This window comes from Youngiibacter multivorans (assembly GCF_017873395.1).
GTDB lineage: Bacteria > Bacillota > Clostridia > Clostridiales > Clostridiaceae > Youngiibacter > Youngiibacter multivorans.
On sequence record NZ_JAGGKC010000017.1, the window covers coordinates 1 to 87,508 of the forward strand.

Annotated in this window: 76 protein-coding genes, 5 tRNA genes, 1 rRNA gene, 1 pseudogene, 1 riboswitch and 1 other annotated feature; of the genes and pseudogenes, 58 read left to right on the forward strand and 25 right to left on the reverse strand. The window is 43.3% G+C overall.

Annotated elements, in window-relative coordinates:
* The first annotated feature begins 138 nt into the window (after positions 1-138).
* Positions 139-1,011: a polysaccharide deacetylase family protein gene (locus J2Z34_RS10305; RefSeq protein ID WP_209459788.1), complete on the forward strand. Its 873-nt coding sequence runs from the start codon at positions 139-141 to the stop codon at positions 1,009-1,011.
* A gap of 50 nt (positions 1,012-1,061) precedes the next feature.
* On the opposite strand, the gene J2Z34_RS10310 is transcribed toward J2Z34_RS10305, so the two are convergent.
* From J2Z34_RS10310 to J2Z34_RS10320, 3 genes are all read right to left on the reverse strand, one after another.
* Positions 1,062-2,336, reverse strand: coding sequence for a dicarboxylate/amino acid:cation symporter (locus J2Z34_RS10310; protein ID WP_209459789.1), 1,275 nt, complete (start codon positions 2,334-2,336; stop codon positions 1,062-1,064).
* 1 nt (position 2,337) lies between these two features.
* A complete protein-coding gene (locus tag J2Z34_RS10315; protein ID WP_209459790.1) occupies positions 2,338-3,537 on the reverse strand; it encodes a MalY/PatB family protein in 1,200 nt (399 codons plus the stop codon).
* A 186-nt stretch (positions 3,538-3,723) separates the two neighbouring features.
* The gene (locus J2Z34_RS10320; protein ID WP_342453152.1) at positions 3,724-5,811 is read right to left on the reverse strand and encodes a sigma-54 interaction domain-containing protein; all 2,088 of its coding nucleotides are present in this window, start codon (positions 5,809-5,811) and stop codon (positions 3,724-3,726) included.
* A 136-nt stretch (positions 5,812-5,947) separates the two neighbouring features.
* Here J2Z34_RS10320 and J2Z34_RS10325 point away from each other — a divergent pair, with 136 nt between their 5' ends.
* From J2Z34_RS10325 to queF, 11 genes are all read left to right on the forward strand, one after another.
* On the forward strand, positions 5,948-7,231 hold the full coding sequence (locus J2Z34_RS10325; protein WP_209459791.1) for an L-cysteine desulfidase family protein: 1,284 nt from the start codon (positions 5,948-5,950) through the stop codon (positions 7,229-7,231).
* 351 nt (positions 7,232-7,582) lie between these two features.
* A 5S ribosomal RNA gene (gene rrf / locus J2Z34_RS10330) occupies positions 7,583-7,700 on the forward strand.
* Positions 7,701-7,703: 3 nt separating this feature from the next.
* Positions 7,704-7,780 (forward strand) — tRNA-Ile (locus tag J2Z34_RS10335).
* Between the two features lies 1 nt (position 7,781).
* Positions 7,782-7,857, forward strand: a tRNA-Ala gene (locus J2Z34_RS10340).
* Between the two features lie 127 nt (positions 7,858-7,984).
* A riboswitch (FMN riboswitch) is annotated at positions 7,985-8,099 on the forward strand.
* 132 nt (positions 8,100-8,231) lie between these two features.
* Entirely contained in the window at positions 8,232-9,344 is a 1,113-nt protein-coding gene (ribD, locus tag J2Z34_RS10345; RefSeq protein ID WP_209459792.1) for a bifunctional diaminohydroxyphosphoribosylaminopyrimidine deaminase/5-amino-6-(5-phosphoribosylamino)uracil reductase RibD, read from the forward strand.
* Entirely contained in the window at positions 9,325-9,969 is a 645-nt protein-coding gene (locus J2Z34_RS10350; protein WP_209459860.1) for a riboflavin synthase, read from the forward strand. Before ribD ends, J2Z34_RS10350 begins: the two co-directional genes overlap by 20 nt.
* Before the next feature lie 11 nt (positions 9,970-9,980).
* Complete coding sequence (locus J2Z34_RS10355; RefSeq protein ID WP_209459793.1) at positions 9,981-11,183, forward strand: bifunctional 3,4-dihydroxy-2-butanone-4-phosphate synthase/GTP cyclohydrolase II; 1,203 nt, start codon at positions 9,981-9,983, stop codon at positions 11,181-11,183.
* A gap of 2 nt (positions 11,184-11,185) precedes the next feature.
* Positions 11,186-11,653: a 6,7-dimethyl-8-ribityllumazine synthase gene (ribH, locus tag J2Z34_RS10360; protein WP_209459794.1), complete on the forward strand. Its 468-nt coding sequence runs from the start codon at positions 11,186-11,188 to the stop codon at positions 11,651-11,653.
* The gene (locus J2Z34_RS10365) at positions 11,646-12,314 is read left to right on the forward strand and encodes an HAD family hydrolase (protein ID WP_209459795.1); all 669 of its coding nucleotides are present in this window, start codon (positions 11,646-11,648) and stop codon (positions 12,312-12,314) included. Before ribH ends, J2Z34_RS10365 begins: the two co-directional genes overlap by 8 nt.
* A 198-nt stretch (positions 12,315-12,512) precedes the next feature.
* Entirely contained in the window at positions 12,513-13,007 is a 495-nt protein-coding gene (locus tag J2Z34_RS10370) for a QueT transporter family protein (protein ID WP_245250617.1), read from the forward strand.
* A 1-nt stretch (position 13,008) separates the two neighbouring features.
* On the forward strand, positions 13,009-13,491 hold the full coding sequence (queF, locus tag J2Z34_RS10375; RefSeq protein ID WP_209459796.1) for a preQ(1) synthase: 483 nt from the start codon (positions 13,009-13,011) through the stop codon (positions 13,489-13,491).
* Positions 13,492-13,526: 35 nt separating this feature from the next.
* Here queF and J2Z34_RS10380 read toward each other — a convergent pair whose 3' ends face one another.
* Positions 13,527-13,934, reverse strand: a complete 408-nt coding sequence (locus tag J2Z34_RS10380) for a secondary thiamine-phosphate synthase enzyme YjbQ (RefSeq protein WP_209459797.1) — start codon at positions 13,932-13,934, stop codon at positions 13,527-13,529.
* 224 nt (positions 13,935-14,158) lie between these two features.
* On the opposite strand from J2Z34_RS10380, the gene J2Z34_RS10385 reads away from it, so the two are divergent.
* The 11 genes from J2Z34_RS10385 (at position 14,159) to J2Z34_RS10435 (ending at position 24,612) form a co-directional block, all read left to right on the forward strand.
* A complete protein-coding gene (locus J2Z34_RS10385; protein WP_209459798.1) occupies positions 14,159-14,683 on the forward strand; it encodes an HDIG domain-containing metalloprotein in 525 nt (174 codons plus the stop codon).
* 43 nt (positions 14,684-14,726) lie between these two features.
* On the forward strand, positions 14,727-17,435 hold the full coding sequence (locus tag J2Z34_RS10390) for a UPF0182 family membrane protein (protein ID WP_209459799.1): 2,709 nt from the start codon (positions 14,727-14,729) through the stop codon (positions 17,433-17,435).
* 11 nt (positions 17,436-17,446) lie between these two features.
* A complete protein-coding gene (locus J2Z34_RS10395; protein ID WP_209459800.1) occupies positions 17,447-18,832 on the forward strand; it encodes an FAD-dependent oxidoreductase in 1,386 nt (461 codons plus the stop codon).
* A 4-nt stretch (positions 18,833-18,836) separates the two neighbouring features.
* Positions 18,837-19,100 (forward strand): DUF1667 domain-containing protein, encoded by a 264-nt coding sequence (locus J2Z34_RS10400; RefSeq protein WP_209459801.1) that lies wholly within the window; start codon positions 18,837-18,839, stop codon positions 19,098-19,100.
* Positions 19,101-19,109: 9 nt separating this feature from the next.
* Positions 19,110-19,306 (forward strand) — a binding site (T-box leader).
* 79 nt (positions 19,307-19,385) lie between these two features.
* Positions 19,386-20,666, forward strand: coding sequence for a serine--tRNA ligase (gene serS / locus J2Z34_RS10405; RefSeq protein WP_209459802.1), 1,281 nt, complete (start codon positions 19,386-19,388; stop codon positions 20,664-20,666).
* A 109-nt stretch (positions 20,667-20,775) separates the two neighbouring features.
* The gene (gene thiS, locus J2Z34_RS10410; protein WP_209459803.1) at positions 20,776-21,006 is read left to right on the forward strand and encodes a sulfur carrier protein ThiS; all 231 of its coding nucleotides are present in this window, start codon (positions 20,776-20,778) and stop codon (positions 21,004-21,006) included.
* 25 nt (positions 21,007-21,031) lie between these two features.
* The gene (locus J2Z34_RS10415) at positions 21,032-22,759 is read left to right on the forward strand and encodes an aldehyde ferredoxin oxidoreductase N-terminal domain-containing protein (protein ID WP_209459804.1); all 1,728 of its coding nucleotides are present in this window, start codon (positions 21,032-21,034) and stop codon (positions 22,757-22,759) included.
* Positions 22,760-22,793: 34 nt separating this feature from the next.
* Complete coding sequence (locus J2Z34_RS10420; RefSeq protein ID WP_209459862.1) at positions 22,794-23,069, forward strand: hypothetical protein; 276 nt, start codon at positions 22,794-22,796, stop codon at positions 23,067-23,069.
* Positions 23,070-23,226: 157 nt separating this feature from the next.
* A tRNA-Ser gene (locus J2Z34_RS10425) sits at positions 23,227-23,317 on the forward strand.
* A 166-nt stretch (positions 23,318-23,483) separates the two neighbouring features.
* Positions 23,484-24,125, forward strand: coding sequence for a YczE/YyaS/YitT family protein (locus J2Z34_RS10430; protein WP_209459805.1), 642 nt, complete (start codon positions 23,484-23,486; stop codon positions 24,123-24,125).
* 37 nt (positions 24,126-24,162) lie between these two features.
* Positions 24,163-24,612, forward strand: a complete 450-nt coding sequence (locus tag J2Z34_RS10435; RefSeq protein ID WP_209459806.1) for a GNAT family N-acetyltransferase — start codon at positions 24,163-24,165, stop codon at positions 24,610-24,612.
* 47 nt (positions 24,613-24,659) lie between these two features.
* On the opposite strand, the gene J2Z34_RS10440 is transcribed toward J2Z34_RS10435, so the two are convergent.
* Positions 24,660-26,051 carry a uracil-xanthine permease family protein gene (locus tag J2Z34_RS10440; RefSeq protein ID WP_209459807.1) on the reverse strand — a complete coding sequence of 464 codons (1,392 nt, stop codon included), beginning with the start codon at positions 26,049-26,051 and terminating at the stop codon, positions 24,660-24,662.
* Between the two features lie 287 nt (positions 26,052-26,338).
* Here J2Z34_RS10440 and J2Z34_RS10445 point away from each other — a divergent pair, with 287 nt between their 5' ends.
* Together J2Z34_RS10445 and J2Z34_RS10450 are read left to right on the forward strand one after the other, a co-directional pair.
* Positions 26,339-26,869: a GNAT family N-acetyltransferase gene (locus J2Z34_RS10445; RefSeq protein ID WP_209459808.1), complete on the forward strand. Its 531-nt coding sequence runs from the start codon at positions 26,339-26,341 to the stop codon at positions 26,867-26,869.
* 197 nt (positions 26,870-27,066) lie between these two features.
* Positions 27,067-27,525 carry a hypothetical protein gene (locus J2Z34_RS10450; RefSeq protein ID WP_209459809.1) on the forward strand — a complete coding sequence of 153 codons (459 nt, stop codon included), beginning with the start codon at positions 27,067-27,069 and terminating at the stop codon, positions 27,523-27,525.
* Between the two features lie 43 nt (positions 27,526-27,568).
* Here the strand turns inward: J2Z34_RS10450 and ade are convergent, their stop codons facing one another.
* The 3 genes from ade to J2Z34_RS10465 form a co-directional block, all read right to left on the reverse strand.
* Positions 27,569-29,302, reverse strand: coding sequence for an adenine deaminase (gene ade, locus J2Z34_RS10455; protein WP_209459810.1), 1,734 nt, complete (start codon positions 29,300-29,302; stop codon positions 27,569-27,571).
* 161 nt (positions 29,303-29,463) lie between these two features.
* Positions 29,464-31,446 (reverse strand): alpha/beta hydrolase family protein, encoded by a 1,983-nt coding sequence (locus J2Z34_RS10460; RefSeq protein ID WP_209459811.1) that lies wholly within the window; start codon positions 31,444-31,446, stop codon positions 29,464-29,466.
* A 125-nt stretch (positions 31,447-31,571) separates the two neighbouring features.
* Positions 31,572-32,180 carry a superoxide dismutase gene (locus tag J2Z34_RS10465; protein ID WP_209459812.1) on the reverse strand — a complete coding sequence of 203 codons (609 nt, stop codon included), beginning with the start codon at positions 32,178-32,180 and terminating at the stop codon, positions 31,572-31,574.
* Between the two features lie 254 nt (positions 32,181-32,434).
* Between J2Z34_RS10465 and proB the strand changes: the two genes are divergently transcribed.
* From proB to J2Z34_RS10480, 3 genes are all read left to right on the forward strand, one after another.
* Positions 32,435-33,244 (forward strand): glutamate 5-kinase, encoded by an 810-nt coding sequence (gene proB, locus J2Z34_RS10470; protein ID WP_209459813.1) that lies wholly within the window; start codon positions 32,435-32,437, stop codon positions 33,242-33,244.
* Positions 33,237-34,478: a glutamate-5-semialdehyde dehydrogenase gene (locus J2Z34_RS10475; protein ID WP_209459814.1), complete on the forward strand. Its 1,242-nt coding sequence runs from the start codon at positions 33,237-33,239 to the stop codon at positions 34,476-34,478. Before proB ends, J2Z34_RS10475 begins: the two co-directional genes overlap by 8 nt.
* Before the next feature lie 439 nt (positions 34,479-34,917).
* Positions 34,918-35,008: transfer RNA gene (locus J2Z34_RS10480), tRNA-Ser, on the forward strand.
* 765 nt (positions 35,009-35,773) lie between these two features.
* Here J2Z34_RS10480 and J2Z34_RS10485 read toward each other — a convergent pair.
* Positions 35,774-36,715, reverse strand: coding sequence for a LysR family transcriptional regulator (locus J2Z34_RS10485; RefSeq protein WP_209459815.1), 942 nt, complete (start codon positions 36,713-36,715; stop codon positions 35,774-35,776).
* A gap of 204 nt (positions 36,716-36,919) precedes the next feature.
* On the opposite strand from J2Z34_RS10485, the gene J2Z34_RS10490 reads away from it, so the two are divergent.
* From J2Z34_RS10490 to J2Z34_RS10540, 11 genes are all read left to right on the forward strand, one after another.
* Positions 36,920-38,656 carry a CE1 family esterase gene (locus J2Z34_RS10490; RefSeq protein WP_209459816.1) on the forward strand — a complete coding sequence of 579 codons (1,737 nt, stop codon included), beginning with the start codon at positions 36,920-36,922 and terminating at the stop codon, positions 38,654-38,656.
* A 55-nt stretch (positions 38,657-38,711) separates the two neighbouring features.
* Complete coding sequence (locus J2Z34_RS10495; protein ID WP_209459817.1) at positions 38,712-39,008, forward strand: UxaA family hydrolase; 297 nt, start codon at positions 38,712-38,714, stop codon at positions 39,006-39,008.
* 14 nt (positions 39,009-39,022) lie between these two features.
* Positions 39,023-40,189: a UxaA family hydrolase gene (locus J2Z34_RS10500; protein WP_209459818.1), complete on the forward strand. Its 1,167-nt coding sequence runs from the start codon at positions 39,023-39,025 to the stop codon at positions 40,187-40,189.
* A gap of 504 nt (positions 40,190-40,693) precedes the next feature.
* Entirely contained in the window at positions 40,694-41,971 is a 1,278-nt protein-coding gene (locus tag J2Z34_RS10505) for an SLC13 family permease (protein WP_209459819.1), read from the forward strand.
* A 283-nt stretch (positions 41,972-42,254) separates the two neighbouring features.
* Positions 42,255-42,680, forward strand: coding sequence for a DUF3237 family protein (locus tag J2Z34_RS10510; RefSeq protein ID WP_209459820.1), 426 nt, complete (start codon positions 42,255-42,257; stop codon positions 42,678-42,680).
* A gap of 288 nt (positions 42,681-42,968) precedes the next feature.
* On the forward strand, positions 42,969-43,985 hold the full coding sequence (locus J2Z34_RS10515; protein WP_342453154.1) for an NAD-dependent epimerase/dehydratase family protein: 1,017 nt from the start codon (positions 42,969-42,971) through the stop codon (positions 43,983-43,985).
* Positions 43,986-44,056: 71 nt separating this feature from the next.
* On the forward strand, positions 44,057-45,331 hold the full coding sequence (locus J2Z34_RS10520; RefSeq protein ID WP_209459822.1) for an ArsB/NhaD family transporter: 1,275 nt from the start codon (positions 44,057-44,059) through the stop codon (positions 45,329-45,331).
* A gap of 49 nt (positions 45,332-45,380) precedes the next feature.
* A complete protein-coding gene (locus J2Z34_RS10525; protein ID WP_209459823.1) occupies positions 45,381-46,214 on the forward strand; it encodes a MerR family transcriptional regulator in 834 nt (277 codons plus the stop codon).
* A 243-nt stretch (positions 46,215-46,457) separates the two neighbouring features.
* Positions 46,458-46,688, forward strand: coding sequence for a MoaD/ThiS family protein (locus tag J2Z34_RS10530; protein WP_209459824.1), 231 nt, complete (start codon positions 46,458-46,460; stop codon positions 46,686-46,688).
* 28 nt (positions 46,689-46,716) lie between these two features.
* Positions 46,717-47,130 (forward strand): 4Fe-4S dicluster domain-containing protein, encoded by a 414-nt coding sequence (locus J2Z34_RS10535; RefSeq protein WP_209459825.1) that lies wholly within the window; start codon positions 46,717-46,719, stop codon positions 47,128-47,130.
* Between the two features lie 10 nt (positions 47,131-47,140).
* Positions 47,141-49,000: an aldehyde ferredoxin oxidoreductase family protein gene (locus tag J2Z34_RS10540; RefSeq protein WP_209459826.1), complete on the forward strand. Its 1,860-nt coding sequence runs from the start codon at positions 47,141-47,143 to the stop codon at positions 48,998-49,000.
* A gap of 93 nt (positions 49,001-49,093) precedes the next feature.
* On the opposite strand, the gene J2Z34_RS10545 is transcribed toward J2Z34_RS10540, so the two are convergent.
* From J2Z34_RS10545 to J2Z34_RS10560, 4 genes are all read right to left on the reverse strand, one after another.
* Entirely contained in the window at positions 49,094-49,882 is a 789-nt protein-coding gene (locus J2Z34_RS10545) for an MBL fold metallo-hydrolase (RefSeq protein ID WP_209459827.1), read from the reverse strand.
* Positions 49,879-50,241 carry a hypothetical protein gene (locus J2Z34_RS10550; RefSeq protein ID WP_209459828.1) on the reverse strand — a complete coding sequence of 121 codons (363 nt, stop codon included), beginning with the start codon at positions 50,239-50,241 and terminating at the stop codon, positions 49,879-49,881. The genes J2Z34_RS10545 and J2Z34_RS10550 overlap by 4 nt, the downstream gene beginning before the upstream one ends.
* Before the next feature lie 110 nt (positions 50,242-50,351).
* Entirely contained in the window at positions 50,352-51,971 is a 1,620-nt protein-coding gene (locus J2Z34_RS10555) for an ABC1 kinase family protein (protein ID WP_209459829.1), read from the reverse strand.
* A 21-nt stretch (positions 51,972-51,992) separates the two neighbouring features.
* Positions 51,993-52,265 (reverse strand): hypothetical protein, encoded by a 273-nt coding sequence (locus tag J2Z34_RS10560; RefSeq protein WP_209459830.1) that lies wholly within the window; start codon positions 52,263-52,265, stop codon positions 51,993-51,995.
* A 211-nt stretch (positions 52,266-52,476) separates the two neighbouring features.
* On the opposite strand from J2Z34_RS10560, the gene J2Z34_RS10565 reads away from it, so the two are divergent.
* Positions 52,477-52,875 carry an FMN-binding protein gene (locus J2Z34_RS10565; RefSeq protein WP_209459831.1) on the forward strand — a complete coding sequence of 133 codons (399 nt, stop codon included), beginning with the start codon at positions 52,477-52,479 and terminating at the stop codon, positions 52,873-52,875.
* 61 nt (positions 52,876-52,936) lie between these two features.
* Here J2Z34_RS10565 and J2Z34_RS10570 read toward each other — a convergent pair whose 3' ends face one another.
* On the reverse strand, positions 52,937-53,425 hold the full coding sequence (locus tag J2Z34_RS10570; RefSeq protein ID WP_209459832.1) for a ferritin: 489 nt from the start codon (positions 53,423-53,425) through the stop codon (positions 52,937-52,939).
* A 225-nt stretch (positions 53,426-53,650) separates the two neighbouring features.
* On the opposite strand from J2Z34_RS10570, the gene addB reads away from it, so the two are divergent.
* From addB to J2Z34_RS10585, 3 genes are all read left to right on the forward strand, one after another.
* On the forward strand, positions 53,651-57,085 hold the full coding sequence (addB, locus tag J2Z34_RS10575) for a helicase-exonuclease AddAB subunit AddB (RefSeq protein WP_209459833.1): 3,435 nt from the start codon (positions 53,651-53,653) through the stop codon (positions 57,083-57,085).
* A gap of 2 nt (positions 57,086-57,087) precedes the next feature.
* Positions 57,088-60,741: a helicase-exonuclease AddAB subunit AddA gene (addA, locus tag J2Z34_RS10580; RefSeq protein WP_209459834.1), complete on the forward strand. Its 3,654-nt coding sequence runs from the start codon at positions 57,088-57,090 to the stop codon at positions 60,739-60,741.
* 75 nt (positions 60,742-60,816) lie between these two features.
* A complete protein-coding gene (locus J2Z34_RS10585; protein ID WP_209459835.1) occupies positions 60,817-60,972 on the forward strand; it encodes a DNA-binding protein in 156 nt (51 codons plus the stop codon).
* A 544-nt stretch (positions 60,973-61,516) separates the two neighbouring features.
* Here the strand turns inward: J2Z34_RS10585 and J2Z34_RS10590 are convergent.
* Positions 61,517-62,449 (reverse strand): AEC family transporter, encoded by a 933-nt coding sequence (locus J2Z34_RS10590; protein ID WP_209459836.1) that lies wholly within the window; start codon positions 62,447-62,449, stop codon positions 61,517-61,519.
* Entirely contained in the window at positions 62,430-63,782 is a 1,353-nt protein-coding gene (locus tag J2Z34_RS10595) for a CCA tRNA nucleotidyltransferase (RefSeq protein WP_209459837.1), read from the reverse strand. The genes J2Z34_RS10590 and J2Z34_RS10595 overlap by 20 nt, the downstream gene beginning before the upstream one ends.
* Before the next feature lie 115 nt (positions 63,783-63,897).
* Here J2Z34_RS10595 and J2Z34_RS10600 point away from each other — a divergent pair, with 115 nt between their 5' ends.
* On the forward strand, positions 63,898-64,875 hold the full coding sequence (locus J2Z34_RS10600; RefSeq protein ID WP_209459838.1) for a 3'-5' exoribonuclease YhaM family protein: 978 nt from the start codon (positions 63,898-63,900) through the stop codon (positions 64,873-64,875).
* A 9-nt stretch (positions 64,876-64,884) separates the two neighbouring features.
* Positions 64,885-66,111, forward strand: coding sequence for a peptidase T (gene pepT, locus J2Z34_RS10605; protein WP_209459839.1), 1,227 nt, complete (start codon positions 64,885-64,887; stop codon positions 66,109-66,111).
* Between the two features lie 62 nt (positions 66,112-66,173).
* Here pepT and J2Z34_RS10610 read toward each other — a convergent pair whose 3' ends face one another.
* Positions 66,174-67,058 carry a DegV family protein gene (locus J2Z34_RS10610; RefSeq protein ID WP_209459840.1) on the reverse strand — a complete coding sequence of 295 codons (885 nt, stop codon included), beginning with the start codon at positions 67,056-67,058 and terminating at the stop codon, positions 66,174-66,176.
* A gap of 429 nt (positions 67,059-67,487) precedes the next feature.
* Between J2Z34_RS10610 and tnpA the strand changes: the two are divergent.
* Together tnpA and tnpB are read left to right on the forward strand one after the other, a co-directional pair.
* Positions 67,488-67,706 (forward strand): annotated as a pseudogene (tnpA, locus tag J2Z34_RS17955) (IS200/IS605 family transposase); the annotation flags it as partial.
* Positions 67,651-68,892, forward strand: a complete 1,242-nt coding sequence (tnpB, locus tag J2Z34_RS10620; RefSeq protein ID WP_342453156.1) for an IS200/IS605 family element RNA-guided endonuclease TnpB — start codon at positions 67,651-67,653, stop codon at positions 68,890-68,892. The pseudogene tnpA and the gene tnpB, both read left to right, overlap by 56 nt.
* A gap of 167 nt (positions 68,893-69,059) precedes the next feature.
* Here the strand turns inward: tnpB and J2Z34_RS10625 are convergent, their stop codons facing one another.
* Positions 69,060-69,608: a biotin transporter BioY gene (locus J2Z34_RS10625; protein ID WP_209459841.1), complete on the reverse strand. Its 549-nt coding sequence runs from the start codon at positions 69,606-69,608 to the stop codon at positions 69,060-69,062.
* A gap of 220 nt (positions 69,609-69,828) precedes the next feature.
* Between J2Z34_RS10625 and J2Z34_RS10630 the strand changes: the two genes are divergently transcribed.
* The 4 genes from J2Z34_RS10630 to J2Z34_RS10645 all read left to right on the forward strand — a co-directional run bounded on the left by J2Z34_RS10630 (position 69,829) and on the right by J2Z34_RS10645 (position 75,289).
* The gene (locus tag J2Z34_RS10630) at positions 69,829-70,038 is read left to right on the forward strand and encodes a hypothetical protein (protein WP_209459842.1); all 210 of its coding nucleotides are present in this window, start codon (positions 69,829-69,831) and stop codon (positions 70,036-70,038) included.
* Entirely contained in the window at positions 70,039-70,374 is a 336-nt protein-coding gene (locus tag J2Z34_RS10635) for a GNAT family N-acetyltransferase (protein ID WP_209459843.1), read from the forward strand.
* A gap of 30 nt (positions 70,375-70,404) precedes the next feature.
* On the forward strand, positions 70,405-70,902 hold the full coding sequence (locus J2Z34_RS10640; RefSeq protein ID WP_209459844.1) for a hypothetical protein: 498 nt from the start codon (positions 70,405-70,407) through the stop codon (positions 70,900-70,902).
* Positions 70,903-71,476: 574 nt separating this feature from the next.
* On the forward strand, positions 71,477-75,289 hold the full coding sequence (locus J2Z34_RS10645) for a SpaA isopeptide-forming pilin-related protein (protein WP_209459845.1): 3,813 nt from the start codon (positions 71,477-71,479) through the stop codon (positions 75,287-75,289).
* 152 nt (positions 75,290-75,441) lie between these two features.
* On the opposite strand, the gene J2Z34_RS10650 is transcribed toward J2Z34_RS10645, so the two are convergent.
* Together J2Z34_RS10650 and J2Z34_RS10655 are read right to left on the reverse strand one after the other, a co-directional pair.
* Positions 75,442-75,516, reverse strand: a tRNA-Arg gene (locus J2Z34_RS10650).
* 115 nt (positions 75,517-75,631) lie between these two features.
* The gene (locus J2Z34_RS10655; protein WP_209459846.1) at positions 75,632-76,762 is read right to left on the reverse strand and encodes a patatin-like phospholipase family protein; all 1,131 of its coding nucleotides are present in this window, start codon (positions 76,760-76,762) and stop codon (positions 75,632-75,634) included.
* 125 nt (positions 76,763-76,887) lie between these two features.
* Between J2Z34_RS10655 and J2Z34_RS10660 the strand changes: the two genes are divergently transcribed.
* Entirely contained in the window at positions 76,888-77,346 is a 459-nt protein-coding gene (locus J2Z34_RS10660) for a hypothetical protein (protein ID WP_209459847.1), read from the forward strand.
* Positions 77,346-78,266, forward strand: coding sequence for an alpha/beta fold hydrolase (locus tag J2Z34_RS10665; protein ID WP_209459848.1), 921 nt, complete (start codon positions 77,346-77,348; stop codon positions 78,264-78,266). The genes J2Z34_RS10660 and J2Z34_RS10665 overlap by 1 nt, the downstream gene beginning before the upstream one ends.
* A gap of 24 nt (positions 78,267-78,290) precedes the next feature.
* Here the strand turns inward: J2Z34_RS10665 and J2Z34_RS10670 are convergent, their stop codons facing one another.
* From J2Z34_RS10670 to J2Z34_RS10680, 3 genes are read right to left on the reverse strand one after another with little or no spacing between them, the layout of a single operon-like run.
* Positions 78,291-79,187, reverse strand: coding sequence for a phosphatidylserine decarboxylase (locus tag J2Z34_RS10670; protein WP_209459849.1), 897 nt, complete (start codon positions 79,185-79,187; stop codon positions 78,291-78,293).
* Positions 79,184-79,645: a nucleoside deaminase gene (locus J2Z34_RS10675; protein ID WP_209459850.1), complete on the reverse strand. Its 462-nt coding sequence runs from the start codon at positions 79,643-79,645 to the stop codon at positions 79,184-79,186. Before J2Z34_RS10675 ends, J2Z34_RS10670 begins: the two co-directional genes overlap by 4 nt.
* A gap of 33 nt (positions 79,646-79,678) precedes the next feature.
* A complete protein-coding gene (locus tag J2Z34_RS10680; protein WP_209459851.1) occupies positions 79,679-80,926 on the reverse strand; it encodes a hemolysin family protein in 1,248 nt (415 codons plus the stop codon).
* Between the two features lie 203 nt (positions 80,927-81,129).
* On the opposite strand from J2Z34_RS10680, the gene J2Z34_RS10685 reads away from it, so the two are divergent.
* The 4 genes from J2Z34_RS10685 (at position 81,130) to J2Z34_RS10700 (ending at position 83,416) form a co-directional block, all read left to right on the forward strand.
* Positions 81,130-81,687 carry an HD domain-containing protein gene (locus tag J2Z34_RS10685; RefSeq protein WP_209459852.1) on the forward strand — a complete coding sequence of 186 codons (558 nt, stop codon included), beginning with the start codon at positions 81,130-81,132 and terminating at the stop codon, positions 81,685-81,687.
* A complete protein-coding gene (locus tag J2Z34_RS10690; RefSeq protein WP_209459853.1) occupies positions 81,684-82,208 on the forward strand; it encodes a guanylate kinase in 525 nt (174 codons plus the stop codon). Before J2Z34_RS10685 ends, J2Z34_RS10690 begins: the two co-directional genes overlap by 4 nt.
* 131 nt (positions 82,209-82,339) lie before the next feature.
* Positions 82,340-82,561 (forward strand): hypothetical protein, encoded by a 222-nt coding sequence (locus tag J2Z34_RS10695; protein ID WP_209459854.1) that lies wholly within the window; start codon positions 82,340-82,342, stop codon positions 82,559-82,561.
* 120 nt (positions 82,562-82,681) lie between these two features.
* Positions 82,682-83,416 carry an NlpC/P60 family protein gene (locus J2Z34_RS10700; RefSeq protein WP_209459855.1) on the forward strand — a complete coding sequence of 245 codons (735 nt, stop codon included), beginning with the start codon at positions 82,682-82,684 and terminating at the stop codon, positions 83,414-83,416.
* A 157-nt stretch (positions 83,417-83,573) separates the two neighbouring features.
* On the opposite strand, the gene J2Z34_RS10705 is transcribed toward J2Z34_RS10700, so the two are convergent.
* Together J2Z34_RS10705 and J2Z34_RS10710 are read right to left on the reverse strand one after the other, a co-directional pair.
* Entirely contained in the window at positions 83,574-84,563 is a 990-nt protein-coding gene (locus J2Z34_RS10705; RefSeq protein ID WP_209459856.1) for a Gfo/Idh/MocA family protein, read from the reverse strand.
* A 77-nt stretch (positions 84,564-84,640) separates the two neighbouring features.
* Complete coding sequence (locus tag J2Z34_RS10710) at positions 84,641-85,084, reverse strand: YaiI/YqxD family protein (protein ID WP_209459857.1); 444 nt, start codon at positions 85,082-85,084, stop codon at positions 84,641-84,643.
* Positions 85,085-85,973: 889 nt separating this feature from the next.
* Here J2Z34_RS10710 and J2Z34_RS10715 point away from each other — a divergent pair.
* On the forward strand, positions 85,974-87,508 hold a 1,535-nt coding region (locus J2Z34_RS10715), incomplete at its 3' end, for a Cna B-type domain-containing protein (protein ID WP_209459858.1).

Genomic DNA, 87,508 nt, shown 5'->3' on the forward strand with positions numbered 1-87,508 from the left:
ATACTGCAGGGGAAGCTCTGTGGGAAAGTAGGTCGTCGCCAGGTCATCTAAATCCCCCGGATCTTTTGGTCCGGGGGATTTGCTTTGCTTTGAAAAATAAAATACAATCAAGTCATATGATTCAAGGGGGCAGTCGTGATGGGAGAAAGAGCAAATGCAAAAATGGTATTGGTTCTGACAATCACAGCTGTTCTTTTCGCATGCTCATCAAACAATGAAACTACGACAGAAACCTATAAGCCTTTGGAGACACTGCCAACAATTGTTGCCACTGAACCTATAAAACCAACAGAAGCGGAATCTGTTAAGTTAGTGGACAGGATGTATATCGTAGAGAAATACTCTGGTGTTGCTCCATCGAAATTTGGGGAGCGTATGGAAGGAATAATATCAGGATTCAAGCCTTTGGGAAAGCAGCTTGCTTTGACCCTGGATGCGTGTGGTGGAAACTACGACAAACGGATAACTGATTATCTGGAGATGAAGAAAATCAAAGCTACGCTATTCATAAGCGGCAAATGGATTGACAGGCATGAGAAGGAATTGAGGCGTCTGTCCGAAAGTTCCCTATTCCAGATAGAGAACCACGGAACGACCCACAGGCCCCTCACAAGCGATGGCAGATCGATATATGGGATAACTGGTACAAGGGATGTCGGAGAGGCCTACGATGAGGTTATGGTGAATTCAGACAGGCTTCAGAGCGTCACTGGTAGAAGTCCTAAATTCTTCAGGTCAGGAACGGCATTCTATGATGATGTTTCAATTAGTATGCTGAAGGACCTTGGAATATCGGCAGCTGGTTATACCATCAGTGGTGATGGAGGAGCAACATTTTCAAGATTGAAGATAATTGGGAGGCTTAAAGGTGCTAAACCTGGTGACATTATCCTAATGCATATGAATCATCCGGAGTCTGATACATATGAGGGACTTGTTGGGGCAGTAGATGAGCTTATTGACGCAGGATATGAGTTCATTACCATGTCAGAAGCGTTGGAAAACAAGTGAAATGGAAGAATCCCGCAGGGCAGCATGTGCCTTGCGGGATTCTTGTCTTATCAGCTTACTTTAATTTTGATGTTTTCTCTTGTTTCATTTGTAAGGTCTTTGCTCATCCAATTTTTTCCTTCAACAAGTCTTGTAACCATCATTGATACAACTGCATCACCGGTTGCGTTAATCCAGGTTGCTGCAGGGTCAACCAGAAATCCTATGGTAGCAATTATCGGGAAGGCTTCAGGAGGGAATCCGAATAGGCTTACAATAAGCATTTCTCCGACAAGACCACCACCTGGTATTCCTGACATGACCACTCCGCCGAGTATTGATACTAGAATTGCTGTCAGATATGTTCCTGTACCTGAGAAATTCTGACCGAATATACCGAATAAGAATGAAATCTTCAATATTGACGATAATACAGTACCATCCATATGCATGGTGGCTCCTATGGGAAGGATTATTTCCCTGATATCTTTTGGAACTCCCATATTTTTAGTTGCATTAAGGTTTACTGGCAGAGTTGCTATTGAGCTTTGTGTTGCTATTGAAGTGACCGATGGTGATATTATATTCTTGAAGTATGTTTTAACACCCAGCTTTCCGCCAGCAAAATATGAGTATCCGCTGAATGCTATGAAGAAGTAGAGGATACACACAGGATAGTATATGGCCATCGCCCTGCCGTATGCTCCAAGAAGCTGAGGCCCGAATTCTCCAACCAGGTTTGCAAAATAGGCACCAAGTCCTATCGGGGCGTAAAGCATTATTATGCCTACGAATTTCATCATGACGTTGGATAGTGAATCAAGGAATTTGGCGATTATATTGTCATCACCGCCTATAGAGCTGACACAGAATCCAAAAATGATTGAAAATACGATTAGAGGCATCATGTTTGATCTTGAAAGGATTTTACTGAAATCATTGACTGTCAGGGCACCTACTATCTGGTCTGATAGCTTTACTGTCTCAAGCCCTGTTGAGGCTTCAAGTGCAAGATTGACACCCTGGGCAGGCGGCAGAATCTTTACGACAACTATGATTATGACTGCAGCGATTAGTCCTGTTCCAACGAACATCATGAACATGTTTCCCAGGATTTTCCCAAGCCTCTTCATATTCACCATATTGCCCACTGCGCTTGCAATTGTGGCAAATACCAGAGGGGTGACAACTGTGAACATCAGATTGAGGAACACATCGCCAAAGGGTTTCAGTACTGTGGCCTTTTCTCCAAAAATAAGTCCGATGATGCTTCCTAATGCTATAGATCCAATAAGTATTAAGGGAAACCGATAATTTTTCCAAACACTTGCCTTTTTCTCAATCATTTTATTGCACCCTTCCCAAATTATTATTTGTAATTGATTCAACTGCAGTGGATAACTGATCCATAGCTGTTTCAAGTATCTTTCGCGGACATGCTGCATTAAGTCGCACATAACCGGTAAGACTTCGACAGAACGCACTTCCGTCATTAAGGCCAAGCCCTGCGTCTTCAATCATGAATCTGTTGAGTTCATCATTAGACATGCCAAGACTTCTGCAATCCAGCCATAAAAGGTATGTGCTGTCCGGTAAATTAGGCTTAATCTCCGGAATATGTCTTTCGCAATAATCCCTGATATACAGGATATTTCCCTCTACATACTTCAGGAGCTGCCCCAGCCATTCAGATCCATGTCTGTAAGCCGCTTCAATTGCTACAAGGCTGAAGCAATTGTTTCTGTGAATATCCAGACCCTTCCAGAAGGAATCGAACAAATCCTTCTTTTCAACATCGGGAAATATGGCGAAGGATGCCTGTAGTCCTGCCAGATTGAAGGTCTTCGTTGCTGATGTGCAGGTTATGGTAATTTCCGATGCTTCTTTTGAGATTGAAGCAGTGGGAATGTGTTTGTTTCCCCAAAGTAAAAGGTCGGAGTGTATCTCATCAGAAATTATCAGTACACCATACCTTTGGCATAGTTCAGTGATACGCTCAAGCTCAGACCTTGTCCATATCTTTCCGATAGGATTATGAGGACTGCATAGGATGAAAATCCTGGGATTTTCCTTTAGCTTCTCTTCAAAGTCATTAAAATCGATTGAATATCTTCCATCGGATTCTACAAGCTTACTTTCAAGGACAGTTCTGCCCCACGCTTCTATGACCTCATAGAATTCCGGGTATACAGGTGTCTGGATCAAAACCTTGTCATCAGGTGAAGTGAATTCCCTGACAATTACTGACAGTGTAGGTACCACACCAGGGCTGAAGCTTATAAGGTTCTTGTTGACATCCCATGAGTTCCGGCTCTTTTGCCAGGTACAGAATGCCTCATAGTATGAATCAGGACGTGTGGTGTATCCGTAGATTCCCTGTTCGGCTCTGGATCGTATTGCCTCCTGAATAGGTTCAGCTACCTTGAAGTCCATGTCTGCAATCCACAGTGGTATTACATCATTTGTCTTGAATTTTTTCATCCTTTCATCGTACTTGGCTGAGAAGTTTTTGTTTCGGTCAATGATTTCGTTGAAATTGTACTGCAATGTTATCCTCCTTTGTTTTCATTATTTGTTTCACAGAAGGTATAGCAATATGCATGCCAATTCGAATTTTTATCAATTACCTAAGAATCAGTTAATTTTATACTCATTACTGGTTCAATTATTGTAAGTGAAAGAAGAAATAGAGAGATTAATTGGTTAAAGTATAACCACTTTAACCAATTAACTTTAATATTTAGTTCTCATCTCGCTAAAAACACTAATTCCTTTGCTATTTATTTTGCTTCCGCCTCTTCCTTTTGAGATTTTTATCAGGGAAAGTCCGTCAAGCTTGTTTAAAATATCCCGTATTTCCTGCTGGGACAAATAAATACCGTTGCTGTCAGCCATCTCTGCTATCGAATTCCTGCCGATGGTTTCGTGCTTAACATATGCTTCATTGAGGCATTCGAGAACAAAGAGATAGTCATCTAACCTGTTGCCAGCTATTCTCAGGAGAAGCTCGGATTCATAGCTTCCGCTGTTGCCTGACAAGGATTTGGCTGGCCTGGATATACAAGAATGGAAGCTCTGAGGCAGGTCCTCGCATTCAATGACATTCTTGTCGAGATATGCGAGATACTCCACATAGTTCCTGAGTTCTCTGATATTTCCATTCCAGCTGTGAGTCATAAATGCTTTTTCGGCATTATTTGAAAGTTCGAATCGTCCGCCAAATTCCTTCCGGAATACATGGAATAGAAGCATTATGTCATCACCTCTTTCTCTTAAAGGAGGCAATTGAACAGGAAGGGTATTAAGCCTGTAATAAAGGTCCTTCCTGAAAATACCTGAAGCAACCAGGTCATCAAGGGATTCGTTGGAGGCTGCAATTATCCTTACATCTACTGTTATTATCTTGTTTCCTCCAACTCTCATGACTTCACCTTCCTGAATTACTCGAAGGAGCTTTATCTGGAGAGCGGGACTCATACCCTCGACCTCGTCAAGGAAAATGGTTCCTTTGTGAGCAAACTCAAAGAGCCCCAGCTTCCCGCCTTTTCTGGCTCCGGTGAATGCCCCGTCCTCATATCCGAAGAGCTCGCTTTCAAGCAGGTTATCAGGCATGGCAGCACAGTTGATGGCTATAAAAGGATATTCCTTCCTGGCAGAGCTGTTGTGTATTGCCTGGGCGAACAGCTCCTTGCCTGTTCCGCTTTCCCCGGTTATCAGGACAGATGAATTGGTCTTAGCCATTTTTTCAGCTATGGATTTAGACCTTATGATAACTTCGCTGTTTCCGATAATATCATCAAATTCGTACTTGGCCTTATGTCCCTTGTTGAGCAGCTGTATTCTGAGGTTGTGCTGCTTAGTCTCTTCTTCAGTGAATCTTTGAATAGTGGCAAATGAACCCATATATTCTGAACCGCGGATAACCGGGGATATAGAATAGTTGATGTCGACTCCCTTTATCCTTACGAGACGGTTCTCAATCTTTTTCCTTGATTTTCTGCATTCTTCGAATGGAATGAACGGAACAGCTTCAGAAGCAGGCTGGTTGACTAAGCTTTCAGGATTTATTCCAGCTATGTCACAGGCCTTGGGGTTGCAGGCGAAAATATAGCTGTTCTCGTCTACTCCGATTATTCCGTCGTCCATGATGTTAAGCAGTATCTCAAACTGGCTTTCAAGCCTCAGGGACCTGCCGAAAAGCTGGTCAAAGCTATAGTTATTGGCGGCAATAGACCTGAAGTAGCTTCTGAATTGCTCTCGTTCAAGAAGAAAGTCAAACCTCAGCCTAAGCGCTATCTCAACTACCGTTGTAGATGCGAGAACCCTCTGACCCAGGTTAATTATTTTTTCGACGTCCTCCGGCACATATCTGCACTCGTCTGGTGTCACTGCAAGCTTAAAACCGCTTGGAGGAATGCAGCCAGGGAAACATGGTGTGAACTTGATATGATTTATTCCAAGCTGGCTGAGACGTGTAATTGCCTCACGCACCATCTTCTCGCTCAGGTTAACGAACAGGGCCTCAGTACCTTCAGGAAGCTCAAGAAGCACCTCAATGGCCTTCCTTGTATATGTCACTTCGATTTCAACCATCGGTCGTCCCTGAGGAATATATCTCTGGAGATCCGACATGCTTTCGAAGGCATCAGTTGAAACCACATACAGGTCAGCATCAGCGATGTCCTTGACCGACCCATTTCTCACGTGGTAGGAGGATGTAACTACGAGCTCTCCGAAAAGATCGATTATCTGGTTTTCATAAAATTTTGATGCTACCTTATCCCATGCTATTACCGTGATTCTTTTCTTTATGATAACCACCCTTTCGATACTAGTGTAGAAAATGTCATCTCTCAGAGAAAGTGTATGTCAAAGATGATGAATCTACAAGCAGCTTTTTTGGCATGCATTTTGCTTATACAGTATCAAGACAAAAGTCAGGAAAGGATGATAAGGAATGTTGTCAGGAAAAGAATTGATAGAGCTTTTAAAAAAGGAGGTGGTACCGGCTCTGGGCTGCACCGAACCCGTATCAGTGGCACTAGCGGCTGCCTCAGCTGCGAATGCTGTTGGAGGTGATATAAAATCAATAAAGGTAACGGTGAATCCAAATGTATTCAAGAATGGAATGTCAGTTGGAATTCCTGGATTCGATAAGGTTGGGCTCAAGTATGCGGCATCACTGGGGGCATGTCTTAGAAATCCTGAAAAGGGACTCCGGCTTCTGGAGGACCTTGATGAAAAAATGAGATCGAAGACGGATAGCATAGTAGGTGAATCAAGGGTTGAGGTTATTATTGACTATTCAAAGACCCTTATTTATGTCAATGTTGAAATCGTCACTGAAAATGGAATGGGAACTGCCACTATAAGGAATACACATTCTAACATCGAATATGTGAGCGTCAATGATAAGGTCCTGATAAACCTGAATAGAGGGCTCGCAGATGAAAGTGATCTATATACCAGGCTTAAAAAGATGAAGATAAAGGAAATCAGGGAGCTTGTGGATTCGATTGACATCGGCAGCCTTTACTTCATGATGGATGGAGTCGATATGAATGAGAGGATTGCCGAGTTTGGAATGAATGGCGAGGGAGGTTTAGGCATAGCCGGAGCAATGAAGGAAATGACATCAGGCAATATAATGGGGGACAACCTGCAAAGCAGGATAATGATGAAGACAGCAGCCTGTGCCGAGAGCAGAATGTCAGGGTGCCCTCATGCGGTCATGAGCAGCGCTGGAAGCGGCAACCACGGGATTACAGCTATCATACCCGTCGTTGAGCTTGCAGCTTATAACAGCAATACCAGGGAAGAGCTGATCAGGGCGATTGCATTCTCACACGCACTTAATGTGTACATCAAGCAATATACAGGAAAGCTCTCAGCAACCTGCGGCTGTGGTGTATCTGCCGCATCAGCTGCCGCGGCTGCCATGACAAAGCTTCTTGGCGGTAATGACAGGCAGATTGAGGGAACAATAATAAACATGGCTGGAAATCTTACAGGAATGATTTGTGATGGCGGTAAAGTTGGGTGTGCGCTTAAGCTTGCAACAGCCAGTGGGGCTGCTCTTATGAGTGCATACTTGTCCATGAGAGGAGTCGTCATCTCGCCTACTGATGGAATTGCAGGAAACAGCGCCGAAGAGGCAATATTCAATATGGGACTTGTGAGCAATCCGGGGATGATGCAGACTGATAAGGTTATTCTTGAGATAATGACAAGGAATTCCTGATTAGTTTGAACTATCTTTATTAGATAAATTCCAGAGGTAAGACGGATATTAAGGCAGCTTATTTACACAGCCAGAATCATGGTGGTGCAATACTGAACTTCACTTCTTCGGGTCAAATTTCAGTATTGCATGCATCATTTCCAACATCATTTTCAGCTCGTTTTTTGACTGCATAAAATTTTAGAAAAATCCATTGACAGTTGCATGGATAACCTCTATAATAAGTTTTGTTCTGAAAAATTACTGCACGCGGTGATTTGAAGAAACCAATACGTATCAGCAACATTCTTGCAGCATACGTTTTGATTATAGTAAATTTGCGATAGGTCAGACCGTCGTGATTTACATCTATCTGGTGTCTATGACTTTGAGGGTTACACCCGTTCCCATTCCGAACACGACGGTTAAGCCTCAAGGTGCTGATGATACTGCAGGGGAAGCTCTGTGGGAAAGTAGGTCGTCGCCAGATTCCGGATCTTTAGCTCAGTTGGTTAGAGCAACCGGCTCATAACCGGTCGGCCCGGGGTTCGAGTCCCTGAAGGTCCACCATGGGGGTATAGCTCAGTTGGGAGAGCACCTGTTTTGCACGCAGGGGGTCAAGAGTTCGAGTCTCTTTATCTCCACCACAAAAGAAGCGTCTTAGGACGCTTTTTTTGTTGCCATGAAATTTGAAATTTGTACAATAATTGGTGAATAATTTATCATTCTATGTTTGACAGTCAAAACAATTGGTGTTATATTTTATGAAATGATACAAGTCTTCAGGGCGGGGCGAAATTCCCCACCGGCGGTAAAGCCCGCGAGCCTATATGGCAGATTCGGTTAAATTCCGAAGCCGACAGTAAAGTCTGGATGGAAGAGGACAAGAATAGGACGCATGCGTCTATATTTGGCTTTTTCGGGTTCTGAAGATATTCAGGACCCTTTTTTGTTTTTCCGCAAATACTGATTTGACAACTGCATGCTGGTTTGTGATTTGCTTTTAAGTGGAGGAATCAATATGGACATGGATTATATGGACAGAGCTCTTGAGCTGTCCAGGAGAGGTGAAGGAAGAGTAAATCCCAATCCTCTGGTAGGTGCAGTAATAGTAAAGAATGGCAGGATAATCGGTGAAGGCTGGCATGAATACTATGGAGGTCCGCATGCGGAAGTCAATGCTGTAAGGAATGCTGCAGAGGATGTACGAGGTTCTACCATATACGTGACTTTGGAACCCTGCTCTCACTACGGAAAAACTCCTCCATGCGCAGAGCTCCTTCGAGCAAAGGGATTTGGAAGAGTTGTAGTTGCCATGACTGACCCGAATCCTTTGGTGGCTGGAAAAGGAATTGAAATTCTGAGGGAAGCTGGTATTAAAGTTGATGTAGGCTTGCTTGAGGCGAAAGCGCGGAAGCTAAATGAGATCTTCATCAAGTATATACTTACAAAGCAGCCGTTCGTGATAATGAAAAGCGCAATGACACTCGACGGGAAGACAGCGACATCCGGAGGAGAGTCCAAGTGGATAACAGGGAAAGAATCCAGAGAATACGTGCACAGGATCCGAAACAGGGTATCTGGAATTATGGTTGGAATAGGAACACTGCTTTCTGACGATCCTTCCCTTACTGCAAGGACCGAGGATGGATGTGACCCTGTAAGGATCATCGTCGATTCAAGGCTGCGAATACCAATGGATGCGAAGGTTCTGAATTCTCCAGGCAAAACAATCATTGCAACAACAGAGGATTATGACAGGAGAAGGTACGAGGAACTTGAGGAACTGGATTCTGTAGAGGTACTCATTGCCGGTAAGTCTGGTATGGGTGTGGACCTTAAGCACCTTATGTCACACCTCGGAGCAAAAGGTATAGACAGTGTGCTCCTGGAGGGTGGATCTGAACTTAACTGGTCAATGGTAAATGAGGGGCTAGTCGACAAGGTAATGACTTTCATAGCACCAAAGATCCTCGGAGGCTGTGAATCAAAGACACCTGTAGGAGGACCTGGATTTCCAGGGCTTGATGATGCACTTGTCCTGCAGGATATTGAGGTCACAAGGTTTGGAGTTGATACCCTTATAGAGGGATATGTGAGAAGAGGTGAGAATGATGTTCACGGGACTTGTTGAAGAAATAGGGTATATGGAATCAGTGGTGCATTCAGGCAATTCGATGAAGATAAAGATCAAGGCATCCAGGGTTCTGGAAAATGTCAAAAATGGCGATTCAATAAGCACCAATGGAGTCTGCCTTACTGTCACATCCTTTGATGCATCATCATATACAGCCGATGTGATGCCGGAGACTTTGAGACTTACTAATCTTGGCAGCCTGGTCAAGGGTAGCCCGGTTAACCTTGAAAGGGCCATGATGGCAGGTGACCGCTTCGGTGGGCATATCGTATCTGGTCATATAGATGGAATAGGACATGTAAGGAACTTCAGGGAAGAAGACAATGCTACCTGGATATCTGTGGAATGTCCTGATGAACTTCTGAAGTACATAGTGGCAAAAGGCTCGATAGCTATGGATGGAACAAGTCTGACAGTAGTTGATACTGACAGCAGCGGATTCAGGGTCTCGATAATACCGACGACAAAGGATGAAACGGCACTTCTGAAAAAGAAGACCGGTGATCCGATAAACCTTGAATGCGACATACTTGGCAAATATGTGGAAAGGCTGCTTTCTTTCAGAGATAACGGAAAGAAGGACATAAGCATGGATTTTCTGAAGGATAACGGTTTTCTGTAGGAGGAGAGGAAATGTTCAACACAATAGAAGAAGCGCTGAAGGATATCATGGAAGGCAAGATCGTTGTAGTAGTGGATGATGAGGACAGGGAGAATGAAGGTGACCTTCTTATGGCTGCAGACAGGGTCACACCGGAGGCTGTCAACTTCATGGCTACCTACGGCAGAGGGCTCATATGCGTGCCGATAACGGGAAAGAGGGCATTGGAGCTTGATTTCTGCAATATGGTTGAGAATAGCACTGACCCCAAAAAAACAGCATTCACTGTATCGGTTGATTCGAACAGGTCGACTACAGGCATATCAGCCTATGAGAGGTCTGCAACAATAAGTCATATAATGGAGCCGGGGGCAAAGCCTGATGAATTCAACAGACCGGGACATATTTTCCCGCTTGTTGCGAGAGAAGGCGGTGTCCTTGTAAGGGCAGGTCATACTGAAGCTGCTGTTGACATGGCTCGTCTTGCCGGGTTTTCTCCAGCCGGAGTAATCTGCGAGATAATGAAAGATGACGGACATATGGCAAGGGTACCGGAGCTTGAGGTATTCTGTGAAAAGCATGGACTGAAGCTTGTGACAATAAAGGACCTCATAGAATACAGGAGAACCAAAGAGATACTGGTGGAAAAGGTAGCTGAAACGATTCTGCCGACAAAGTATGGAAGCTTCAAAATGGTCGGATATGTAAGCAAGGTAAACGGTGAACATCATGTTGCCCTTGTAAAGGGGGATGTTACAACCCCGGAGCCGGTTCTATGCAGAGTACACTCTGAATGCCTTACAGGCGATGCATTCGGCTCAATGAGATGCGATTGCGGCGAGCAGCTTGCCGAGGCATTGAAAAGGATAGAGAGCGAAGGAAGAGGCATCCTGCTCTATATGAGACAGGAAGGCAGAGGAATAGGCCTCATTAACAAGATTAAGGCTTATGCGCTTCAGGACCAGGGTATGGACACCGTTGAAGCCAACCTTGCTCTTGGCTTCCAGGAAGACCTGAGGGACTATGGAATAGGAGCTCAGATACTTTATGACCTTGGAGCCAGGGAGCTGAAGCTTATGACTAACAATCCCCATAAGGTAATTGGACTTTCAGGATATGGCATCAGGATCACCGAGAGGGTTCCGATACAGCTTAACCATAATGAAGTGAATGAATTCTACATGAAGACTAAAAAAGAAAAGATGGGCCACGAGCTTAATTTTGAGGAGGAATAGAAATGAAGGTTTATGAAGGAAAGCTGATTTCAGAAGGCAAAAGATACGGTATTGTAGTTGGAAGGTTCAATGAGTTCATTGGCGGAAAGCTTTTGTCCGGAGCATTGGACGGACTTAGGCGCCATGGTGTTTCCGAAGAAGATATCGAAATATCATGGGTTCCGGGAGCTTTTGAAATACCTCTGATTGCGAAGAAGATGGCAGCCGGTGGAAAGTACGATGCTGTAATATGCCTCGGTGCAGTAATAAAGGGATCGACACCGCACTTTGACTATGTTTCAAGTGGAGTCTCCAAGGGAGTTGCACATGTATCCCTTGAAACAGGAATACCTGTAATATTCGGAGTCCTGACTACAGATACCATCGAACAGGCTATAGAAAGAGCAGGAACAAAGGCTGGAAACAAGGGCTTTGATGCTGCAGTAACCGCAGTCGAGATGGTCAATCTTATCGGAGAGCTTGATGGCTAGAAAAGCACTGTCGGGAATCAGGACTGTATATTTTGATTTCGACGGGACGATACATGAAAGCAACATGGTATATGCACCAGCCTTCAGAAAAGCCTACAGATACCTTGTAGATGAAGGAAAGGCTGATGAAAGGACCTTCACAGACAAGGAGATTTCAATATGGCTGGGGTATTCAAGGACCGAAATGTGGAAGAGCTTCATGGGACACCTGGAGGAGGACTACAGAAAGGCTGCTGGAGAGATGATCGGCAGGACCATGAGAGAGGGTATCGAGGAAGGGACTGCAAGGCTTTATGAAGGAGCTTGTCATGTTCTTTCCGAGTTGATGAAAAGGGGATATGTTCTTGTATTTTTAAGCAACTGCGGCAGAAAATACATGGAGACATCTTCCAAAGCATTTGGACTTGAAAAATACTTTGATTCGATGATCTGTTCTGAAGACCATGGATATATCCCGAAGGATGAGATACTAAAGGCTGTTATGGGTAATTTTCCAATGGGGCAGGTTATCGTGGGCGACAGGTTCCATGATGTGGAATCAGGAGTAAGGAACGGTATCCCTTCCATATTCTGCGAATATGGGTATGGAAGTAAAGATGAGGGGAAGGAGGCTACCTATAGTATCAAGGACATCAGGGAGCTTCTTGATATTCTCCCCTGATTCATTTACACACAGCAGCTCATATGGTAAAATACGCTGTACAACAAAATAAAAGACAGTTCGTAACCATCCTGTCTATAAACAAAACTAGGATCAGCTGATTTTGGCTTTTATTATGGTGCGCTCTACGCACCATTTTTTATTGTCACGGCATCCTTTTTGTTCAGGCAGGCCCGGTTTCGACAAAAGGGAGAAGAAATGCAGACAACACAAAAAAGAGAAAATATGGTACCAGTCCTTAACAAGACTTCAAAGCTTGCGATATCAGGAATAGTGGTTTCAGCCTATGTGGTAATCATGTACCTGACCCAGGGATTTGCCTTTGGTCAATACCAGATCAGGATAGCTACCGGGCTTTATGCGCTTGCAGCGGTTCATCCGTTTCTTGTGGTTCCGCTGGGACTTGCAAACCTGCTGAGCAATACGCTCATGGGAGGCCTTGGAATGCTCGACATGGTGGGAGGGCTGGCAGCCGGTTTGCTGACTGCAGCTCTTTGCAGGTTATTAGGAAGATACAACATATATCTCTCTGCCATCCCTGTTATGGTAGTACCTACATTACTGGTTCCCGTATGGCTTTCATACATACTTGGGCTGCCTTATCTCATGCTTGTTGCAAGCCTTTCAGTTGGCCAGGCTGTCTCAGGTATAGCAGGGGCATTGCTCGCATCACGTCTGAAGGGAAGGATATAGCATGGGTATGGAAAATGACCTGTCTCTTCTTGGAAACAGGGATGTAACCTATAGATTCGACTATACTCCCGAAGTTCTCGAGACATTCATCAATAAGCACCAGGATAATGACTATTTCGTCAAGTTCAACTGTCCAGAATTCACCAGCCTTTGTCCCATTACCGGACAGCCTGATTTTGCTACCATATATATATCGTACGTTCCTGATGTGAAAATGGTTGAAAGCAAGTCTCTCAAACTATATCTGTTCAGTTTCAGGGATAGAGGAGATTTCCATGAGGACTGCATGAACATAATCATGAAGGACCTTGTCAGGTTAATGGATCCCAAATATATCGAGGTATGGGGAAAGTTCACACCAAGAGGCGGAATTTCAATAGACCCTTACTGCAATTATGGTAAAAAGGGTACCAGATGGGAAAGCGTCGCAGACAGACGGCTTGAAGAGCATGACATGTATCCTGAGAAAGTAGACAACAGATAAACACAGCCTGCAGAATAATTTCTGCAGGCTGTATTTCATTCACCCATCGCGTAGAGAAGGATCCTTCTTGTCCTGGGACCGTCAAATTCACAGAACAGCACCGACTGCCATAGTCCAAGGTCCGGATAGCCGTTGGTAATGATTATAGTTACTGAACATCCGATAGTCGAACTTTTGATATGAGCCGTCGAATTGCCCTCCATGTGCATGAAGCTTTTATCTTCCGGGAATGCCTTTGATAGCCCGAGCAGGATGTCTCTGGCCACATCACCGTCGGAACCGTCATTTACTGTGATAGCTCCTGTAGTGTGGTGGGAAAATACAGTTAGCAATCCTGACTTTATGCCCGTTTCCTTCACGAAGCTGCGAACCTTTTCCGTTATGTCTACAAGCTCTTCTTTCTTTGAGGACTTGATTTCAATCTCTGACTTTTTGGTTATCATGTTATCACCGCCTGGTTTGATATTTTATGTATGAGTAGGAAGGGTAACATAAGCCTGAAGTGATATGATATTGACTATAATCCCGATATATCTGTTAATTTGATTATACTCCAATGAAAAGTTACAAGTATTGAGTTGGCCAATTGTTTATAAGTTATTAATTTTATTCATTTTGCAAAGAATGAGATATAATCAGATTATAGACTTAAGTTAGGCGGTGGAGAATGCTTGGAAGGGTAAGGCAGTTCCTGATTCATATTTCAGGGACATTCAAAAGGCTGGATGAAAATTATCTGGTCGAGCATCTTGATAAGGAACAGCTGCTGTTGTTTCTAAAGCTGTCAAAGTCAGATGCGCAGCACAGCATAAGGGTTGCCAAGGCAATGGAGAAGCATGCCCCGGAGGAGCTGAAGTATGTCTATGCAGGCATCGGATTATTTCACGACATCGGCAAGACAATAAGACCGCTGTCTGTAATCGAGAAAGTAATACTGGTGCTTGTTCATGCGGTAATGAAGGATGGCTTAAGGAAGCTAGTCAGGTTTAAGTCTGTCGAGTCATATCTTGGACATGGGAGATCTGGAGCTGAAATTCTTGAAATGAGAGGAATTTTCTATAACACACCCTGGGTTAGGGATGTTGTGCGGTTTCACCACGATTTGCCTGAGCATTACTCAGATGACGATGAAATTAACAGCAAGTTCAATAAAGCAATGGACTCACTTAAACTGGCAGACAATGACAACTGATAATAGTAACACCCGGGTGTAATTCCGGGGGAGGGAATCTGGTATGAGCATCAAGAGAACGACAAAAAACAAGAAGAACATGATTATAGGAGCTGCAGTTGCAGTAATTGCGCTGCTGCTGGCATCATCATCACTGATTGCCGAACTTCAATGGTTCAATGAGGTTGGCTATACAAGGACTTTTCTGACACGGGCAATGGCTGTTGTTGCACTGACCGTACCGATTTTTCTGATACTTTTTATTATCTCCTTTCTATATTTCAAAGGGATAACAAAGAAGTATGATTCTGCGGTATATCCTCCAAAGCCGGCAAAGGAAATTGCTGCCAGAAACATGACCTTCAACCTTGCAGCTGGTGTATTTTTCCTATTCATTTCAGTAAACATAGCTTTGAATTACTGGTATGTCATACTGCAGTTCCTAAACAGCGTGGATTTCAACATAGCTGACCCGATTTTCGGAATGGACGTGTCATTCTATGTCTTCAAGCTGCCGCTCCTTAATCTGCTTATATCTGTTTCCAGGACAATAATAGTCGTAATCGGAATAATCACGGTTGCGGTATATCTTGTGATTTCCGCATCATCATCTCTTGGAAGACTTGACCTAAGGGATGTTAAGGGGAATTTCGAGGTAATGAAGACCGGATTCATTCAGTTTGCAGGAAAACCGTTGGCAGTGCTTGCGGCAATATTCCTTGTCCTCACATCCGTTGATTATTATCTTGCTTCCTTCGATATCATGTACAGCCCAAGAGGTGTGGTTTTCGGACCTGGCTATACAGATGTGAAGGTGGAGGTTCCTTTCCTTTATATTCTTGCTGGTTTGTCGCTTCTTTCAGCTGCTGTGGTAGCTTATGGAGTGATAAAGAAGAATGCAAAATTCATACTTGTTCCTATAGCTGCGATTTTTGTGATGAACGTTATTGAAGGCATAGCGATAATCGGGGTCCAGTCCGTTGCGGTAACTCCAAATGAGCTTGAAAAGGAACGTCCATATATAAGCAACAATATAGAAATGACCAGGAAGGCGTTCGGACTCGATAAGATAGAGATAAGGACGTTTGATGCGAATAAGACCCTTACAAAGGATACTCTTGAACAAAACCGTGATGTTGTAGATTCAATAAAGATCAACTCATACGACCAGACTCTCAAGTTCATACAGCAGACTCAGGTAATCAGATATTATTATGACTTCAACGATGTCGATATCGACAGGTATACCATAAATGGAGAGAAGAAGCAGGTGTTCCTTTCCGCAAGGGAGATTGACACAAGCATAATTGATCCGGCGACATGGCAGAACAAGCATCTTTTCTATACTCATGGCTACGGTGTGATCATGAGCGATGCTTCCACGGTTACGAGCCAGGGGCAGCCGAGTTTCCTGATGAAGGACATACCGACTACCAACTCGACGGATATCCCGATTGAAAATCCGAGACTCTACTTTGGAGAACTTACATCAGATTATACGATAGTAAATACGGATATTGAGGAATTCGACTACCCGAAGGGCGGAGAGAATGAGACCTACAGGTATACCGGTGATTCGGGGGTAAAGCTGGGATTCCTGAACAAGGTGCTGTATTCCATAGTTGAGCAGGAGCCCAAGATACTGATTTCATCCATAGTCAACAGCGACTCCAGGATATTACGCAGGAGGAACATTGTCGACAGGGTATCTGCGATAGCTCCTTTCCTTGCCTATGATGAAGACCCGTATCTTGTGATTGCGGACAGCAAGCTTTACTGGATAATGGATGCGTATACTACCTCATCAAGATTCCCATATGCACAGACCTTTGACGGCTACAATTATATAAGGAATTCTGTAAAGGTAACAGTAGACGCATACACCGGAGAAGTGAATTTCTACCTGTCCGATAAGAATGATCCTATCGCACTAAGCTTCAACAAGATATTTGGAGGCCTGTTCCAGGACATGTCGCTCATGCCTGAAAGCATAAAGGTTCACATAAAGTATCCTGAGAACCTATTCGAATATCAGGCTGTTGTAATGGAGAGATACCATGTGACCGATCCGAACGTTTTCTATAACGGAGAAGACATCTGGGAGAGGTCCAAGAGTACAAAGACTGTAGTTGATGAAAAGTCTGTCAGCGATGCGTACAGCCTGTTCACAAGATTCCCAGGGGAAGATGAGCTGGAGCTCATTTTTACCGACTACTACACTATCAAGGGTAAGGAGAACATGGTAGCTATTGTCAGCGCCAGAATGGATGGGGAGAACTACGGAAAGATAGTGGAGTTCAAATTCCCTCCGCAGAAGACGGTATCGAGCCCATACCTGTTCAGGAACAAGCTCAATCAGGACACTACCATATCGAAGGAGTTAAGTCTGCTTGATGCAAGAGGCTCGGCAGTCAATTTTGGAGATATTGTAATTACCCCGATCAATGATTCCCTGCTTTATGTAGTACCCCTTTACCTGGTAGCTGAAGGGGAGAATTCAATTCCTGAAGTCAAGAGGGTCATAGTATCCAATGATGACAGGATCGTAATCGCTGAATCCCTGGATAAGGGACTCGAGGACCTGTTCGGATACGGACCCGGCGGAGAGACTCCGGGAGAGCCAGGAGAGCCTGGTGAGGTGCCTGGAGACCTTGTGCAGCAGGCTCTGCAGCTTTATGAAGCTGCTCTTGAAGCTCAGCGTGCAGGTAACTGGGCTGAGTATGGAAGATTGATTGAAGAGCTTGGAAAGGTCATTGAGGGGCTGCAGAATTAGGAGGACTAAATATGGATTATGATGTGGTGATCCTTGGCGGTGGTCTTGTAGGCTGTTCGCTGGCTTATGAGCTTTGCAAGTACAGCCTCAATATTGCTGTAATAGAGAAGAATTTTGACATTGCTGAAGATGCTGCTCTGTTCAACTCATCCCTTATACTTGATGGAAAGGATGAAGAGGATGAGTCTGTATTCAGGAGAATCAGGGAAAGCGCCGAAGCGCTTGGAAGAATGTCCGAAGCGCTCGGTGTATTCCACGAGAAGGTTCCTTCATTCACGATTTACAGGGACAAGGAAGAAGCGAGAAGAGTCTATGACAGGGCTGTCCAGAGAGGAATTGAAGGAGTGAGTCTGCTTTCAGAGGATAACCTCGTAAAAAGGAATCCGCTGATCAAGGATGATCCGTCGTGTATAATATATTCAGAAAACACCGGCGTAATCGCTCCGTATGATTATGCCACTGCGATGGCTGAGATAGCTTTTGATAATGGTGTCAGCTTCAGGCTTGAGGAAGAGGTTACTGATATCCAGAGACAGGCAAGAGGTGGAATGAAAATTACCACAAACAAGAACAAATACACTTCCAAGCTGGTAATCAAAACCACATTCGGCGACAGATACACGATCAAGCATGAGGATTCAGTGATGTTCCCTACCGAAATTCTCGAGAATATGCTTATCGAGAAGGATTTTAGAGGTGAAATAAGAAATATTATAACAAGATACAAATCAAACGGGGAAGTCGTAACAATACTTCCCAGCTCAACCAACAAGCTGGTCGCTTCTTTCAGGACCAATGAGAGGAAGGAATTCTCCGGAGTCAAGAAAGAGGTTGAAAGTGTAATAGGACCGTTTCCTGCCGAAAGGGTAGATATACTGAATCAGACAATATACTGGAAGGAGCCGGTTTTCCTGGACTGCGAAATCGCAGATAAGGGATATATCCATGTTCAGGCAAAGAACTACTCTGTTGATTCGATCATAACATCGCTCACGAGAGATACGGTAAATGCCGTAGTTGAAGGCTTCAAGGCAATGCCGGTGTCCGAATTCAAATCGAAGACAAGGGAGTATTACAGGTTCAGTGAAATGACAGACAAGGAAAGGAACGAGCTTATAAGGATAGACCCGAAATACGGAAACATGGTCTGCCTGTGCTCGAATGTCACAGAAGGAGAAATAGTGGATTCCATCAGGCGTCCATTGGGAGCAAGGACTGTTGAAGGTGTAAGAAGAAGAACCAGGATGGTCTTTGGAAGATGCCAGGGCTCACATTGTCTTACCAAGGTTGTAAGGATACTTGCCAGAGAGCTTGATAAGAACCCTATGGACATCATGAACGACAAGAAGAATTCCCAGGTCATCGCTTCGAGGATCAAGGAATTCGACACGATGTAGGAGGTTGAAGGTGGAAAAGGAGTACTACACAAGCGTCATTAGGCTAAAGGGTGACCCTAACGTAAGGATGGTTCCGGTAAAGAGCACGGAGCCAATGGAAACAACACTCTTCATAGAATGCTCCAAGGTGCTTTCGAGAGTGTATGCCGGCACACCGGTAAAAAAGGGCGACATAATATGCAGCAACATACTGAATACGGGAATCGACATCATAGCTACCAAAAGCGTTGGGATGTTGACCTTTAATCTGGATGGAGATATAATCTAAGAATACAGAATTAAACCGTTGAAGAGATAAGTAGCCTTTAAAAAAGCAGTCAGAGACAGGGTGGTTTGGTGAAAACCCGATGCTTGATACAGGTGAATCCGCCTCGGAGGGGCTGCGAAGAGCAGCACGGTCACACCGTTACATGTACTTAAGGATGGTTATTACCATTAAATTAGGGTGGCACCGCGAGTCATATCGTCCCTTAGGATGATATGGCTTTTTCATATCCAAAATTACCCGAAATATGCCTGTTCAGGCGAATAAATCAAATGGAGGAATAAAAAAATGCTGGACATCAAAAGGATAAGAAACAATCCTGAAGAGATAAAGAGGCTTATGGCCAACAGGGGAGAGACCTTGGACCTTTCGGACATCGACAAGGTCGTAGCACTTGATGAGGAAAGAAGGCAGATACTTGTAAATGTGGAGGCTGACAAATCGAGAAGGAATCAGGTCTCATCTGAGATCCCAAAGCTTAAGAAGGCCGGACAGGATACTTCGGCTATCATGGCTGAAATGAAGGCTCTGGGAGATGAAGTCAAGATTCTTGACCAAAAGGTAAAGGACATTGATGCTGAAATCGAATATATAATGCTGAGACTGCCTAACATTCCAAATGAGCTTGTACCGGATGGAGCGACTGATGCAGATAATCTGGAGATCAAAAGATGGGGAGAGCCAAAATCCTTTGGCTTTGATCCCAAGGCACATTGGGATATAGGCACAGACCTCGATATCCTTGACTTTGAAAGGGCAGGCAAGATTACAGGTTCAAGGTTTACGATCCTGAAGGGATTTGGCTCTTCACTTGAAAGGGCTGTAATCAACTATTATCTTGATACCCATACTGATTATGGCTACAAGGAAATATTCCCTCCATTCATGGTAAACAGGACTTCAATGACAGGTACCGGACAGCTTCCTAAATTCGAAGAGGATGCATTCAAGGTAACTAACGATGACTATTTCCTTATACCGACTGCTGAGGTGCCGGTAACCAACATGTACAGGGATGAAACCTTCTCAGGCGACGACCTGCCACTGAAGCATGTTGCATATTCTGCCTGTTTCAGGGCAGAGGCAGGATCTGCAGGAAGGGATACGAGAGGTCTTATCAGGCAGCACCAGTTCAACAAGGTGGAGCTGGTCAAGTTCACAAAGCCAGAGGATTCCTATGCGGAGCTTGATAAGCTTGTAGAGGATGCTGAAAGAGTCCTTCAGGGTCTTGGAATACCATACAGGATCGTCAGGATATGCAAGGGCGACCTTGGTTTCACCGCAGCCCTCAAGTATGACATAGAAGTCTGGATGCCAAGCTATAACAGGTATGTTGAGATTTCAAGCTGTTCGAACTTTGAGGATTTCCAGTCAAGAAGGATAAATATCAAGTACAAGGAAACCCCGAAAGACAAGCCTCAGTTTGTCCATACTCTCAATGGTTCAGGTGTTGCAATAGGAAGGACTGTTGCAGCAATCCTCGAGAACTTCCAGAATGAGGATGGCACAGTCACTATACCTGAAGTACTCAGGCCATATCTGAAAGGAAAAGAAACCATAACAAAGTAATAAACATACTGGAACTAAATAGCAAAGAATGATTGATACACCCCATGCCTCCGATACTGTATTATAATGGTATCAGCACGGGGTGTAATTTTACTTAAGGAGCAATGTTTTGAAGGCAAGTATAAGGACTTATGGGACTACTAAAGACAGGCTTGGGGGAGCAAAATGGCTTGAGGTTGATGTGCCTGAAAAAACCAGCATAAGAGAGCTGATGTCCATACTTGGAATTGCTGACGATGAAATCATGGCAGTCATGATGGATGGAAGATTTCTGGATAGAGATGATCACCTAAATGAAGGAGACAGGCTTCAGCTGCTTCCGTTTATCGGCGGGGGCTGAGGAGCAGGAAATGGGGGGGTAACAGATGAAAATACTAAGAGTAAACATGGAAACAGGTTCAATCAGACTGGAAGAGCTTTCAGAAAAATACAGGCTTCTCGGTAACAGAGGTCTTGTATCTTCACTGATCTATAATGAAGTCAGCCCGACATGCAGTCCTATTGGCCCTAACAACAAGCTGTACATAGCTTCAAGCCCTCTTGAAGGATTTGGGGTAACAAGCACTGGAAGAATATCGGTTGGCGCTAAGAGTCCGCTTACTGGAGGCATCAAGGAAGCAAATGCCGGCGGTACTGCAGGCTCAAGGATGGCAAGGCAGGGTCTTCGTGCAATCGCCATAGAAGGAGCTTCTGAGGGCTCCTGGATACTCAGGATATCATCATCAGGCTCTGAACTTCTTGAAGCATCCGAATATGCAGGTCTTGGGACGTATGAGACAACAAAAAGGCTGCTGGACAGATATGGAAGAGATTCATCAGTAATTTCCATTGGTCCGTCTGGAGAAAAACTTCTCCTTAGTGCAGGAGTATTCGTTAGCGATGTTGAAGGTGATTCGAGCAGGGCAGCGGCCAGGGGAGGACTTGGTGCTGTTATGGGCTCGAAAGGTCTGAAGGCGATAGTAATCCAGAATGATGGCAACTATAAGCCAAAGCCTTCTGACAAGGAAGGATTCATCAACGCGAGACTGGCGCTTCATAAGGCAATACTTGAGAATCCCGGAGCCCAGGCATATACGAATTACGGGACCATGGGAATACTGCTTCCCCTACATGCACTTGGGACTTTGCCAGGCAAAGGGTTTACCGATGCGGACTTTAAAGGTGTTGAATCCGTCAGCGGAGAGAAGATGCTGGAAAACATGGCAAAGAGAGGCGGGGAAGGTAAGCCTGTTCATTCTTGCATGCCAGGTTGCGTCATCAGGTGTTCAAATGTTTATGCTGACAAAAACGGGAAGAAGATAGTTTCCCCACTTGAATATGAAACAAGTGCTCTACTAGGGACTAATCTCTGCATAGACGACCTGGATGTCATTGCAAAGCTTAACAGAAAATGCAATGACTACGGCATTGATACCATTGAAACTGGAGCAGCACTTGGTGTGGCAGCACATGCAGGAGTCTTGGAATGGGGCGATGGAAAGAAGGCAGCGGACCTCATTGACGAAATAGGTCAGGGAACTCCTCTTGGCAGGATACTTGGCAGTGGTGCGGTAATTGCAGGAAAAGTGCTGGGAGTTATCAAAGTCCCAGCAGTAAAGGGCCAGGCTATGGCCGGATATGACCCCAGAGGAGTCAAGAGCATGGGAGCGACCTATGCAATGACGCCAATGGGAGCCGACCACACAGCTGCAGTCACTTTCAGAGCCCCGATCGACCAGTTCAAGTGGGAAGGCGGAATCGATGTCTCAAGAAATATTCAGGTAACAGTCGCATTCTATGATACTTATTTCTGTTCGTTCGTGGCTAGGGGAGTAGGTACATCAACACATCTATTAAGAGAACTGTTCAACACGGCGTTTGGAACTGATTACCAGGATGATTCATTCATATCTGAAATCGGCAAGGATTGCATCAAGAAGGAAAGGATGTTCAACCTTGCTGCAGGAGTCACAGAAGAATGGCTTCCTGAATGGATGAGAGAAGAGCCTCTAGAACCCCATGGAAGAGTAGCAGACATTCCGGCATCTGAGTTTGAACGGTTCTGGGATAAGTCCTTCTGGGGCGAATTCCCTCCAATACCAAAGAGATTCTGATAAGGATCAAAAGGAGGTCAATATGTTTTCTGGTATGAGCATTTTTGAGATTGGCATGCTGCTTTGCTTTGGTGCCGCATGGCCCTTTTCCATATACAGATCGCTGAAGTCAGGTTCGATAGCAGGCAAGAGCCCGTTTTTCCTCGGTATAATAATTGTCGGCTATTTGTGCGGAATATTGAACAAGTTTCTTTACAGATATGACCAGGTGGTCTATCTGTATGCGCTTAACCTTCTCATGGTATCCACTGATTTGATGATTTACATAAGAAATGCAAAAAGGCTCAGAGGTTCTGCAGAAAGTGAATGAGTCAGTAAGGATGATTTTAACGAAAGGCGAGTTTACTTCGGTTTTTCATGATATTGCAAAAAAAATAAAAAAATCATGATCATGTAAAAAAATCTGTAAAAAATGAATGTTGACACTTGTTTTTCATGCTGATATAATATGTTTTGTCGCTATACTTGGAGAGATGGTCGAGCTGGTTGAAGGCACCGGTCTTGAAAACCGGCGTACATGAAAGTGTACCGTGGGTTCGAATCCCACTCTCTCCGCCATTTATGGCGACTTTTTTTTACCTTTTTTAGGTGCAGTAGGACTGTTTTGAATTAGTTTAAAGTAATTTTTGTTTGAATTAAATGTTCAGGGTTTGTACTATAAAAGCTATATCCCCTTCAATGACATTGATTTTGGGGAATTTTAATGATGAAGGATGGATAATACATGAAAGCACTGGCTACAAGATTCACGATGTTTGTTTTAGGACTTTTTATTCTCTCCTATGGTGTTGCCCTGGCAATAAGGTCTAAGCTTGGCGTATCCCCGATAAGCTCACTTCCTGTTGCAATAAGCAAGGTAACTGGAATGACTGTGGGACGAATAACCATATTCTTCTATCTTGTACTTGTTGTTGCGCAGATAATCATTCTAAGAAAGGACTTCAAGGTCAAGAATCTGCTTCAGATAGCCTTTTCATCAGTATTTGGCTTCTTTACCGATTCAGCATTATCTGTTACAGCAGCCCTGGCACCTCAGTCATATATTATAAAGCTTATATTCCTTCTGACGAGTGTTTTTCTTATGGGCTTGGCAGTATTCATGCTGCTGGTTGCAGATATCGTGAATAATTCTCCTGAAGCCCTCTGCAAAGCGATTGCCGAGAAATACTCAATAGATTTTGCTAAAGTGAAAATCTGGTTCGACCTTTCCTGTGTTGCTATCTCTGCAACTGTTTCACTGATTTTCTTCGGGAATATCGGATTGATCAGAGAAGGGACTATAATCGGAGCTCTTTTTATCGGCAAAATCGGAGGCTTCTTCTACAGAAGCTACAAGCACAAGGTAGTGTCGATGCTCGGAATATAGTATGAGGATAATGGAATATGGCAGCACAGACAGCAATATGGATGAAAGACTCTTCCGGTACTGGCTCGAGGAACGAATGGAGCTCTGGCCTGGTGAAGGAAGACATGATGAGCATACTGAAGAGATGCGTCAGATACTGACCGGTAAACCAGTCGATGGCGGAACTGAGTCGGGGCTTCTTATGTGCATGTCTGATGACAGTCTAGCAGGATTTCTTGAATACTCCATTAAGGATGGTATACCTGGATCACAAGTAATGTCTGCACATATTGAGGGTATCCATACCCGTGAGCGTTACAGGCGAAATGGTATTGCAAAGGCTTTAGTAAATAGATTGCGTGAAATTGCAGAGAAAAAGGGAATTAAAAGACTAACCTCGGATATTCAGCCCGGGAATGAAGCAAGCCTTCTTTTTCATTCAGCCATCGGATTTATAGTTACTGTCTCTGACAATGAAGCTGTATACCTTGAGAAAATAATAGGATAAAACAAAGCGAGTAAGGGCTAGCCCTTACTCGCTGCTATTTTTTTGTGCTATGCTATCTCTTCACTTTCAGCATCTATTGCAGACTCCTTGGAATCACCTATGGAGAGCATAAGGTTCAGTGTTATTCCGACTATGGCTGCTGTAGCTATAGCTGGAAGCTGGGTACCGAACATAGGTATCATTCCGCCTTCGAAGTTGAAGCTTCCGCCAAGTCCCACTATAAGGATTACTGCGATTACAGCAAGGTTCTTCGAACTGAACATGTCTACCTTCTTGTCCATCATAATGGTGATTCCCTGAGCAGCTATTACTCCGAAGAGGTAAATCGAAAGTCCTCCGATTACAGCTGTTGGTATGGAATATACCATATTTATGAGCGGTGTGAACATTGAGATTATCATTGTAAGTATGGCTGCAGCAATAAGCACAGGTACCGAGAAGTTCTTGGATATTGCCATAGCGCTTATATTTTCACCATAATTGGTTCCTGCCGGGCCGCCGATGAGTCCTGATACTATATCACCGATACCGTCACCTATAAGGTTAAGACCAAGCTTGTTCTCAAGGTCATACTTCTTTGTTGAGCCTTTCTTTCGGGCAAGGTCATTTACGTATATATCAAGCTGATAAATATGGGCAGTCGATTCAGGTATTGTCGCTATCGCTATTGGCATTATTGCAATTACAGCCGCAAGTGATGGCTTGGGGAATGTGAATATCGGAAGATTGAGTATGCTTGCTGAGGTTATTGTGTTGAAGTTTACGAAATCTATACCGGTTGATGCTCCGATTACAAGTGCAGACACATATCCAGTAAGAAGTCCGAACAATATAGGAAGCTGGCTAAGCTTGCCTTTGAGGTATACAGAGTATAGTATTGTTGATATGAGGGTTATGAGTGCAATGACCCAGGCAAAGCTGGTTGCAAGGCTCTGGCTGCCCTCTGCGACAGTCGATGGGATTGCTGATGCATTTCCCATTGCGTTTGCTGAAAGGGATAGTCCTATGATGATTGCTATGCTTCCGGTGACAGTTGCTGGAAGGACTTTGTCAATGAAGGCCTTTCCGCTTTTCTTTATGATGTATCCGGCGATGATTGATACGAAACCGGACATTATTATTCCGAATTGTGCGATTGATATCTTGTCATTGAGTGAATATGATGCGAATGCATCTGCGCTCATTATCGATGCAATAGCTGCGATGTATGAGAAGCTTGATCCGTAGTAAAGAGGGATTTTTCTCCCAGTAACAAGTATAAATGCCAGTGTTGCAAGTCCGCTTGCGAATATGGTAGTTGAAACATGGAAACCGGTAATGAGTGCCACGAGAACAGTTGCCGGGAACATGACAACGATCTGCTGGAGCGCGAACGCTATGAGCTCGAGGAAGTCCGGTGTCTCGTCAGGTAGATACCCTGATACATGTTTGTTTTTCATTTAGCTGCCTCCTATTCTTTGAAACCCGCTTGGCCTGAAATGGCAAAAAAAAACTTGCCCAAGGCAAGATCGTATACTATCAGCATAATTGCTTCACAATATGACAAACCTTGCCGGTATCTCAGCACCTGGCTTAAAGATTTCTTTCAACAAATTATTGCATATAACAAAGTCACTGTAAATAGGTATAAAACAAATTACGAAATCATCAGATATATACCATTTCATATTCATAGATGAACAAAAATAAAATTGATAAATTGAGAAATTGCATAAGTGGAGGGAAAATGTACAATAACATTGTAAGGCTGGCTGAGAAGTCGGACATCAACGAAATTGCTGAACTGTTTGACAGGCTTTGTGACAGACTTGAGAGTGGAACCAATTATCCCGGATGGAAAAAAGGTATCTATCCTGACAGAAGAACAGCTGAGCTATATGTGGGCAATGGGGAGCTCCACGTGATTACACTTGAAGGAAAGATTGCCGGCACCATCGTACTTTCTCAAGAGCCTGAAGAAGCGTATGATGAAGTGAAATGGAGATATGAGTGGAAATATGACAATCTGTTCGTAATCAGGACATTTACCGTAGATCCTGAGTTTTGGGGAATTGGTCTTGGGGAAAGGCTGCTTGACCATGCAGTTAATTATGGAAGGAGAATTGGGATTAAAGCCATGCGACTGGATGTATTGCAAACAAATCTGCCTGCTATAAGGCTATACGAGAAATCTGGATTTGAGTATGCAGGTACAGTGGACTTAAGGCTCAACATACCCGGATTGAAGTGGTTCAGGCTCTATGAGAAGAGCATTTAAACAGGAATGTACCTGTAAATGTTACAAATTTGTCAATTTATTAGAATTGTGTTCATATATCATTACAATTCAATTAAGAAAGTGATATTATGATAATAAGAGGAAGAAATCTCACCGGCGCAAAAGACAGAATATTCTGATTTCAACTTCTTAAGTATAAAGGCAAGTGTGCTGAATTGATTATCCGAGGTGAGTTTATGGAAAAACAGTTAACAAAAGAGAAGTTGGTAGAAGCAAGGACAGTTGAACCAGGCATAAAGAAAGATGACGATGTCAAAAGAAGAGAGATTGAAAAGGCGTCACTAAATACTGTGATTACTGATTTCAATCAGTTCTTCAACTTTTTGAACCTTAACGGGTCATGGTACAGATGGGTATCTGGTGACTATCAGATATCAAAGGTTGACAGCATAGGTGAGACTATGTGCAAGTATCTTTCAATGTTCTGTGAAGAAAATGGGATATCACAAGATAGTTTCATGAGCATAAACCACATGATAACAGTCTCGCATAGAGGGGTTTACTACCTGTTCAGAACGCTGAACGGCAATTGTGATTATGCAGCTGTATCCATAGCTGAGTTGAGACCAAAGGCAAGGATAATTCCATGGACCACTCTATCAAGCTTTATTCAAAGGAAATTTGAAGAAATCTAGGAATAGCTGACCCAGGCACGAAATTGTGCCTGGGTCAGCTATTTTATGGCTTCTGATTGAATAGTCCTATGAACCTGCCAAGTGAAGAGCTATAGAGCCCTTTATCGGTTATCTTGATTTCTGGTATTACTGGAAGCGCTAGGAATGACAGAGTCAGGAAAGGATCGAAGTCAAGACCGCTAAATACAGACTGCGCCATGGACTTCAGGTCCCCGATGACATCGATGAGGTCAGCAAGCGACCTTCCTGATATGAGTCCTGCAATTTCAAGGGGAAGCTCAGTCAGAACCTTCCCATCAGAAAAGATAACTACACCGCCGCCGATTTCCTTAAGCCTGTTACAGGCTGAAGCCATATCCTGGTCATTGGTACCTATCACAATTATGTTGTGTGAATCATGTGATACCGAAGTAGCTACAGCTCCCTTATCAAGATGGAATCCTCTGACCAATCCCAGGGCTACATTCCCTGTATTCTTATGTCTTTCCACAATCCCTATCTTTATAATGTCTTCCGGGATATCAGACACGAAGCTCAGTGACTTGTCCATCCTGATTTCATGATGCCTGGTCAGGAGGCTGTTCTTGACGATTTCCATCAGATTTACCGTACCGGTACCAGGAATATCCATTCTGAAGCTTGATGCTTCGAGTTTCTTGAAGTTCATTGTGTTCCTTATTGGGGGAGTTACGCTGGATGAAAAATCAAAATTTACACCATCAACTCCATACACTTTGCTTCCCCTCTTGTAGACGCTTCTTATACTGAAATCGCTCAGGCTGTCGAGTACGACGAAGTCAGCCCTGTAACCTGGTGCAACGGCGCCAGACTCCTTTAGACCATAGCATTCCGAAGGATTTATGGTAGCCATGCGTATTGCATCCACAGGTTCAACGCCAAAAGATATCGCCCGTCTGACTAAAGAGTCGATGCTTCCATATTTATAAAGCTCATCTATATGCATGTCATCGGTGCAAAAGGTGAACCTTCTGAGATTATCCTTGTTCACAAGTCCAATGAGAGAATCAAAATTCTTTGCAGCGGTTCCTTCCCTGATATGGATATACATACCCTTCGACAGCCTGTCCGTGGCCTCTTCGGGTGTGACGCATTCATGGTCGGTGGATATGCCTGCAGTCCTGAAAATATTTGAGCCAAGTGCGTTCAGTTCAGATCCGTGACCATCTATGACCAGGCCTCTGTTTCTAGCTGTCAGCAGCTTCATCATCATATCCTCATCACATCCGGCTACAGAAGGCATATCCATGACTTCAGCGAGCCCCAGGACCCTTTCGCTGTCATAAAGCGGCAGAAGGTCATTTGATTTCAGCTCCGCACCAGATGTATCCAGTTGAGTTGATGGAACGCAGGATGAGAGCATGAAGTAGAAATCGACTGGAAGTCCTTCAGACGATTCAAGCATATAGCGTATTCCATCAGCACCTAGAACATTCGCTATTTCATGAGGATCGGCAACCATTGCCCCTATGCCATGCATGCAAGCAGCTTCTGAAAGAACCCTGCAGGTTGATAGAGTGGATTCCACGTGTATGTGTGAATCGATGAGTGAAGGTGCGACATAGGCGCCTTCAAGGTCAATGATCTCATCAGCCTCATATTCACCGTAGCCTACAATATAGCCGTCCTTGATTCCGATGCCTGTATCAATGACTTTCCCGCTGAACACATCAATGAGTCTGGCATTGCGAAGTGAAAGGTCGCACCAGATTTCTCCCTTTGAGGCTTTGATCAATGAGGTTAGAGTGTTTATATCCATAAAGATCCTCCCCTCAGAATGTATTTGGATTAGCATATACCCTGTATAGTCAAGTGTCAACGCATATTCTGAGTCTATTCTTTTAACCCGAGGTAAATTTTGCAAAGTATCTGATAAGTATCCGCAAAAAAACAGCGCATGTTCAATGCGCTGTGAAGTTTCTATAGATACCTGCCGAACCATTCGGTCATTTCTTTCAGCCGCCTTATCCTGTGAAGTGGCTTGCCGCTTCTTGAAAGCTCGTGGTTTTCTCCCTTGAACATGCAGAACCTTGCAGGGACACTGTTGTCCTTCAGTGCCGTATACATCTGGAGACCTTCAACCAGCCAGCATCTGTAGTCTTCATCAGAGTGAAGGAATAAGGTAGGTGTCCGCACCTTGTCCGCATATTTAAGTGGCGAGTGCCACCAAAGCTTTTCGCTGTCAGTCCAGGGTGTTTCACCAATCTGGTCGCTGGCAAAATAGTAGCCGATATCGGTAGTTGAATACATTGAAATCCAATTCGAGATGCTTCTTTCTGAAACTGCTGCTTTGAACCTGTCAGAATGACCAATGATCCAGTTGGTCATGAAGCCGCCATATGAACCTCCGGTGACACCGATTCGGTCGCTGTCAATTTCGGCATAGGTTTCAATCGCCTTATCCAGGAATGATATGATATCTTCATAGTCGATAGTGCCATATTTTCCCCTGATATCAGAAAATTCGTTTCCCTTGCCGTCACTTCCCCTCGGGTTGCAGTAGACTACAAAGTATCCAAGATTGGAAAGTACCTGCATCTCATGGTGGAATACATTGCCGAAGACAGTCTTTGGACCGCCGTGTATGCTGAGTATGCAGGGATATTTTTTTCCTTCTTCAAACATCGCAGGTCGTATAACGAAGCCTTCTATATCAGTTGACCCAGATGATTTCAAAACCAATCGTTCCGGAATGGAAACTGTTCTATCCTTTAAGATACCCGTATTGAAGGAAGTCAGGGGCTCCTGACTGCCAGAAGAATATATCTCCTGGAGAGAATTCTCCTGCATGCCGATATAAATAATGTTGCCTTCACAGACGGAAAATCCGTCCACAGTACCGGTAATACTTATAACTTCATCTAGGTTCCCGCCTGCATCAATTCTCCTGAGTTTGCAATCAGTACCCTCAGTCGTGAGAAAATAGAGGAAACCTCTGTCTGTTGTCTTTTCCTGTGATGATCCATATCTTGAATCGGTGCCGACTGAATTGTATAGTGAAAGGTCCATTTCAGGAGAAAGATTTCTGAAGTCAGAACCATCGATCCTTGATGTGAATATCTGCTTGTTTTCATTGAGGCCATATGTAAGCATGTTGCTGCCTGTAAGAACCAGATGCTCATCATCAAGAAAGCCTGCATATCCATAGTTCATGGCGATAAGTGGAGGAGAACTTAGCTTTCCGTCTGAATATATCAGGACATCATTTGCAAGCTCCATCTTATCCTTGAAGGTAGTGGCTATTATGACTGCCTTGTCCTTTGATTTGTTGATCCGCAGCGATTCAACATCGGTGAACTCACCGGTTATGTAATTTTTGAAGGAACCGTCGGAATTGAACAGGGCAAGCCTGCTTCTTTTCCTGCTTGTGAATCCTGAGCCGTTGGACCAGTAGGGTATTTCCTCAAGCACCTCGTAATCCTTCTCTTCCTTCCTTCTTTTAAGCTCCTTCGAACGATCTTCACCCTCAAGCCCAAGAAGCTCATGGCTATTCGAATCGAATGTGACTGTTGCGATTACGGAACCATCGAAGAGGAACTCGTAGGTACCGAGTTCTTTCTTGAAGCTAAGGTATTTGTCCGCTTCACCGCCATGGATGTTAATCTTGTACAGCTCTGTGATTTCTTCAAGTGCTTCGGATTTTTCCTTATCTTTTTCATCGCGCATCGCTGTGAAGACGATATTTTCATCATCCAGCCATTTGAACTGGGTTTCCTTGTTGGATGAAGTGAGTTTTCTTGTCTTTCCTGATTCTACATTAAGGATATATAGGGTTGAGTCATACCGGTTCTCTTCCAGGTTCATCAAATGGACCACAAAGCAGGCGTTCTTTCCATCAGGAGAGTGCCTTATACCTGAAAGAAATCTGTAGTTCTTGAAGTCTTCTATAGTAAGCCGTTCCATTAGTACATTCCTCCCCGTGTTGACCATAATATGATATTACAAGATTTTGTTGTCACTTGTCTATACAAAAGAGAAGCCCTGCGATTTGCAGGGCTTCCTTGAAACTTTAGGCCGTTTCAATATGTTTATTTGAGAGCTTCGAATTCCTTAGAAACCGCGCTCCAGTTTACTACGTTGAACCATTCCTTGATATAGTCAGGTCTTCTGTTCTGATACTTCAGGTAGTAAGCATGCTCCCATACATCAAGTCCGAGTATAGGATGTTTTCCTTCGGTTATCGGATTATCCTGATTTGCAGTGGATACTACTTCCAGCTCACCATCATTTATAACCAGCCATGCCCATCCTGAACCGAATCTTCCGGCAGCTGCCTTTGCGAATACATCCTTGAATGCATCAAGGCTGCCGAATTTCTTCTCAATTGCCTCAAGAAGTGCACCTTCAGGTGCCTGACCTTCAGCCTTTGACATCCAGTTCCAGAATCTTGAGTGATTCAGATGACCGCCTCCGTTGTTTCTGACTGCTGTCCTTATGTCTTCAGGTATTGAGTCAAGTTCCCTGACGAGCTCCTCGATACTCTTTTCCTGAAGCTCAGGATATTTTTCAAGCGCTGCATTCAGATTGTTAATGTACGCCTGATGATGCTTTGTGTGATGTATTGTCATTGTGGTTTCATCTATGTAAGGCTCCAAAGCGGAATACTCGTATGGAAGTTTTGGTAATTCATGTTTCATGTTAATTTCCTCCGTTATTCAATCATTTTCCGAAGAGTTACTTCGGCTGTTTCTATGAACTTAGTATATTGCAAATGAGAATGATAATCAATAGCATGCAATTAAATTAATCCTTATTCAATTCAATATTAACTTTTTGTTCATAAATTCACCATTATTTCTAAAGGAAATTGATAAATCAATTTGATTCGCCTTTAAAAAATCACAAAATAAAATATAATGGAGAGAAGGATATTCAATGCGGAGGCTATATGATGGAGAACAAAAGACAGGACTTAAGGAACAGGAAAAGAGTTGTCATAAAGGTGGGGACTTCCACTATCACACATAATGACGGCAAGATGAATCTCATGAAGCTTGAGCATCTGTCACGAACCATTTCCAGTCTCAAGAACCAGGGGATGGAGGTTGTTCTTGTTTCTTCAGGAGCTATTGCGGTCGGGGCACAAAGGCTGAACCTCAGGGAAAGACCGAAGAAGGTAAGTGAAAAGCAGGCAGCTGCGGCTGTAGGCCAGGTAGTTCTCATGAACATGTATCAGAGATTCTTCCATGACTATGCTTACGAGGTAGCGCAGATACTTGTCACACGGCTTGTCAATGATGACGAGGTGATGAGGTTCAATGCAAAAAATACCTTCAATGAGCTTTTAAGAATGGGTATTTTGCCTGTAGTCAATGAAAATGACACAATAGCAACCGAAGAAATAATATTCGGTGACAATGACACCCTTTCTGCAGTCGTTGCTAAGCTTGTTGAGGCTGACCTTCTTATACTTTTGTCAGATATCAATGGCTTGTACAGCGACGACCCAAAAAAGAACCCGGATGCCAGGCTGCTTCATCAGGTTGATGTCATAGATGAATACATAGAGTCCATAGGCAAGGGAACATCGTCCAATCAGGGTACAGGTGGAATGGCAACAAAGATTTCTGCTGCAAAGATTGCAACCGAAGTCGGAATTGATGTGGTTATAGCAAATGGAGAATCACCGGAAGTGATAGTGGATATCATGGATGGCAAAGAAATCGGGACACTTTTCTCGAGGAGGATGAAGAATGCTTAAAGAAATGGGTATGAGGGCCAAAGAGGCAGCTGCAAGCCTGTCCATGCTCTCAAATGATGAGAAGAACAATTTACTCGACAAGATTGCGATCAATCTGAAAAAGAACGAAGATGCAATTATTGAACAGAATAGCATAGATGTTGAAGCCGGAAGACTTAATGGCCTTGCTGAAGGTCTGATTGACAGGCTCAAGTTGACTTCAAATCGAATTGATTCAATGATAGAGGGCATTAGGACCATAATCGCGCTTGAAGATCCAGTTGGTGAAGTGCTGGGGATGAAGACCATGAAGAACGGTCTGATCATTGGAAAAAAGAGGGTTCCCCTTGGAGTCGTCGGCATAATATATGAGGCAAGACCGAATGTGACAGTGGATACGGCAGCTCTCTGCCTTAAGTCATCAAATGCGCTGATACTAAGAGGTGGCAAGGAAGCACTTAATTCAAACAAGGCTTTAGCGGGAATCATGAGGCAAAGCATTGAAGAAGCAGGGTACAACAAGGATTTTGTACAGCTTATAGAGGACCAGAGCTATGAGGTTGCAAATGAGTTCATGAAGCTCAATGACTATCTTGATGTCCTCATACCAAGAGGAAGCGACAGACTGATCAAATCAGTGGTTCAGAACTCAACTGTTCCTGTGATTGAAACAGGAACAGGCAACTGCCACATTTATGTTGATGCCAGTGCAGATGAAAAAATGGCTGTCGACATAATAATCAATGCCAAGACTCAGAGGATAGGGGTTTGCAACTCAGCTGAGAGCCTTGTGGTTCACAGCGACAAGATTGAAGGATTCCTTCCCTTGGTATGGAACGAACTTAAGAAATACAACGTGACTGTGTATGCCGATGAAAGGGCTAAGGCAGTAGTACCCGAATTCCAGTCTGCTACAGAAGAGGATTTTGCCACTGAGTATCTTGATTACAAGATTTCACTTAAGGTGGTTGACTCGCTTGATGAGGCAATAAGGCATATCAACAAGTATTCAACATCACATTCAGAATCCATTGTGACTGAGAACTATGCAAATGCCATGGAATTCCTTAACAGAGTCGATTCAGCAGCGGTATATGTCAACGCATCAACCAGGTTCACAGACGGATTCGAATTCGGTATGGGTGGTGAAATGGGAATTTCAACACAGAAGCTCCATGTCAGAGGACCTGTTGGAACGAAGGAGCTTACAACCACAAAGTACATAATCTTCGGAAACGGTCAGATAAGGGGATAATTCGACGAACATTTTTCGTCATAATTGAATAATTGTCCATAAAACCAAAAAACTGGTCCTGAACGCTGAGAAAAGTCATGAATCAGCCTCCATCAAGGGCTAAAACGGATAATTATTATTAGCTGATATGAATAACGAACAGGCAATCTGAAAAAAAGCTGATGTTGTTCACTGATATTTAACACATTTTATAATATTATTTAAGGTTTGTGTATTACTATAACCTTAGCCCTTTAGCTATGAGCGTAATGTTCATACGCATTATACTTTTACCTACCTTAAAATCCACTATGGGAAGCAGTCAAAAGCTGCTTCTGTTTTTTTGTTCGTGTTTTGTAAAACCCTGTAATGCCTTCAATTTAGTTGACATAAATAGGGGTCATTGTTATAATTAACTTCGTGGTTGATTTAACTGAATAGTTTATAGCAAGCTTCGCATGGAGAATTACTCAAGTGGCCGAAGAGGCGCCCCTGCTAAGGGCGTAGGTCGGGTAACCGGCGCGAGGGTTCAAATCCCTCATTCTCCGCCAAAGAAGCTTTTAACCGCAAAATAATCCCTCAAAGCACTGCAATTGCTGTGTTTTGGGGGATTATTAATTTTATAATGAACATTCACAAAACAGGTCAAAACAGGCCTTTTTTGATTCTTAGGTATACTAAAGGTATTCTAATTTAGAAAATATGTTAAGGCCTGCAAGCATTAAAAAAGAAGGCTTATAGTCTCCATTGGATTCATATGATTTTAAGTTGCAGCTTTGAGGACAACCATGGAGTCAATGACAACTAACATTGCCTCTTTTCAATTACTGTATACCTGTCGAATAATGACCAAGAAATGTAATCCTCATATCTATAAGAAGCCTCCATCCTGACAAACCATGACAATGACCTTAGGTTGTGCAGGAATCTCCAAGAAATATCTATGACTCTATTAGAGTCAATCTCTAACATGCTGCCAATCAAGCTGAATTGTATTGGCTTGAAATTGTCCATGCCATACCTCGCGTTAGGATCTCACTCTTTTATTAAAATTGCTAATAGGTACACCAAAGATATTCCAATCAATTTTGATGTTAATATTTCAATGTTTATAGGCGCGGGATAGATTCTCTCATTCTCTCCAAAGAAGCTCTTGAACACAAAATAATCCCTCAAAGCACTGCAATTGCTGTGTTTTGGGGGATTACTAATTTTATAAGCATAGATGCAATAATGTCAGTTTATTTTTTATAGCTAAAGCGCATGTAACCTTTGAGGAGTTTTATGCATAATACGAATGTAACCTTTGAGGAGTTTTATGCATAATACGAATGTAAAATATCAATGAACTCAGATATAGCTTTAGAAATATAACTCCTTGAGCGGATTATAACAAAAAAATCTCGAACCATAAGAGGAGAATCAATTTTGTAAAAGACCAGATTAAGGTCTTTATTTTTTTTAATAGTAATATCGCTGGTCAGTGTCGCACCCAGGCCGTTTCCGGCCAGATGATATGCAGTTACATTTTGTTGAATTTGCATACGTATATTAGGTTCAAGTCCGTTTTGATGAAATAGTTCCATGCAGCGCTCATGTAGATTGGTTCCGCTAGTGAGAAATAAAAAAGGAAGCTTTGGTAAAAAATGAGGCTCTAGACAAATACAATCTGGAGATAAGTGCAAATTCTCTTCAATCATACGCAATGACATTCCTGTATCAGGCAGTTGGAATTGGGTCACATATTCTTTTGGTACGGCTAGAAGAAGATGCTCACGAAATGCGTGGGAGAAGGCAGATAACGACGGATTAATTTCATCACATTTTAAACATAAATCAATGGAGCCAGATAGTAATAGCCCATCTAACTTGTCGGAACTGGATTCTATTAAATGGATGTTTATGTTTGGAAAACGTTCTGCAAATGCTGAAAGAACTGGTGCCAACACATAAGAGAGAATATATTGCGTTCCGCCAATCAGTATATCCCCCTTTTTCAAGTCAGAGAGTTCGTTTATTTGGCAGGTTAATTCGTTTTCTAACATTTTGATCTCGTAATATTTCTGTATATACAATTCTCCCGCAGGAGTTAATTTTAACGGATGGGTACTGCGATCAAACAGTTTAAAACCAATCATGGCCTCGACTTTTTGTACAGAAATAGTTAAAGCGGGCTGTGTTATGTACAATTTTTGTGCAGCTTTGGAGAAGGATCCCTCTTGATATACGGTGAAAACATATTTCATTTCCTGTTGCATAGATTATTCTCCAATCGATATAAATATTATTAATACATATATAAATATTATAAAATTGATTTTATACCACTTGAATCATATAATCAAGACGAAAAGTGAAAAGGGTAATTTGTAGTTAATATGATTAAAATTTCATGGCTATAAAACCAACATTTGATACATGCTTCAAAGTCAAAAATACTAATAAATTTGGGAGGCACATTCATGGCAAAATATTTAAAGTTGCAGCAATTCCCCCAAAATATGGGTGAATTACCCATTGATTTTCAAAACCCAAATAAATGTCTGTTGACCGGAGCTTTTGAGGAACAACTTGAAATGAATGGAGTTTCACGCACTTTCATTACCTATCTGGCTCCGGAACTGGAATACTGCCGTCAATGTATTGTAGTGGCGCCACCTTCCAATGTTGACGCATTAGAATACCTTCAAAGCGGCGGTTGGCAGACCCTGGCAGATGAACAAAAGCTGTTTGTGCATATGCTTGTACCCCAGAATGGCTCATGGGATAGTACCGGTACAGATGCTGACTATATGAATGCTGTATATTCCTGCATACAAACTCGAGATTACTATGTCACTATGCAGGATAATATTTATGCCTTTGGAATTGGTGATGGAGCGGTAATAGCCCAACAGGCTGCCATGAAAATGACCAGCGAGTGGAGCGGCCTAGGCACCATTGGAGAGTTGAATGCAGATGCGGTCCATTTTATGGACGTTAGCGCCGTCGGACAGGTTCAAGACAATCTGGAGTTAATGGTTGAAGCTGCTAAATGTCAGCTGCCTGTTTGGATGGCTTTTAATGAATTCACTCCCGAAAATCAGAAAGTGTTAGCATATTGGCAGCAGCAAAACCACACCACGTGCCAATCAGTGGTCGGAGAGGGCGCCGACTTCATTTGGATGCCTGGCCAAGTGCGCACCGTCAGCGAAGTAAACGAGGAACAGATTGCCGAGGTGCGGCTGACCTTGGGTCAATCCGCTGGCACACCGCAACTCATCCGCACTATGTGGCAATATGTAGGCGCTGCCCGGCGGCATCGGGGATTCGGTGGTAAGATACTGCGCTACTATAAGGATCCCATAGCCTGCGGTGCTACACTGCATACAATGGAACAAGAAGGCTTTAATCGTTGCTGGTACGAATATGTGCCAAAAAGCTGCACTGGTAACGAGCCTCGGCCGCTGGTAGTTGTGATGCATGGCAGGGGTGGCACCGCAGATACTTTCTTCGATATCAGCGGAATGTCCTGTGTCGCGGAAGCGCGAGGATTCATTGCTGTTTTTCCACAAGCTGGTGTATACCAGCAAAAACCAGGCGGCCTGCGCAATGTTCTTTTGTGGGATGGTATTTATGATGGGAAGCCTGTAGACGATGTCCAGTTCATTCGTGCCTTGGTAGCAGATGTGGAAAACCGTATTCCAATTGATAAAAGTCGGGTGTATGCCTGCGGCCAATCAAGCGGGGGCATGATGTCCAGCACCTTGGGTTACTATGCTAGCGATATTTTCGCTGCTGTAGCCCCCTGGTCTGGCATGTGGATGGAAGTAGAGCGGAACATCGTTCGTGATAAGACGACTCCCCAGGATATACCCTATATGTTTATATATGGATCTAACGACTTTCTTTGCGCCGGGAAAGCGCCAGATCCGGAACTGCCGTTCAGCGTGTCGGAAGCCATTCGTCCACGCATTGCCGAGATAATGGCAAGGTACGGACTGAAAAGCGAGAACATCCAACGTTGGAGTTGCCCACCAATCAATTGGTATCTTTTCCCAAACGAGTCAGGGGTGCCTATGCTGACAGTTGGTGTGGTAAACAATATGGTTCATGCCAATTACCCAGAGGAAAGCTGGATTTCATACGACCAATTTATGTGCAAGTTCAGCCGCGACGCCGAGGGCACACTGTTCTACCAAGGTAATCCAGTGTATTAGACAATACAGTCATACAAATGTGTCAAATAAGTCATTAGCAATATAGGAGGATAGCATGAAAGTAAATGCATTGATGATGGACCAAAAAGATAACGTGGGAACATGTATCTGCGACGTTTCTGCTGGTGAAACGGTATCATTTATTTGCAATGGGGAAAATCTCGAAGTGAAGACTTTGGAAAATATCCCCTATTGCCATAAGGTTGCAATCAAACCGATTGAAAAAGGTGCAGAAGTCATAAAGTATGGAGAAGTGATTGGTGCTTCCGATGTTGATATTTGTGTTGGACAATGGGTGTCGCATCATAATATTCACGGAATTCCCCGCGATTATATCAGCGAATTACTATAGTATAGGAGATTTTTATGGAACGATATTTTTTAGGTTATAAGAGGTCAGAGGGCAGGGCGGGTACTCGAAATCATGTTTTAATCCTTCCCACTTGTGCCTGTGCAAGTGAAAGTTGTCGTGTCGTAGCAAGCCAGGTTAAGGGCAGCGTCAATATTATTGTGAATACAGGTTGCTCTGATGTTGCTGCCAATACAGAAATGACTCAGAGGGTATTGATCGGATTTGCACTGAATCCTAACGTATATGGCGTCGTGATTATTGGGTTGGGTTGCGAAACTGTACCACATAAAGAGCTGAGAGAAAAGATCCAAGCATTGACCTCAAAACCGATAGTGTCTTTTGGCATTCAGGAGATTGGTGGTACGGTTAATACAATTTGTGAAGCAACTAAAGCAGCAAGTGCTATGGCGGCCAAAGCGGCTGTTCAGCAGAGAGTACCATGTGATCTTTCTGATATTCTATTGGGAATTGAGTGTGGCGGCTCCGATGCCACCTCCGGCATCTCTTCTAATCCTGCAGTAGGTGATCTTAGTGACAGGATGATTGACTTAGGCGCTTCCACTATGATGAGCGAGACAATTGAGTTTTTAGGAGCAGAACATGTTTTGGCACGCCGTGGCGCGACCAAAGAAATCCATAATCAGATCATTGAAATGGTCCGTGCATTTGAAGAACATCTAGGAGCGGCTGGTCAAAACTGTAGAACAGGACAGCCTACGCCGGGCAACAAAGCAGGAGGTCTTTCTACATTAGAGGAAAAGAGCCTTGGATGTATCAGAAAGGGTGGCACTCGGCCAGTGGTCGAGGTTGTACAGGAAGCTATACGACCCACTAAAACCGGAGCCATAATTATGGATACCCCAGGCTACGATATTGCATCAGTAACATCCAAGGTCGCTGGCGGATGCAACGCTTATGTTTTTACAACTGGACGCGGAACGCCAACAGGTAATGCAATCGTACCAGTTATCAAAATTACTGGTAACCCTAAAACTTACCGGAAGATGATTGATAATATCGATATTGATGTCAGCTGCATAACTGAAGGTACTTGTACGGTACAGGAAGCAAGTGCTGATATGTTGGAATTCCTCCTGGAAGTCTGTAATGGGAAAATGACAAAAGCTGAATCATATGGATTCTCGGATATTGCAATTGACCATATTTGCAGATTCATTTAAAAGGGCTAATTAAACACACAACCAATCTTGTTGTATGTTCAACCTGATTTTGACCTGCTCCTTAGAAGTGTTTTCAAAGCTTATATGATTTTTGGAAAAAAGATCCGGTCTGTAATTATTTGATGCCCGTATTACGGGAGGATCCCTTCAAATTTTACATATTTTAAACTAAGAGAGGAGAGAGGCTATTTTTATTCACTCTTGTTTTATCGGCAGTCTATTTCTCTGGCAAATATTCAAATAAAAGAAGATAGGTATCTAATTGTTTCAATTTTTCTAATATCTTGATTATTCTAGTCGTTCAGCAATAAACTCACTCTGATTGACGCCATGTTTAGTGCGAGGCACTTTTTAAACAAATGTACTTACCGCTACCGAAGCAATTACAGAATTTGCAATACAAAGTGAGTTGTTGCGTATACGTATGAAGTCTGGGATCCAAAGAAATTGACGGAGTGCTCGGCGTATATCTTCAAATTTATCAAAAGTTTTAGGAGGAGAATTATGAGTCCACTGACAATTACACTTTTAGTTCTGGTATTTACTATTATAGCTTTTGTTTCCGGAAAGATACCCTTCTCTGTTGTTTCAATTTTTATTATACTAACATTAATAATGGCAAAGGTGCTGGCCCCCGCGCAAGCTCTTGCTGGGTTTATTGATACCAATGTCGTTCTGATTATTTCAATGTTTGTTATTGGCGCAGGACTGACCAAGACAAGTCTTTTGGATAAGATTCAGGCAATTGTCCTCAAGTATAAGGATAAGCCAAAAATGATTATACTTGTTGGTTGTTCAGTTTCCGGAATCTTAGCGATAATCACAAGCGGTCCCGCTACAATGGCTATCATGATCCCCCTACTTGCTGCAATTGCTAAGGAAACCGGAATGAGCAGAAGCAAAATTCTGTTTCCGGCTTCAGCTCTTGCAAACATCTGCGTCGGCATGACTTTTCTGGGTCAGGGTGCAGCAAACCTAACTTGGAACAAGGTTATGCTTAACGCGGGCGGTGAAATTCCTTTTACCTTCTGGGATTTTACTACTGCAAGAATACCAGTCGTCATTATAGCGCTGATCTACATGGTCTTTATTGGGCATAAGCTTTTGCTCAACACTCCTAATGACCAATTCGCCGACAGCGTCCAGCTCAAGGATACAAAATCAAAGCTGTCTCCCCTAAAGGAAAAGATAGCATTTGTAATTATTATTCTTACTATAATCTCGATAATACTATACAGTTACACCAAGATTCCTATGTATGTTTCAGGATGCGTTGGAGCGGCTCTTCTGGTCATCTTCGGTATTCTTAGCGAAAAAGAAGGGATTGCTTCCATACATTTGCCGACAATTTTCCTGTTCGGAGGGGTTCTTGCGTTGTCAGAAGCTCTTAAGGTAACTGGTGCCGGAAACGTCATTGCCAACTGGATAGTAAGTGTTCTTGGAAATACAACCAATCCCTATATCATTATGAGTGTATTCTTTTTAATCCCGCTTATTATGACACAGGTCATGTCAAACGTCGCTACAATTGCAATATTCGTGCCTCTGGTTGCTGCTTCTGCTGTTAAAATTGGGGTCGATCCACGCGCTGCAGTAATGGGAGTTATAATAGCAAGCTGCACATCAATTCTTACACCAATGGCATCTCCTACTCAAACTCTGGTTATGGCACCTGGCGGATATACCATCAAGGATTACTTCAAATGCGGGTTACCTCTGGTTATCGCAATAACCATAGCCAGCGTGATTTGGCTGCCACTGATATTCCCGTTCTATCAGTAGCTAATCGGGATTCTATTGAGCAAAGCAATAGAATCCCGATAATGTAAACCAAGTAAATAATCAGCTATCTCGGGACACTTATGATTACTGGTGGCCTAGTTGTACTCCATACCGAATCCGAGACTTACGCATTCAAAATGATGCAGGCAGGAATGAAAGTAATCAAGTTTTGTAAATAGCGCCCACTGTTTCTTGTTTATAACAAAGGTGATTAGTAGAAGGAAAGTCTCGTAGTTAATAGCATTTTACAAGCCACAAATAAGTATACAAAGGAGATTAGGTTATGGGTGATAAGCTTATCCTGGAAATTAGTATTGATTTAATACCTGATGATAGACTGCAGGTGGAAACTTCTTCTGGTACAATTTTCATGAAACCATTTACCGGTGTAGCATCCGGTGAAATATTCAAAGGTATTATTCTTCCGGGCGGTGTTGATACTCAGCTTGTTGATGTAAACTCAATTAAGCACATGTCCGCTAGATATATGCTGGAGGGTATTGATTATTTAGGAGCAAAATGCCGGATATTCATCGAGAATAATGGATTTTTCCATACGGATGCGCCGAAGCCTTTCAAAACAATACCAACATTCTACACCGACAGTAAGGCACTAGCGCCGTATCTGCACTGCAATAAATTTCGTGCGGAAGGTCAGAGAGGTTCATCCGGTCTCGTTATTAAAATTTTTGAAATTTGTGGTTTATAAAGATATAACACTAGATTACATATAGACAAATGAAACTAGCCTTCTTAAGAACAATATACCCAGCAAACTTGCCGTTTTTAGTTATATTATTAATAGGTCTTCAATTGGAGATGTTGTTCCCCACCAGAAAGATTACAACCGCGAAAATCCCCGAAAGCAATTTCTTTCAGGGATTTTTTGTCGTATAGGCGCTAAATGATGAATCTTATTATTAAGAGTATAATGGGAATCAGTAAATACTTCTAATCTAAAGGCTGGCTTGGATCATGAGCGATTATTGCTGTAAGGGTGATTAAATTGAAAAGTAAAATATATCTTTTAACAGGAGCTACTGGAAATCTTGGCAGCAATATCATAAGAAAATTGATTTCCTCAGGGGAGTCGGTTCGGGCACTGGTTATGGATGATGATCTTGCAGTGAATAGAATTCCTCAGGAGACTGCGATATTTTCTGGCAATATATTGGACATCGAATCATTGGATAGATTCTTCGACCTGCCAGCTGATGAAGATGCATATGTCATCCACTGCGCAGGAATGGTTTCGCTTGCAACAGACTACAGCAGTATAGTCCATGATGTGAATGTGGTGGGAACAAGGAATGTAGTTGACCAGTGCATCAGGCACAAGGTAAGGAAGCTTGTATATATAAGCTCTACCAGTGCAATTCCTGAGCTGGATGGAAACCAGAAGATAATTGAGGTAAATAGTTTTGATCCTGATCTTATATACGGATATTATGGCAAGTCCAAAGCGTTGGCATCCCAGATTGTCATGGATGCAGTTAGGGAACAAGGGCTTGATGCGTCCATAGTTTTCCCAACTGGTATCTTTGGACCATATGATTACGGATTCGGGCTGGTTACCAGTAATATTATCAATTTTGCGAAGGGCAGAGTGCCTGGAGGACTTACAGGATCGTTCAATTGCGCAGATGTCCGTGACCTTGCTGATGGGGTCATCTCATGCTGCGAAAAAGGCGGCAGGGGTGAGGGCTACATTATGGGAAATAAGACTGTGACAGTTAAGGAGCTTTTTGATACAATTGCCGAATGCTGTGGAATGAAGAGCGTGAAGCTTATTATTCCTGGTTCATTGGCCATGCCCTTAGCTGCTCTGTCAGAATCAATCGGCAACATAATAGGAAAGAAGACCATACTCACAAGGTTCACTATATACAATCTTCTTCGGAACAACAATTTCAGCAGTGAAAAAGCAGTAAGGGAACTTGGCTATTCCATTCGTCCTTTCAGGGATACCATCAGAGATGAGGTTGAGTGGCTCAGGAGTGAAGGTCGTATCTGAACCATATCTTACTGAATCCTGGTTGATTTAGTATTTGATATGGTCTGAAGCTAGTCAGAGAGGTGTGTTATATGTACCAGGCTTTGGTTATTCTTATGATTACATATCTCCTCATAATTGCATTGCCTAAAGCCAGAGCTCAGGTGGCATTTCTATCTGCTGCTGTGTTCGTGCTGCTTGGGTATGTTCCATTAAACGAGGTGCTGCCGGCAATTGACTGGAATGTGATCCTCATGATTAGAGGCATGATGGGACTAGTACCATTGTTCATTGAATCTGGAATGCCGGCAAGGCTTGCCGACCTTATAATATGGAAGATGCCGGATGTGAAGTGGGCGATAATAGTGCTAGCGGTGCTTGCTGCAGGAATATCCGCATTCGTGGATAATGTTGCCACTGTCCTGATGATTGCTCCTGTAGCCATAACTGTCTCAAAAAAGCTGAGGATCTCTCCGGTTCCGGCTGTCGTTTCCATTGCGATAGCGTCAAACCTTGAGGGTGCTGCGACCATGGTTGGAGACACAACCTCAATAATGCTTGGAGGCCATGCTGGCATGGACTTTCTGGATTTCTTCTGGTTTGAAGGAAGGCCGGGACTGTTCTTCGTGGTGCAGCTGGGGATGCTTTTTGCAATTCAGGTCATGCTTTACCTGTTCAGGGACTATGACCAGGAGATAATCGGCGGACCTCTGACAAAGGTTCAGGATTATGTACCAACCTTACTGATTGCGGCAGTAATCATACTTCTGTCAGCAGCTTCATTCTTCCCTGACAAGCCGCCATTAACCAATGGAATGATATGCATTATATTTATGGTTATCGGAATAATTCGGGACATGGCGAAGAAAAAGGATTTATCTTTAGCCTGGAGCCTCATAAAAGGCAGAGATGCCTTTACTTTGGTACTTCTTGCTTCGCTTTTTATAGTTATAAAGGGTGTAAGCAATGCAGGGATAATAGACCAGGCATCATTCCTTATTTCAGGCTTCGCTGGAGATAATGTGTTCCTTGCGTACAGTATTATACTTTGGGCATCAGTATTCTTCTCAGCGTTCATCGACAATATTCCATATGTTGCGACCATGCTTCCTGTAGTTGGAGTGATGGCTTCAAGGCTGGGTATGGAACCGCATTTGCTATACTTCGGTCTGATATGCGGAGCGACCCTGGGTGGTAACATTTCACCCATAGGCGCTTCAGCAAACATAACAGCACTGGGACTTCTGAGAAATGAAGATATTGAGGTTTCAGCCGGATCCTTCATGAGAATCAGCGTCCCGTTCACACTTGCCGCAGTAATATCCGCATATTTTGCGGTATGGTATCTATGGGGAAGTGGATTCTAATATTCAAACTTTATATCTGCTATAATGTTTTTAAAGGCAGGTGTAGATCATGGAACTGTTGAAGATAGGGGAAATGGCAAAGATAAACCATGTATCAGAACAGACACTGAGGCTATATGACAGGCTTGGAATCCTGTCGCCCTGTGCACGTGATGAGGAGAATGGCTACAGGTACTATGACATAAGGCAGAGTGCAAGGCTGGATATGATACAGTACTTGAAGTCAATGGGTATGAGCCTTTGTGATGTAAGGGACCATCTGTCAGGGAAGGATATTTCAGCAATAGGGAAGCTTCTTATCAAGAAAAATGCTCAGATCGATGAAGAAATCAGAGACCTTCAATGCCAGAGGAGAGCAATTGAACGGGCAATCAGCAACATTCACAGGTATGAATCGGCGCCGCCTGATGGAACTGTCATCCTTGAACACATTGAAAGCAGGCAGGTTTACTGCATCGATTCAAGGATCAATTTCTATGGATCAGGTATCGAGATATACGAGAAAATACTTAGAGAGCTGAAGAACAGCATTATTGCCAACAAGCTTCCTCAGGTATATTTCAGCAACGCAGGTACTATCCTGAGAAAGGAAAACCTAATCCAAAGGAAATTCATCTCAACAGAGGTTTTTGTATTTGTAGACAGCGAATTCATAGACAAGCAGCACATAACCGAAATACCTGCTAAAAACTACCTTTGCATATACTGCGATGCATTTGATAAGGAAGAGGAATATGCGAACAGGCTGCTTGACTCAATCGAGGAACACGGCTATCTGATAGTCGGAGACTATATCTGTGAAGTTTTAGCTGAGCTGCCTGTGCTTGAGAAAGGTGGAAGGGAGATGTTCCTGAGGCTTCAGATACCTGTAGCATTCAAATAAGCATATTGACTTTATACCAGATACAGGCTTTATTCTGGATATAAGGAATTACTATTGGATTATATATGAGGCAATCCTGTTTAAATTAAAAAATGGAAATTCATGCTCCGAGTCCGCAGGACCCCAGCGGCCTTGCGGACCGACAGGGCAAAGGGAGCGATCCCCCGCCTTCCTTATTGAAAAGGAGCCATGACGACTTTTAGGTTGTTGTGGGTCCTTTTTTGCATTTCGGAGGTGAACTCATTGGATGTAACAATAAGGCTGTCAGGATTGCTTGCATCTGCAGCGGGTTACAAGAGAACAACCATAGAATTTGGTGAGGGTGTGACAGCGGGAGAAGTGTTCATGGCGCTTGGAATTCCGGTCAGCGGCGATTGGGTTCGCATCAGCATCAATGGAGTACTGAGTGACAGAAAGCATGTTTTGAAGGATGGTGATGAGATATTGTACTTCCCGGTAGGAGGGGGAGGCTAACATATCATTAAAACAGGAGGTGTATGATTTGAAACCAGGTGTTATCAAACTCAGGACAAATCCTGATGTATGCCAGGGATGCCGAAGCTGCGAGGCTGTCTGCTCACTGGTCCATCAGGGATTCGTAGCCCCATCGGCCACAGGTATCAAGGTTAAGGAAAAGGAGAAGCTTGGAACCTTTGAACTGGTTGTCTGTCAGCAATGCTTCGACATGCCATGCGTATATGCGTGTCCAACAGGTGCAATGGCAAGGAATGCATATTCTGGTGCGGTTGAATTAGGAGAAGGCTGTATTGGCTGCGGTGCCTGCGCAGCGGCATGCCCGTATGATGCCATCATAATGTCAGAGGTTACAGGGGAGATGACTCCACATAAGTGCAATCTTTGCGGCGGCTTGCCGGAATGCGTAAGTGCATGTCCGAGACAAGCCCTGTCATGGTAGGAGGTGCGGCATGAAAGGTTACAGGGACTGTGTTGTAAAGGTTGACCTGACTAAAGGATCTGTCGTCAAGGAAGCACTGAACAAGGAATATATCAAAAAATACCTTGGCGGAGAAGGCTACGGCATCGCTCTGCTATGGGCTGAAGCACCGCATGACGCTAAGCCGCTTTCTCCTGAAAACATACTGAGCTTCAATACAGGGCCGCTTACTGGTACGCCAACTCCATCTGCATCAAGAACCAGCGTATGCTTCTTTTCTCCATTGACCAATACGATAGGCGCTTCGAACATGGGAAGTCATTTCGGTGCTGAGCTGAAGTTTGCAGGCTATGACAGCATCGTGTTCAAAGGCAGGTCTGAAAAGCCTGTATACCTTCTTATAGATGACAATAAGGTGGAATTGAGGGATGCATCTCACCTGTGGGGAAAAGACACCAGGGAGACAACTGAGGCGATTCTACACGAGCAGGGCAAAGACTTCAAGGTATCCTGCATAGGTCAGTCAGGTGAGAAGCTGTCGAGCCTTGCGTGCATCTTCAGCGACGACTGCTTTGCCGGAAGAGGCGGAGCCGGTGCAGTAATGGGCTCAAAGAACCTGAAGGCAGTGGCTGTAAGAGGTTCAGGCAGTGTAGAGGTGGCAGACAAGGATGCGTTCATGAAGGCATACAGAAAGGCTAACCGGGAGCTTCGTGAAGAAACCTATACCTGGGGTCCTGTCCATGGATATGGAACACCGGCATGGGTAGGCGGGTCAAATGACTTCGGACTGCTTCCTACAAGGAACATGCTGCAGAACCAGTTCGAAAAGATAGCAAACGTCCTGCCTCACATGCTTTGGAACGATACTGACAAATATGATGTCAGGAGAAGGGCATGCTATGCCTGCCAGCTTGGCTGCCATAAGTATGTGACCATGGGGGATATTGAGGTAGGGGAGATGGAGTACGAGAGCCTTGCTGCATTCGGACCGAGGTGCGGAGTTGATGACTATGAAAGCATATGCATGGCAGGTTACTACACGACACTCTATGGCTTCGATACCATTTCAGGAGGAGCTACGATAAGCGCCATAATGGAGTGGTACGAAAAGGGGATCATAACAAAGGATGATACTGACGGCCTTGAAATGAATTTCGGAAACGGTCCTGCCATGGTTGAGATGATAAGGAAGATGGGACTCAGGGAAGGTTGCGGAGATGTTTTTGCAGACGGCTCTTATGCGGCAGCGCTAAAGATCGGCAGGAATGCGATGGATTATGTCATGGCCGTAAAGGGAATGGAGATTTCAGCGACAGACCCAAGAGGCTCCTCATCAATGACTATAGCCTTTGGAACCAGCGAACGCGGAGCCTGCCATATGAGGCCATATTCAGCTACCATCGACGCATTCGGATATCTTTACACGGATATCGGAGTGACTGAGCCGAAGGACCCCTTCAGTGATTCTGAGGACAAGTCCTGGCTCAAGGCAGTCAAGGAGATGTTCGTAGTTACGAACCTGGCTGGGATATGTGATTTCAACGTAATCAACACAGAGATGACCGCAACCACACTGGCAGAGATATTGTCTGCAACAACCGGAGCTGAAATAGACAAGGCTGACCTTCTCAGAACAGCTGAGCGAGTAATTGCGCTCGAAAGAGCCTTGAACTATGAGCGTGGCTTCAGGAGAAAGGATGACAGGCTGCCGAAGAGGTTCATGACAGAACCTGCATCAGGAGGTCCGCCAAAGGGGAGAACAGCTGATGTTGATTCAGCTCTCGACAGATTCTATGAAGCCTGCTCATTTGATAAGGAGCTTGCAGTTCCGGTCATCGAGAAATATCTGGAGCTGGACATGGAGGATGTAGGAAAAGAGATCTACAGATAAGTTCAGCTTAAAGCTTAAGGTCAACAGAATAGTGTGATAGTTTAAGAATATAAAGGGCTCGCCAATATTGATATGGCGAGCCCTTGACTGTGGCTAAAGGAAAATCTCCTGCAGCTCATCCTGCAACAAGATTATTTCAGGCAATATTTCCTTGTACTTCACAGCATCCCTTGCTGCAATCTTCCTGAGGTTAGTACCAGGTGTGCCTTCAAAGGGTATATGGCATACTACTATCTTGTCTGGCCTAATGGATTCCGTGAGTGCCAATCTTCCTTCGCGCCTGTTGAGGAAGAGCGGATTGATGAAAACGGCATGAATCCGAATTCCTGAAAGCATGGTCTTGAAATAATCCGGATCGTAATCGGAGTCTCCTGTTATGAGTATTACTTTGTCACCCAGTTCAATCAGATAGCAGTAATGTTCGGTTTCCCTGTACAACTCGCCGGCATGCATGGTTCTGAAAGCTTCGATTTTGATACCATCAAGCTCATAGCCTGCTATTTTTCCCAAAGGTATGTCAAGAAGCCACAATTTGGCTTCATTCATATCTGCAGATTCCCTTAATCGGACAAATGGCCTGCTGTCCTTGTCAGGCATCATCAGGTACCTTGTCCTTTGACCTTCTACCAATGCTCTTGTAACTTCAGGCGAGAAGTGGTCATGATGGCAATGGGTATACATAAGAATGTCTATGTCCCTGAAAAGCGGCTTTTTGCCTTCAAGAAGATCATTACGGACCTCATCCGATAATCCGCTGAAATAACCGTGTATTTCTCCTGGAGTTCCATCAATGAGGAGCTTTGTTCCTTTGTACTCCAACATAATTCCTGAATTGGCGAGCAGTGTAACCCTTGGCGACTCCGTATTATCGAATGACTTCATGTCTGCTCCTTTTTCTTCTTGGAAACATAATGTGTGGAATAGCTTCTTTCAATTTTCTCATCAGAGGATCTGCTGAATCTCAGGGGCTTCCCTTTATGCATGTATGCTGTCCAGGAAGGCTTCAGTCCGTTCTTGTCAGCATATGACCTTATTTCGTGCATCGCCATTGAAAGCTTGCTGAGATTTGTCCTGCATACACTTTCCAGATAGGGTACCCTTCCGGACCGCCAGTCGTCATAATCTTTTCTGCTCAGGATTCCAATCTCAATAAGTACATCCACCGGTGCGGCAAAGCCCTTTGCGCTTATGATATCAGCCATTGCCTTATCAACTTTGGCCTTAAGCTCCATGTTGTTCATAAGAATACCCCTCAGTTCCCTCTATTAATTCCAATAGCATAATTTTATTTGAATTTGTACTTCAAATCAACGCAAACAAAATAAAGAAACATCTGATACCCACAATGTAATCAGATGTTTCCGGATTTCAAGATTGAGATAAGGAGCCACAGGCCCAGGAGACCTGCCAGGAAAAATCCCAATATGCCTACGATGGATACGCCTCTAACCGCAGAATCTGCACCAACCCTTATGATGAGCGCTGAAGCTATTATGATAGCAGCTGTTATGAGTGCGAAAACCATCCTGTTTACCATCTTGTTGAAATCAACCCACTTTTCATCAAGGTTAGTTATGTCCACTCGTACTTTACCTCTACCGCTGATATAGTTGTCCAGTATGGTCGATACCTGTGAAGGGATACCAACCGAGTCAACCATAAAATTCATTCCCTTGATCATAAGAAGGTCAAGGCTGATATCAGGAACCAGTTTTTCAGATGTCATGTCCTTGATGTATGCGCTTGCGATTTCCATGATGCTGATATCAGGTGAAAGGTCAGACAGCACACCCTCTAGTATCAGCAGTGACTTGAGAAGTATGGTGAACTCCCTGGGGAGCTTTAGGTTATTTTTCCTGGCCGCTTCAAACAGGTCCTTGAAGAGGTATGAGACCTGGAAATTCCTGAGGCTTGAATGGGCGTAGTTATGGACTATCTTCTCAATATCGTCATGAAGCCTGTTCCTGTCCACGGGTCCCTTCTGTATCCCAAGGATTAGGATCAGGTTGACTATCTGAGTTATGTCTTCGGATACAAGTGACCTGAGCAGATCGTTGAAAGCCCTCCTTGATGACGAGTCGAGAACACCCATGATCCCAAAATCGATATAGTAGATTTTTCTTCCACTTATGATGAGATTGCCGGGATGAGGATCACCATGGAAGAAACCATTGTTGAAGACCTGATAGAGGAAAGACAATATAAGCTTTCTCCCAATCTCGTTCGGTTCATAGCCTTCCTTGATAAGCGCTTCCTTGCTGCTTATTTTTATACCCTCTATGCGTTCCTGAACCGAGACACGCTTTGTAGACATTCCATCTATAGGTTTCGGTACGCTGATGCATGCGATATCCTTATTGTCATGCATGAATCTAATCATGAAGGATACTTCATTCCTGAAATCAAGCTCAATTTTCGTGGTCTCCTTGATTTCCTCAAGTGCTTCAACAGGATCGAGAAGAACATCCTTAAGGGTATCAGGTGCTTTTTTTACTATTCCTATCAGAATGTCCATATCCTCAAGCAGCTTGTTCTCGATATCAGGCCGCTGGACCTTAACGATTACCGGCGTACCGTCAACAAGCACCGCATTGTGTACCTGAGCCACGGATGCACAGGCAACAGGATCCTTATCAATTGAGATGAAGAGCTGATCTATGTCTTTATTAAGGTCCGCTTCAATGATTTCCTGTACAGTGTCAAAGGAGAATGATGGAGCTGAATCCTGAAGCTTTGACAACTCGGTAATATATTCAGGGGGTAAAATATCAGGTCTTGTGGATAATATCTGGCCGATTTTAATAAAGGTCGGTCCTAATTCCTCAAAGACCAGCCTTAGGTTCTCAGGATCCTTCTTCACCCTTTCAGCCCTGAACTTCGTGTTGATGACATGGCCGAATCCGTAGGCTCCCAGGACCCTTACGATTTCCCTGAACCGCTTGTTCCTCTTCCTGTCTTCAGCTTCACCCATGACTCGCTCCTCGAGCTCCCGCTATCTTTCCTCCAGCTTCCTTACCCTTTCCTTGAGTTCATCGAACTCCTCCCTTAATACAAGCTCAAGGGAATCAATGAATTCCTCAACATCCTTGTGAGTGACTGGTTTGGCCTCCTCATTCTTCTTCATGAGCTCTTCTCTCAGTTCCCTGCCCTGCTTTACAGTGAGATTGCCTTTTTCAATAAGATCCTGGATTGTCTTGTCAAGCTTCTCAAATGATACCGATGCAGCACCTAATGTGACCAATGCCATCTTTTTCAGTTCTTCCATAACAAGAACCTCCATTTCAATTTCGTTATATTTAGAATATAACGTTAATATTAATCGCATGTGAAAAAAATGTGAATAATATGACCTCTAAATTGCTGAACCAGAAGTTTTGCATGATATTTAAAAAACATATCTTCAGATATCTTTATTTTTATATGTTAAAGAGGTATATTTGCTTTGGATGCCGCGATTTGCGGGAAAGGATATTTATATGGGAAAAACGTTGAAACGCATCATTGTAGCACTTCTTGTCATCGTTTCACTATTTGCAGCTGGAATTTTCATTATGACCAAGATATCCGAGAAGAACCTGGAAGGTCTGGCTGAAACAGAAATACAGGAGCCTGACCTAAATAGCCTTTCAGACGGGACATACAAAGGAAGCTACAGCGCTTTTCCGGTAAGCGCTGATGTAGAAGTAGATATCAAAGGCCACAGGATAGAAGCCATCAGGTTAATTAAGCATGACAACGGACAGGGCAAGGGCGCTGAAACCTTGCCAGCCAGGGTCGTCCTGACCCAGAAGGTCGGGCAGGACCTGGTATCAGGTGCAACCTACAGCAGCAAGGTTATACTCCTTGCAATATCTGATGCCCTGGATGGAGAGTAAAAAAACACACCCCTGCAAGATTTTGCAGGGGTGTGCCGATTATTCATGAGAATTTAATTGACTATGCTCTTGAGCCTATTTCCTTGTCAAGGAGATATTCGCCCTGCTTGGAGCCTTCAACAAACTTGAGCTTTCCAATTATCATGTTGAAAGTAGCTTCCTCTTCAACCTGCTCGTCAACGTACCATCTCAGGAAGCTTGATGCTTCATGTGACTTGTCTTCAGCAGCAATGTCAGCAAGGTTATGAATTCTTGCGGTTACTGACTTTTCATGCTCGAGAGCCTTTCTGTAGAGGTCTCCGAAGCCTTCGAATTCTACCTCTGGTCCCTTGATTCCTGAGAGAAGCACTCTGTTGCCTGTCTCGTTAAGGAATCCGAAGAACTTCATTGCGTGACCTACTTCCTCCTGGGCCTGCTTCTTGAAGAATGCAGCTGATCCAAGATAGTCTGTAGCTTCCGCATAAGCGGACATGGAAAGATAAATATATGAGGATTCAAGCTCATAGTTTATCTGGTCGTTAATAGCATCTACCAATCTTTTACTTAACATATCGATCCTCCTGATTTTCTAGTATTGTGCGAAGCTCTGCGGGGTATTCCTGCAGACAATTCATTATGCACCACATAATAATTATAGACCAAAATGGCACTAAATCGACATTGTTTACAAAATCATAATAATTATTGTTTGGTGCTTAGATGTGTCAATTGCGACATAATCAGGACTTGCCTATAGTATAATGGAAGATGAGAAATTCTTGAAGGATGTGGAAGCATGAGCCTTAGGCTGATATACGGGAGAGGCGGCAGCGGCAAGACCACCTTTGTATTCAATGAGATAAGGGATAGGATGAAGGATAATGACTTAAGGTTCATCCTGATTGTACCTGAACAGTATACTTTCAGGACCGAGCAGAGGGTATTGAGACAGCTTCCTTCTGATGCCGTGCTGAGGGTTGCGGTAATGAGCTTCGGGACCCTTGTAAGAAAGGTCCTGGGAACTGTCGGAGGTGCGACTCACGACCTGATTTCCTCGACTGGCAAGGTAATGCTTGCAGCAAAGGCACTAAGTGACACCAGGGATGATTTGACGATCTATAAAGGTGTCTCAAAGAGGAGCGGCTTTGCCCAGACTGCTGCAGACCTCATAGATGAACTGAGAAGGTTCGATGTGGATTCTGTGGTTTTGTCATCAGCAGCCGAGGAGACGGATGACAGCGAGCTCAAACGAAAGCTTAAGGACATCAGCAAGATATATGAAAAGTATGAAGAGGATCTGCACAGGAACAATGTGGATTCTACTGATGAGGCGGGATATGCCGTAGAGAGGCTGGAGAAGGCTGAGTTCGTTAAGGATTCTGTGGTTTATATCGACGAGTTCAATGACTTTTCGGTGATGCAGCTGAAGCTTATTGGAAAGCTCATGGAGTCTTCAGCCTCTGTCACATTGGCTTTGACTTTGGATTACTATGATTCAGGAGATAGAGATGTGTTCAGCATCACCAGAGATACTGAAGGAAAGGTAATGAGACTTGCAGAGGAGTCAGGAATTTCCATAGTGAAACCGGTAATCCTTGGCAATCCGGGGCAGGCGAGGCTCTCCGGAAACAGGGAGCTGCAGCATCTTGAAGCTGAGTTCTTCAGGTATCCGAACAAGGCATTGAACGGAAGTATCGGTTCAGTATCAATCTATAAGGCCCAGAACAGCTATGACGAGGTAGAGAGGATTGCAAAGGATATGACCAGAAGGGTCAGAGAGGATGAGAGTCTGAGATACAGGGATATGGCTGTACTCTGCAGGGACATCGACTCGTATTCTAGCATAGCTCAGTCCATTTTCAATGAGTATGGGATTCCGCTTTTTCTGGACAAGCGAAGAAGCATAGTAGGAAGTCCGATATCAATATATATTTTGTCCTTGCTTGAAACACTGGTTTCAGGCTTTGCCTACGAGCCACTTTTCAGGATGCTTAAGACAGGCTTGTCAGTAATCACAACAGGTGAAGCTGATTTGCTTGAAAACTATGTCCTCGCACATGGCCTCGGCAGCTGGCATTTCTTTGGCGACTGGAAATTCTCATACCCAAACATCACAGGCAGCGAGCTGAATTCGAAATATGTATCGGACGTACTTGAAATGAGAGACAGGATTGCCGGAACATATTCAAGCCTGAAGGACAGGCTTTCCGAATGCAAGGATGCAAGGGATGTCACTTCAGCCCTCTTCAATCATATGGAAGAAAATGGAGTGATCAATAAGGCATCAGCTGCCGCAAGGTCTGCAGGGGAACAGGATCTAACCGAATACCGGGAAGTGCTAAGTGGCATCAACTCTATTCTTGATGATATGGCTACTGTTTTCGGTGAAGAGAATATTGAACTTTCGGTTTATTTTGAAATGATGAAGGCTGCGGTAGGCAGCTATGAAATAGGAATTATTCCGTTGACCCTTGATCAGGTCATTCTCGGAGATGTAGCAAGGATAAGGAGCGGCGGTACAAAAGGGCTCTATATCCTTGGTGCTAACGACGGGGTCTTTCCAAGGGCAATCAAGGATGAAGGCATATTCACCGACAGCGACAAGATGGCGCTGAAGGACAAGGGTGTGGAGATTTCTGTGGACTCCAGAACCAGGTCAGTCTATGAGCAATTCCTGATCTATACGGCACTGACTACTGCCAGTGGCTTTGTATTTGTAAGCTATCCATCGTCTGACCTTGAAGGCAAGTCACTTAGACCTTCGCAGGTGGTCAACAGACTTAAGAAAATCTTTCCGGATCTTATCGAAGAGGTACCTAAGGGACCTCTTGAGGCTGATCTGGCTGGATTGGATGAGGTTACTAGACCGGATCCGACGTTCAATCAGCTTGTCCATGAGATGAGAAGGAACTATCAGGGGGAGGCTGTGGAAACATTGTGGGGAGAGGTCTACAGATGGTTCTGCGAGAAACCGGAATATGCTGTAAGACTTGACACTGCAGTCAGGGGGCTTGCTTATTCGAATATGGCTCAGAAGCTTCCTCGAAAAACCATAAAGGGACTCTACGGCGATGAGATGAAAATCTCAGTATCAAGACTGGAGAGGTTCTCCCAGTGCCCCTTCGCATACTTCATACAGTATGGTATGAAGGCTAAGGACAGGGTCCTGCACGAGATAACTGCGCCTGATATCGGTACGCTGATGCACGGGGTGATAGACAGGTTTACGGAGGACCTCAAGGGGCTCGAAGGTGGAATCGCAGAAGCTGACCGTGAGTTCATACATGAAAGCATCAGCAGGCTGGTTGACGAAGCCATAGATACAACTAATGCGATATACAAGGAAAGTCCAAGATACAGGCACATGGGGGAAAAGATCAAAAAAACCCTCATGAGGTCTGTGGATACGATAACCAAGCAGATATCCAAAGGAGATTTCGTACCAAGGTTCAATGAGCTCGGCTTTGGCATGGACGGGATTCTTCCACCACTGAAGATTGAGCTGGACGGAGAGGGTGAAGACGTCTTCCTGATAGGAAGGATAGACAGGGTTGATGTGCTTGAGCTTGACGGGAAATCCTATATCAGGATCATTGACTACAAATCCTCAGCAAAAGACGTATCAATCACAGAGGTATTCTACGGACTTCAGATGCAGCTTCTTGTGTATCTGGATGTGGTCCTGAAAAATTCTGATATCCTGTTGAAGAGCGGCGCAATTCCCGGAGCCATTTTGTATTTCAGGATGGATGACCCGATAATTGATGGAAGCCTGTCTCTGGATACGGATACAATAGAGCGTGAGGTGTTCAAGTCCCTCCAGATGAAGGGGCTTATCCTTAAGGATGCCAGCGTAGTAAGGTCTATGGACAGGGAAATGGGTGATTATTCACTTATAATCCCGGCAAAGATAACTTCATCAGGTGAAGTGGTGTCAAAATCCAACAGGAAGGACAAGACTATGGCAACCATACTTACTGAAGCGGATTTTGATACGTTAAGGGAGTATACTACGGAAAGCATCAGAAGGATACTCAGGGAAATGGTGTCGGGCAGCATAACCGTGCTTCCGGCGAAAAACGGAGACAGGATCCCATGTACATACTGTACGTATTCTGCCATATGCCAGTTTGATGCCAGGATGCCAGGTAACAAATACAGGAAAATTGCACCGATGAAAATTGAAGATCTGTGGAGCAGCATGAAGGAAACCGTTGAGGGAGGTGACTAAAGATGGGAGCAGCATGGACGAATGAGCAGACCAGTGCCATAGAAGCGCGAAACAGTAACCTCCTGGTTGCTGCTGCTGCAGGCTCAGGCAAGACTGCCGTGCTTGTAGAGAGGATCATAAGAATAGTCACGAAGGACAAGGCTGACATAGACTCACTCCTTGTAGTTACCTTCACAAATGCGGCAGCATCCGAAATGAGAGAAAGGATCGGAGATGCCATAGAGAAAGCACTGGAAGAGAATCCATCGGATTCTCACCTCCAGAGGCAGCTGACCCTTCTTGGGAGGAGCAGCATAACCACAATACACTCATTCTGCCTTGAACTTATAAGGAGCAACTTCCACCTGATTGACCTGGATCCGGCGTTCAGGATAGCTGACGAAACAGAATCAGGCATACTGAAGGAAGAGGCTCTCGACCAGCTGCTTGAGGAACAGTACGAAAAAGGCGCGGATAGCTTCATAGCCCTCGTTGATTCGTATGGCGGCAAGAAGGATGATTCCGGACTCAAGGCACTGGTACTTGACCTTCACAGGTTTGTGATGAGCAATCCCTGGCCTGGAAAATGGCTTGATGAAGCTGGAAGGGGATATGACCTTTCGGAGGGTGCCATTGAAAGGCTGCCTGTCTATGGGAAAGTGCTTAATAACCTCGCAAGGATGGCTGAAATTCATGTGCAGGCTCTTGAAAATGCAATAGAGACCATTCGTGGAAACGCCGGGATATCGAAGTATGATGACATGTTCCTTGAGGATCTGATTTTTTGCAGGCAGCTGAAGGATGCGTTCTCAGGTACAGACAAATATGATTCAATAAGGTCTGTGCTGATGGAAAAGTCGTGGACCAGGCTGGGTACTGCTGCAAGGGGGCATGACAAATCCGTTGCAGAAGATGTCAAGGAAGCAAGGGGCGATTTCAAGAAATTCATTGAGGACCTTTCAAAGACATTCTTCAAGGAGTCAGGAAGCGACACGCTTGAAATGGCGAGAAGGCTTGACCCGCTTATGAAGCATCTGTCATTTATCGAGAAGGAGTTCATAGCCGCTTACGATGCCAGGAAACGCGACAAGGGACTGCTTGACTTCAATGACCTGGAGCAGCTTGCCCTGAAGATACTTTCAAATGTTGATGAGGAAGGAACGGCAGTGCCATCTCCGGCAGCCCTGGCTTTAAGGTCTAAATTCAGGGAGGTAATGGTTGATGAATACCAGGACTCCAATGAAGTGCAGGAAGTTATCATCAGCATGGTGTCAAGAAAGGATGAGAAGGACCCCAATGTTTTCATGGTAGGTGATGTAAAGCAGAGCATCTACAGGTTCAGACAGGCAAGGCCTGAGCTGTTCCTTGAAAAATACAGGACATACAGCCCGGAAAAACAAGATAGGAACAGAAAGGTACTGCTATACAAGAACTTCAGGAGCAGAAGGAACATATTGTCTGCAGTTAACCTTGTGTTCAAGGGAGTAATGAGCTCGAATGCGGGTGAACTTGACTATACGGATGATGAAGCCCTTGATTTTGGAGCCGGACATTATGATGATGGTGAAGATCCGCCGGTTGAGATCATTCTGGTTGAAACATCCTCTCTTCCGGAGGAAGAATCACAAGCAGCTGAACCTGAGGCTTATGAAGAAAGCGGGATGGAAGATGGAGTTGACATTTCAGACTACAAGGCTATAGAGCTCGAAGCGATAATGGTTGGTAAAAAGATAAGGGAGCTTGTCCTTGGTGATAATCCTGCAAAAGTATATGACAGGAAGCTAGGCGGCTTCAGAAAGGCCAGCTATAGGGATATAGTCATACTGATGAGGGCAACTTCTGTAAGTGCCAACATATTCCTTGAGGAATTCTCGAAGCTTGAGATACCTGCATTTGCCGATAACAGCACCGGATACTTTGAAACTGTAGAAGTAAGGACCATGGTCTCACTGCTGAGGATAATTGATAATCCGCTTCAGGATGTGCCACTCCTTGCTGCTCTAAGAAGCCCGATGTTCGCGTTCAGCGAGGAGGAGCTTGCTTCAGTAAGGCTTCTGGACAAGGATGATTACCTATATAACTGCCTTGTGAAATCAGGAGCTGAATCAATAGGGGAAAAAGCCCGGAGCTTCCTCGAAAGGCTCTCCGAGTACAGGGATATGGCCTTAACGCTGCCTCTCGATTCATTCATATGGTACATATACACCGACACTTCATACTATGACTATGCAGGAGCGATGCCAGATGGCATACAAAGGCAGGCAAATCTTCGGATGCTGTTCCAGAAAGCCCGCCAGTTCGAGGATTCAGGAAGCAAGGGATTGTTCAGCTTCATCAGGTATATCGACAAATTCAAGAGGACGAACGGTGACATCGGAGCAGCAAGGATCCTCGGTGAGAATGAGGACCTGGTGAGGGTCATGAGCATCCATAAATCAAAGGGTCTTGAATTCCCCATAGTGTTCATCAGCAATTCAGGTAAGGGGTTCAACAGGATGGACCAGAGAAAGGATGTCCTTTTTCACCCGGGACTCGGGTTCGGACCCATGTACATTGACAGGGAAAGGTCGATAAAGTGCACTACCTTCTTCAGGGAAGCCATCAAGGACAGGATGATGCTTGAGAGCCTTTCCGAGGAGATGAGGGTCCTTTATGTTGCCATGACCAGAGCCAAGGAGAGACTATACATAACTGGAAATGTAAGAGACAGGGAAGTTGTAATCAAGAGGTGGAACTCGCTTTCAAAGGGAGCTGGCCTTAGGCTGCCTGAAGACAAGGTCCTAAAGTCGGGAAGTTTCCTCGACTGGATAATGCCTGTACTTTTAAAGCACAAATCAATGGATGATTACAGGAACGAGGGGATCGGTGCGTATACTGATGAGGGAAGCTTTTCCCTTGAATTCATACGCGCTGAAGATCTCTTCAGGAAGGGATTGACGCCAAAACTACCAGAAGAATATGTTCTGACCATAGACTCACTGTCCGAACCTTCTTCCTCATTTGAAATCATGAGAAGGCTTTCTTATGAGTATGGTTATGCCAAGGATGTCGCAATGGCTTCCAAAATAACTGTCTCCGAGCTGAAAAGGCTGGCTCAGGACGAAGAGGATATTCAAGGGATCAGTGTAGTGGAGGAGGAACATATCGAAAGACCACTTTTCATGATGGAGAAGACCGGACTTACCGGGTCGGAGCTTGGTACAGCTTTCCATAAGGTATTTCAACATCTCGACTTTTCTAAAGTATCACTGGATGAACTGAGAAGTCAGGTTGACGAGCTTGTGGATAGAGAGCTGCTCAGACCATCGGAAGCTTCCAGAGTAAATCCATGGAAGCTTAAAATGCTTTTTGATACTGACATCGGAAAAAGAATGGCGGCAGCAGCAGTCAAAGGCGAGCTGAAGCGGGAGATTCCATTCTTCATGGGATATGAAGGTAGTGAGACCATGGTTAAGGGAGTCATCGATGCCTTTTTTAAAGAGAATCTGGGGCTTGTCATAGTAGACTACAAGACAGACCATGTTGATATCAGCAACTTCGAAGAAACGCTAAAAGAAAGGTACACAGAGCAGATGAGATATTATAAAAATGCACTTGAGCGAATAACTGGACTCAAAGTAAGCGAAATAATACTCTATTCAGTATCACTTGGAAAAGAATTATGTATTACTTTATAATTTGCTCTTCAAAGTTATTTTGTTTTGAAGTATAATAACATTATATTATCTTGGAAAACGATAGGAGTGTTTCAAATGGCAGTAGGAAAAGATAAGACAAGGATTCTTTTGACACTTCCAATGGATCTCAAGGACGAACTCACGAAGGAAGCAAAGAGGGATAATAGGAGTCTCAACAACTATATCCTCAACCTTCTTCTGAATTCTGACAGAAGACCAGAAGGAAAGTAACGAAGAAAAGAAAAGGACCTGCAAGGGTCCTTTTTTTCATTTTGATGATTTAATGACTATTCATCTAACGGATAATGATTTTCCTTGAATATCAAGGAGACTGGTAGTACCAATTATTAAATTGATATAAATTGTTAAATTATACGAATCAAATGAAAACTTTGAAATGCAGTCATGGATTCGCTGATATTCAATACTGCTGAATTAATATTTCAATTACAAACTTAGAAAGACAAAATCAAAATCATCCTCATACTGATCAAAGTTTGAATACGGTTGTACGTATATATCTCTTGGTAACCAATTAGAATGTACGATATTTACACATATATAATAAAAGTATTTTATGAGCAGATAAAATTTCTGGATATTTTTTATTTAAAACAAAAAATGCTCGAAATATGGATGGAATATTTTTACGATATTTAAAATCGAGTGAAAATCTAATTTCCATCTTATAATTATTTAATTGGTGTACAAAATAACATCATTATACAATAGTAAAACATATGATAAATCTATAATAACAAAGTGAAATAATATTTCATAAGAGAGTAAACAACATGAAGTACAGGGGTATTGTAAATAGAGATAGGAAAGTGGTAAATGCTGTCATGAAAGCAGCAAATCCAGAATCCCCTCCGTACTTTCCGGATACTATAGATACCTGGCCCATTACCGGAAGTGCAGCGCTTATTATGAATACCTTCTGCATAAGCAACGGCATCGGGACAAGCTTGAACAGAAGGATTACAACCAGAGGCGATACTGCGAACCTGAACAGTATTATGAGGATCGTATCCAACGGATTCCCAAGATTCTTGAAGGTAAGTGTGCCTATAATGCTTCCCATATAAATGAGAGAAAGAGGTGTCAGCATATCCTTCAGATACTCGGTGCTCTTAATGATATAATCCGGTACAGCTATGTCCATGAAAAGTGCGGCAAGGCCCAGCAGAAATCCAAGTATTGCAGGATTAAGAAGCTTCTTTATGACAGTGAATGAGAATCCGCTGCTTTTCTTTGTCCTTGAGAGCAGGTAGTTTCCGGCGGTCCAGAACATGACAGTATTTGCCATATAGTAAAGGAGAAGGTATGGTACGCCTTCATCACCGAAAAGCCCTGTTATTATTGGAAGTCCGACAAATATGGTATTGGAGAAGGTGCTCATCGCAATGAACGCTCCACCCCGTTTTATGTTGTGTTTGAGAAGTCGGCTGGTGAAGGATGATATTATGATTACAATGACCATAGATGTTATGACCAGAAGCACACCTTTCCAGGATACCTTCAGATGTTCCAGGGTGAAGCTGGTAAATGCTGTATGGAACATGGTTACCGGCACTATGTAGCTTACAAGGAATGTAGATATGAAACTGTCTACCCGCTGGTCGGTAACCTTGAGCTTTTTAAGCACAAATCCGAATCCTGCGAGAATAAAAAGAGTGATTATTGTATTAGTTGCCTCTATTGTCATTCTCAGCCTCCCTGGCAGCAATTTCCAGAAGTCGTTCTCTTGTGTTAAGGCCTGGTGTCTCCAGGACGTTTTCCAATAGGATTCCCAGGAGCTTGCCGATTAGCCTGCCGTCTTTGATGCCTATGGATTTGAGGTCGTCTCCGTTGACGGCAAGGTCCTTAAGCTCCAATGGATCGTTTCTTTCGAGTATTTCATTCAGTCGTTTCTCGAATTCAATGAGCTTTGAGGCGTGAATTCCACCGATGTCTGGTTTTCCGCCATGGTCAGCCTTCTTGAGGCCGAGGAAAAGCGGTATGTTTGCAATCCCCATGTTGACTGCAAATTTCTTGAGCTTCACTTCATTCTTCATCTCGCTTGGGACCATATGCAGCGAGATAAGCTTGTCTACAAGATGAATGGTCCGGTTGTCGTATTTTAGTCTCTGAAGCACATCCCTGGCAATTGATGCGGATTCCTTCTCATGGCCGTAGAAGTGGCCCACGCCGTCTTTGTCTATCGTGAAGCATCTTGGTTTTCCTGAGTCGTGAAATAGTGCCGCAAGCCTAACGTGAAGGTTTCTAGGACACCTGTCAAGCACCTCCAGGGTATGCCCAAGGACATCCTTGTCATGGTACCTGTTGAACTGGTTGAATGATGCCAGTGGCAACAGCTCAGGAAGGACATACTTTATCAGTCCTAGCTCGAAGAGCATCCGCATGCCTCTTCCGGGATTTTCCGACATGAGGATATTGGATATCTCTTCCCGGATCCTTTCGACGCTGATGTATACGAGACCGTCCATTTCCTCGATTATCCCGAGAAGAGTACTCTCTTCTATGTTGAAGTCAAGGGTGGTTGCGAGCCGTACAGCCCGGAGTATACGCAGGGCATCCTCCTTGAAACGCTCGACAGGATGTCCCACTGCCCTGATTAGCCTGTGGTTAAGGTCATTGAAGCCGCCAAACGGGTCTATGAGTCCTTTTTCATCATTGTAGGCCAGTGCGTTGATTGTGATATCCCGTCTTCTGAGGTCCTCAATCAGGTCTTCTATGAATCGGACATTTTCCGGGTATCTCTTGTTGATGTAGCCTTCTTCACTTCTGAAGGTGGTCACGTCAAAACAACCGTCGTCGGTTACAACCTCTACGGTTCCGTGCTTTATGCCTATTGGAACTGTCTTTTCAAACATTCCGATGATTGATTCAGGTGTAGCTGAAGTTGCGATATCATAGTCTTTTGGGTTCTTCCCGAGAAGGACGTCCCTGATGGACCCACCCACAAGGTAAGCATCGTAACCTTCCTGAAGTATCCTTCCGATTATGAATCTTGCGCCTTTTGGCATCTCGATCCTCATGGTGCCTCCTTACCTGGAGAGTCAAAATTTCTGCTTTGAAAGCCTTCTCCGGTTGGTATTGTAGTATAATCTAGTATAATTAATTATATACCATGTTAATGGCAAGGAGTAGCAGATGGAACAATCGATTAGAAAAATACGGGACTTTGAAACTGGTGACAGGCTTGACTGTTACTTCATAATCAAGAGGGTGGACCTCAAGACCACAAATTCAAATGACAAGAAATACCTGGACTTCATCTTCGGAGATGTGACAGGTGAAATATCTGGAAAGCTATGGGATGTGCCATACGACCAAGAGGATTTCTTCAAGGCTGGAATGCTCATCAAGGCGAGAGGAACCGTCACCAGCTACCAGAATTCTCTGCAATTCAAGGTGGACAGGATAAGGACAGTAGATGCCAAGGATAACGTCGATCCAAGGGACTTTGTTGTGGCTGCACCGCTTGACCCTGATTTCATGTACAGTGAAATTGAGGGATTTGCAAAAGGTATGGCGAACACACACATCAGGAGCCTTGTGCTTAGAATAATGGAAGAGAACAAGGAAAAGCTGATGTATTATCCAGCTGCAAAGAGGAACCACCACTCGATAAGAAGCGGACTGCTTTACCATGTTCTGACAATGCTAAGACTGGGCATGAAAATATCTCAGATATATGAAGAGATCAATACTGACCTGCTTTATGCGGGTATAATTCTCCATGACATGGAAAAGCTTAATGAAATGGACTCGACCGAGCTTGGAATAGTGAGCGAGTATACGGTTGAGGGAACTCTGCTTGGCCACATAACCCAGGGAGTGAAGAACATTGAAAGGGTTGCAATGGAGCTTGGAACACCGAAGGAAATCAGCATGATCCTTGAACACATGGTACTGAGTCATCATTATGAGCCTGATTTTGGAAGCCCTGTAAAGCCGATGATCCTGGAGGCTGAGATATTGCATCATATTGATATGATCGATGCGAGGGTTTTTGATATTACGAATGCTACAAAGGATATTGAGGGCGGTACATTCACTGACAATATCTGGTCGCTTGACAGAAGAAGGATGTATAAGCCTTTGTTTGAAGGAAGCGTGAAGAAATAGGAGGATACAATGGGAGCAAAGGAAAACCTTTTAAAATATGTAAAATATGAGACAACATCTGATGAAGAAAGCACAAGCATTCCGTCGACTAAGGGTCAGATGATACTTGCTGAAGAGCTTGAAAGAGAACTGAAAGCATTAGGGCTTGAGACAAATCTGGATGAAAACGGATATCTGTTCGGATACCTGAAGGGTAATACAAATAAGAAGGTTAAAAAACTTGGATTTTTAGCCCATCTTGACACCTCACCTGACATGAGCGGAAAAGACGTATCTCCAAGGGAACTTACCTATGCAGGTGGAGATATAGTGCTAAATGAGGGTCTCGGGATAGTACTTAAAACTGCTGATTTTCCTGACCTTAAGAAATATGAGGGTCATGAACTTATTGTTACAGACGGGACTACCCTTCTTGGGGCAGACAACAAGGCGGGGATAGCTGAAATAATGGCGGCGCTTGAAATCATTGTTTCCAAAAGCGATATGCTGCATGGAGATATAATGGTGGCATTTACCCCTGATGAGGAAATAGGACGAGGGCCGCATAAATTCGATGTTGAAAGATTTGGAGCGGAGGTTGCTTATACTATTGACGGAGGTCCCGAGGGCGAGCTTGAATTTGAAAACTTCAATGCAGCAGCTGCAAAAGTCACATTTAATGGAAGAAATGTGCATCCTGGCACAGCCAAAGGAAAGATGATCAATTCAATTGCTCTTGCCATGGAGTATGCTTCATACTTCGACAAATCTGAGACACCTGAAATGACGGAAAAGTACGAGGGCTTCTTCCATCTCAATGATTTCAGCGGATCTGTGGAAAAGACCGTACTCAACTACATCATAAGGGATTTCTTCCCGGATACTTTCGAGGCAAAGAAAGGGAAGATGTTGGCTGCAGCCGAGCAGCTAAACGAAAAGCACGGACAAGACACCGTAACTGTTGAAATTAAAGATCAGTACAGGAACATGAAAGAGATGATAGAGCCTAACATGTACCTGATAGACAATGCCCTGAAGGCAATGGAAAAGGCAGAGGTGAAGCCTATAGTGAAGCCTATAAGAGGCGGCACTGACGGTGCGCAGCTTTCATTCATGGGGCTGCCGTGCCCGAACATCTTCACTGGCGGTGAAAACTACCATGGAAAGTTCGAGTTCATATCAATCCCGGCAATGGAAAAGGCTGTGAAGGTAATAGTCAACTTAGTCGGTATATTCGAAGAACAGGGTGTTGAATAACAAATATGATTTAAAGAGCGGCACTTTCGCAAGTGCCGCTCTTTGATTAAAATAATTCAAAATTATTGCGGGTTTTTCTTGGTTCGGTCTTTTCCGGTAAAGAAGAGGCATGCTCCGTTTGGTCCGATGTGCGATCCGATTGCCATTCCCAGAGGGAACAGGGTTACCTTGGCATCGGAGTGATTCTTTTCTATAAGTTCCTTTATATATGCAGCATCTTCTTCACAGTCACCGTGCGATATGAAGGCTTCAATGCCCACTTCAGGATCGAGGTTCTTTTCAAAATAGCTGTACAGCGTGTTCAGGGATTTTTTTCTGCCCTTAACCTTGTCGATTACCTTAAGGCTTCCTTCGCTGTCCATATGTATTATTGGCTTGATTGACAGCATGGAACCGAATGTAGCTGATAATGCCGATATTCTGCCGCCTCTCCTCAGATGGTTGAGGTCGTCGACTGTAGCTACGTGGTTTATGTGGTATTTCATCTTCTCGACATAGTCCAGGTTTTCCTGAAAGGTTGCGCCTTCTGACTGCCTGCGAAGGGCAAGCTGCACCAGCAGTCCCTGTCCGGAGGATGCACACTTCGTATCTACGATCTCTATGCGCCTTTCAGGATATGACTCCTTTAGGATTCCTGCAGCAACATTTGCTGAACCGAAAGTCCCGCTTAACATGGAAGAAAATGAAAGATACAGGAGATCAAGGCCTTTATCAAGAGAGCCTTTGAAGTATCCGAGATACATGGCTGGAGTGATCTGCGAGGTTGTAGGCATATCGCCATTTCTCATGCTGTCGTAGAATTCCTTGAAACCGACAGTCCTCCAGGAATCCTCGATCAGTTCGATATTGCTTGTCTTTATAACAAGGCCTATGGGATCGTGTTCCGGCTTGTCCAGAAAATATGTTCCGAGGTCGCACCCTGAATCTGTTAGTACAATGTAGCTCATATGGCCTCCAATTCAAAAATCAGTCTCAATACAGGATAACCTCAAAAGTTTAAAAAACTTTGAAGTTGTCCATAAAGATTTGATGAAAAAGCTTGCGCAAACTCGTGACTTCAGTCGTGAGTTAGCAAGCGAAGTGAAGAAATCGCAGTACTTAGCACATTAGCATATATCAAGTAATAGATACCATTAAGTTCATTGAATTAAAGTTTTGCATTATTCAAGTGTTAAACGGTTCTGAAGTATTCTTATGTCTGAAATATATATGGACGCGGATACGTCTAAACAATCCAGTATCCTTTGGTTTGTTGCGTAAAGTACCGGCACGATATCCTAATCAGACAGACGAATGGAAATGTGAAGGATTTGTAAAATCTGATCTCTGATGACGATAATATGTATATTCTGGATTTGGGAAAGCATAATGATAATGTGTATCTGCTGATTGACTGCAAACCTCAGCACTATATTCCAAATGTCGTGAAAGCACTCAAATGAGTATCAGCAAGGTTATTGTTCAAGAAGCACCCTGAACTGAAGAAACGGTGATGGGGCGGACATCTGTGGAATCCCAGCTGCTTTGTTGCCACAGTCAGTGAAAACACCAAGGAGCAAATCCGCAGGTACATACAGAGTCGGAAAAAGAAATGAGACAGTTCAAGCTTTGACAATGGTGGAGGTGAGAGCAGTGCTGCAGCTTAAAGCCTATGAATACCGTATCTATCCAGATAAAAAACAGGAAACGCTGATTGCCAGGACGATCGGCTGCTCTAGGTTCGTATACAATCATTTCCTTGAATTGTGGAACAAGGAATATGAGGAGACCGGAAAAGGTCTGACTTATTACGCATGCTCCAAACTTCTGACAAAGCTTAAGAGGGACCCGGAAACAGTATGGCTTTGTGAAGTGGATAAGTTCTCGCTCCAGAATTCGCTTCGTAACCTGTCGGACGCCTTCTCCCGCTTTTTCAAAGGACAGAACGAGCATCCACAGTTCAAGAGCAAGAAGAACCCGAGGCAAAGTTACACTACACAATATACGAACAACAACATCGCAGTTTCCGGTAATTTCCTGAAGCTGCCCAAGCTAGGCCTTGTCAAGTTTGCAGACAGTAGGGAGATGAAAGGCCGTATACTGAATGCCACAGTACGAAGGAAATCGAGCGGGGAATTCTTCGTATCGATCCTATGCGAAGAGGAGATCTGTGAATTGCCAAAGACTGACTCATCTGTCGGAATTGACCTCGGAATCATTGACTTTGCGGTTATGTCAGACGGAAGCAGGAATGACAACAATCATTTTACCAGGCAAATGGAAGAAAGGCTTAGACGGGAGCAGCGAAAGCTTGCAAGGCGTGCACTTGCTGCGGAGAAAAGAGGAATTCCCCTGTCTGAAGCCAGGAACTATCAGAAGCAGAGACGGAAGGTAGCGAGACTTTATGAAAAGGTTGCAAACCAGCGAAAAGAATATCTTAACAAACTCAATACAGAGATAGTCAAAAACCACGATATCATCTGTATCGAGGACCTTAACGTTAAGGGCATGATGCGCAATCATAAACTGGCAAAAAGCATTTCTGATGTATCATGGACGAGCCTTGTATCGAAACTGCAGTACAAGGCTGCCTGGTATGGAAAAGAAGTCATCAGGATAAGCAGATGGTTTCCGTCAAGTCAGATATGCTCAGAGTGCGGCCACAAGGACGGGAAGAAGCCTCTCCATGTAAGGGAGTGGACCTGTCCTGTTTGTCATGCCCACCATGACCGTGACGTCAATGCAGCAAGAAATATACTGGCTGAGGGACTCAGGATAAGAGCTCTGACTCCGGGGTCTTAGCAATACAGAAGGAAACAGGAACCGCAGGAATTGCGGGGGTAGCTTGGTAAACAAGAGAAACCTCTGCCGGCAAAGAAATAAGCCGGTAAGTACGCTCTGTTCCCAAGAATCTCATGACTTTAGTCATGAGAGCGTTCAATTTGGATCTCAAATATGAGTGAAATTGTTTACTGCTGCTTATATGCAAGCAAGCCCGTCTTATCAAGCCTTGACCAAATCACAGCGGCAGCAACTGTCTTGAACAGGTCCGGAAGTATGAATGGAAGTACCCCTGCGGCAGCTGCCTGAGTAAGGGTCAAGCCTCTGCTTATTGCCAGGTATGAAGCGCCAAGAAGGTATATTGGTACATTTCCCAAAAGCACTGAATATACTACAGCTTTTGGGAAAGAGTTGATTCTGCTTCTGAAAGAGCTGATGAGGAATACGGCTACTGCAAATCCCATGATGAAACCTCCGGTAGGCCCCAGTATTGCACCGGCACCGCCTCTCCCTCCTGAAAATACAGGAAAGCCTATGCTTCCAAGAAAAAGGAATACAGCTATCGCCATCCTTGAAATCTTGGGTTTGAAAGATAGTGCTATAAGAATCACAACTAGAGTCTGAAGCGTACCAGGTACGGGAGTAAATGGAAGAGGAACATATATGTAGGATGATATGATGAGCAGCGTAACACCGAGTGATGAATAAACCAGGTCTCTTGTCTTTAGTCCGGCCATTGCTGATTCTCCTTTGATTTTAATAATCCCTATTATATCAGCTGATTAGTGATTTGGATTTTTTTTAATGGCATGGCATGGCCTATTTTAAGTAAAATTTAAAAAGTAGCATTCGGTGCGATACATATGATCAAAGTAATAAATTGTTTACAACCAATCTACAGAAGTAAGTTTATATAACTGCTATACTTTATAGAAGGGAGGATGTGATAATTTGAAATTGGAACTAAGCGAAATAATGGCAATCTCCAAGTACCTCAGACTTTCTTTGGATAATCTGAAGGAGCTTAGGGATGTTATGATAGAAATCGAGATCAATGGCGAGGTAGACCATGACGGACAGCCGGTCATGAACTCTGATGAGATAAACATGGATATCAGCAATATTGAAAGGCTTCTGAACATGCTTTCGGAAGCGGAAGGAGCGTAAATGTTGGAATTTAAAGTGAATCATGAAAAGGAATTGAACAGGTTCATCCTTGTAGCTGGAGACGGTGAAAGGGTGGGGAGGATGTCCTATATGGTAGGTGATGACGGCATAATGACCATAGACCATACCAAGGTAAGTCTTGACCTGAGGGGCACGGGGGCGGGAAAGCACCTGATAGTGGCTGCAGTCGAACATGCGAGAGGTATGGGCTATAGGCTGAATGCTACCTGTCCATATGCTAAGAAAATGCTGGAGAAGCATCGCAAGGACTTTTCTGATGTCCTTGGGCCGGTGCTTACTGAAGAGTCTGAACCGGAACCTGGAAATGAATTCTGATTACATCACATCAGCAGGAGGGCTATTTAATTGAAGGGAATAGTGTTTATCGCATGTATGCTTATCCTGGCTGGTTGTGGAGCTAAAGCTGTGACACCAATACCTGATGGTGATATTCAGGTATCGAAGATAATAGATTACAGGACCTCTGATATCGAGCCCATGAAGGGTGAAGCAAGGCTTATACTTGAAATCAAGAGCTTCGAAAAATACCTGACTGATTATGCGATTCTGGAAAACCCTGCTTTCCTGGACCCGGATGATCTTGAATCTATTAAGAATATTGATGAGGATTACTTCAGGACTGGAGCGATTGGAGTTGCAGTTTCTGTAGAGAGTTCTGGATCAAACACGGTAACGGGAAAGAAAGCAAAAAGACAGGGAGATGTGCTATTCCTTCTTATAGAAAGGAAGGAAGCGGGCATAGGCACAACAGATATCGCTACAAGGCATTCGGTGTTCCTTCTAAGCTCAACTGACGTTTCTGGAATAAGGACAGTTGAAGTGGAGAGAATTACAGCTAAGTAGATGTAAATTTATTATGAACTGGAAAGAAGCTTTGATTTTAAATATGCGTTTAACCTGTTGAAATATAATCATATTAACTATAAATATTCAAAGAACCTTCGTATTATACGTTGGTTCTTTTTTAATTGTCATAAATGGTGAGTATTGTAAAGTGAAGCAAATGCATAGCATAGCTCTTAATATGCTTGCATATCCTTGACTATCAAGGGCTTTCAAAATAAAGGCCAGTTGCATGAACTTTCGACAAATAAAGCTTTCCGATAGGTTGTGGATACTTTGAATTCATATATATTAATAAATACGAATATTGATGTCGAAATTCATGTTTGTACATATGGTGTCGAATAAATGGAAATGTCGTTGAATTGTAATAGTAAATGAGGTTAATTATAAAATAATATATTGTATGTATAAAATATTTTAGCTATAATTAGTATAAAATGACGAAAGAACACATTAACATATTGAACAGAGTTAAGTTTCATTAAATAAACACATTGATTAGAATATAACGATATTTTCAAATATGTCGAATCGCGCTTTGCTACAAAATTCAATTACAGGAGGAGAGAACATGAAGGGAAGAATTAGAAAATTTACTGCGCTAGTATTATCGTTTGCTATGGCGTTCACATTTATTGGATCGTCTCAGGTTAAGACTTCATTTGCAGATGCCAAGGGAGTTCTCAATATACAATTTGATGCCGTGCTGGATGCTATGCAGACAAGCGGGTACGGTTCATTGACCTTGACCTTGACACATACTTCAGGGGCAACTTTCACAGCATCAAGCACTAATAAAACATGGCAAAACGCTCCTTATGGAACTTATACAGTAAGCCTTTCAAATACCACTGGTATTAAGTATGAGGTTGAGGCATCATTCGATCAGCAGGGGAAGACGTATAATCTTGTTGCAAATAAATTTACCACTGCTGATACTGCTGCTACGATATTTTTTAAGGAAATCAAGATAATTCCTATAGCTCTTGGAACCCTGGTAAAGTATGGGGATGATGGCAAGCCATTAGCAGGGGCTACTTTTAAAGTAACTGATTCAAATAATGTAGTTTCATACAAGACATCTGGTCCAGATGGTATTGTATTCAGTGATATGCTGATTTACAAGGATACGAAAATTACAGTACAGGAATCAGAGGCACCACATGGCTATGTTTTAGATAACGGTATAGTAGAGCTTAATTATCCTATAGTTGGAATTAATCCATCTATTGAAGATCTTAATGTGCTGAAGACTATTACGAATACAAGAGCAAAAATTTCTGTTACTGGTAATAAAGTCTGGAGAGGCGGACCAAAGCCTGATATCCAGGTTCAGTTATATAGAGACAATGAGCTTATGGTAGGTTATGAACCGGTAACACTTACATCAACTAATACTGAGTATACCTGGAAGGATCTTTACTTGACTGATTCAAGAGGGAACGACTATAAGTACTCCATAAAAGAGGTAAGCGTACCTGAGAATTACGATGTAACATATTCAAATGATGGATTGACAGTAACTAATACTTTTATTGTTCCTAAGATTTCAGTAACTGGATATAAGAAATGGATAGGAGGACCTAAGCCTGATGTTGCGATACAGCTGTACCAGGATGGTGAGGCCTATGGTGACAAGGTTACTTTTAGTGCAATGAAAACAAGCCATACATGGACAGATCTTCCAGAGACTGATTTGAATGGCAAATTCTATACATATACGATTGATGAGCCCAACGTACCTGTTAATTATAGCAGTACATTATCTGCAGACAAGCTGACTGTAACAAATGAATATAAATCCCCTGTTCAGGAAATCAAAGTGTTGAAGGAATGGGAAAATGGTCCTTTAACTAAACCAACAATACAAGTGCAGCTATATCAGAACGGGGTAGAATATGGTGCTCCAGTGGATTTTTCCAACGGAAAGACATCACACACCTGGACTGTGGATGTTACTGACAGCGATGGGAAAGAATATGAGTATACTGCGAAGGAAGTAGAGGTTCCTGACAACTATGAGGTTACTTATTCAGATGATGAGCTAACTATAACAAATAAGTATATAGTTCCAGTAATTTCAGTTACTGGAACCAAGATATGGGAGGGTGGAACCAAGCCTGACGTCGAGATACAGCTATATCAGGATGGAGAAGAGATTGGAGATCCGGTCATATTCAGTTCAACAAAGACAAGCCATACATGGTATAACCTTCCAGGTACAGATGAGTCTGGAAATGCCTATGAATATACGATAGATGAACTTGATGTACCTGAGAACTACACAAAGACCCTATCAGAAGATAAGCTCACGATAACAAATAGCTACACTTCACCAAAACAAGACATAACTGTCAGAAAGGTTTGGGAGAATGGTCCTGAAATAAAGCCGACTATCGAAGTGCAGCTATATCAGGATGGAGTAGAATATGGCGCTCCGGTGGAGTTTGCTGACGGAAAGACATCAAACACCTGGACTGTGGATGTAACGGATACCGAAGGTAAAAACTATGTATATACTGCCAAGGAAGTAACAGTTCCTGAAAATTATGAAGCGACCTATTCGGACGATAAGTTGACCATAACAAATATGTACATTGTGCCAAAGATAGAAATATCTGGAAGCAAGCTTTGGGAAGGCAATTTACAGAAACCAGAGAAGATAACAGTCATACTTTATCAGGATGGTGAAAAATTTACTGAACAGGATGTTTATCCGGATTCGAATGGTGATTGGAGCTTTAGCTTCAAGAATATTCCAGGTGCAGATTTGGATGGAAATGAATTTGAATACACTGTTGGTGAAGCAACACCTGCAGGATTCATCACATCAGTGAATGGATATACAATTACTAATACATCAATCAAGGGCAACATACAGTTAAAGAAGGTTGATGAGAGTGATAGGCCTCTTGAGGGAGCTTTGTTCGGTCTATTCAAGAGCAGTGATGAGTTATTGGTGAATGTTCTGAGCACGTCCAGAAGCAACAGTGATGGACTTGTAAACTTTACCGGAGTGGAGTATGGCTCATACCTAATCAAGGAGCTTGAGGCACCGGAAGGCTATAATACGGTTGAAAGGATTATAGAAATCTCAATCACAGAAAACAATAAGTCAGTGATCCCTGTTGACGGTATAGTTAAGAACACAAGGATCAGAGGCAATATTGCAATAACCAAGTATGGCGAAAGCAATGTTCTGTTGAGCGGAGCTAGGTTTGAATTAAGGCAGGGCGAGAAACTTATTGCAACTGTTACTACAGATAACTATGGAAAGGCTGAGTTTGAGAATGTCCTTTACGGAGATTATCAGATATATGAAACTGCAGCCCCAATAGGATATGTTGCGAGCCAAGAGTCTATTCAGGCATCAGTAACAACTGAAGGGGAAACTGTTGAAATTCAGGTTCATAACAGAAGAATTGCCGGGACTATAGTGGTTCATAAGCTGGATGAAAAACAGAATCCTATTGCAGGCGCGATATTTGTCTTAAAACAGGATGGAGCAGTTAAGTTCAGAAATGTCGCATCATCAAGTTCAGATGCTATAGAATTCAGGAATATTCCTGAAGGTGTATATGAGCTTGAAGAGGAAAAGGCTCCAACGGGCTTTATAAGAAGTGCAGCAGTAGAAAAAGTTGTCATTGACGAAGATGGCGAGGTTATTTCACTTGATGTGGTTAACAAAGTGATAAAAGGTAACATCCTAATCAGTAAAATCGGAGACGACGGAGAGCTTCTGGAGGGTGCGGAATTCGTTCTGTTCTTGGGAAGTGAACAGTTTGGAAAACCGGTTACCACCGATGAAAATGGAGAAGCGCTGATAGAAGGAGTTCCGTATGGAACATACACTCTGAAGGAAACAAAGGCTCCTGAAGGTTATGTGCTTACAGATGTTGCTAAGGCAGTTGAAATTGAAGTAGATGGTGAAACAATAGAACTTGAGATCAAGAACAGCTTGATTACAAGCACTGTATCAATCAAGAAGATAGAAGCTGGATCAACAAAAGTATTGTCAGGTGCTGAATTTACGATTGAGGATGAAGAAGGTGGAGTTGTATTCACCGGAACAACTGGAACAAGTGGAACCTTGAATGTCATACTGCCGTTTGGCAAATATATAGTCAGGGAGAGCAAAGCTCCTGAAGGATATAATAAAACGGATATGACATATAGCGTAACTGTAAATGCGGATGGAGAAACATTCGACATAGTCGCTGAAAATGAGAAGATTGAAGAGCTTGAGGAAGTAGATCCTGCGGATGACGAGGAAGAAGGATCACTGCCACAGACTGGCGGTATTCCAAGCGAACTGCTGTATGCGGTTGGAATGATAGCAATGGCTGGCGGAGTAGTTCTTATGAGGAAAAAAGAAGAAAAATAGCCAAATCCTGACAATTGATATAAAGCAAAGCGAGGGACTGCAGCGATAGGCTACAGTCTCTCGCTTTATATGAAAATTATGTAATAGCTTTAAACCAATGAAAATAAAAATCCGAACCATTTCCAGATGGAAGCGGTTCGGATTGATTTGTCTGGTGCACCTGGAGGGAATCGAACCCCCAATGCCCGGTTCGTAGCCGAGTGTTATATCCGTTTAACTACAAGTGCCTATATTATTCAACTCAATAATATTAACACAGCAGACCGACAATATCAATGGGCCGGATTTTGAATGGATTTGGACGCAGAGCTTGTATCTTGCGTATTTATCACGGCATCAAGGTTAGACTTCAGCAGTCCTTTCCTTGATTGCCTTTATGAGCAGATTGCCGACAACAAGCTTTGGGTTGGACAATGAAAGCATGAGGAGCTGCCTGTCGGTAAGATCTCTTACTAATATGCGCTGCTTCCAATGTGCTTTTTTGGGGTCAGCAGTAATATCTGTCAGCCTGTCCAGTGCCATTTTTAGAAGGTCGGCAGGCTCTTCGAAAATAGCAAGATTGGTAATTTCAAGTATTTCTGATAATACCTCCAGTGAAGCAAGTGTTATCGAGAATCTGTGTCCATAACTTTCCTTGTATGGCTCAAATACCCTTTCAGCAAGCAGGGGCGCTGAAAGATTCTCAAACCGACGGATTTCTGCTGCGGTTGGAAGGGACAGCAATCCGGTAGGAACGGTATTCCTAAAGTAATACCTGTGGCCGAATACCTTGCCGAACGCCCTGAGGGTGTCAAGGTAACCCAGTCTCATATTTCTGTCGATATGTTCTGGATCAGGTATGAGGATAGAGCCAAGTTCCTCGTTTGAGGCAATGTCTACTATCTTTGATGTGCTGATAGGGTTTCGAAGCCTTTTCTTTGCGTACAGGTCAACGACTATAATATCCCTATATCCTTTTCTGATCAGAGGATCTAATGGAAGATTGTCGTATAGACCTCCATCCATGTATTTATCGCCGTCTATTTCAAACCTTTTAAGGACAGGATGACTGGCGCTAGCGAGCACATAGTCGATGATTTTGCCATCAGGTATGTCTTCTTTGAATACAACAACAGGATCACGTTCTGTCAGATTGACAGTTACTATGCCGAAATCAATTGGATTTTTTCTAATGTTCTCTTCATCCAGATAACTTCTGATCAGAGAGAATGGCTTTTCATAATCGAAACCACCATTCTTCAGGGATTCCAGAATGCTTACAGAATTAAAGTCTATTATTGAGTGCTTATCCATAAGTCTCCAGACCTCTTCAACGGTATTGATGCCTGATGAGAGATATCCGGCGGCATTGATCGCGCCTATGGAGGTTCCGGTAATGGCACCGACTTCTATGTTCATTTCATCTATGGCTTTGAGAACTCCGGCTTCATAGGCTCCGCGTGCCCCTCCGCCTCCAAGTGCGAGTCCATACATGATGTATCCCCTCCTTGTAAAATAGTGTTCATAAAGCGCCTTTCCATATTCAATTATAATATAATTATGAGTGAATAGGGATTAATTGTGCTGCACCAAGAATATTTGGTAAAGGAGTAATTGTCATGTCGGAGTTATTTAGAAAGCTGAGGCTTACCACGCAAAAAGAACTGCTAATCGTAAATCCTCCTGATGGTCTCAAAAAAGAGGCTGATAGTCTTTTGGCTGAATCGGGATTAATAATCGATTTCGAAAAGAAGAGTGAAAAATATCCTTTTATAATGCTGTTCGTATTAAGCCTGAACGAAGTCCTTAAAAATGCAGAAGAGATTTCAGGTACCATAGAAGAAGATGGCGTGCTTTGGATTTGCTATCCTAAGAAATCCTCCAGGAAATACAAGACTGAGCTTTCAAGAGATAATGTGCTGCAGCCTTTCGGCGCATATGGATTCGAAGGGGTCACTCAGGTATCCATTGATGAGGACTGGTCAGCTTTAAGAATCAGGCAGGCGGATAAAATAAAGAGCATGACAAGGTCATGGGCGCTAAGTGAAAAGGGCAAGGAAAGGATAGGTAAGAAATAATGTATTCATTGGATCATATGGTCGCTGAGGACGGGAAAAAGGTTTATGTTCACAAGTGGATTCCAGATGGAAAGAGTAAGGGGATATTACTTATCAGCCATGGAATATCCGAGCACGGAGGGAGATATGGTCATTTTTCTGATTTCTTGAATGCAAAGGGTTATGCAGTTTATTCTCAGGACCACAGGGCACATGGACTAACTGCAGGTGATAATCTCGGAACAGATGGCACTCAGGATACTTTCCTTGAGATAGTAAAGGACATGAGACTCTTAAACCATAAGGCAAGAAATGAACATGAGAATCTGAAGGTGGTACAGTTTGGCCATTCCATGGGGTCTTTCCTGTCAATAAGATATGCCGAGGCTTTTCCTGAGACTATTGATGCATTGATTCTATCCGGAAATAACGGACCGGGAGGCAGGGGCAGCATCATGGCGGGAGTAGCCATATCTCAGGCTTTGATTTCATCTAAGGGCAGAGACTCAAGAGGCGATATAATTAATAATATGATGTTTGGAAAGTTCGGTGGAAAAATAAAGGATAAACGAACGGAATTTGATTGGATATCAAGGGATTCCGAGCAGGTAGACAAATATGTTGAGGATCCATTCTGCGGGATTGTGATGTCAAATGGATTCTATGGATCCATGCTTTCAAACCTTCTTAAGCTTTATAGCAAGGAAGAGCTGTCGAGGATACACAAAGACCTGCCCATACTTATAGCTAGTGGTACTGAGGATCCGGTAGGAAATATGGGTAATGGACCAATAGCTCTTGCGAAGCTTCTTGAAAAGACGACTGGCAGCAGGAAGCTCTTTGTCAGGCTGTACAAAGGGGCCAGGCATGAGATTCTAAATGAAACTAACAGGGTAGAGGTATATGGAGATATTCTAAAGTTTGTTGACATGCATATTTGAGTAGTTTTATAAGAGCCAGGCAGTTTAATCCTGCCTGGCTCTTCTTCCTATGGTTTCTCCCATAAGGACTTTTGATTCAATTCCCTTTGCGGTCTCATCCAGGATATCCTGATCAATTTTTACTGCACCATTTTTGAAAAACAGCAGTACAGTGGATCCTCCGAATTTGAAGTAGCCTTTTTCTGCCCCGCGCTCGAAACGCCTGGAAGGTGTATAGGTTTGTACTATCGAGCCTACATTTGTTGCACCTACTTCAATAATTAGTATATCTGAGAAGTTGTCGCTTCTCATGAGAGAGTACATCCTCTTGTTTTCAAGATATACATTTGGAATTCTGGCTAAAGATACAGGATTTACAGAATAATAACCACCCCTAATGAGGCGGGGTTTTGAGCATATCCCCGAATCCACGAAGTGGAACCTGTGATAATCAAGTGGGCAAAGCCGAAACACGAGCATTGTTCCATGGATATACCTGTCCTTTATATTCCCGTTCCCAATAAGACCTCCCAGAGTATACGTCATGCCCTTGACCTGTACGAGATTATCGATATCGATATTCTCATAGGCAAGCAATCTGCCGTCAACTGGGCTCATAAGCGCAGATGAATCATTAGGAATCGGCCTGCTTTCAGGCAATAGGCTTCGTGTGAAGAAATCATTGAAGGATTCAAAATCCTTCAGATCCTTTACTGACCCATTTATATCCAGTGAGTTGTCCTTGATAAAGGAAGGTATCATCTTCTTTGATGCAGGAAGATCCATTAGTCTGCCATATAGTGAAGAGAACATTTTGCGTTTGACTAAAGCTTCAAGCACCCATTTTCCTGACATGGTACCGTAAAGCCATTCTATGTATTTGCCTCCTACAACGACCTCTGTATCATAATCGCCTTTTTTTCTATCATATATTCTTATCATCGTCTGCTCCTGAGCCTCCTGAAATAAGAAGTCATGAGGTCACTGGAAAATTCATCCTTTAGCCATATGACTTCAATTTGTCTGCCTCTAGGGGGTAAAAGGCTTATGCTCGCTACACTACCGAATGCGCCTTCTTCAGGCTCTATGGCTCCAATGACTACCTTCCCAATCCTTGATTTCTTGATTAGGCTTGCACACATGAGGCATGGCTCCAGAGTGACGTAAAGCGTTGTGCCTGTGAGTCTCCAGGTGCCGATTGCCTTAGCAGCTTCCCTGATCGCTATGACTTCAGCATGTGCTGAGGGATCTGCCGCGGTTTCTGTCATGTTGTGGCCTCGTCCTATGATTTTTCCATCCTTCACCACTACACAGCCTACAGGTACCTCATCCTTGGAAAGGGCCAGAAGAGCTTCCCTTCTGGCCTCCATATAAAAGTTGTCGTATTGGTCCGCTTCCATTTTTCCTCCTATCGGAAAACCATGTTAACTGGCTTAAGTGAATATCCTGACTTTTTTAATCCTGTTCTTGTCTACTTCCTCAACAATGAAGCGAATACCTTCTGATTCGATTTCCTGCCCATTTTCCGGGAATGTTCCAAGAACACCGATTAGATATCCCCCGACTGAATCAAATTCCTCAGATTCAATGGTAGTCCCGATTTCTTCATTAAGTTCATCGAGACGGAATGATCCTGTAACGATATATTCATCCTCTTTTATGACTTCTATATCCTGTGTTTCCTCGTCGTCATATTCATCGCCGATCTCACCTACGATTTCCTCAAGCAGGTCCTCAATTGTTGCGATTCCGACAGTACCGCCGTACTCATCAAGCACAACGGCCATATGATTGCGTTCCTTCTTTAGCTCCTTGAAAAGGTCGATAATCTTCTTGAATTCGTATGTAAAGTACACTTCCCTCACATTGTCCTCGAGATTGAAATCAGATTTCTGTTTATCACTCAGAAAAAGCAGGTCCTTGACGTTAAGGACACCGATGATGTCATCTATATCTTCCTTGTATACCGGTATTCTTGAAAATTGTTCATTCATTATGACTTCAAGGACTTCCTGATATGTGCTTCTGACATCGAGAGCTACAATATCTACCCTCTGGACCATGACATCCTTAACCTGAAGATCACCGAACTCAAATACGTTGAAGAGCATCTCCTTTTCTCCTACCTCGAGAACTCCCTCCTCACTTCCGACGTCAACCAGAGTCTTAAGGTCTTCTTCAGTGATTGCGGGGCCGGTTTTCTTTGGGTTCCCTCCGAGTACGAGAATAAGAAGGGAAGATGCCTTCTGAAAGAGGAATACTATTGGAGCGAGAAGTATCTTTATGGCGTTAATCGGTCGTGCCACAAAAAGCGAAACAGGTTCCGAATGTTGTGATGCCAGAGTTTTTGGTATCATCTCACCGAAAATGATTATAAAAACAGCCATTATGGCAATCGAAACAGGAAGAGCCCCGTAACCGTATCGTTCAATGGCAAGCTTGGCACCTAGCGCCGTTGCTGCCACGTTTGATATGTTGTCTCCGATAAGAATGGTTATTACGACCTTTGATGAATCATCAAGAAGGCCTTGAACCAGATATGCACCCTTTACTTCTTCCTCGACCATGTGCCTGAGTCTTATCTTGCTGAGAGAAAGCAGGGCGGTCTCGGAGGCGGAAAGAAATGCTGAGATAAATATCAGAACGACTATGAGGACTAACTGCCACGTGCCAGCTTCCAAAGAAAATCAACTCCTAACGATTACTATGCAATAATTATATCAAATTACACTGCCAAGCGGGAATATATCGCTTCCTATGTTACTTTTTTTGGAAAAATCTGTTAAATTAGTCTATAGTGACAGCTTTTATGCACAATATATGATAGAAGCTGTGGATAGAATACATTGCTATGTGGAAAGAAATGACAAGGGAGGAAGTCAATATGGATAGGTCAGAGGCATTCGGGCTTTTAAGGAAATACGTCGAGGGAGATGTTGTGTTGAAGCACTCGCTCTCTGTTGAGTCTTCAATGCGACAGATGGCAAGGTATTATGGTGAGGATATTGAAGAATTCGGTCTTGCCGGACTCCTGCATGATATCGACTATGAGAAGTTTCCGGAAACCCATCCATATTCTGGGACTCCAATACTCAGGGAAGCGGGGGTTCCTGAAGAGATCACTTCTGCAATACTGGGACATGCTACCGAAGGACCGAGGGATACTCTAATGGCAAAAGCCCTTTTTGCGGTTGATGAGCTTTCAAGCTTTGTTACTGCATGTGCATTGATGAGACCATCAAGGAGCTATGATGACCTTGAGGTTTCTTCTGTAAACAAGAAACTGAAATCAAAGGGCTTTGCAAGAGGTGTGGATAGAGAGCTTATTGACATCGGAGCAGCTGAGCTTGGCCTGGAAAAGGATATACTCATCATGGAAGTCATAAAAGGTCTTAGGACAAGAGAGAAGGAACTGGCTCTTGTGGGTTACACTACACTATGATCTATGTGATTATCGGTCCGTCAGGGACCGGGAAGACCACACTTGGCGACTACTTCAGGTCACTTGGCATGAACGAGCTCGTGTCGCATACCACACGCCAAATGAGACCGGGTGAGGTAGATGGAATTTCATATCACTTTGTGACTGAGGAAGAGTTCAACCTTATCGATAAAATTGAGGAGTCGATATACTCTGGAAACAGATACGGCGTTTCAAGGAAAGAGGTGGAGGAGAAACTGAGAAGTGGAGATGTCTTCGCTGTAACTGACATAAATGGAGCGAAAGCATTCAGAAGGATATTCGGCGATCTTGTTTCTGTAATCTATATTTCCAGCAGTGCCAGAAGACTCAGGGAAAGGATGAAGGAAAGAGGCGACTCCAAAGAGAGCATCCGGGCCAGGATAAGTACATTGATGGATAAAAATGAATATAGAAACAGGTATTTTGCGGACCACGTGATTGAGAATAACGTTTCAGTCAGTACGTTTTTGAAGCAAGGCAGAAGATTAGTCGGGAAATAGTGACATTGAATGCTAAAAAACGTTAATTTGTGACTAAATTCTTGAATTATTGGCAATAACTTCAAAGATAGTTTACAGACTTCATTTTATCACGACGTATAATAGGTTTAGTGATGAAATGGGGGAACGAAATGCGGAAGTTCGCTGCTTTGCTTATTGTTATATTTTCAATAGTCTATCCGAATATTTTGGCATACGGCAAGGAGTCTGCCAAGGCTACTATTGTCCCTGCTGGAAACACTGATATCCAAGCTCTTTTATCCGCTATTCTGATTATGCTGATACTTACAGTGTCTGCCATTCTGATATTCAGAAAAGGTTCCCGAAGGGATGCAACAGATGCTGATAAATAGAAATTTTTGGCTCCTGGAATTTATTCCAGGAGTTTTAACATTTCTTAAGGCAAAGTTCAAATATTTTTGAGATAATGTTAGTTGGAATAATAACAAGCCTTTAGGCGAATCAGGTGAAAAATGGAAGACAGACTTAAATTTCATGACAACAACAGGGTAAAGCGAGCCCGTGAGATAAGAAAAAGGAACAAGAGAAAAAGAAGGCTCTGGATGGGCTTTTTAATTATGCTCGTTGTTATCTTCAGCATTTATCAGCTGGACAGGAAGGGTTATTTCGAAGTCATCTTTGAAAATAGCGTTACATATTCAGGGACAAATACATATTTTGAGCCGGTAGGAACTTCGGTAAAGAGGGATGACATTGCAAAAATGGCTCAGTTACTTATAAACCACCCTTACAAGTTTGGATATTCAGAGGTTGTAAAGGGAATACCGGTTAATCCTATGGATGCTGCAGGCTTCGTAGATTGGGTTTATTATAATCTAAGCGGAAAGATCCTCTCTGCACAGACAACATCAACCGGGCCAGCAACCACAAGGATATGGGATGCATCAACTCCGGTAATGGAATCAGAGCTGAAGGTCGGGGACATAGGATTTTATGAGGTGCCTGAAAGCAACAGGGTGAACCACATTGGGATATATATGGGGGAAATAGATGGCAACAAGGTCTTTATCCATGCCGGCGGTATCAACTATAAGGCTGATGGATTGGATGAGGGTAGGATTGTAATATCCTACAACAACTCCGTAAAGAGAAACAACAAGGATATCTATGGCAATAAATTTACACCTGCTGCAGAATCCACACAGTTTCTTTACTATCGAAGGCCTAAGCTTGACATCATTGACTAGTTGAAGGAGGAGCACATGAAAAACAGAAGTAAATTGATCAGGTACATTACTATAGGTATTGCGATAGCCATGGTGGCATCGGTAGTAGCATCGCTTGTTTATTGACAGGCTGAAAAACGGCTGGACCTTTAGGTTTCAGCCGTTTTATATTGCGAATTTATATGTCTGCAGGATAAGTCAGGCCAATCTGGCTTCTTGCCTCATCCAGTATATTATGGACATCAAGTGCCAGCGAATATGAGTTGATGCCAGATTCAAAAGTGCCTTCTTCAATAAGTGAAATGAACTCCTGTGCCTCGTACATCATGTTGTGATTCACTTGGTCAGGAATATGCTCTTCAACAGTACCGTCCCTCAAGATTAAAGTGATCTTCTCAGGACTTCCTATCTTGTCTATCAGTATGTTTCCAAGCTCACCCTGAATTTCTGAAGGCATTTTTGAATTGCTTATCTTGGAATGAGTTATAACTGCTTCCATTTCTGCATACTTCATTAGAATCGACCCGGTACCGTCGACGCCTCCGTCTTCAAGAATGACACCATTAGCAGATATTCTAAGCGGCTTTCCGAACATATGGACTGCGGGGTAAAGGCAATATATACCAATATCTAGAAGCGAACCATTCGAGAATTCCTTCCTGAATGTATTAACATATTCACCATTCTTGTGTCGGTCATATCGTGATGAATACTGGCAGTAGTTGCCGATGTATTTCCTAACCTTCCCGATTCTCGGCAATAGCTCCTGAAGATTAAGGTATGCCGGCATGGTCAGAGATTTCATTGCCTCCATATATAGCAGGTTCTTTGACCTTGCAAGTCCTATTACTTCTTCAAGCTCCCTTGAGTTCGAAACGGCAGGCTTTTCGCATAGCACATGCTTTCCATGTGAAATCATAAGCATGGACTGGGGCGCGTGTAGTGAGTTTGGACTTGCGATGTATACAGCATCGAATTCTGATGATAAGGAGAATTCCTCAAGGTCGTTGAAGTAGAGGATATCATCACCGAATTTGCTGCCGAAGGCTTTTGCTCTATCAATGTCCCTCGAGTATATTGCGCTGAGCCTGAAGCCGCTAACCTTTTGGGCTCCATAGATGAACAGTTCTGTTATCATGCTGGTTCCGATAATTCCGAATCTTACCATGCTTACCTCCTGTCGATGACACTATTCTTCAAGTATAGCAGTTGGGATAGAAGGATGTTTCCAAATTGAGGTAATCATCATCGATTGACCAGACTTTCAATCAGCCTGAGGAGTGAAGCCTTGAAGCTCTCATCATCGGCGGACGTTCGTTTTGGAATCTTCGTATAAATCTTCTTGTCTTTCCTCATTTTCCTGTTCACATGCCGCTTGTCCAACAGACTGTCGATATTTCGACCATCCATGACGAGACCGTTCTGGTTGATGCAATTTGCTCCTCTGGTCATTGCCATTGCTGCAAGACCGTAGTCCTGGGTAACCAGGATATCTCCCTTACTTATCATGTTGGCTATTGCCAGGTCAGCAGAGTCGCTTGAGATATCAACAGTTACTATCTGGGCGTAATCATCCGTGATTTCATGAGCATAGTTCTTTACGATTACGGCTCCAACTCCATATTTCTTTGCAATTTCAACCGTTAGCTTTGCAACAGGGCATCCATCTGCATCTATATATATTTTCAATATTAATCCTCCGTTTGTAAGAAGTAATTCTACTAAAGTAAAGTCTATAGAATTGGAAATACAAAAACAAGAGATAAAGCAAAGGGTAAATATGCATATAAATCGAAATTTGGCATAAATATTTAATTTGATTATAGTTCAAGTCGTTATTGAGTATAAAATAAGATGAATATAAATAATTTAAGCAATTAGTTAAAGTATTAGGAACAATTCGCTGGCTTGTTGAATGGCCACTGGATAGGGTTATAATTAGATTGAAGAAGTACAAAGTCGCTTATTATAGTATCTATAGCATAAATAGCTATGAAGACCTACAATATAGGGACTTTTCATGATTAGAATATTTCAAAATATGCTCAGTGATTATTTTAATTGTATTATATTATTCGTTAGAATTTAGCGCATGGATAATTAATATCAATTAATTCATTCGGATAGTTTGAGTACATTTTAATACTGTTTTTTGAGTAACTTCAGGAAGGTGATTGATCTTGAAGCATACTTTAAGATAATTCGCGAGTTTATTGGATTTCCTGTAAAACGTCACTATTCAATGGATTTTGGAGGATTTTTCGATTGATTGTAACTGGGCACTGCAATCTGCTCAAGTAAGAATACTGATGAATGAATTTTCGATTTGGACAAACTTAAGTTAAGTGCGTAGCTTACTAATAGTAAACCGTGGTATTTGTACTCATTACTGCTCTAGTGGACAAATATCATTTTAGTGTGTCTTAAAATAACTTTTTTGAAATAGTTGCATACTGCAACTTGATAGCAGATATTCAACTTTGATATTCAAATGCTGAATATCTGAGAAGATACATAAAGAATGATATTGCGACGAGGGATACATGCCTGTTCGAAAGAGGAAAGGAAGGGAAAGGAAATGAACAGGAACAAGTCGCACCATTACTGGCGAAAATGGATTATGGTTTTAGTATCATCCCTATTCGCATTTACATTCGTTTTTGCATTGTCTGCAAAATCTGAAACAGCCTATGCCGCAACACAATGGACACCAGAAGCATTCACTTTATCACCTCAGGCAAAATGGACTACCGGTGGTACTGCGGGATACTATGAAGGAGATGTTGTTCCTCATCGTATTACAGCAAAAAGTTACGAGTATAATCCTAGTGACGGAATTTACATCTTCCACGACTATCTTGATGACAAAGGCTACTATGGATTTGATGGTGTTGTAGGAACAGTAGGTTTTCCTGATGGTTACTTTTTCATAGGACCGTCTGAAAGCACACCTAATCTTGCAACTCCGGATCCGAATGACTTCATTAAGGACATTAATGGGCATCCGATTACAGGTGATACGCCTATTGACTTGATACCTCACTTGTATGAACCGGGACCGGATACCTTCACTATATCAGGACCTGTTGTGGACACTACTACGATATCAAGTGAAGCCAAGACAATAAGATACCAATTGATACCAAACACATTAACTCCTTTCCTGGGTGAACTTGAAACACTAGGAAGTTGGTCGATGTATTGGGAGGCACATTTAAGCGAGACTGATTCACAAAACTTTTCATTCCCAACACTTACAGACTATATTGATTATGGATCAGGCTTTAGGTCAGGAAGCAATCTGCATTCGTATATCGATGCAGAGGATTCTGGATTGAAGACACTGCCTATTGGCGCACCTTTCCATGAATATAGGTCAATCGATGTATGCAAAATCTGGAGAGGAACCCCGGGTAGTTCTGTAACTATAAACCTTCTAGCTGATGGCGTACCGACAGGCCTTACGCTGACATTACCTGAGAGTGATAGCACACCGTGGTGTGGATCATTCTACAATGTCCCTATTTATCATAAGGTTGGCAACCAGTTGATTAAGATTGTATATACGATCTCCGAAAATCCTATTATTGGATACAGGACACTTCCAATTGAGGGAAATGCATCAACAGGATTTACAGTAACAAATGTAGAGATAATTAACATTCCTATACAGAAGGTTTGGACAGGAGGACCGATACCGACAGCTGCCTCGATCACTGCTACATTATATCAAAACGGTATTCCGATCATGACAGCTGAGTTAGTTTCACCAAACTGGACAGCAAGCTTCAATAATTTGGACAAAGCAAATCCGAGTACAGGTGTACCATATACCTATACTGTAGAGCTTGACGAGGATGATGTACCGGATGGATGGGTACTGTCAGGACCGATAATGAACGATGCGGGCGTTTTGGTATTCACAAATACCAACAATGAGACAACATCGCTGTCAGTACTGAAGAACTGGACAGGCGGACCAATACCAACAGCTCCAATAATACCAGCTTATGTATATCGTGATGGAGGAGCAACACCAGTAGCGACCTATGACCTGGTATCGCCGACATGGGCACATACCTTCACAGGACTTGACAAGTATGCAGATGACGA

Coding starts and splice junctions, on each gene's coding strand:
- J2Z34_RS10645 (WP_209459845.1), top strand. CDS start 71,477: ATGAAGGGAAGAATTAGAAAATTTACTGCGCTAGTATTATCGTTTGCT.
- J2Z34_RS10655 (WP_209459846.1), bottom strand. CDS start 76,762: ATGTATGGACTCGCACTTGGAGGCGGAGGGGCACGCGGAGCCTATGAA.
- J2Z34_RS10520 (WP_209459822.1), top strand. CDS start 44,057: ATGTACCAGGCTTTGGTTATTCTTATGATTACATATCTCCTCATAATT.
- J2Z34_RS10600 (WP_209459838.1), top strand. CDS start 63,898: ATGGAACAATCGATTAGAAAAATACGGGACTTTGAAACTGGTGACAGG.
- ade (WP_209459810.1), bottom strand. CDS start 29,302: ATGGATATAAACACTCTAACCTCATTGATCAAAGCCTCAAAGGGAGAA.
- J2Z34_RS10705 (WP_209459856.1), bottom strand. CDS start 84,563: ATGGTAAGATTCGGAATTATCGGAACCAGCATGATAACAGAACTGTTC.
- addA (WP_209459834.1), top strand. CDS start 57,088: ATGGGAGCAGCATGGACGAATGAGCAGACCAGTGCCATAGAAGCGCGA.
- queF (WP_209459796.1), top strand. CDS start 13,009: ATGGGTATGGAAAATGACCTGTCTCTTCTTGGAAACAGGGATGTAACC.
- J2Z34_RS10440 (WP_209459807.1), bottom strand. CDS start 26,051: ATGAAAAACAAACATGTATCAGGGTATCTACCTGACGAGACACCGGAC.
- J2Z34_RS10660 (WP_209459847.1), top strand. CDS start 76,888: ATGTCGGAGTTATTTAGAAAGCTGAGGCTTACCACGCAAAAAGAACTG.
- J2Z34_RS10550 (WP_209459828.1), bottom strand. CDS start 50,241: ATGAACAACATGGAGCTTAAGGCCAAAGTTGATAAGGCAATGGCTGAT.
- proB (WP_209459813.1), top strand. CDS start 32,435: ATGGAGAACAAAAGACAGGACTTAAGGAACAGGAAAAGAGTTGTCATA.
- J2Z34_RS10665 (WP_209459848.1), top strand. CDS start 77,346: ATGTATTCATTGGATCATATGGTCGCTGAGGACGGGAAAAAGGTTTAT.
- J2Z34_RS10675 (WP_209459850.1), bottom strand. CDS start 79,645: ATGGAAGCGGACCAATACGACAACTTTTATATGGAGGCCAGAAGGGAA.
- J2Z34_RS10670 (WP_209459849.1), bottom strand. CDS start 79,187: ATGATAAGAATATATGATAGAAAAAAAGGCGATTATGATACAGAGGTC.
- J2Z34_RS10465 (WP_209459812.1), bottom strand. CDS start 32,180: ATGAAACATGAATTACCAAAACTTCCATACGAGTATTCCGCTTTGGAG.
- J2Z34_RS10325 (WP_209459791.1), top strand. CDS start 5,948: ATGTTGTCAGGAAAAGAATTGATAGAGCTTTTAAAAAAGGAGGTGGTA.
- J2Z34_RS10625 (WP_209459841.1), bottom strand. CDS start 69,608: ATGGCCGGACTAAAGACAAGAGACCTGGTTTATTCATCACTCGGTGTT.
- J2Z34_RS10365 (WP_209459795.1), top strand. CDS start 11,646: ATGGCTAGAAAAGCACTGTCGGGAATCAGGACTGTATATTTTGATTTC.
- ribD (WP_209459792.1), top strand. CDS start 8,232: ATGGACATGGATTATATGGACAGAGCTCTTGAGCTGTCCAGGAGAGGT.
- J2Z34_RS10445 (WP_209459808.1), top strand. CDS start 26,339: ATGTACAATAACATTGTAAGGCTGGCTGAGAAGTCGGACATCAACGAA.
- J2Z34_RS10570 (WP_209459832.1), bottom strand. CDS start 53,425: ATGTTAAGTAAAAGATTGGTAGATGCTATTAACGACCAGATAAACTAT.
- J2Z34_RS10700 (WP_209459855.1), top strand. CDS start 82,682: ATGGAAGACAGACTTAAATTTCATGACAACAACAGGGTAAAGCGAGCC.
- J2Z34_RS10565 (WP_209459831.1), top strand. CDS start 52,477: ATGGGAAAAACGTTGAAACGCATCATTGTAGCACTTCTTGTCATCGTT.
- J2Z34_RS10610 (WP_209459840.1), bottom strand. CDS start 67,058: ATGAGCTACATTGTACTAACAGATTCAGGGTGCGACCTCGGAACATAT.
- J2Z34_RS10435 (WP_209459806.1), top strand. CDS start 24,163: ATGGATGAAAGACTCTTCCGGTACTGGCTCGAGGAACGAATGGAGCTC.
- J2Z34_RS10545 (WP_209459827.1), bottom strand. CDS start 49,882: ATGAAGTCATTCGATAATACGGAGTCGCCAAGGGTTACACTGCTCGCC.
- J2Z34_RS10495 (WP_209459817.1), top strand. CDS start 38,712: ATGAAAGTAAATGCATTGATGATGGACCAAAAAGATAACGTGGGAACA.
- J2Z34_RS10475 (WP_209459814.1), top strand. CDS start 33,237: ATGCTTAAAGAAATGGGTATGAGGGCCAAAGAGGCAGCTGCAAGCCTG.
- J2Z34_RS10510 (WP_209459820.1), top strand. CDS start 42,255: ATGGGTGATAAGCTTATCCTGGAAATTAGTATTGATTTAATACCTGAT.
- J2Z34_RS10390 (WP_209459799.1), top strand. CDS start 14,727: ATGAGCATCAAGAGAACGACAAAAAACAAGAAGAACATGATTATAGGA.
- J2Z34_RS10690 (WP_209459853.1), top strand. CDS start 81,684: ATGATCTATGTGATTATCGGTCCGTCAGGGACCGGGAAGACCACACTT.
- J2Z34_RS10695 (WP_209459854.1), top strand. CDS start 82,340: ATGCGGAAGTTCGCTGCTTTGCTTATTGTTATATTTTCAATAGTCTAT.
- J2Z34_RS10430 (WP_209459805.1), top strand. CDS start 23,484: ATGAAAGCACTGGCTACAAGATTCACGATGTTTGTTTTAGGACTTTTT.
- J2Z34_RS10590 (WP_209459836.1), bottom strand. CDS start 62,449: ATGACAATAGAGGCAACTAATACAATAATCACTCTTTTTATTCTCGCA.
- J2Z34_RS10500 (WP_209459818.1), top strand. CDS start 39,023: ATGGAACGATATTTTTTAGGTTATAAGAGGTCAGAGGGCAGGGCGGGT.
- pepT (WP_209459839.1), top strand. CDS start 64,885: ATGGGAGCAAAGGAAAACCTTTTAAAATATGTAAAATATGAGACAACA.
- J2Z34_RS10525 (WP_209459823.1), top strand. CDS start 45,381: ATGGAACTGTTGAAGATAGGGGAAATGGCAAAGATAAACCATGTATCA.
- J2Z34_RS10585 (WP_209459835.1), top strand. CDS start 60,817: ATGGCAGTAGGAAAAGATAAGACAAGGATTCTTTTGACACTTCCAATG.
- J2Z34_RS10415 (WP_209459804.1), top strand. CDS start 21,032: ATGAAAATACTAAGAGTAAACATGGAAACAGGTTCAATCAGACTGGAA.
- J2Z34_RS10540 (WP_209459826.1), top strand. CDS start 47,141: ATGAAAGGTTACAGGGACTGTGTTGTAAAGGTTGACCTGACTAAAGGA.
- serS (WP_209459802.1), top strand. CDS start 19,386: ATGCTGGACATCAAAAGGATAAGAAACAATCCTGAAGAGATAAAGAGG.
- J2Z34_RS10685 (WP_209459852.1), top strand. CDS start 81,130: ATGGATAGGTCAGAGGCATTCGGGCTTTTAAGGAAATACGTCGAGGGA.
- J2Z34_RS10305 (WP_209459788.1), top strand. CDS start 139: ATGGGAGAAAGAGCAAATGCAAAAATGGTATTGGTTCTGACAATCACA.
- ribH (WP_209459794.1), top strand. CDS start 11,186: ATGAAGGTTTATGAAGGAAAGCTGATTTCAGAAGGCAAAAGATACGGT.
- J2Z34_RS10560 (WP_209459830.1), bottom strand. CDS start 52,265: ATGGAAGAACTGAAAAAGATGGCATTGGTCACATTAGGTGCTGCATCG.
- J2Z34_RS10350 (WP_209459860.1), top strand. CDS start 9,325: ATGTTCACGGGACTTGTTGAAGAAATAGGGTATATGGAATCAGTGGTG.
- J2Z34_RS10460 (WP_209459811.1), bottom strand. CDS start 31,446: ATGGAACGGCTTACTATAGAAGACTTCAAGAACTACAGATTTCTTTCA.
- J2Z34_RS10380 (WP_209459797.1), bottom strand. CDS start 13,934: ATGATAACCAAAAAGTCAGAGATTGAAATCAAGTCCTCAAAGAAAGAA.
- J2Z34_RS10595 (WP_209459837.1), bottom strand. CDS start 63,782: ATGAGGATCGAGATGCCAAAAGGCGCAAGATTCATAATCGGAAGGATA.
- J2Z34_RS10370 (WP_245250617.1), top strand. CDS start 12,513: ATGCAGACAACACAAAAAAGAGAAAATATGGTACCAGTCCTTAACAAG.
- J2Z34_RS10395 (WP_209459800.1), top strand. CDS start 17,447: ATGGATTATGATGTGGTGATCCTTGGCGGTGGTCTTGTAGGCTGTTCG.
- J2Z34_RS10490 (WP_209459816.1), top strand. CDS start 36,920: ATGGCAAAATATTTAAAGTTGCAGCAATTCCCCCAAAATATGGGTGAA.
- J2Z34_RS10505 (WP_209459819.1), top strand. CDS start 40,694: ATGAGTCCACTGACAATTACACTTTTAGTTCTGGTATTTACTATTATA.
- J2Z34_RS10635 (WP_209459843.1), top strand. CDS start 70,039: ATGTTGGAATTTAAAGTGAATCATGAAAAGGAATTGAACAGGTTCATC.
- J2Z34_RS10385 (WP_209459798.1), top strand. CDS start 14,159: ATGCTTGGAAGGGTAAGGCAGTTCCTGATTCATATTTCAGGGACATTC.
- J2Z34_RS10450 (WP_209459809.1), top strand. CDS start 27,067: ATGGAAAAACAGTTAACAAAAGAGAAGTTGGTAGAAGCAAGGACAGTT.
- J2Z34_RS10485 (WP_209459815.1), bottom strand. CDS start 36,715: ATGCAACAGGAAATGAAATATGTTTTCACCGTATATCAAGAGGGATCC.
- addB (WP_209459833.1), top strand. CDS start 53,651: ATGAGCCTTAGGCTGATATACGGGAGAGGCGGCAGCGGCAAGACCACC.
- J2Z34_RS10555 (WP_209459829.1), bottom strand. CDS start 51,971: ATGGGTGAAGCTGAAGACAGGAAGAGGAACAAGCGGTTCAGGGAAATC.
- J2Z34_RS10420 (WP_209459862.1), top strand. CDS start 22,794: ATGAGCATTTTTGAGATTGGCATGCTGCTTTGCTTTGGTGCCGCATGG.
- J2Z34_RS10355 (WP_209459793.1), top strand. CDS start 9,981: ATGTTCAACACAATAGAAGAAGCGCTGAAGGATATCATGGAAGGCAAG.
- J2Z34_RS10310 (WP_209459789.1), bottom strand. CDS start 2,336: ATGATTGAGAAAAAGGCAAGTGTTTGGAAAAATTATCGGTTTCCCTTA.